Origin of the sequence: Pseudomonas sp. NPDC086112 (assembly GCF_044746425.1) — a bacterium.
GTDB lineage: Bacteria > Pseudomonadota > Gammaproteobacteria > Pseudomonadales > Pseudomonadaceae > Aquipseudomonas.
This window is the reverse complement of sequence record NZ_JBIVCD010000018.1, coordinates 17825-104423: the sequence shown is the minus strand read 5'-3', so window position 1 is coordinate 104423 and position 86599 is coordinate 17825. Positions and strand designations below refer to the sequence as shown.

Below are 86599 nucleotides of genomic sequence, written 5' to 3'. Positions count from 1 at the left end.
CCTGTTCGGCGGTTCGATCGGTTACTTCCTGACCGACGACGTTGAACTGCGTCTGGCCTACGACGAAGTGCACAACGTGCGTTCCGACGACGGTCGTAACATCAAGGGCGCTAACACCGCTCTGGACGCCCTGTACCACTTCAACAACCCGGGCGACATGCTGCGTCCGTACGTATCGGCTGGCTTCTCCGACCAGAGCATCGGTCAGAACGGTTCCGGTGGTCGTAACGGTTCCACCTTCGCCAACGTTGGCGGCGGTGCCAAGCTGTACTTCACCGACAACTTCTACGCCCGTGCTGGCGTTGAAGCTCAATACAACATCGACCAGGGCGACACCGAGTTGGCTCCTAGCGTCGGTATCGGTGTGAACTTCGGTGGCGGCTCCAAGCCTGCTGCTGCTCCAGTTCCAGCACCAGCTGAAGTTTGCGCTGACAGCGACAACGATGGCGTTTGCGACAACGTTGACAAGTGCCCGGACACCCCAGCCAACGTAACTGTTGACGCTGATGGCTGCCCAGCAGTTGCTGAAGTTGTTCGTGTTGAGCTGGACGTGAAGTTCGACTTCGACAAGTCGGTAGTCAAGCCAACAGCTACGGCGACATCAAAAACCTGGCTGACTTCATGAAGCAGTACCCATCCACCACTACTACTGTTGAAGAACACACAGACACCGTCGGTCCAGACGCTTACAACCAGAAACTGTCCGAGCGTCGTGCAAACGCCGTTAAGCAAGTTCTGACCAACCAGTACGGTGTTGAATCGTCCCGCGTTCAGTCTGTTGGCTACGGCGAATCCCGCCCAGTTGCTGACAACAAAACTGACGCTGGTCGCGCTGTAAACCGTCGCGTAGAAGCGCAGGTTGAAGCTAGCGCTAAGTAATTAGCTCGCAGCTCTGGAAAAGCCCGGCTTAGGCCGGGCTTTTCTTTGTCTGCGATTTGGGTTGCAGCGTTGGTTTTGCGTTGTTTCTAAAAGATCGCAGCCTGCGGCAGCTCCAGGGATAAATGCCAAATCCATGTAGGAGCCGCCGCAGACTGCGATCTTTTTGATCTCTACAAAGATAAACACCGAGCCAATGCAGGAGCTGCCGCAGGTTGCGATCTTTTGATCTCATCGCAGGCCGCCACTGCACCGATCACCAGAATCGCCGGGCTTTTGAGCTGGAAGTCACTGGCATCGTCTTCCATGGCTGCCAAGTCGCTCCGACATTCCCGTTGGTGCGGCAGGGAAGCATTTTCGATCATCGCCACAGGCGTATCGGCAGCCATTCCGCCGGCCAGCAGTTGCTCACGAATTTCACTGAGTTTTGCCACGCCCATATAAATCACCAGTGTTGTGCCCCCTTGTGCCAGGGCCTGCCAGTTCAGGCTGCTGTCATCTTGAGTGTGCGCGGTGACCAGTGTCACGCCACGCGCGACGCCCCGCAGCGTCAGCGGAATATCGCATTGGGTCGCGCCGGCAAGGCCAGCGGTGATGCCATTGACCAGTTCAACCTCGACGCCACGCTCACGCAGCCACTGCGCTTCTTCACCGCCGCGCCCGAAGATGCACGGATCACCGCCCTTGAGCCGCACCACGCATTTGCCGTGGCGGGTATAACGCAACATCAGGCGATGAATAAAGGCTTGAGGCGTGGAGCGACAGCCACCGCGCTTACCCACAGGAATGATTCGCGCATTCGGGCAATGCTCCAGCACCGCCTCATTGACCAGATCGTCGATCAGCACCACGTCCGCTTCGCGCAACGCTCGAACCGCCTTGAGGGTCAGCAATTCAGGGTCGCCCGGACCCGCACCCACCAGCCAGACTTTTGCGCTCATAGTGTTTTCCTCACGAGATGACGGCGACTGGCTGCGCGGTGGCGGCCAGCAAACGCTTGATTTCCGGGACGCAGGAGCCGCATTGCGTGCCACAACCCAGTTCTTGTTTCAAACCCTGCAAATCCAGGCCACGACCAATGCCGGCACACACCGCGTTCTGGCTGACGTTCATGCAGTTGCACAGGGTTTTGGTGCCCGATGCCGGTCCGCCAGCGCTGCCCGGTGGCGCACTCAAAGGCGCCAGCAGCCAACGGCGTAGCTGTTCGTCGGCGCGACCTTCGAGCCACAGACTTTGCAGCCAGTGTTGGGCCAACGTTTCACCGGCCAGGCGAATCGCGGTGATCCGACCGTCCTCGATCCGTACCCGCTTGCCGATCGAGCGCCGAGGATCGTCGTAGGCCAATACCGGGCCGTCGTTGAGCCCCAGGCACTGATCGATATCACGCAACAACTGCGGGTCTGGCGCGGTGGCGCTGGCAGCGCGTATCAGCAGTGCAGGACGCTCACGGCCGGTCAGGCTGAGGCTTGCGTAGGAAAACGCCTCGCAGAGCGGTCGTAGCGTCTCCAAATGCTGTTGAACATCACCCTCTATCAGAGCGAAAAGCTGCCAGGGCAATTGCACAGGCTCGAGTCGCACACCGCTGTGTTTGAGTTCCGGTTGTTTCGACAATGGGTCGAAGGCGGGGAGGGTGAGGGTATTCACGCCGCCCTTGAGAAAGCGGTCGCCCCAATGCATCGGCAGAAATGCCTGGCCCGGACGTACGCTGTCATCGCTGCTGACTGGCAAGATCACCGAGCCCCGGCGACTTTTCAGATTGATCAGGTCGCCAGGTTGCAGGCGATGCCGACGCAGTTCATCCGGGTGCAGGCTCAACACGGCTTCGCTGACATGGCCGAATAGCTGCGCGGCGGTGCCGGTGCGGCTCATGCCGTGCCATTGATCGCGCAGCCGGCCGGTGATCAGGGTCAGGGGGAAGCGCGCATCGCGTTGCTCCTTGGCGGCGCGATACGGGTCGGTGATGAACTGTGCACGCCCGCTGGCGGTCGGGAAAACTCCGTCGAGATACAGCCGCGCCGTGCCTTCGCGGGCCCCGGCGGGGAAGGGCCATTGCTGCGGGCCGAGCTGGTCGATCAGCGCATGGCTGATTCCGGAGAGGTCGAGGTCGCGGCCGCGAGTCAGGTGTTTGTATTCGTCGAAGACCTGCGCCGGGGTTTCAAAGGCAAACAGGCTGGTGGCTCCAGGGCGCAGATGTTTTTCCAGGCGCTGTGCGAAATCCACGGTGATCGACCAGTCGGGCCGTGCTTCACCGGGTGCGCCGATGGCCTGACGGACGTGGGAAATGCGCCGTTCGGAGTTGGTGACCGTGCCGTCCTTTTCACCCCAACTGGCGGCGGGCAACAGCAGGTCGGCGAACGCGGCGGTTTCGGTGGTGCGAAAGGCTTCCTGCAACACCACGAACGGACAGGCTTGCAGTGCCTCGCGCACAGCGGTCTGGTCCGGCAGCGACTGTGCAGGGTTAGTGCAGGCGATCCACAGGGCTTTGATCTTGCCGCTGCGCATCTGCTCGAACAGCTCGATGGCCGTCAGGCCGGTGTTCGCGGGCAGTTGATCAACGCCCCAGTAGTCGGCTACTTGTGCGCGGTGGTCGGCGTTGGCCGCTTCGCGATGGCCTGGCAGCAGGTTCGACAAACTGCCGGTTTCCCGGCCGCCCATGGCATTTGGCTGACCAGTCAGCGAGAAAGGTCCTGCACCGGGCCGGCCGATTTGTCCCGTGGCCAGGTGCAGGTTGATCAACGCGCTGTTCTTCGCGCTGCCGGCAGTGGACTGATTCAGCCCCATGCACCACAGCGACAGAAAGCTCGGTGAAGTGCCGACCCATTGCGCGCATTGCTGCAGTTGCTCGACGCTGATGCCACAGAGTTGCGACACCATTGTCGGGGTGTAATCGCGCACCAGGTTTTTCAGTTCGGCCAGGCCTTCGGTGTGGGCCTTGATGAAATCGCGGTCGACCCAGTCTTCCCACAGCAACAGGTGCAAAATCCCATGGAACAGGGCGACATCGGTGCCGGGCAGAATCGCCAGGTGCAGGTCAGCCAAATCGCAGGTGTCGGTGCGCCGTGGGTCGATGACGATGACTTTCATCTGTGGGCGGCGGGATTTGGCTTCTTCCAGGCGACGAAACAGTACCGGGTGGGCGTAGGCCATGTTGCTGCCGACGATCATCACGCAGTCGCTCAGTTCCAGGTCTTCGTAGTTGCAGGGCGGAGCATCGGCGCCGAGGCTGCGCTTGTAGCCGACCACCGCTGAAGACATGCACAGCCGTGAATTACTGTCGATGTTGTTGGTGCCCACCAGCGCCCGCGCCAGTTTGTTGAAGGCGTAGTAATCCTCGGTCAGCAACTGCCCGGAGATATAGAACGCAACGCTGTCCGGGCCATGCTCGGCGATGGTTTCGGCGAAGACGCTGGCGGCGTGATCGAGCGCCGTGTCCCAGTCGGTGCGGCTGCGGGCCAGGCCTTTGCCCAGGCGCAGTTCCGGGTACAACGCCCGTGCCGTCAGGTCGCCAGTCAGGTGCAGGGTCGAACCTTTACTGCACAATTTGCCGAAGTTGGCCGGGTGCGCCGGATCGCCGCTGACGCCGAGGATGCGCTCGCTGTCGTGCTCGATCAGCACGCCGCAGCCGACCCCGCAGTAGCAGCAAGTGGAGGCAGTGATTTGACGGTCCATCAGCTTGCTTCCCGTAGCGCCAGCAACACCCGGCCGTTCTCGACCCGTGCCGAGTGATGGTGGGCGCAGCCGATATCCGGGGCCTGGGCCTCGCCGGTTTCCAGATCGATCTGCCAGTTGTGCAACGGGCAGGCCACCCGTTTGCCGTATATCAAACCCTGGGACAGTGGCCCACCCTTGTGCGGGCAGCGGTCGTCGAGGGCGAAAACCTCATCGTCGCTCGTACGAAAAATCGCGATGTCGCCTTTCGGGCCCGCGATGATCCGCGAGCCAAGGGTATTGATCTCTTCCAGTGCGCAGATATCCAGCCAGTTCATACCGACACCTCCAGGTTCTTCACGGGAATGACCTCGAATTCTTTTTTCAGCAGCGGTTGTTCGAGGCGTTCCTTCCAAGGGTCCTGTTCGAACGACAGGGAAAATTGCAGGCGATCGTTCAGTGCCTTGCGCCGTTCCGGGTCTTCCAGCACGGCTTTCTTGATGTGTTCCATGCCGACCCGTTGTAGGTAATGCACGGTGCGTTCGAGGTAGAAGGCTTCTTCGCGATATAGCTGCAGGAAAGCGCCGTTGTATTCGCGCACTTCTTCGGCGGTTTTCAGTTTGACGAAGAACTCCGCGACTTCGGTTTTGATCCCGCCGTTGCCACCGATGTACATCTCCCAGCCGGAATCCACGCCGATAATTCCGACGTCTTTGATCCCCGCTTCCGAGCAGTTGCGTGGGCAACCGGAGACGGCCAGTTTCACTTTGTGCGGCGACCACATGTTGAACAGGTCGTGCTCGAGCTCGATGCCCAATTGCGTGGAGTTCTGGGTGCCAAAGCGGCAGAACTCACTGCCGACGCAGGTTTTCACGGTGCGGATGGATTTGCCGTAGGCGTGGCCGGACGGCATGTCCAGGTCTTTCCAGACGCCCGGCAAGTCCTGCTTTTTGATCCCCAGCAAGTCGATACGCTGGCCGCCGGTGACCTTGACCATCGGCACGTTGTACTTGTCGGCCACGTCGGCAATGCGCCGCAGCTCTGAAGGATTGGTCACACCGCCCCACATCCGCGGGACTACAGAGTAAGTGCCGTCTTTCTGAATGTTGGCGTGGGCGCGTTCGTTGATCAGGCGCGATTGTGGATCGTCCTTGGCTTCGCCCGGCCAAGTGGAAATCAGGTAGTAGTTGAGCGCCGGACGGCACGTGGCGCAACCGTTCGGGGTGCGCCAGTTCAAGTAGCTCATGGTGCCGGCGATGGTCAGCAGGTGCTGGTCGCGGATGGCCTGGCGGATTTGCCCGTGGTTGAGGTCACTGCAACCGCAGATGGCTTTCTCGCTTTTCGGCTTGACGTCTGCCGCGCCGCCCACGGTGTTGATCAGTATCTGTTCGACGAGGCCCGCGCAGGAACCGCAGGAGCTGGCGGCCTTGGTGTGTTTCTTCACATCATCGACGCTGAATAGCCCGTGTTCCTGAATGGCTTTGACGATGGTGCCTTTGCACACGCCATTGCAGCCGCAGACTTCGGCGGTGTCGGCCATGCTCATGGCTTTGTCCTGGCCCTGGTGTCCTACATCACCTAAAGCGTTTTCTCCAAACATAAGGTGATCGCGGATCTCGCCGATGCCATGGTTCTCACGGATCTGCCGGAAATACCAGCCGCCATCAGCCGTATCGCCGTACAGACAAGCCCCGACCAGCACGTCATCCTTGATCACCAGTTTCTTGTAGACCCCGCCGATCGGGTCGGAGAGGGTGATGGTCTCGGTGCCTTCGCCGCCCATGAAGTCGCCGGCGGAAAACAGGTCGATGCCGGTGACTTTCAATTTGGTCGACGTCACCGAACCCTTGTAGGTGGCGAAACCCAGTTGGGCGAGGTGGTTGGCGCACACCTTAGCCTGTTCGAACAGTGGCGCGACCAGGCCATAGGCGATGCCACGGTGGCTGGCGCATTCGCCGATGGCGTAGACCCGAGGGTCGTAGGTTTGCAGGGTGTCGTTGACCAGAATCCCGCGGCTGCAAGGGATGCCGGATTTTTCCGCGAGCTCGGTGTTGGGACGAATACCGGCGGCCATCACCACCAGGTCGGCAGGGATGATGTCGCCGTTCTTGAACTCAACCGAGCCAACCCGGCCATTGCCGGCGTCGTGCAGGGCCTGGGTCTGTTCGCACAGACGGAAATGCAGGCCTCGGGCTTCCAGGGCGGTTTGCAGGAGTTGGCCGCTGGTTTTGTCCAGTTGCCGTTCCAGCAGCCATTCGCCGATGTGCACCACGGTGACGTGCATGCCGCGCAGCATCAGGCCGTTGGCGGCTTCAAGACCCAGCAGGCCACCGCCGATGACCACGGCATGCTTGTGGGTCTTGGCGGTGTCGATCATCGCCTGGGTGTCGGCAATGTCGCGGTAGCCGATCACGCCCTGCAAGGTATTACCGGGGATCGGCAGGATGAACGGGGTCGAACCGGTGGCAATCAGCAGGCGGTCGTATTCGGCCTCGGTGCCGTCTTCGGCGATGACCCGGCGTTTGACCCGGTCGATCTCCACCACTTTACGGTTGAGCAGCAGCTTGATGTTGTTTTCCAGGTACCAGTCCAGATCGTTGAGTACGATCTCTTCGAACGTCTGTTCGCCGGCCAGTACGGGCGACAGCAGGATGCGGTTGTAGTTGGTATGGGGTTCGGCGCCGAAGACCGTGATGTCGTACAGCTCATTACTCAGCTTGAGCAGTTCTTCCAGGGTACGTACCCCGGCCATGCCGTTGCCGATCATCACCAGTTTTAGTTTTTTCATCAGGTTCTCCGGGGAGCTCGGGCCTGCCTCATCAGGGCATTCAGGCCTTGCTCGACAAAATTTTGCGCAAACAAAAAAAGGCGTCCCGCTAGTTAACTAGCGAGGACGCCTTTGTCCTTGTCCCGTTCTCTCGGGCAGCGCAGCCTTCTACGTTGAAGGCCGGGCTTTATGTATGTTGGGAAAGGTAATGCAGTGGTTGTGCCAAGTCGCACAAATGCCGAATTTATGGGCTCTCAGCACGGGAGGAGGGTGTTTGTGTGCACCGGTTCAATGCGCCATGCCCGGTTTTGAAGCAGAAAAGATCAAAAGATCGCAGGCTTCGCCAGCTCCTACAGGAGATCGTGGGCACCCGTAGGCGCTGGCGCAGGCTGCGATCTTTTGATCTTTTGGGTGAAGTGAAAAACTCAACCATGAAACAGCAAAAACAGCAGCACCAGATTCACCAGCAACGACGCCAGCGCCAACGTCCGCCAGACTTTCAGCGGTTCGCGCTCCAGCAACGGTCTGGGGCGCACGCTCAAACTGCGGCGTTCTCCCTGTTCCAGTAGCAACAACCATTCTTCCGCCGTTTCAAAGCGCTGATCCGGAGCTGCCGCCACCGCGCGCTCCAGACTTTGCGCAATCCATTCCGGCAGGTCGGGCCGGTAGCGACTGGCGCTGACAGGCACACCAAACCGAGGGCGCTGGAATGCTTCGATTTCGCCGTAGGGATAATGCCCGGTCAGCAGGTAATACAAGGTCACGCCCACCGCATACAAATCCTGTTGTGGTGTAGGAGGATCACCTCGAAAGGCTTCCGGCGCGATATAGCTGGGCGTTCCGGGCAGGGCGCAGGCTTGATCTTCGGACAGCCCGGGGCAGTAGGCGAGGCCGAAATCCAGCAAGCGCAGCTCACCGTCGTCCCCCAGCAGCAGGTTCTCCGGTTTGATATCGCGATGCAGAATTTGCCGTCGATGCAGTATGCCGACGGCTCGCAGCAGGCGTTCGGCCAGATCCAGCCATTGAGCCAATGGCAGCGTAGCGACACGCTCATGCAGCTCTGCCAAGGTAGACCCGGAATATTCACGCATCACGTAGTACAAATGCTGACGCTGACTGGCGGCATGGACTTCAGGAAAATGCCGCCCGGCCACACGTTTGAGAAACCATTCCTCTGACAACAACGCCTGCCCGGCCTGGTGATCGTCGCGGAGCGCACTGGGCAAGGTTTTCAGCAGCCAGGGCTGTTGTTGTGCGTCGCGCACCCGGTAGAGCAGCGATTGCTGGCTTTGGCCGAGGATTCCTTCGACTTGCCAGCCTTCGAAAGTCTGGCCCGGTTTCAGCGCAGGCGGGAGTGGCCATTGCTGCAGATGAATCAGTGCGTCGCCAATGCTGGTTTCACCGAGGGCATCGACCCGCACCAACAGGGCGCTGGCGTTGTCCTGACTGCCGGCCAGATGTGCAGCGTTGACCAGGGTCTGCGCGGCACTGTTCAGGTCGGGTTGATCGCGCAGAATCGCGGCAATGGCCGTGTCGCCCAGCACGGCCCAGATGCCGTCGCTGAGCAGCACGAAACTCTCGTTCAGGCGCAGTTCACCATCGAGAAAGTCCAGCACCAGGTGTTGATCCAGCCCAAGGGCACGTTTGAGCACATGCTGCATGCCCGGCTGGTCCCAGACGTGATCCTCACTCACCCGTTGCAGTGTGTCGGCGTGCCAGCGATAAACCCGGCAATCACCCACATGAGCCAGAGTGAAACGCCTGCCGCGCATCACCAAGGCACTGACGGTAGTCAGCAGCGGTTGCCCGCCGCCGTTCGCCTGCAACCAGCGGTTTTGCGCCAGTAGCAGACGGTCCAATGCCTGGGCGACGCCCCAGGTTTCCGGGGTGGCGTAGTAGTCCAGCGCCAAGGCCTGCAAGGTCGAACGGGCTGCGAGCCCGCCATCGGCACATTGGCTGACACCGTCGGCGATGGCGAACAGGTAACCCTTGCTTGCCGCCAGCGCCGGGGCCGGAGTGACCAGGCGCACAGCGTCCTGGTTCTCCTCGCGGGGGCCGATGGCGCTGTGTTCGGCGAAGCTCAGTTGCAGGCTCATTCAGTCCTCACACCCGTGCTGCGGTAACGGCTGCCGAACCCCAAGTGGTTCTCCAGCGACGTTTCACACCATGCAGACCAAACCAGGCGAGTACGCCGAGGCTGGCGAACAACCACAAGGCCATTTGATAGCTGCCGGTGCTTTGCTTGATCGCGCCCATGCCGGCGGCCAGTGCGAAGCCACCGATACCGCCGGCCATGCCGATCAGCCCGGTCATCACACCGATCTCCCGACGAAAACGCTGCGGGACCAACTGGAATACGGCACCGTTGCCTGCACCCAAACCGAGCATAGTGCACACGAAAAGCGCCAACGCGGCGTAGGAACTCGGCAGATTGAAACCTACCGTTGCAATGCAGATCGCTGCCACGGTGTACATCGCCAGCAAGGTGCGAATCCCGCCGAAGCGATCCGCCAGCGCGCCGCCCAATGGACGCATCAGGCTGCCACCGAACACACAAGCAGCAGTGTAGTAGCCGGCAGTCACCGGGCTCAGGCCGTACTGGTCGTTGAAGTAGCCGGGCAGGGCGCTGGCCAGGCCGATGAAACCGCCAAAGGTCACGCTGTAGAAAAACATGAACCACCAGCTGTCGCGATCACCCAGGGCCTTGAAATAGTCTGACACGGACTTGGGTTTCGGGCGCTCCGGTGCATTTTTGGCCAGCCAGGCGAAGACGATCAGGGTCAGGACCAACGGGATCAGGGCGAAGCCGAACACGTTGCTCCAGCCAAATGCAGCGGCCAGTACCGGGGCGATCAAGGCAGCGAGGACGGTGCCCGAGTTACCGGCACCGGCGATGCCCATGGCTTTGCCTTGGTGCTGGGGCGGATACCATTGCGAGGCCAATGGCAGGGCGACGGCGAATGACGCACCTGCCACGCCAAGGAACAGGCCTAGCAACAACGCTTGTTCGTAACTGTGGATGCCGACTTTCCAGGCGACGAACAGGGCGCAGATGACGATCACCTGGCCGATCAACCCGGCGATTTTTGGCGACAAACGATCAGCCAGCAGGCCCATCAAAAAGCGCAATATGGCCCCGGCCAGAATCGGCGTGGCCACCACCAGCCCGCGTTGTTGGGTGGTCAGGTGCAGATCAGCGGCGATCTGCACTGCCAAAGGGCCGAGCAGGTACCAGACCATGAAGCTCAGATCGAAATAGAGGAAGGCTGCGAACAGTGTCGGGGTATGGCCGGATTTCCAGAAGCTTGAATTCATCGCGCACCTCAGCTGTCAGGCGTATCAAGAAGGAGTCATGAGCTTGCAGGTGGGGCGCCGCAACGGCCGCACCACCAGCCCCGGTCTCTGGGGCCAAAACGGAAAAACGCCGCTACCCGATCCGCCAGGGGGCGAATGAGGTGAGCGACGTCTTCGTCGTAGGTGGGGCAACCGCCGTTGGTTACCTTGCAGGGATTACCTAGCGAGATCTGTGCCAACAAGGGAGACCGAGTCGCGGCCATTCGCGAGCAAGCCCGCTCCCACAGGGGAATTGTGTCGTTCACGACATTGAAGTTCGACACGAATCAAATGTGGGAGCGGGCTTGCTCGCGAAGGCGATCGATCATTCACAGCAGGGCTTCAGCCAAGCAACTCACTCATGGCAATGATCTGCTCCGCCACCTGTATCAGCTTCTGCTGGCGGCTCATGGCCTGGCGGCGCATCAGGGTGTAGGCCTCTTCTTCGTTGCAGTCCTTCATCTTCATCAACAGCCCCTTGGCCAGCTCGATGCGCTTGCGCTCGGCCAGTTGCTGGTCGCGAGCGTGCAGTTGCGCGCGCAGGGCCTGGTCGCTTTCAAAGCGCGCCATGGCCACGTCGAGAATCGGCTGCAAGCGTTGTGCGTGAATGCCTTCGACGATGTAGGCACTGACGCCGGACTTGATCGCCCGGCGCATCACGTCGGGGTCGTGCTCGTCGGTGAACATCACAATCGGACGTGGTTGGTCACGGGTCACCAGCACCACTTGCTCCATCACATCGCGGCTCGGTGACTCGGTATCGATCAAAATCACGTCCGGACGCACCGTTTCGACGCGCGCGGGCAGGTCAATGGTCAGGCCGGACTCGTCGATGACCTCGAACCCGGCCTCGGTCAGAGCCGCCTTCAGGCGCCCGACTTTTTTCGCAGTGTCATTGATCAGCAGGATACGCAACATATTCGTAGGCTCCTGTCAGCGGCTGGCGAGAAGGGGAGCGCTGTCGCTCATGGCGTGCAGCGTGAAGCTGCGGGCATAGCCGGCCGGGTCCGAGCCGTCCCAGACTTTGCCGTCGATCAGTTGACTGCTGCGCATTTCCTGACTCCGGGCGGGCACACCGACAGCGGTGGCGGCCTCACGGTATAAGTCTAGTTGTTGGACCTGACGGGCCACGCCTAGGTAATCCGGGTCGTCACGCAACAAACCCCAGCGACGGAACTGGGTCATGAACCACATACCGTCGGACAAATACGGAAAATTGACCTCGCCACCACCGTGAAAACGCATGGCGTGCGGGTCTTGCCAGCGATTGCCCAGACCGTCGGCGTAGTCACCGAGCAAGCGTGGTTCGATGCAGTCGAGCGGTGCATCCAGATACTCAGGCGCACTCAACAGTTGCGCGGTGCTGCGGCGATTTTCATGGCTGGCTTCGATGAATCGGCTGGCTTCGAGGATCGCCATCACCAATGCCCGTGCGGTGTTGGGGTATTGCTCGACAAAGGTGCGGGTGCAGCCGAGGACTTTTTCCGGGTGATCGGGCCACAGGGTCTGGCTGGTGGCCATGGTAAACCCGAGATTCTGCTGCACCGCACTGGCCGCCCACGGCTCGCCGACGCAGAAACCGTCGATGCGCCCGGCTTGCAGGTGCGCGACCATTTGCGGCGGCGGCACCACCACACTGTCGACATCCTGCAACGGATGAATGCCCTGACTCGCGAGCCAGTAATACAGCCACATGGCGTGGGTGCCCGTGGGAAAAGTCTGAGCGAAGGTCAGTTTTGGGCGACTTTGGTGCACGTGCCGGTCCAGTGCTTCAGGACTGGTCACGCCCAGGGCCTGCAAGCCGTGGGAAAGGTTGATGCTTTGGCCGTTCTGGTTCAGGCCCATCAGCACGGCCATGTCGGTGGAGGCTACGCCGCCGATCCCCAGGTGCACGGCGTAGATCAGGCCGTACAGGCTGTGGGCGGCGTCGAGTTCGCCGCTGACCAGTTTGTCCCGCAGGTTGGCCCAGGACGATTGGCGCTTGAGGTTCAGGGTCAGGCCGTAGGGTTGGGCAAAGCCCTGAGTGGCGGCGACCACCACTGAGGCGCAGTCGCTCAGGGCCATGAAGCCGAGGTTGATTTCAGTCTTTTCCGGGGCATCGCTGCCGTTGACCCAGGCCAGTGGGCCGGCTGATGGTTCGTTCATCGATTTCGCACCTTCCAAAAAAAAGCGTCGTCCCAAGGCCTGTGCGTGGGCAAAGCCGGGTGACGACGCCATTGTCCTTCCACTCATCCCGCCGTTGGCATGAGTGCTGATGCCTGTGATTGGTGCAAGGCATATGCCATCGCTGGCTGATTTTGTTGCGCGTCTCGCCTGTGGACCCGATGCACGGCTATAATCGCCGCCTCTCATCGCCAACCGAGTCAAGCCTGCCCATGTACACCCTGGCCCGTCAGCTGTTGTTCAAACTTTCCCCGGAAACCTCCCACGATCTGTCCCTGGACCTGATCGGCGCGGGCGGGCGTTTGGGCCTTAACGGCTTGCTGTGCAAGGCACCGGCTAAATTGCCGGTAACGGTCATGGGCCTGGAGTTCCCGAACCCGGTGGGTTTGGCGGCCGGTCTGGACAAGAACGGCGCGGCGATCGATGGATTTGCCCAATTGGGTTTCGGTTTCGTCGAAATCGGCACCATCACGCCGCGTCCGCAACCGGGTAATCCTAAACCACGGATTTTCCGCTTGCCGGACGCCGAGGCGATCATCAACCGCATGGGCTTCAACAACCTCGGCGTCGATCACTTGCTCGCTCGCGTGGCGGCGGCCAAATACAAGGGCGTGCTGGGCATCAACATCGGCAAAAATTTCGATACGCCGGTTGAACGTGCGGTCGATGACTACCTGATCTGCCTGGACAAGGTCTATGCCCACGCCAGCTACGTGACGGTCAACGTCAGTTCGCCGAACACCCCGGGCCTGCGCAGCCTGCAATTCGGTGATTCGCTCAAGCAATTGCTCGCCGACCTGGCCACCCGCCGGGCGGAACTGGCCCTGCGTCACGGCAAGCATGTTCCGTTGGCGATCAAGATCGCGCCGGACATGACTGATGAAGAAACCGTTCAAGTCGCCCAAGCGTTGATCGAAACCGGGATGGACGCGGTGATTGCCACCAACACCACCCTGAGCCGCGTTGGCGTCGAAGGCATGGAGCATGGTGACGAGGCGGGCGGGTTGTCCGGCGCACCGGTTCGCGACAAGAGCACGCACACCGTTAAAGTGCTGGCGGCGGAACTGGCCGGTCGTCTGCCGATCATCGCCGTGGGCGGCATCACCGAAGGCAAGCACGCGGCTGAGAAAATTGCCGCGGGTGCGAGTTTGGTGCAGCTCTATTCCGGCTTCATCTACAAAGGCCCGGCGCTGATTCGTGAATCGGTGGATGCCATAGCGGCCCTGCGCTGAACCTTGTGGGAGCGGGCTTGCTCGCGAAAGCGTTGGGTCAGTCAACATCATCTTGAATGTTAAATCGCTTTCGCGAGCAAGCCCGCTCCCACAGGTAATGTGTTTGCAGCTCGAGATTGAGTTTCTGGCAGGCATAAAAAAGGGCTCCTCGAAGGAGCCCCTGGGCCGAAGCCCGCCGTCCGGATGGGACGTGCGTGGTTAAGTCATTACGTAATCAGATTGTCGTGTCGGAGTGTGTGCCCTGTATTAGCCGACGGCGTGAAGTTCGTTGAGTCTGTGGATTCCCGCAGTGCCGGTCATACCGTCCCAGTTGTCGCCGCGTCCTTCGCGCCAGCCATTGATCCAGGCTTGGCGTACCGACGGTAGAGTAAATGGGCAAAGCTCACGGGATTTACCACCAACGCCATATTGATATCCGCGCAAAAATGCTCTTTCCAACGGATCACGCTTAAGTCTTCTCATAGGGTGTTTCCCTCACTTGTTGACTGTATTTATCGCGTCGACCTCAATCGAGGTCAGGCAGAAAAATTCTGCCGTTGGCGGCTCGCTGCCGGCGTCGCGAGCCAAGGTGTTGACGCCGTTGCGACGTCAACCTGAGTTGAGTTCTAACCAATGCGTCACACCGAGGGAATGATCGTTTTGTCATAAGAACGTAACCATAAAGATGGTATGGCCATAAGTAACACGATGTTTGTCCCGTGTTTATTGGCCAAACCCCGGTATGATCGGCCCTGCGCGGGATGAGAGGGATGAGGCCTTTAACGAGAATGACACCCGTTCACTTGGGGACTATTCGACGAAGGGTCGACTTATGACATTTTGTTGCATCAACTTTTTTATCTGCCCTGGCATCTAAGCTCTTTTAACCCGAGCAGTCAGGGTGGGGACGGCACACCTTCGTGCCACGCGGGCGCTCTGTTAGAAAAGCGCCTGATTGAAAACCGGATCGGCAATGCGTTGCCGGTTCACTTAGCTAAAGGCTCTGGAATTACCATGTCCGATCGTTTCGAACTCTTCCTCACTTGCCCCAAAGGCCTTGAAGGCCTGCTCATCGAGGAAGCCGTCGGGCTTGGCCTTGAGGAAGCACGTGAGCACACCTCGGCTGTGCGCGGCATGGCCACCATGGAAACCGCCTATCGCCTGTGCCTGTGGTCGCGTCTGGCGAATCGGGTGCTGCTGGTGCTCAAGCGCTTCCCGATGAAAGACGCCGAAGACCTCTACCACGGTGTGCTGGATATCGAGTGGCAAGACCACATGCTCAACGATGGCACCCTGGCCGTCGAATTCAGCGGTCACGGTTCGGGCATCGATAACACGCACTTCGGCGCTTTGAAGGTCAAGGATGCGATCGTCGATAAACTGCGCACTCCCCAAGGCGATCGTCCGTCCATCGACAAGCTCAACCCGGACCTGCGCATTCACTTGCGCCTGGACCGTGGCGAAGCGATTTTGTCTCTCGACCTTTCCGGCCATAGCTTGCACCAGCGTGGTTACCGCTTGCAGCAGGGCGCTGCGCCGCTGAAGGAAAACCTCGCGGCGGCGATTCTGATCCGTTCCGGCTGGCCACGGATTGCCGCCGATGGTGGCGCACTGGCTGACCCGATGTGCGGTGTCGGTACGTTCCTGGTCGAAGCCGCGATGATCGCCGCCGACATGGCGCCGAACCTGCGTCGTGAGCAGTGGGGTTTCACCGCCTGGCTCGGTCACGTGCCGGCGCTGTGGAAAAAGCTCCACGAAGAAGCCACCGAACGCGCCGCAGCCGGTCTGGCCAAGCCACCGCTGTGGATTCGCGGTTACGAAGCTGACCCACGCCTGATTCAACCGGGCCGCAATAACGTCGAACGTGCCGGCCTGAGTGAGTGGATCAAAATCTACCAGGGCGAAGTCGCGACGTTCGAGCCGCGCCCGGACCAGAACCAGAAAGGCCTGGTGATCTGCAACCCTCCGTACGGCGAGCGTCTGGGCGATGAGGCGAGCCTGCTCTACCTCTACCAGAACCTCGGCGAACGTCTGCGTCAGGCCTGCTTGAACTGGGAAGCGGCGGTGTTCACCGGCGCCCCGGACCTGGGCAAGCGCATGGGCATCCGCAGCCACAAACAGTATTCGTTCTGGAACGGCGCCCTGCCGTGCAAATTGCTGCTGATCAAGGTCACGCCGGACCAGTTTGTCACCGGCGAGCGTCGCACTCCGGAACAGCGCCAGATCGAGCGCGAACAGGCCGAATCCGACGCTCCATCGAACATCGAAGCGCCGGGCAAGTACGAGAAGTACAACAAGAACGGCAACCCGATCAAGCCGGCCCCGGTGGTGATCGAGCAACCGCGCTTGAGCGAAGGCGGGCAAATGTTTGCCAACCGTCTGCAAAAAAACCTCAAGGCCCTCGGTAAGTGGGTCAAGCGTGAAGGTATCGACTGCTACCGCGTCTACGATGCCGACATGCCGGAATATTCCATGGCCATCGACCTGTATCACGACTGGGTCCACGTTCAGGAATACGCTGCACCGAAATCCATCGATCCGGAAAAAGCCTCGGCACGGATGTTCGATGCCCTGGCGGCGATCCCGCAGGCGCTGAACATCGACAAGAACCGCGTGGTGGTCAAACGTCGCGAGCGTCAGAGCGGCACCAAGCAGTACGAACGCCAGAGCGCACAGGGCAAGTTCAATGAGGTCAACGAAGGCGGCGTGAAGCTGCTGGTGAACCTCACTGACTACCTCGACACCGGGCTGTTCCTCGACCACCGGCCGATGCGCATGCGAATCCAGAAAGAGGCGGCCGGCAAGCGCTTCCTCAACCTGTATTGCTATACAGCGACCGCCAGCGTTCATGCAGCCAAGGGCGGTGCGCGCAGCACCACCAGCGTCGATCTGTCGAAAACCTATCTGGATTGGGCGCGGCGCAACCTGTCGCTGAACGGTTTTTCCGACAAGAACCGTCTGGAACAGGGCGATGTGATGGTCTGGCTCGATGCCTGCCGTGACGAATACGACCTGATCTTCATCGACCCGCCGACCTTCTCCAACTCCAAGCGCATGGAAGGGATCTTCGACGTGCAGCGTGATCAGGTGCAGTTGATCGACTTGGCGATGGCACGTCTGGCGCCGGGCGGGGTGTTGTACTTCTCCAACAACTTCCGCAAGTTCCAGCTCGAGGAAAACCTCACCGAGCGTTATGCCGTTGAAGAAATCACCGCCCAGACCATCGATCCGGATTTCGCCCGTAATGGCAAGATCCACCGTGCGTGGAAGATCACTGCTCGCTGACACTTGAGCCTGATTGGATCCAGAGCCTTGATTTTTAAAGGCTCTTGGGTTCTTTCAGTGCTGGTCAAATTAGTGGCTAATAGCTATAACTCAATGCATGGCCAATGGGCTTTTCCGGCACCTGGCGTTTTGAGTTGTATCTATGTCGCTGCACGCCGTGCGCCCCAAGATCCTGGGTTTTATCCGCGAAGATGTTTCGGCCTGGCTGGTCGCACTGTTGGCATTGCTTGTCGGCGGGATTCTCACGGGATTGCTGGCCTGGGCGACGTTCAATCAATTTCATCAGCAATTGCGGCAACGTTTCCAGCTGCTCGCCAGTGAACGTTACAGCCGTATCGAAGAACGTTTCGAAGATCAGGAGCAGCGCCTTGACGGCCTGCGTCGGTTCTTCGTCAATTCCGAATCGGTGTCCCGCGAGGAATTCGACGGTTATGCCAAACCTCTTTTGCGTCGCACCCAGGCTTACTCCTGGGCCCCTCGGGTTTCCCGCACTGAACGACCGCTACTTGAACGCGCGGTGAGCGCAGAGGGATTGAGCGATTTCACCTTTCGCGAACTCAACGCCGATGGTCAGTTGCAACCAGCCGGCTTGCGAGATGAGTACGTGCCCGTGCTCTACACCCAAACCCAAAGCCGACTGCCCACGCCGCTGGGTTACGACCTGCTGGCCCAGCCCCTGCGCCGTTCGACCCTGGAACGCGCCGATCGCAATGGCCGCATGGCCGTGTCGCAACCGTTGCATCTGGTAGGCATCGAGCCCGCCTATTCGCGGGGCGTGTTGCTAGTGGCTCCGGTCATCCATCAGAACATCCCCAATGCTGCGCCCGCCGGCTATGTCATGGCGGTGATCAGCATGCGTCAGTTGTTGGCGGACGGGCTGCCGGAAGAGAATCATGACTCTCTCTCGGTGCGTATCCTCGACTTGTCCACCGATGATCAGCATGAAGTGTTGTATGAGTCGACCAACACGGCGGGGGCCAGTGACTTGTCCTCCACACGTTTGCTACGTCTGGCCGACCATGACTATCAAGTGGATATGCGTCCCAGCGCCGCGTTCCTGAAAGCCAACCATTCCTCAGTGGCCAGCCTGGTGGTACTCGGCGGTTTGCTCAGCCTGCTGCTCAGTGTGTTTCTCTATGTGTTGGTCAGCCAGCGCCAGCGAGCGCTGAAAATGGTGGAGCAGCGGACCCAGGAACTTCACGACCGTGAGCAAGAGTTGCGCGGCACCCATGGCCAGTTGCGCGGTGTGCTGGATGCCGCGACTCAGGTGGCGATTATCGCCACCGACTTGCGTGGGGTGATTAGCACCTTCAATGCCGGTGCAGAGCAAATGCTCGGTTACACCAGTGCTCAGGTCGTAGGCCATATGACCCTGGAAAGCCTGCACCTGCCCCGGGAACTCGAAGCACGCTCGGCCGAGTTGAGCGCGCGCTATGGCAAGCCCATCCCGGCGTGTCAGGCGATGCTGGTCGAAGGCGGGGAAGAGGGCGGTCACGAAGCCCGTGAGTGGACGCTGGTGCGCCACGACGGCAGTCACTTGACGGTGAACATGCTGGCGACCCCGGTACTCGACGAGCAAGGCTTGTGGGTCGGGCACCTGGCGATTTGTATCGACATCACCGAGCGCAAGCGCGTCCACGAAGCCCTGGCGGCACGTGACCTGTTGTTGAAGAAACTCAGCGCCCATGTGCCCGGCGGGATCTACCAGTTCAAGATGGAATTCGATGGGCGCTTCAGCGTGATCTACGCCAGCGACGGTATGCGCGATATCTACGAACTCGAGCCGGACGTGCTGTTGCTCAACGCCGAAGCGGTGTTCGCGCGGATTCATCCTCAGGACGCGCGTCGGGTCCGCGCTTCGATCCTGGCCTCGGCGGACACCCTCAGCCCTTGGCGTGAAGAGTACCGCGTGCAATTGCCCCAGCGTGGTCTGCGCTGGGTCCGCGGTGAAGCGACTCCTGAAGAACTGCCCGGTGGCGGTGTGCTATGGCATGGTTTCATCTCGGACATTTCCGACCTCAAGCGCGTGGAGGAGGAGTTGCGCGCACTGTCAGTGACCGACTCCCTGACCGGGATCCATAACCGTCGCTACTTCCAGGAGCGCCTGACCACCGAAATGGCGCGGGTCGAGCGCGGCGGTGGCGAGTTGTCGGTGATCATGCTCGACATCGATCACTTCAAGCGCATCAATGATCAGCACGGTCATGCCGTGGGTGATCGGGTATTGCAGGCCGTGTGCGAGCGCATTGGCGGTCGCCTGCGGTGCACTGATGTGTTTTGTCGCCTGGGCGGCGAAGAGTTCATGGTGCTCTGTCCGGATATCAACGGCGAACAGGCCCACGTGCTGGCCGTGGAGTTGTGGCAAGGGTTGCGCAGTGCGCCGATCGACGAGGTCGGGATCGTCACCGCGAGTTTCGGGATTGCCAGTTGGCGGGCCGGAGAGGGCGCGGATGCGCTGCTGTTGCGGGCGGACTCAGGGGTATATGCGGCGAAGCAGGCGGGAAGGGATCGGGTTGAGGGGCAGATGAGCTAGGACAGCATGCGGACCCTGTGGGAGCGGGCTTGCTCGCGAATGCGGTGTATCAGTCGACATTAATGCTGAATGACACACCGCATTCGCGAGCAAGCCCGCTCCCACATTTTTTGATCTCCAGTGTCTGGACGATCGGGTTACAACACCGAAGCCGTTTCCGGCAGTTTCGGCTGGCGATACAGGTCCAGCAGCACCTGATCCAGCACCGAGGAGGCGCCAAATGGTGCCTTGTCGTTGAGGATCGCCACCACCGCCCAGGTATTGCCATTGATGTCGCGGCTGTAGCCGGAGATGGCGCGCACGGTGTTCAGGGTGCCGGTCTTGACGTGGGCTTCACCGCGCATCGCGGTGGTCTTCAGGCGTTTGCGCATGGTGCCGTCGGTGCCGGCAATGGGCATCGAGCTGATGAACTCGGCGGAATACGGGCTGCGCCAGGCGGCTTGCAGCATCGCGGCCATTTCACGGGCACTCACTCGCTCGGCGCGGGACAGGCCGGAGCCGTTCTCCATCACCAGGTGCGGCGCAGTGATGCCTTTTCTCGCCAGCCACTGACGCACCACGCGCTGGGCTGCCTTGGCGTCGTCACCGTCGGCATCCGTGCGGAACTTCTGGCCCAGGCTCAGGAACAACTGCTGAGCCATGGTGTTGTTACTGTATTTGTTGATGTCGCGAATGATTTCCGCCAGGTCTGGCGAGTAGGCCCGGGCCAGCACCTTGGCGTTGCTCGGCGTCGGTGCCAGACGATCCTGGCCCTGGATGCTGCCGCCCAGTTCCTTCCAGATCGCCCGCACAGCGCCAGCGGTGTAGGTCGCGTGATCAAGCAGCGACAGGTAGGTCTGGGAGCTGCAGCCTTCGCCCAACTGGCCGCCAACGGTCACGGTGACGCTGCCATCAGCCTGAGGCACCGGGTTGTAACGCACGCCACCGGTGCATTGCTTGGAGTTGAGCGCCTTGACCTGATTGTCGATGCGGATGCTGGCAATCGGCGGCTCGACCGACACCAGGACCTTGCCCGAGTCGTTGCGGGCCACGAAGCGCAGGGCCTTGAGGTTGACCAGCAGCGCGTCGGGTTTGACCAGGAACGGTTTGTTCTCGTCGTTGCCGTCGTCGTTGAATTCAGGCAGTTGTGGTTGCACGAAGAAGCCGCGGTCCAGCACCAGGTCGCCGGTGACCTGGGTCACGCCGTTGGCGCGCAAATCGCGCATCAGCAACCAGAGTTTTTCCATGTTGAGCTTCGGATCGCCGCCACCCTTGAGGTAGAGGTTGCCGTTGAGGATGCCGCCGCTGAGGGTGCCGTCGGTGTAGAACTCGGTTTTCCACTGGTGGTTCGGGCCGAGCATTTCCAGCGCGGCGTACGTGGTCACCAGCTTCATGGTCGAGGCCGGGTTGACCGAAACATCAGCGTTATGAATGGTTGCGGTGCCCGGGCCGTTGAGCGGGATCATTACCAGCGACAGGGCACTGTCTTGCAGTTTGCTGGCCTTGAGGGCCTTTTCGACGTTGGGCGACAGGGCGGTGTTGATCGAGGCGGCGGAAACGGGGAGGGCCAGGGGCAGAAGAAGGCTGGCCAGCAGCAATGGACGCAAAGATTTGATCATTTGAAATAAAACCCTACAGCCGAGGGGAAAAAAGACGAGGGCATGGAGATAAATTCCCTCAGCGGTCATGAAAGTGTCGGCATTATGCCCCAAGGTGCAACAGCTTGTGCCGTACCCCGGTCGTCTAATCCGCTATTTTTTTACCGACGGTAGGTGTAGCGGCATTCTGGGACGGGCAATCGGCGCCTTAAACTGCTAAAGTGCGGCCCGTTAATACTTATGAGGATTGTTCCAATGGCGACTAACCGTTCCCAGCGTCTGCGCAAAAAACTGTGCGTCGATGAATTTCAAGAGCTGGGTTTCGAACTGAACCTGGATTTCAAAGAAGATTTGGCTGATGAAGCCATTGATGCTTTCCTCGACGCGTTCCTGAAAGAAGCCATGGAAGCCAACGGTCTGGGCTATGTTGGCGGCGACGACTTCGGTCTGGTTTGCCTGCAAAAGCGTGGCTCGGTCTCCGAAGAGCAGCGTGCCGCTGTTGAAGCCTGGCTCAAAGGCCGCAGCGAACTGACCGAAGCAACCGTCAGCCCGCTGATCGACGTCTGGTACCCGGAAAAGCCGATCAATCCGGTAGCTTGATGTTCTAAAAAACGGCGACCCAAGGGTCGCCGTTTTTTTATGCCTGCTTTTTGTAGGCGCATGGCTTGGCCTGCAATGTTGATCTCGGGGATGCTTTCGCGGGCAAGCCTCGCTCCTACAAGGCTTCACGCTGAACCTGTAGGAGCGAGGCTTGCCCGCGAAGACGCCCTCAGGCCTTGCGCCAGTTCAGAATCACCAGCGTCAACACCCCCGCGACAATCCCCCAGAACGCCGAACCGATGGAAAACAGCGTCAACCCCGACGCCGTGACCATAAAGGTAATCAGCGCCGCTTCCCGTTCCTGCACTTGCGCCATGGCAATGCTCAACCCATTGATGATCGAGCCGAACAGCGCCAGCGCGGCAATCGACAGCACCAATTCTTTAGGCAGTGCGGCAAACAACGCCGCCAGCGTCGCGCCGAACACCCCGGCAATCCCGTAGAAAATCCCGCACCAGACGGCGGCCGTGTAGCGTTTGTTGCGATCTTCATGGGCATGCGGCCCGGTGCAGATCGCCGCGCTGATGGCAGCCAGGTTGATCCCATGGGAGCCGAAGGGGGCCAACAGCAACGAGGCAATGCCGGTGGTGGTGATCAGCGGTGAGGCCGGCACGTTGTAGCCATCGGCGCGCAATACGGCGATACCCGGCATGTTCTGCGAGGTCATCGCCACCACGAACAGCGGAATGCCAATGCTGATGGTCGCGGCCAGGGAGAAATGCGGTGTAGTCCAGACCGGTGTCGCGACTTCCAGATGGAAGCCACTGAAATCCAGCAACCCCATGAATCCTGACAGCACAGTGCCGATCAACAGCGCGGCGAGCACGGCGTAGCGCGGCGAGAGGCGTTTAACCACCAGATAGGTGAAGAACATTCCCAGGACCAGCGCAGTGCGGTGCTGGGCGGCGACGAAAATCTCGCTGCCGATCTTGAACAGAATCCCCGCCAGCAACGCCGCCGCCAATGAGGCCGGAATCTTTTTCACCAGCCGTTCGAAACTGCCGGTCAGGCCGCAGAGGGTCACCAGCACCGCGCAAGTTATATAGGCGCCAATCGCCTCGCCGTAGCTGACACCGCCAAGGCTGGTGATCAGCAACGCCGCGCCGGGGGTCGACCAGGCGATGGTGATCGGGGTGCGGTAGCGCAAGGACAAGCCGATCGAGCATACCGCCATGCCGATAGAGATCGCCCAGATCCACGACGAAATCTGCCCACTGGTCAGGCCCGCTGCTTGCCCGGCCTGGAACATCAGCACCAGTGAGCTGGTATAGCCGGTCATCATGGCAATGAACCCGGCGACGATGGCCGAAGGTGATGTGTCAGTCAGAGGGCGAAGCTGCGTGTGCGTGGCGTCGGTCATGACATCGGTGTTCCTTGTTCTGATAAAGATGTCCGTAGCCGCTGAACCCTGTAGGAGCGAGGCTTGCCCGCGAAGGCGTCGTGTCAGTCGATATCAATGTTGAATGACACGACGCCTTCGCGGGCAAGCCTCGCTCCTACAGGGCATCGCGTTGAGCTGCGGATTCTGCGTTCAAGCCTAAACTGAAAAGTAACCGGTCGTTGCGATACAGCGAGGGCGACAAACAGCCGTACAGTCGTGTTGCCACCTTCCATTGTGTACAATCGCGGTGTTTTTTACGCGATACTTGCCAGCGACCCACTGTGCCGTATTACAGTCACGGTCAATTCGCCGCAGTTCTCCCGACTCGAGTGCCCATGAACGAACAGTTGCAACCCCTCAAGAAACAACCGCGAGCAGGCAAAGCCGGGCGCAGCGGTACCCAGGACGATATGGTCTACGCGCATATCTTCGAGGCCATCCTCGAACAGCGTCTGGCGCCCGGCACCAAGTTGAGCGAAGAAGCGCTGGGGGAAATTTTCGGGGTCAGCCGCACCATCATTCGCCGCGCGCTGTCGCGCCTGGCCCATGAAGGCGTGGTGTTGCTGCGACCGAATCGCGGTGCTGTCGTCGCCAGCCCGAGTGTCGAAGAGGCCCGTCAGGTGTTTCTGGCGCGGCGTCTGGTGGAGCGGGCGATCACTGAATTGGCGGTTCAGCACGCCACCGCCGAGCAACTTCTCGAATTGCGGCAGATGGTCAACGACGAGCGCGACAGTTTTTCCCGTGGCGATCGTGGTGCCGGTATCCGTCTGTCCGGCGAGTTCCACTTGAAACTGGCCGAAGCGGCGAAAAATGCCCCGCTGATCAGCTTCCAGCGCAGCCTGGTGTCGCAGACTTCGTTGATCATCGCCCAGTACGAGAGCGGCAACCGTTCTCACTGTTCCTACGATGAACACACTCAGTTGATCGACGCGATCGAAGCGCGGGACGCGACGCTGGCGGTGGATTTGATGATGCATCACATGGATCACATCGACAGCAAGCTCAACCTCGACGAAGAAAGCGCGTCGGATGATTTGCATGCGGTGTTTTCGCATTTGTTGCAGACCAAGAAGCCAGGGCGGCCGGTCGCGAAACTCTGATAGACCGAGGTGCAGCCTTCGCGGGCAAGCCTCGCTCCTACAGGTACAGCGTGGCCCTTGTAGGAGCGAGGCTTGCCCGCGAAGGCTTTCTGACTGGCAATAAAAATCCCCCGGGCTGTAAAGCGACGGGGGATTTTTTATGCTTGGAGAAAACTAGCGCTGATGCACCAGACTCCCCGCCGCATACGTCTGCAGAACAGTCCGGTCATCCCCCAGCGTCATCAATACAAATAACGTCTCGGCAATGTTATTGGCCTGTTTCAGGCGATAGCTGAGCAGTGGCGTGGCGTTGTAGTCCAGCACCAGGAAGTCCGCGTCGGTGCCCGGTTGCAAGGTACCGATCTTGTCTTCCAGACGTAGCGCGCGGGCGCCGCCGAGGGTGGCCAGGTACAGCGACTTGAACGGGCTCAGCCGCGCGCCTTGCAGTTGCATGACTTTGTAGGCTTCGTTCAGGGTTTGCAGCAGCGAGAAGCTGGTGCCGCCACCGACGTCGGTACCGAGACCGACATTGAGTTTGTGCTTCTCGGCCATCGGCAGATTGAACAAGCCGCTGCCGAGGAAGAAGTTCGAGGTCGGGCAGAAGGCGATCGCCGAGCCGGTTTCCGCCAGCCGCGCACACTCGTCGTCGCACAGGTGCACGCCGTGGGCGAACACCGAGCGCTCACCGAGCAATTGGTAGTGATCGTAGACGTCCAGGTAGCCTTTGAGCTCCGGGAACAGCGCCTTGACCCACTCGACTTCCTTGAGGTTTTCGCTGATGTGGGTCTGCATGTACAGATCCGGATATTCGCTGAGCAACTGGCCGGCGAGGGTCAGTTGTTCCGGGGTGCTGGTCGGTGCAAAACGCGGAGTGACCGCGTAGTGCAAGCGACCCTTGCCGTGCCAGCGCTCGATCAGCGCCTTGCTTTCGACGTAGCTCGATTCGGCGGTGTCGGTCAGGTAGTCCGGCGCGTTGCGGTCCATCATCACCTTGCCGGCAATCATTCGCAGGTCCAGCTGTTCGGCGGCCTCGAAGAACGAGTTCACCGACTGCGGATGCACGCTGCCGAACACCAGCGCCGTGGTGGTACCGTTGCGCAGCAGTTCCTTGATGAAAATGTCCGCGACTTCGTCCGCATGGTTCTTGTCGGCGAACTGGCTTTCACAGGGGAAGGTGTAGGTATTCAGCCAATCCAGAAGCTGTTCGCCGTAGGCGCCGACCATGCCGGTTTGCGGCAAGTGGATGTGGGTATCGATGAAGCCCGGAGTGATCAGCGCGTCCTGATAATGGGTGATCTCGATGTCGGCCGGCAGGCTCGGCAGCAATTCGCTGGCGTGGCCGATGGCGCTGATCTGGCCGTTATCGACCACCAGCAAACCGTCTTCGAAATACTCATACGAGGCTTCGATACCCACTTCGGCTGGGTCGGCGATGCTGTGCAGAATGGCGGCGCGGTAGGCTTTGCGAGTCAGAGGCATTGTCGTTCTCAATTCGTGGCTTTTTAGTTTGAAGCTTGGCTGCGGCGTGAAGCAGGCAGCAGTTTGGCGATCGATGATCCGGCGCTGGCGGTGTGCTGGCCGAAATTCGCGTTATAGGTGGCGATGATTTCGCCGGCGATGGAGATGGCGATTTCCACAGGCAACTTGCCTTTGACTTCGCCGATGCCCATCGGGCAGCGCATGCGTTGCAGCACGGCGCTGTCGAAACCGCGGTCACGCAGGCGGTGTTCGAACTTCACCCGTTTGGTCTTCGAACCGATCAGGCCGAAGTAGGCGAAGTCGTTGCGCTTGAGGATTGCGGCGGTGAGTTCAAGGTCGAGCTGGTGATTGTGGGTCATGACGATGCAGTAGCTGCCGGCGGGCAAGTCGTCGACTTCATCCAGCGGTTCTTCGGTGACGATTTTGCGCACGCCATGGGGGATCTGAGCGGGGAATTCCGCTTCCCGCGAGTCGATCCAGCGCACCCGGCAGGGCAGGCTGGCGAGCAGCGGCACCAGCGCCCGGCCGACGTGGCCGGCGCCGAATACGGCGATCTGCGCCTGGACCTGGCCCATCGGTTCGAACAGCAATACGGTCACACCACCGCAGCACTGGCCCAGGCTGGCGCCGAGGCTGAAGCGCTCAAGGTGGGTGTCCTGCTTGCCGCTGGCAAGCATCTCGCGGCCGATCTGCATGGCCTTGTATTCCAGATGCCCACCACCGATGGTGTCGAAGGCTTGCGTGGCGCTGATGACCATCTTCGAGCCGGCATTGCGCGGCGTCGAGCCGAGCTCTTCGATGATGGTCACCAACACACAGGGTTCGCCCCGGGTTTGCAGGTCGGCGAGGGCGTCGATCCAGTTGTACATATTCACCTCAACATCTCTGTTGTCTGTTTGGGCCTCTTCGCGGGCAAGCCTCGCTCCTACAGGTTTCGCGTCGTTCGCGTTCTGGCACCTGACCTGTAGGAGCGAGGCTTGCCCGCGAAGGCCCCGCCGCGGTTTAGAGCGGAGCCAACTCGGCCTCGGCTTCGGCAGCCTTGGCCACCTTCAACTGCCGCATCTGCTCACAGCCCCACAACACCCGCTCCGGGGTCGCCGGTGCGTCGATTTTCGGTTGATGCCGGTAGTCACCCAAACTGGCCACGGCGTCCTTGATCGCGCACCATGCGGCGATGCCGAGCATGAATGGCGGCTCACCCACGGCCTTGGAATGGAACACCGTGTCTTCCGGGTTCTTGCGGTTTTCCACCAGCTTCACCCGCAGGTCCAGCGGCATGTCCGCCACCGCCGGGATCTTGTAGCTGGCCGGGCCGTTGGTCATCAGTTTGCCCTTGTTGTTCCACACCAGTTCTTCCATGGTCAGCCAACCCATGCCCTGGATGAAACCACCCTCGACCTGACCGATGTCGATCGCCGGGTTCAGCGAGTCGCCGACGTCGTGAAGAATGTCGGTGCGCAGCATCTTGTATTCGCCGGTCAGGGTGTCGACGATCACCTCGGCGCAGGCTGCACCGAAGGCGTAGTAGTAGAACGGCCGCCCCCGTGCCTGACTGCGGTCGTAGTAGATTTTCGGGGTCTTGTAGAAGCCGGTGCTCGACAGTGAAACCTGGGCGAAATAGGCCTGCTGGATCAGCGCTTCAAACGTCAGGATGTGATCGCGAACCCGCACGTGACCGTTGTGGAATTCCACGTCTTCTTCGCTGACCTTGTATTGCCGCGCGGCGAATTCCACCAGGCGTTTCTTGATGATCTCAGCCGCGTTTTGCGCCGCTTTACCATTGAGGTCGGCGCCGCTCGAAGCAGCGGTTGGCGAGGTGTTCGGGACCTTGTCGGTGTTGGTCGCGGTGATCTGTACGCGGTCCATTTCCACCTGGAACACTTCAGCCACGACTTGCGCAACCTTGGTGTTCAGACCCTGGCCCATTTCGGTGCCACCGTGGTTCAGGTGGATGCTGCCGTCGGTGTAGATGTGGATCAGCGCACCGGCCTGATTGAGGAAGCTGGCGGTGAAGGAAATACCGAATTTCACCGGGGTCAGCGCCAGGCCTTTTTTCAGGATCGGGCTGTTGGAGTTGTAGCGACGGATCGCTTCGCGACGCTCGGCGTACTGGCTGCTTTCTTCCAGTTCGGCGGTCATTTCCTCGAGCATGTTGTGCTCGACGGTCTGGTAGTAATGGGTGACGTTGCGCTCGGTCTTGCCATAGTAGTTGGCCTTGCGCACGGCCAGCGGATCGAGGCCCAGATGGCGGGCAATCGCGTCCATCACTTCTTCGATCGCGACCATGCCTTGCGGGCCGCCGAAACCACGGTAAGCGGTGTTCGACGCAGTGTTGGTTTTGCAGCGGTGACCGTTGATGGTCGCATCGCCCAGGTAGTAAGAGTTGTCGGCATGGAACATCGCGCGGTCGACAATTGACGCCGAGAGGTCCGGCGAGCAACCGCAGTTGCCGGCCAGTTCCAGCGCAATGCCATGCAAGCGACCGGTGCTGTCAAAGCCCACGTCGTACTCGACGTAGAACGGGTGACGCTTGCCGGTCATCAGCATGTCTTCAACACGCGGCAGGCGCATTTTGGTCGGCTGGCCGGTCAGGTGCGCGATCACCGCGCACAGGCACGCCGGGCTTGCCGCTTGAGTTTCCTTGCCGCCGAAACCACCACCCATGCGGCGCATGTCGACGACGATTTTGTTCATCGACACGTCCAGCACTTCCGCCACCAGTTTCTGCACTTCGGTGGGGTTCTGGGTCGAGCAGTAAACGATCATGCCGCCGTCTTCAGTCGGCATCACCGAAGAGATCTGGGTTTCCAGATAAAAGTGTTCCTGGCCGCCGATGTGCAGCGTGCCCTGGATGCGATGTTCGGCAGTAGAAAGCGCAGTGGCCGAATCGCCACGCTGATGTGTGTGGCTGTCGAGGACGAAATGGCGTTTGCGCAGGGCTTCTACCACGTCCAGAACCGGTTCCAGATCTTCGTATTCGATGATCGCGGCCATCGCTGCTTTGCGCGCGGTTTCCAGGTCTTTCGCCGCAACGGCCAGTACCGGTTGACCGACGAATTGCACGTCATCGATGGCCAGCAATGGGTCGCCCGGCAGCAGTGGGCCGATGTCTTTCAGGCCAGGCACATCTTCGTGAGTAATGGCGATGCGCACGCCTTCGAAGGCGTAGCAAGGCTTGGTGTCGATGCTGATGATTTTTGCGTGGGCTCGGTCTGACAGCCGTGCGTAAACGTGCAGCTGATTGGGGAATTCCAGCCGATCGTCGATGTACTGCGCTTCGCCGGACACATGCTTGTCGGCGCTGTCGTGCTTGACGCTGCGGCCGACACCGGTGGTCAGGTCCTTGGCGAACAATTCAGCCAGTTCGGCTTGGGTCTTCTCTACAGCGTGATGATTAGACATAAGCGGTCACCCGAGTCTCGATGTGCGGTGTTTGCAGTTCGATGAAGTATTTACGCAGCAGGTTCTGCGCGCTGAGCAGGCGGTATTCCTTGCTGGCGCGGAAGTCCGAGAGTGGCGTGAAGTCTTCGGCCAATGCAGCGCAGGCGCGTTCGAGGGTGGCGTTGTTGAACGGCGCGCCGAGCAGAACGGCTTCGCAGTGCTTGGCGCGTTTTGGAATGGCCGCCATGCCGCCGAAAGCAACGCGGGCGTCGGCGATCACGCCAGTGTCGATGCGCAGGTTGAACGCGGCACAAACGGCGGAAATGTCATCGTCCAGACGCTTGGAAACCTTGTAGGCGCGGAACAATTGTTCAACGCTGGCCCGCGGCACGATGATCTTTTCGATGAACTCGCTTTCCTGGCGCGCGGTCACCCGGTAATCGATGAAGTAATCTTCCAGGGCCATGGTGCGGTGAGTTTCGCCCTTGCACAGGACGATCTGCGCGCCGAGGGCAATCAGCAGCGGTGGTGAGTCACCGATTGGCGAGGCGTTGCCGATGTTGCCGCCGAGGGTGCCCTGGTTGCGGATTTGCAAGGAAGCGAAACGTTGCAGCAATTCGCCGAAGTCCGGGTACTCGGCCTTCAAGGCGTCGTAGCAGTCGGAGAGGGCGGTGGCGGCGCCGATTTCCAGGCGATCGTCGAAGCGTTCGATGCGTTTCATTTCAGCGACGTTGCCGACGTAGATCATCACCGGCAAAGTGCGGTGAAACTGGGTGACTTCCAGCGCCAGATCCGTCCCACCGGCCAGCAAGCGAGCTTGTGGATAAGCGTCATAGAGGTCGGCCAGATCGGCCACGGTCAACGGCACCAGGCAGCGCTTGTCGCCACTATTGAGTTCGCCGATATCGGTGGGGGCGATGGCTTTCAGGCGAGCGATAGTTTCCGCTTCGCGAGCATCGAATTGGTCGGGTTGTTTGCCGCAGCAAGATTGCTCGGCAGCGGCCAGGATCGGCCGATAACCGGTGCAGCGGCAGAGGTTGCCGGCCAGGGCTTCGTGGGCTTTATGAGAATCGGGTGCGTCGCTGTTCTTTTGCAGCGCGAACAGCGACATCACGAAGCCCGGCGTGCAGAAGCCGCACTGCGAACCGTGGCACTCAACCATGGCTTTTTGCACGCTGTGCAGCTCGCCCTGGTGCTTGAGGTCTTCGACGCTGATCAGTTGCTTGCCGTGCAAGGAGGAGACGAACGTCAGGCACGAGTTGAGGCTGCGATAGCGAATGTGTTCGCGGCCATCGTCGTCCGTCTGCAACTCGCCAACCACCACGGTGCAGGCGCCACAGTCACCGCTGGCGCAGCCTTCTTTGGTGCCGGGTTTGCCCACATGTTCGCGCAGGTAATTGAGCACGGTCAGGTTCGGGTCCAGGGCGTGCTCGCTACGGAGTTCCTGGTTTAGTAAAAACTGGATCACGGAAGGCCTCGCAAACTCATTATTGTTGTTAACCGACATGAGCCGAATTTATCAGGTCTGACTTTTCGGTCAATGATTTTCTGACTTAAAGGTCAGGAAATAGCATTTTGTCGATCAACGACTCGTTCCTTCATTATTGACCCTCACGGGATAGCTTGCTGTTTGCGTGAATCGTGCCAAAAACCGCTGGGTGGGCACTCCGCCATGACCCATCAATTGCGCTACACTGCGCCGCTTGTGCAGATCGAAGAGTTTGAAGGACAACCATGACGTTCAAGGCGCCGGACAGCCTCGCCGAGCAAATCGCTCACCACCTCGCCGAACGTATCATTCGCGGCGAAATGAAGCCGGGGGAGCGCATCCAGGAACAGAAGGTCACGCTGGCGCTCAATGTCAGCCGCGGTTCAGTCCGTGAAGCCTTGCTGATCCTTGAGCGCCGCCACTTGATCGCGATTTTGCCGCGACGTGGCGCCCACGTGACCGAATTGACGGCGCACAAGGTGCAGAGCCTGTGTACGCTGATGAGCGAGTTGTACATTCTGCTCGGCAACGCCGTGGCCAGCGGCTGGCAAGTCCAGGCCGACATGGCGCCGTTCGTGCAGATCCAGCAGCGCCTGACCGCCAGCTACGAACGTCAGGACATCCGCACGTTCGTCGACGACAGCTTCAGCGTGATGCGCGCCGCCTATCCGTTTGCCAACAACCCGTACTTGCAGGAAACCGTCGAGAATTTGCAGCCGGCCATGAGCCGCGCGTATTTCCTCGCGCTGGATCAGCGCAAGGCCTCGATGAGCGAGTTCCTCGAGCTGTTCGAACGCTTGCTCGCTGCCGTGCTGGCTCGTGACTTTCCTCAGATCCGCGTGGTGCTGACGGCGTACGCCCAGCGCAGCTGCGATCTGGTGGTCTCTGCCCTGACGGTCGCTTAAGCGTGCGGCTCAAGTGCATCAAACTGGCGGGGTTCAAATCCTTCGTCGACCCGACCACGGTAAACTTCCCCAGTAACATGGCGGCGGTGGTCGGCCCCAATGGTTGCGGCAAGTCGAACATCATCGACGCCGTGCGTTGGGTGATGGGCGAGAGCTCGGCCAAGAACTTGCGCGGCGAATCGATGACCGACGTCATCTTCAACGGCTCGACCAGCCGTAAACCGGTGAGTCAGGCGAGCATTGAGCTGGTGTTCGATAACTCCGACGGCACACTGCTCGGCGAATGGGCGGCCTATGCGGAAATTTCCATTCGCCGCAAAGTGACCCGCGACAGCCAGACCACTTACTACCTCAACGGCACCAAATGCCGCCGCCGCGATATCACCGACATCTTTCTGGGTACCGGCCTCGGCCCGCGCAGTTATTCGATCATCGAACAGGGCATGATCTCCAAGCTGATCGAGTCCAAGCCCGAAGACCTGCGCAATTTCATCGAAGAAGCCGCTGGTATTTCCAAGTACAAGGAACGTCGGCGCGAGACTGAAAACCGTATCCGCCGCACCCACGAAAACCTTGCCCGCCTGACCGACCTGCGCGAAGAGCTCGAGCGTCAGCTTGAACGCTTGCACCGCCAGGCCGAGGCCGCCAAGAAGTATCAGGAATACAAAGGCGAGGAGCGTCAGCTCAAGGCCCAGCTATCGGCCCTGCGCTGGCAGGCGTTGAACGAGCAGGTCGGCCAGCGCGAGTCGATCATCGGCACCCAGGAAGTCACCTTTGAAGCCCTGGTGGCTGAGCAGCGCAATGCCGACGCGGCCATCGAACGCCTGCGCGACGGTCATCACGATCTGTCCGAACGCTTCAATCTGGTGCAGGGGCGTTTCTATTCGGTCGGCGGCGACATCGCCCGGGTCGAGCAGAGTATTCAGCACGGTCAGCAACGTTTGCGTCAGCTACAGGACGACCTGAAGGAAGCCGAGCGCGCGCGGCTGGAAACAGAGTCTCACCTGGGCCACGACCGCACCTTGCTGCTGACCTTGGGCGAAGAGCTGGACATGCTCACGCCGGAACAGGAAGTCACCAGCGCCGCCGCCGAAGAAGCTGCTGCGGCATTGGAAGAGTCCGAAACCACCATGCACGGTTGGCAGGAGCAGTGGGACACGTTCAACCTCACCGCCGCCGAACCACGCCGTCAGGCTGAAGTTCAGCAGTCGCGGATCCAGCAGCTGGAAACCAGCCTGGAACGTTTGGCCGATCGTCAGAAGCGTCTTGGTGAAGAGCGTGCGTTGCTATCGGCGGACCCGGAAGACGCGGCGATCATGGAACTCAGCGAGCAGCTGGCTGCGTCTGAGGCCACGCTCGAAGACTTGCAGGCCAGCGAAGAAGCTCAGGTCGAACGCCTTGAGCAACTGCGTCAGGAGTTGCAGCAAGCGCTTTCGGCGCAGCAGCAAGCCCAAGGTGATTTGCAGCGGCTCAACGGGCGTCTCGCATCGCTTGAGGCCTTGCAGCAAGCCGCGCTCGATCCCGGCACCGGCACCGCCGAATGGCTGCGCGAACAGCATCTGGCCGATCGTCCGCGTCTGGCCGAAGGCCTGAAGGTCGAGGCCGGTTGGGAACTGGCGGTGGAAACCGTGCTCGGCGCCGACCTGCAAGCGGTGCTGGTGGAAGACTTCGGTGACTTCGATCTGGCCGGGTTTGCCCAAGGCGATTTGCGCCTGCTCAGCCCGGCCACCGATGGCGTGCGAGTGCCCAGCAGTTTGCTCGACAAGGTCGAGGCGCAGATTGATTTGTCGCCATGGCTGGGGCAGGTCAAACCGGTCGACAGCCTTGAGCAGGCCCTGGCCTTGCGCGGGCAATTGGCTGCCGGGCAAAGCCTGATCAGCCGCGACGGTTACTGGGTCGGCCGACACTTTTTGCGCGTACGTCGGGCCAGTGAAGCCGAAAGCGGCGTACTCGCCCGTGGCCAGGAAATCCAGCGCTTGGGCCTTGAACGCGAAGAGCGCGAAGCCACGGTCGAAACCCTGGAAACCCAACTTCAGAATCTCAGGGCGCAACAGCGTCAGCAGGAAAACGGCCGCGAACATCTGCGTCGATTGCTGCAAGACGAGGCCCGTCAGCAAGGCGAATTGAAAGCCCAGCTGTCCGCCGGCAAAGCCAAGGTCGAGCAGTTGACCCTGCGCCGCACCCGTCTCGATGAAGAACTTGCCGAGTTGAGCGAACAGCGCGCCCTGGAACACGAGAACATCGGCGAAGCGCGCCTGCAATTGCAGGAAGCCCTCGACAGCATGGCGCTGGACACCGAGCAGCGTGAGTTGCTGTTGGCCCAGCGCGACAGCCTGCGCGAACGCCTCGACCGGGTGCGTCAAGAAGCCCGACAGCACAAGGATCATGCGCATCAATTGGCGGTGCGCCTCGGTTCGCTGAAGGCGCAACACGACTCCACTCGTCAGGCCCTTGAACGGCTGGAAATGCAGTCCGAGCGCCTGACCGAGAAGCGTGAACAGCTCAGCCTCAATCTGGAAGAGGGCGAGGCGCCGCTGGAAGAGCTGCGGCTGAAACTCGAAGAGCTGCTCGACAAGCGCATGACGGTTGACGAAGAACTCAAGACCGCGCAAATGGCCATGGAAGATGCCGACCGCGAACTGCGCGATGCCGAGAAGCGCCGCACTCAGGCCGAGCAGCAATCGCAGTTGATTCGCAGCCAGCTCGAGCAGCAGCGCATGGAATGGCAAGCGCTGACGGTGCGGCGCAAGACTTTGCAGGATCAATTGCTCGAAGACGGCTACGATCTCAACGGCGTGCTCGCCACGCTGCTGGCCGGGGCCAACGAGAAAGACGCCGAAGAAGAACTCGAGCGCATTGCCGCGCGGATTCAGCGCCTCGGGGCGATCAACCTCGCAGCCATCGACGAATACCAGCAACAATCCGAGCGTAAGCGTTATCTGGATGCTCAGAACGACGATCTGGTGGAAGCGCTGGACACGCTCGAGAACGTCATTCGCAAGATCGACAAGGAAACCCGAAACCGCTTCAAAGATACCTTTGATCAGATCAATGGCGGTTTACAGGCCCTTTTCCCAAAAGTTTTCGGTGGAGGACGCGCGTATTTGGAACTGACGGGCGAAGATCTACTCGATACAGGGGTAACGATCATGGCGCAGCCGCCAGGAAAGAAGAACAGCACCATCCATTTGCTCTCCGGTGGCGAAAAAGCCCTGACCGCATTGGCCCTGGTTTTTGCCATCTTCAAGTTGAATCCGGCGCCGTTCTGCATGCTCGATGAGGTTGACGCGCCATTGGATGACGCTAACGTTGGACGCTACGCACGGCTGGTCAAAGAAATGTCGCAGACGGTGCAGTTCATCTACATCACCCACAACAAGATCGCTATGGAAATGGCCGATCAATTAATGGGGGTGACGATGCACGAGCCCGGTTGCTCGCGTCTGGTGGCAGTGGATGTGGAGGAGGCGATGGCCATGGTGGACGCCTGAGTCATTGCGTGTAGGGCAAGTATTTTTGAGCTGTAGGGCTTTTTACCTGCCTTGACTTGCTGGCCAATCGACATAATTCGCGCAAGCCACTGTGAGAGACGGTGTAAAGTTGCCTTTGGTCGTGCTAGTTTAATGTCAATTTTTCGTATACGTGGGCAAAACGCCTGTCAGAACATAGAGTTGGCGCCACGTTTTAAAGCGGTTTACACAATGTAAACCCCTTATTTTTCAGCATTTTTTATAGAGGCACGGGATTACATGGAAATCGGTCTGCGCGAGTGGCTGATCGTCATCGGCATTATTGTCATTGCCGGTATTCTTTTCGATGGCTGGCGTCGCATGCGCGGCGGCAAGGGAAAACTGAAATTCCGTCTTGACCGAAGTTTGTCCAATTTGCCGGATGAGGACACCAGCGCCGAGCTGTTGGGCCCGCCCCGCGTGCTGGATACCCATAAAGAACCGCAACTGGACGAGCATGATCTGCCGTCGGTGAGCATGCCTGCCCGTGAACCTCGCGAGTCGGGTTCCAAGCGCGGCAAGCGTGGCCATGGCGAGCCGTCGCAAGGCGACTTGAATCTCAATCTGGATCTGGACGGCGGCCCGAGCTTCAACAGCCGTGACGACGATTTCCCGGATGACACCAAGCCTGCCAGCTCGGCCGAGAAAGATCAGCCGCAAGCCGAAGAAGTGCTGGTGATCAGCGTGATCTGCCGCGACCCGGCTGGCTTCAAGGGCCCGGCACTGCTGCAGAACATTCTGGAAAGCGGTCTGCGTTTCGGCGAGATGGACATTTTCCACCGTCACGAAAGCATGGCCGGTAACGGCGAAGTCCTGTTCTCCATGGCCAACGCGGTCAAGCCGGGTGTCTTCGATCTGGATGATATCGATCATTTCAGCACCCCGGCGGTGAGCTTCTTCCTCGGTCTGCCAGGCCCGCGTCATCCCAAGCAAGCCTTCGACGTGATGGTGGCTGCGGCTCGCAAACTGTCCCAGGAGCTGAACGGCGAACTGAAAGACGACCAGCGCAGCGTGCTGACCGCCCAAACGATTGAGCACTACCGTCAGCGTATCGTCGAGTTCGAGCGTCGCGCTTTGACCCAGAAGCGCTGATCTTGTAGGAGCCAGGCTTGCCGGCGAAGGCGATCTCATGTACGCCTTCGCCGGCAAGCCTGGCTCCTACAATGATTTGTACAGCATCAACAGATTGAGCAGCCTCGGCTGCTCTTTTGCTTTATGAGAGAACACCCATGACCGCCGCCAAAAACCGCATTCTAGAGCTGCGCGCCGAGCTCGATCAGCACAACTATCGTTACCACGTGCTGGATGAGCCCAGCATTCCGGATGCCGAATACGATCGCTTGTTCCACGAGCTCAAGGCCCTCGAGGCGGCCCATCCCGAATTGATCACCAGCGACTCGCCGACTCAGCGTGTCGGCAGCGCAGCGCTGTCGGCGTTCACTCAGGTGCGTCACGAAGTGCCAATGCTCAGCCTGGGCAACGCCTTCGAAGAAACCGACATGCGCGAATTCGATCGCCGGGTGACGGAAGGGCTGGACTTGCCGGTCGGCGATTTGTTCGGCGGTGGCGGGGCGGTGGAGTACAGCTGCGAACCCAAGCTCGATGGCCTGGCGGTCAGTCTGCTGTACCAGAACGGTGTGCTGGTGCGCGGCGCCACCCGCGGCGATGGCACCACCGGTGAAGACATCAGCGTCAACGTGCGCACCGTGCGCAATATTCCGCTCAAACTGCATGGCACCGGTTGGCCGGCGACCCTGGAGGTGCGGGGTGAAGTGTTCATGTCCAAGGCCGGTTTCGAGCGGCTCAACGCCACGCAACTGGAAGTCGGCGGCAAGACCTTCGCCAACCCGCGTAACGCGGCGGCGGGCAGCTTGCGGCAGCTGGATTCGAAGATCACCGCCAATCGCCCACTGGAATTCTGCTGCTACGGCATTGGCCAGATTTCGGCGGATATTGCCGACACGCACATTGGCAACCTGCAGCAACTCAAAGCCTGGGGCCTGCCGATCAGTCATGAGTTGAAACTGGCGCATGGCATCGAAGAATGCCTGGATTACTACCGCGACATCGGTGAGCGTCGCAATGCGCTCCAGTATGAAATCGACGGCGTGGTGTTCAAGGTCAACAGCATTGCGTCCCAGCGTGAGCTAGGTTTCCGCGCTCGCGAACCGCGTTGGGCGATTGCCCACAAATTTCCGGCCATGGAAGAACTCACCGAGCTGCTCGACGTGGAATTCCAGGTCGGTCGCACCGGTGCCGTGACGCCGGTGGCACGCTTGAAACCGGTCAGGGTCGCGGGTGTCACCGTGGCCAACGCGACCTTGCACAACATGGATGAAGTGGCGCGGCTGGGCCTGATGATCGGTGACACGGTGATCATCCGCCGCGCCGGTGACGTGATCCCGCAAGTGGTGCAAGTGGTCACCGAGCGCCGTCCGGAGAATGCCCGGCCGGTGCAGATTCCCGAGCAGTGCCCGGTTTGCGGTTCCCATGTCGAGCGCACGCAACTGGTCAAGCGCAGCAAGGGTCGCGAGACCATCAGCGAAGGCGCGGTGTATCGCTGTGTCGGCCGACTGGCCTGCGGTGCGCAACTCAAGCAAGCGATCATTCACTTCGTTTCGCGCCGCGCCATGGACATCGAAGGGCTGGGCGAGAAGAGCGTCGAGCAATTGGTGGACGAAGGCCTGGTGAGTTCGCCGGCCGATCTCTATGCCCTGACGTTCGAGCAGATTGTCGACCTGGAAGGCTTTGCCGAACTGTCGAGCAAGAACCTGCTCGGCGCCATCGAAGACAGCAAGCAGCCGAGTCTGGCGCGGTTCATCTACGCCTTGGGCATTCCCGATGTCGGCGAAGAGACGGCCAAGGTCCTCGCGCGTTCTCTCGGCTCGCTGGAGCGGGTTCAGCAGGCATTGCCGCAAGTGCTCACGTACCTGCCGGATGTCGGGCTGGAAGTGGCCCACGAGATTCACAGCTTCTTTGAAGATGCACATAACCGGCAGGTGATCGCGGATCTGCTCAAGCACGGCATGCAGATTCAGGATCAGGGCGAGCTGGGTGCTGAGTTTTCCGCCAGTACCACGTTGGGCGGCTTCCTCGATAAATTGCACATTCCATCGGTCGGGCCGGGCGGGGCGCAGAAGCTTGCGGACAAGTTCGGCTCGCTCGAAGCGGTGATGAGTGCTGATTGGCTGGACATGCGTCAGGCACTGCCGGAAAAACAGGCGACTTCGGTTCGCGAGTTCTTTGCGGGCACGGAAAATCGTCAGCTCGCCGAAGCTGCCGAAAAGCAGCTGCGCGATTTCGGTATGCATTGGCAGAGTGAAAAGAAAGTCGTTGAAGGGTTGCCGCTGGCCGGGCAGACCTGGGTGCTGACCGGTTCGCTTGAGCTGATGAGTCGCGATGTCGCCAAGGACAAACTTGAAAGCCTCGGTGCCAAGGTGGCCGGTTCCGTGTCGGCCAAGACCCATTGCGTGGTCGCCGGTCCGGGCGCGGGCTCGAAGTTGGCCAAGGCCAATGAGCTGGGGTTGAAGGTGCTGGATGAAGAGGCGTTTGTGGCGCGTCTGAAGGAATACAACATCTCGATCTAGTGCAGGATCTGTGGCGAGGGGGCTTGCCCCCGTTGGGCTGCGTAGCGGCCCTAAAACAAGCAACCGCGATCTGTCAGACATACCGTGCAAGCAGGTTTTGCGACGGCTTCGCCGCCGAACGGGGGCAAGCCCCCTCGCCACAAAGAACGTGGAACGATCATGTTGGAGGAATGATCTAGTCTTGGCAGGCCCCAAGGGAGAGATCGCCATGTACCGCTTCTTCGAACAGCTCAGTTCACGCATCGCCGCACCCTTCATGGGCGAGCGTTCGCGCAACAGCAAGGTCTGGCATTGCCGCTGTGGGCAGTCGCTGTTCTTTCGCAACAGTCAGTGCCTGGCCTGTTCGGCAGCGCTGGGCTATCAGCCGCAGCAGAGTCGCTTGTCATCGTTGCAGCCCGGCCCGCAAGCGGATACCTGGTTGCTCGACGCCGATCCCGATGCGGGTGTGTTCCGTCGCTGCGCCAATCTCGATTCTCCAGCCGCATGCAACTGGCTGCTGCCGGCCAACGATCACGATGCCTTGTGCATTGCCTGTAGCCTGAATCGCACCATCCCCGACCTGTCGATCCCCGAGAATCACGAGCGCTGGCGCAAAGTGGAAATCGCCAAGCGTCGTCTGGTGGCGCAGCTGATCAGCCTGGGCTTGTCGGTCATTCCGAAAACCGTGGACGAAGAAACCGGTCTGGCCTTCGATTTCATCGGTATCGACCTCGAAGGCAAACCACCGACCACCGGGCACGCCAACGGTCTGATCACCCTCGATATAAAGGAAGCCGACGATGCCCATCGCGAGCAGGTCCGCGTGCAGATGCACGAACCTTATCGCACGCTGCTCGGTCACTTTCGTCACGAGGTGGGGCATTACTACTGGGACCGCCTGGTCGCCAACAGTCATTGGCTGGAACCGTTTCGCGGTCTGTTCGGCGACGAACGAGCAAGCTACGCCGAGGCCCTTGAGCGGCATTATCAGCAAGGCGCGCCGCTTGACTGGCAGCAACATTACGTCAGTGCCTACGCCACCATGCACCCCTGGGAAGACTGGGCGGAAACCTGGGCTCACTACCTGCACATGATGGATGCAGTGGACACTGCCCTGGGGTTTGGCATGAGTGCGCAGGAAATGGATTTCGATTACCAGCCGTTTCCGCCCAGTACGCTATTCGACCCGCAACACCCTGGCGGCCCGGCGTTCCTGTCGTTCGTCAACGCATGGATCGAACTGGCCGGCATGCTCAACGAATTGTCGCGCAGCATGGGTCAGCCGGATTTTTATCCGTTCGCCCTGCCGACGGCGGTGATTGCCAAGCTGCACTTCATTCATCTGGTGATCCAGCAAGAGGGCGGCAGGGCGGATGAGGTATTGGCGCAATAGGATCAAAAGATCGCAGCCTTGTAGCAGCTGGCGCAGCCTGCGTTCGGCTGCGCAGCAGTCGTAAACCCGGTGTCCGCGGCTTATCTGAAAACCGGGTTGCCTGATTTCACGACTGCTGCGCAGCCGAACGCAGCCTTCGGCAGCTGCTACAGGTCGCGGTGTTTCAGGGCCAGCGCATGTCCTTGACGCGGCTCATATTTTTTAATCTCCGCGAACGGTTGTAACTTCGTCTCAGATAGGTACAATGGCGCGGCTCGCCGTCAGGTGAGCGTCGTTATGGTGACCCCATCGGTCCCCCCGCAACGATTACCCGTGAACCTGGTCAGATCCGGAAGGAAGCAGCCACAGCGGGAACATTGTGTGCCGGGGTGTGGCTGGTGGGGTTGCCTCCATAACGCAGCACGAACCCTCTTTCGTGTTTTCTATCTAAAAATACTGTTTTTTCCCCTGCCATGGAGCTCATCCAGGGCGGTGTTTCGTCGTTTCCGAATTAAAGCGCGGGATACAAAAAAGGAGGCCGATCTGTCGCATTCGACAGATCGGCCTCCTTTTTTCATTTACTGGCACTAGGCTTGGACAAGGCCTGGTCAACCGCTGCGATCAGCTTTCCCAGATCCTTCGGGGTGGCTTTGTGTATGACGCTGAACAGGTATGCCCGCTGTTCATCTTCGTCTTCCAGATCTGCGAAAAAGGCTTTCAGCTTCACGCCCAGCACGTCGGCAAGCAAAAACAATGCTTCCACGCTGGGGGTATAGGTGCCTGTTTCGAAGCGACTGATGGTTTTGGGGTCAAAACCGGTTTTTTCGCCGAGTTCAGCCTGAGTAAGCCCTGCGACCTTACGGTAGCGTCGGATGGCCGGACCCAAACTTGAAATTTGCATCGCTCAATTCCCATTTAGAATCAAGAACTTAACGATAGATTTTTGCATTAGGCAACTGCATGATCCATCACCTTGCTTTGCAAAATGTGATGCATTTCGTAGAATCGCCGCTTCGAAGGGTTTAGGGGTGATCTGCTTTCTGAAGTTTAGGCGATATGAAAAAGCCAGCATTGCGTTCCCTGCCGGGTATGCACAAAGGCCGCTGACGGTCTGAAGCCTCGCGAAATATTACCAGAGTCGGTGTTGCTACTATGCCCTGGATCTTCGGCGGTCCGGGGTCATCAAATGCTGTTCATGGAGTGATAACGTGTCTCTGCGCAGTACGTCTCAAAACACCTCTTCCGGGCATCCTGCGCTGGTCGAGCGGTACCACCGCTAGCGACAGTGAGCCTGACTCATGGATGAGAAATACCGCAGGGCCGTGGATGCAGCCGCCATTTTTTCCGAGACCGATCTGGACGGCCGGATTACCTATGTCAACGATCAATTCTGCGCCGTGTCCGGCTACAGCCGCGAGGAACTGCTGGGGCAGAACCATCGCCTGCTGAACTCCGGCCTGCATTCCGCCGATTTCTTCGCCGCCATGTGGCGCACCATCGCCTTGGGCAATATCTGGAAGGGCGAAATCTGTAATCGCGCCAAGGATGGCAGCCTGTATTGGGTCGACAGCACCATGGTGCCGGTGCTCGACGATGCCACCGGGCGCGTTCACCGATACCTGTCGATTCGTTTCGACATCAGCGAAAAACGCCAACTCCTGCAATCCTTGCAATGGCGGGTCGGGCATGACGTGCTGACCGGGCTGCCCAACCGCGCATTCCTGTCGGACTTGCTGGATCAGGCGCTGGAATTCTCCCGGCATGAAAACATTCCGTTGGCGGTGTGCATGCTTGACCTCGATGGGTTCAAGGCGGTCAACGACGGTTACGGTCACGCCAGTGGCGATATGTTGCTGGTGGAAGTGGCCAAGCGTTTACGCGACATTGTGCGCGGCGAAGACGTCGTGGCGCGACTGGCCGGTGACGAGTTCGTACTGGTGCTGCGTTATGTGCGTGATCTGCCGGAATTGTGCGCAGCGCTGAATCGCGTGTTGGGGGCGATTTCGGCGCCTTACACGCTGCATGGCAAAGCCATCAATGTGTTCGCCAGTATCGGCGTCACCCTGTTTCCCCATGACAACGAAGATGCCGAAACCCTGCTGCGCCACGCTGATCAGGCGATGTACGTGGCCAAGCAGCGCGGGCGAAACCGCTTTCATCTATTCGATGTTTCTCGGGATCAGGAGGTCAAGGTCACTCACCAGACCGTAGAACGGGTGCGTCAGGCGCTGGCCGCCGGTGAGTTACGCCTGCATTTCCAGCCCAAGGTGAACATGCGCCGTGGCGTGGTCGTCGGGTTCGAGGCGTTGTTGCGTTGGGAACATCCGCAAAACGGCATGGTGCCACCTCGGGAATTTTTGCCGCTGGTGGAGGACACCGACCTGATCATCGATATCGGTGAATGGGTGATGGATCAGGTTCTGTCGCAATTGCACCGTTGGCAGCAAGCGGGGCAGGGCTGGCCGGTCAGTATCAATATCGCGGCGCGACATTTTCAGCGCGCCGATTTCGTCGAGCGGCTCAGGCAGGTACTCGCTCGACATGCCCAGGTCGCCCCGCAGATGCTCGATCTGGAAATCGTCGAGTCGGTGGCGATCGAGAATATCCAGCATGTCAGTGCCTGTTTGCAGGCCTGTCAGGCGTTGGGGGTGCAGTTTTCCCTGGGGGATTTCGGCACGGGTTACTCGTCCTTGAGTTACCTCAAGCGTTTACGCACCCAAACCATCAAAATCGATAAGTCGTTCGTGCGCGATATTCTGAATGATCGTGACGACCTGGCCCTGACCACTGCGGTGATTGGCCTGGCCCGGGCGTTCGGTCGGCAGGTGATTGCCGAGGGACTGGAAAGCGTTGAGCACGGTGAATTGCTGTTGCGGCTGGGATGCGAAGTCGCTCAAGGCTATTTCATCGCGCGCCCCATGCCGCCCGGTGAGGTGCCGGCCTGGGTGGCGGGTTTTGTCGCCCCGTCGCAATGGCAGACGCTCGGCCAGACAGCCTTAAACGCTCCGGTACGGCTCTAACCTGAGCCAATAAAAGCCCCTCAAAGTGCAGCTTAGCCAGAATAGACGAGCGCACCGGATGCAATTTTGGCCTTGCTCCGCTAGCATTAGCCGCTTCTGTTCCTTCGTTGCGACGGTTTTCGATGAGTTATCAGGTTCTTGCACGTAAATGGCGTCCGCGCTCGTTCGGCGAAATGGTCGGCCAGACCCATGTGCTCAAGGCTCTGATCAATGCCTTGGACAGCCAGCGGCTGCACCACGCGTACCTGTTTACCGGTACCCGCGGGGTCGGCAAGACCACCATCGCGCGGATCATCGCCAAATGCCTGAACTGTGAAACAGGTATCACTTCGACCCCCTGCGGCGAGTGTTCGGTGTGCCGCGAAATCGATGAAGGCCGCTTCGTCGACCTGATCGAGATCGACGCCGCGAGCCGGACCAAGGTCGAAGACACCCGCGAGCTGCTCGACAACGTGCAGTACGCGCCGAGCCGCGGGCGCTTCAAGGTTTACCTGATCGACGAAGTGCACATGCTCTCCAGCCATTCCTTCAATGCGCTGTTGAAAACCCTTGAAGAGCCGCCGCCCTACGTCAAGTTCATCCTGGCCACCACCGATCCGCAGAAACTTCCTGCTACGATTCTTTCTCGGTGCCTGCAGTTCTCCCTGAAGAACATGACCCCGGAGCGGGTGGTCGAGCATTTGACCCACGTGCTGAGCGTCGAGAACGTGCCGTTCGAAGACGACGCGCTGTGGCTGCTGGGCCGCGCCGCTGACGGTTCGATGCGCGACGCCATGAGCCTGACCGATCAGGCCATCGCTTTCGGTGAAGGCAAGGTCATGGCCGCCGACGTGCGAGCCATGCTCGGTACGCTCGATCACGGCCAGGTCTACGACGTTTTGCATGCGCTGATCGAAGGCGACGCCAAGGCGTTGCTTGAAGCCGTGCGTCATCTGGCCGAACAAGGCCCTGACTGGAACGGCGTGCTCTCGGAAATTCTCAATGTGCTGCACCGTGTCGCCATCGCCCAGGCCCTGCCTGAAGGCGTCGACAACGGCCATGGCGACCGTGATCGCGTATTGGCTTTGGCCCAGGCATTGCCGGCCGAAGATGTGCAGTTCTATTACCAGATGGGCCTGATCGGTCGGCGGGATTTGCCGCTGGCGCCGGACCCGCGCGGTGGCTTCGAAATGGTCCTGCTGCGAATGCTCGCGTTCCGGCCGGCAGACACTGCGGACGCGCCGAGGCAACCGCTAAAGCCAGTGGGGATCAGCCAGGCCACAGTTGATTCCGCAAACTCAGTGGCTGCCGCGTCAGTTGTTGCGCCGGTAGTCGCTACGGCCGTTGCACCGCCTCCGGTTGCGCCTGTGGTTGCACCAGCCCCTGTCCCGGTAGCTGCGCCTGAGCCGGTCGCGCCCGTGATCGCGCCCGAGCCTGAGCCTGTTGTCGAACCCGTAGCGGTCGAAGAGGTCGTCGATCTGCCGTGGAACGACCCGGTAGAGCCCGAAGTTGTCCAGCAGCCTGCCATCGAGCCGGTGCTGGAAACGGCTGGTGAACAACCCGAATTGCCACCGATGCCCATGCCGACGCCGGACAGTGTGGTGCCGGATGCGCCGGAATGGGCCGCTGCGCCGATCCCGGAACCGTCCATGGCTGAAGTCGATGCCGCCACGCCAGGCCTGGATCAGGACGACGAGCCGCCGCTGGACGAGGACTACATCGAGCCGGACATGGACTCGGCCTACAGCTACCTCGATGAACTGGCCAGCGAGCACACTGCCGAACCTGCGCCGGAACCCGAGCCAGAACCGGCCGCGATGCCGGCCACCGGCCTTGCCCTGCAATGGCTGGAGATATTCCCGAAACTGCCGGTGTCCGGCATGACCGCCAGTATCGCCGCCAACTGCACGCTGATCGCCGTCGATGGCGACAATTGGTTGTTGCACCTGGACCCGGCCCACAGCGCCTTGTTCAACGCGACGCAACAACGTCGGCTCAACGATGCATTGAACCAGTTTCACGGGCGCACGCTGACCCTGAATATGGAGCTGATCAAGCCTGAGCAGGAAACCCCAGCTCAGGCCTCGTCCCGTCGTCGTGCCAACCGTCAGCGTGAGGCCGAAGAATCGATCCACGGCGATCCGTTCATCCAGCAAATGATGCAGCAGTTCGAGGCGGTGGTCCGTCACGATACTATTGAACCTGTCGAGGCCCTGGTCAGTCAGGGCTAATAACTGAAGGCGCTTGGCCATATTCGCCGGGCGCTGTTTTTATCCAAGTACTTTTGAGGTGATTCCCATGATGAAAGGTGGCATGGCCGGCCTGATGAAGCAGGCGCAGCAGATGCAGGAAAAAATGGCCAAGATGCAGGAAGAGCTGGCCAACGCCGAAGTCACCGGTAAAGCCGGCGGCGACATGGTCACCGTGGTGATGACCGGTCGTCACGACGTCAAGCGCGTAACCATCGACCCAAGCCTGGTCGAAGGCCTGAGCGAAGACGACAAGGAAATGCTGGAAGCGGTATTCGCCGCAGCCGTCAACGACGCCGTGCGCAAGATCGAAGCCAACAGCCAGGACAAAATGTCCGGCGTGACCGCTGGCATGCAATTGCCACCGGGTATGAAACTGCCATTCTGATTCGCCAACGCGCGTCGGATGGGTTACAAAAAAATGCCAGGCATCGCGCCTGGCATTTTTGTTTCTGGGCTCCCTTTGTAGGAGCGAGGCTTGCCCGCGAAGAAGATCGACTCGATCCATCGCAAAAAACATCGAAAACAGGTGAGTAATTGACGCTCATTCGAGGCGCGGGTATAAACCGCGTCTCGTTGTTATGTCGGACTTTTCCCCATGAGCTTCAGCCCTTTGATTCGCCAACTGATCGACGCCCTGCGAATTTTGCCGGGCGTGGGTCAGAAAACTGCCCAGCGCATGGCGTTGCAACTGCTTGAGCGTGATCGCAGCGGCGGTTTGCGACTGGCCCAGGCGCTGAGCCAGGCCATGGAAGGAGTGGGCCACTGCCGCTTGTGCCGCACGCTGACCGAAGACGATCTGTGCCCGCAATGCGCCGATCCACGCCGCGACGACACTTTGCTGTGTGTGGTGGAAGGCCCGATGGATGTGTACGCGGTGGAGCAGACCGGTTTCCGTGGTCGCTACTTCGTGCTCAAGGGCCACCTATCGCCGCTCGACGGGCTAGGGCCGGAAGCCATCGGCATTCCACAACTGATGACGCGGATCGAAGAAGCGGGCACGTTTGCCGAAGTCATCCTCGCCACCAACCCGACGGTGGAAGGCGAGGCCACGGCGCATTACATCGCCCAGTTGCTGAGCAACAAAGGCCTGATCGCCTCGCGCATAGCCCATGGCGTACCGTTGGGTGGCGAGCTGGAACTGGTGGACGGCGGGACATTGGCGCATTCGTTTGCCGGGCGTAAGCCGATTACCTTGTAGTGTCTGAACAGGCCCCTTCGCGGGCAAGCCTCGCTCCTACGGATATCGGTGGTTCGCGAATATTCGCACGACGCAAAACCGTAGGAGCGAGGCTTGCCCGCGAAGAATGCGCCTCGGTCCATCTGGTTCACACAACGCTATTGAAAACCAAGCAAGCGCTCGGTTAACTTCGCTGAACCTTCAGTGGAGCTCGCCGATGCCTGCCTTTCAGGAATACTTCGACCCCAGCCACCAATTGGTCCGCGACAGCGTCAGACGTTTCGTCGAGCGTGAGATTCTTCCGGACATCGACCAGTGGGAAGAAGCCGAAAGCTTCCCTCGTGAACTCTACCTAAAGGCCGGTGCGGCGGGGATTCTGGGTATTGGTTATCCCGAAGCCTTGGGCGGTAGCCATGAAGGGGACCTGTTTGCCAAGATCGCTGCCAGTGAAGAGCTGATGCGCTGTGGTTCCGGTGGTCTGGTCGCGGGGCTGGGCTCGCTGGACATTGGTCTGCCGCCGATCCTCAAGTGGGCCAGGCCCGAAGTCCGCGATCGCGTTGTGCCTCAGGTGCTGGCGGGCGAGAAGATCAGCGCCCTGGCTGTCACCGAGCCCAGCGGCGGCTCCGACGTCGCCAACCTGCAAACCCGCGCCGTGCGAGACGGCGACTTTTACCGGGTCAGCGGCAGCAAAACCTTCATTACCAGCGGCGTTCGCGCGGATTTCTACACCGTCGCGGTGCGCACTGGCGAGCCGGGTTTTGGCGGCATCAGTTTGCTGCTGATCGAGAAGGGCACACCCGGTTTCACCGTCGGTCGTCAGTTGAAGAAAATGGGCTGGTGGGCGTCAGACACCGCCGAACTGTTTTTCGATGATTGCCGGGTGCCGGTGAGCCATCTGATTGGGGCCGAGAACATGGGCTTCGCCTGCATCATGGGCAACTTCCAGAGTGAGCGCCTGGCCCTGGCGTTGATGGCCAACATGACCGCGCAGTTGGCGCTGGAGGAGAGCCTGAAATGGGCTCGTCAGCGTGAAGCCTTCGGTAAACCCATCGGCAAGTTCCAGGTGCTCAAGCACCGTCTCGCGGAAATGGCCACGGCGCTGGAGGTGTCACGGGAGTTCACCTACCGCCAGGCAGCGAAAATGGCCGCCGGGCAGAGCGTGATCAAGGAAATCTCCATGGCCAAGAATTTTGCTACTGACACGGCTGATCGCATTACCAACGACGCCGTGCAGATCCTCGGCGGCCTGGGTTATATGCGCGAGAGCCTGGTGGAGCGGCTGTATCGCGATAATCGGATTTTGTCGATTGGTGGGGGAACGCGGGAAGTGATGAATGAGATCATCAGCAAGCAGATGGGGCTCTAATCTGCGGTGTGGCGACTGGCGTTTTCGCGAGCAAGCCCGCTCCCACATTGGGCCTCTGTCGTTCACAGAATTTGTGTACGCAAGAGATCCAATGTGGGAGCGGGCTTGCTCGCGAAGGTGTCAGTGCAGACGCCGCCTTACTTATCGCTCAACGCAAACTGCGTCAGGCAAAACGTAGGAATCCCCATGTCTTCCAAACGCTGCGAACCACCCAGTTCCGGCAAGTCAATGATCGCCGCCGCTTCATGCACCCGCGCGCCCATGCGCCGAATCAGGTTCGCCGCCGCGATCAGCGTGCCGCCGGTGGCGATCAGGTCATCGAACATCACTACCGAGTCACCCTCGCACAGGCTGTCGGCGTGGACTTCGAGAAAGGCTTCGCCGTACTCGGTCTGATAACCCTCGGCCAACACGTCGGCCGGCAGTTTGCCCTGCTTGCGGAATAGCACCAGCGGTTTGTTCAACTGATAGGCCAGGATTGAACCGATCAGGAAGCCACGGGCATCCATGGCGCCGATGTGGGTGAAGTCGGCTTCGACGTAACGATGGGCGAAGCTGTCCATCACCAGGCGCAGGGCCGTGGGTGACTGGAACAACGGAGTGATGTCGCGAAAGATCACGCCCGGTTTGGGGAAGTCGATCACGGGACGGATCAGGGATTTGATGTCGAAGGAGTCGAAGACCATCGTCGAAGTGTCCTGGCAGGCTGCAAACGTCGCAGTATAACGGCGGCTGAACCGTTTCGCTCAGCCGCCATTGCCAGGATCAGCCGTCGAGCGAGCCGCCGGCCAGGGCGCAGAGCTGGATCGGGTCGAGGATATGTATTTCCTTGCCCTCGGCAGCGATGAGTTCGTTTTGCTGGAAGCGGGTGAACACCCGCGACACGGTTTCCACCGCCAGGCCCAGGTAATTGCCGATTTCGTTGCGCGACATGCTCAACCGGAACTGGTTGGCCGAGAAGCCCCGAGCGCGGAAACGGGCCGACAGGTTGACCAGGAACGTGGCGATGCGCTCGTCGGCAGTTTTCTTCGACAGCAGCAACATCATTTGCTGATCATCACGAATCTCGCGGCTCATCACCCGCATCAACTGACGGCGCAGTTGCGGCAGTTGCAGAGCCAGTTCATCGAGGCGTTCGAAAGGGATTTCGCACACCGAAGTGGTTTCCAGTGCTTGCGCCGAGACAGGGTGCTTTTCAGTGTCCATGCCCGACAGGCCGACCAGTTCACTCGGCAAATGGAAGCCAGTGAGCTGTTCTTCGCCGCCATCGCTCAGGCTGAAGGTCTTGAGGGCGCCGGAGCGTACTGCATAAACGGAATCGAACGTGTCGCCCTGACGAAACAGGAATTCGTTTTTTTTCAGCGGGCGACCTCGTTTGACGATTTCGTCCAGCGCATCCATGTCTTCCAGATTCAAAGAAAGTGGCAGGCAGAGAGGTGCCAGGCTGCAATCCTTGCAATGGGCCTGGCTATGAGCGCGCAGCTTTACTGGCTCGGACATTTCTTTAATCCTTGTGGGAAAACACACATAAGCCGTAAGGGTAACTCACGGGAGGACATTCGGGCCAGCCTGCGACAATTTAACCGCAAGGCCTTAGATCACTCGTGAAAAGCGTTGACGATTGGTGTGTTCCAGATACGCATCGAAAACCATGCACACCGAACGCACCAGCAGCCGGCCTGCGGGCTGTACGGTGATCCGCTCGTTGTCCAACTCGATCAGCCCATCTTCGGCCATATCCAATAGCTGTGGCCAAAGCTCGGCGAAATAACCACGAAAATCGATATTGAAGACTCGCTCGATTTCCAGGAATTCCAGGCTGAAATGGCAAATCAACTGCTGAATCACGGCTCTGCGCAAGCGATCGTCAGCGGTGCATATCAGGCCACGGCTGGTGGCCAGTTGAGCGGACGCCAATGAGTTCTGGTACTGGTTCAGGTCGCTGCTGTTCTGGCAGTACAAATCGCCGATCTGGCTGATTGCCGATACCCCCAGGCCGATCAAATCGCAATGACCATGCGTGGTGTAGCCCTGGAAGTTACGTTGCAGCGTCGATTCTTCCTGAGCAATCGCCAAGTCATCGTCAGGCAGGGCGAAATGGTCCATGCCGATGTAGCGGTAACCGGCAGCCGTCAGTTGTTCGATGGTGCGCTGGAGCATTTCCAGCTTCTGTGCCGGTGCCGGTAGATCGTTGCCATTGATCCGCCGTTGTGGCATGAAGCGTTCCGGCAGATGGGCGTAGTTGAACACCGAGAGCCGGTCCGGTTGCAGGCTGATGACTTCGTCGACGGTGCGGGCGAAGTTCTCGGGCGTCTGCTTGGGCAGGCCGTAGATCAGATCGATGTTGATCGAGCGAAATTGCAGGGTCCGGGCCGCGTCGATCACCGCACGGGTTTCTTCCAGGCTTTGCAGGCGATTGACCGCCCGTTGTACCGCCGGATCGAGGTCTTGAACGCCAATGCTGACCCGGTTGAAACCGAGTTCCCGGAGCAGGCCCATGGTCGACCAATCAGCCTCGCGAGGGTCGATTTCGATGCCATAGTCGCCGGAATCGTCGTCCAGCAGATTGAAATGCTTGCGCAGCTGAGCCATCAACTGGCGCAGTTCGTCGTGGCTGAGAAAGGTCGGTGTGCCGCCGCCGAAATGCAGTTGCTCGACTTTTTGCGTCGGGTCGAGGTGGCAGGCAATCAGCTGGATTTCCTGTTCCAGGCGCTGCAAATAGGGCTGGGCGCGTCCACGGTCCTTGGTGATGACTTTGTTGCAGGCGCAGTAGTAGCAAATATTCGCGCAGAACGGCACGTGCACATACAGCGATAGCGGCCGCAGGGCTTTACGGCTGTCGCGAAGGGCATGAAACAGGTCGAAGGTGCCGACCTGGCTGTCGAATTGCACGGCGGTCGGGTACGAGGTATAGCGCGGTCCCGCCAGGTCATAACGGCGGATCAGATCTGTGTCCCAACGAATGGCGTCGAGCATGCGGGCATTCCCCCGGATAGGCTGGCAATGTCGGCGAGTCTAGGGAGAAGTGCGCAAAGGCATCTTGATTTGCATCAAGGGTCGGGATTTGTGTTGTCAGTGAGGGCCTCTTCGCGGGCAAGCCTCGCTCCTACAAGGGATCGCGGACTCCTGTAGGAGCGAGGCTTGCCCGCGAAGGGCGCGCCGCCGAGCTAATGCCCCATAAGCCAATGCTGATGCGGCCCTGGCAAGGTCCAGATACCGAACACCATCACCAGCAAGCCACCGGTCATGCGGACGCTGCGTTTGCGCAATAACGCCGTGACGCGCTCGGCGGCAAGCCCTGTGGCGAGCAGCACCGGCCAGGTGCCCAGCCCGAATGCCAGCATCAGCAATGCACTGTCCAGCGCATTGCCCTGGCTCGCCGACCACAGCAATGTGCTGTAAACCAGCCCGCACGGCAGCCAGCCCCATAGCGCGCCCAGCAGCAGGGCGCGGGGCAGGTTCGACACGGGTAATAATGTGTTGGCCACCGGCTGGATGTGCCGCCACAGGCCACGGCCGAGGCTTTCGATGCGGGTCAGGCCGCTCCACCAGCCGGCCAGGTACAGGCCCATGGCGATCAGCAGCAGCCCGGCGAGAATGCGCATGAACATCGCCGCCGGGCTATTGGCCACGGCCCAACCGGCCAGGCCGATCAGCAGGCCGGCCGCGGCGTAGCTGAGAATGCGCCCCAGGTTGTAGGCCAGCAATAGTCGAAAGCGTCGGCTGCGTTGTTCTTTGGGGATCGCCAGGGTCAACGCGCCCATCAAGCCGCCGCACATGCCCAGGCAATGCCCGCCGCCGAGCAAGCCGAGGATCAGCGCAGACACCAACAGTGGCGCCAACTCAAGCATGGGGCGGCGCCTTATCGTCCGGTTTGGCCGGATGGCCGCCGGCCTCGTCGACCGCTGCCTTGTGGTTCGGGTCCTGATCGTCGAACAGGATGCTGTGGGCCGGGCCGTCGAGATCGTCGTACTGACCGCTATCGACTGCCCAGAAGAAGATGTAGATAGCGATGGCCACGATCAGCAGCGCGGCCGGGATCATCACGTAGAGAGCTGGCATCTGGACTCCATGCCCGCGCGGCTCAGGCCGGCAGCGGACGGGTTTCTGGCGTGGTGCCGGCAGCCGGCGCGCTCGGCAGGCGAGTCAGGCGCAGGGCATTCAATACCACGGTCAACGAACTGATCGACATGCCAACCGCTGCCCATACCGGAGTGATCCAGCCGAGGGCGGCGAACGGCAACATGAGGCCATTGTACAGCGCTGCCCACAGCAAATTCTCGATGATGACCCGACGGGTGCGGCGGGCCAGGCTGAAGGCTTGCACCAGCGCGTCGAGGCGGTTCGACAACAGCACCGCATCGGCACTGGTTTTCGCCAGATCGGTGGCCGAACCCATCGCCACGCTGATGTCGGCGGCGGCCAGCACCGGCACATCATTGACCCCGTCACCGAGCATCAACACCTTGCGACCTTCCTTGTGCAGTTGTTGCAGCACCTGCAATTTATCGTCCGGACGCAAACCGCCTCGGGCCTCGTCGATGCCCAGCTCGGCAGCGACGCTGGCAACCATCGGCGAGCTGTCGCCGGACAGCAGCAGTGTGCGCCAGCCACGAGCCTTGCAGGCCGCCAGCAGGGCAGGCGCGTCGGCACGTAAACGGTCATCGAGTACGAACCAGGCCAGTGGCCCCTGACTGTCGCCGAGCAACAGCCATTGGCCGGGCTCATCGGGCATTACAGGCGTTTGAGCGCCGCTGAGTTCGCAGACAAACCCCGGTTGGCCAATGCGCAGGCGTTGTGCGCCGACCAACCCCTCAAGGCCCAGGCCCGGCGTGCTGTGAACTTCTTCGGCGGCCAGCGGCGCGCGGCCAAAAGCCCGGGCAATCGGGTGCTCGGAGCGGTTTTCCAGGGCGGCGGCGAGGCTCAGGCATTGATCGCTGGTCAAGGCTCCAAGTGGCCGGATCGAACGCAAGGCCAAGCGACCTTCGGTGAGGGTGCCGGTCTTGTCGAAAATCACCGTGTCGATCTGGTTCAGGCCTTCCAGCACATGGCCGCGCGTCAACAAAAGACCGAGCTTGTGCAGCGTGCCGGTGGCGGCGGTGAGGGCGGTTGGCGTGGCCAGCGACAAGGCGCACGGGCACGTCGCAACCAGCATCGCCAGGACGATCCAGAACGCCCGCGAAGAATCCAGTTCCCACCACAGCAGGCCGATGGCAGCCACCGCGATAAGCGACAACAGCAAAAACCATTGCGCGGCGCGGTCGGCGATTTCCGCCAGTCGTGGCTTTTCGGCCTGGGCGCGATCCAGCAGGCGGACGATGGCCGACAGTCGCGTGTCCTGTCCCAGCGCCAGGACTTCCACGGTCAGCGCACCTTCAACGTTCAAGGTGCCGGCGGTGACAGCATCGCCCGGGGTCCGTGGTTGTGGCAGGTATTCGCCGGTCAGCAGGGATTCGTCGATGCTCGATTGACCGTCGAGGATCTTGCCATCGGCCGGCAGAATTGCTCCGGGATGCACCAGCACCTGATCGCCCACGCGCAATTCGCTGAGCAGAATCCGTTCGCTCTGGCCGTCGGCACTCAGCCGCAGGCAGGAGGCGGGCAACAGATTGACCAGCTGTGCGGTAGCGGCGGCGGTGCGTTCCCGGGCTCGACGTTCCAGATAACGCCCGGCCAGCAGGAATAGCGCAAACATCCCTACTGCATCGAAATACAGCTCGCCTACCCCGGTGATCGAGGTCCAGATCCCGGCGATATAGGCACTGCCGATTGCCAGCGACACCGAGACGTCCATGGTCAGGTGACGGGTGCGCAAGTCGCGCATCGCCCCTTTGAAGAACGGCGCGCAGCTGTAGAACACGATCGGCGTGGTCAGAAACAGCGCGACCCAGCGCAGGATGGTGTGCAGCTCGGGGCTGAGGTCAATGTTGAATTCCGGCCAGGTGGCCATGGTTGCCATCATCGCCTGGAACCACAGCAGTCCGGCAACGCCGAGTTGACGTAGCGCCAGACGGTTTTCGCTGGCCAGTTGTTCACTGGCGCGGTCGGCCTGATAAGGGTGGGCGGCGTAACCGATGTGGCGCAATTCACTGAGCACTTGACTCAATGGCAATTGCGCATCGGCCCAGCGCACATGCAGGCGGTGGTTGGACAGGTTCAAGCGTGCTTCGGCCACCGCCGGCAAGGCGCGCAGGTGTTTCTCGATCAACCAGCCGCAGGCGGCGCAACTGATGCCTTCCATCAACAGGGTGGTTTCGGCGAGTTCGCCTTCGTGGCGGACAAAGGGTTGCTGCACGTCGGCGCGGTCGTACAGCGCCAGCTCATCCACCAACTGTACCGGCAAGGCTTCGGGGTTGGCCGAGGCTTCGCTGCGATGCTGGTAATAGCTTTCCAGCCCACCGGCCACGATGGCCTCGGCCACTGCCTGGCAACCCGGGCAGCAGAACTCGCGGGTATCCCCGAGGACGGCGGCGGTGAAGCGGCTGCCGGCCGGGACGGGCAGGGCGCAGTGGTAGCAGGGGGTTGGATTGGTCATGAGGTTTTCACTGGTGCCGCTGAATCTCTGTCGTCAGGTAGGGCCTCTTCGCGAGCAAGCCCGCTCCCACATTGGTTCTGTGTCGTGCACCGAGTTTTGAGTACACCAATAATCCAATGTGGGAGCGGGCTTGCTCGCGAATGCGCGAAGCGCAGGTTTTTATTTTTTCAGGTCTTCCGCGCCCTGCAGCGGCTCATCGCCCAGCAACAGATCCTTGGCATGGCTGACCTGTTCTTCTTCGAACATGCGCCAGATCTTGTCATCCTGAACACCCAGCAACTCGACGAAGCGACGACCTTCAATTTTGTCACTCAACTGGCCAATGTAACGGCCCTGTTCGGTTTCACTGCGGGCCAGGGTGATCTTGCGATCCTTCTCCGGCTGGGTGGGTGAAATCAGGTTCAGTTCAAGGGTTTTCGGCTGGCTGTTGCCGCTCAGGCGCAGGTCGACTTCGCCGGTCACGTCATCCAGATGCACGCTGGCACGCAGTTGCAGGGTCTGGGCCAGCAGTTCACGGTCCAGTGAACGGTTGATGCCCTTGCCGGCCTCGTAATAGTTGTCGTTGACCAGGTTGTCCGGGTTGTTCACCGCGATGGTCACCATCGACAGGGTCAAGGTCACCGAGCAAGCCAGGATGGCGATGATGATCCACGGCCAAAGGTGCTTGTACCAGGGACTTGCGGCAGTTGCAGCGGGCATGGTCATTTCTCTCAACGAGTTTGTGGGCCGATGAATCGGCTCTTGGCTTCAACGTGGACGTTGGCGTCGTCGGCATCCTTGAGGATGAATGTCACCTCGTTGGTGCTCGACGGCAGTTGTTCCGGTGCGCTGGACAGTTCCACCGGCTGGCTGAAAATCTCCCCGGCGGCGACTTTGATCTCGCGCTTGCCTTGCAGCTTGAGGTCCGGCAGGCCGGTAGCTTCGAGCACATAGGTATGGTCGTGCTGGTCCTTGTTCATGATCTTCAGGCTGTAGACGTTTTCGATCCGGCCTTCGGCGTTCTCGCGGTACAACACGCGGTCTTTACTGACATCGAAGCCAACCAGCGAGCGCATGAAAAATGCAGTCACCAGCAATGCGATCATCGCCAGCAGCACCGTGGCATAGCCGATCAGGCGTGGGCGCAGTTTATGGGTTTTTTGCCCGGACAGGTTGTGCTCGGTGGTGTAGCTGATCAGGCCGCGCGGGTAATCCATCTTGTCCATGATGCTGTCGCAGGCGTCAATGCACGCCGCGCAGCCGATGCATTCGACTTGCAGGCCGTCACGAATGTCGATACCGGTGGGGCAGACCTGGACGCACATCGTGCAGTCGATGCAATCGCCAAGACCCTGAGCCTTGTAGTCGATGCCTTTCTTGCGCGGGCCACGGCTTTCGCCACGGCGCGGGTCGTAGGAGACGATCAGCGTGTCCTTGTCGAACATCACGCTCTGGAAGCGTGCATACGGGCACATGTAGATGCACACCTGCTCGCGCAACCAGCCGGCATTGCCGTAGGTGGCGAGGGTGAAGAAGCCGACCCAGAAATACGACCAGCCATCCGCCTGGCCGGTGAAGAACTCGATCACCAGTTCGCGAATCGGCGAGAAGTAACCGACGAAGGTCATGCCGGTCACGAAACCGATCAGCAGCCACATTGTGTGCTTGCCGAACTTGCGCAGGAATTTGTTGGCGCTCATCGGCGCCTTGTCGAGCTTGATACGCTGGTTGCGGTCGCCTTCGGTGACCTTTTCGCACCACATGAAGATCCAGGTCCAGACGCTTTGCGGGCAGGTATAGCCACACCAGACCCGACCGGCATACACGGTAATGAAAAACAGGCCGAAGGCACTGATGATCAGAATGCCCGAGAGCAGGATGAAATCCTGAGGCCAGAAGGTCGCGCCAAAAATGAAGAATTTACGCTCCGGCAGGTTCCACCAGACGGCCTGATGACCGCCCCAGTTCAGCCACACCGTGCCGAAATACAGCAGAAACAGCCCGGCCCCGCCGATCATCCGCAAATTGCGGAACAGGCCGGTGAAGGCGCGGGTGTAGATCTTTTCTCGAGAGGCGTAGAGGTCGACGCTGTTGTTCGCGTTCTTGGCAGGCGGAGTGACGTCGTGTACCGGAATCTGATTGCTCATCGTTGCATCCCACGGCAGTGGAAAAATGCCTCGGTCAGTACGTGCCGACCGCGGTCAAAAAGAGGTGTTGCAGTGGCGCAATGATACGCCTGTCGCTCTAGATCAAGGGTGCGACCTTTAGTCGCGTTGGGCAAATTCAATTGATGGTGTAGTGACTTGAATCAATTGACTTGTGGGTTTCGTCGATTTTTCGCTTTGCAGATTAGAGTCTAGGCGATTCATAGCCTTTGCGCTGCCGTAGCGTCTGAAACGGCAAGGTTTCAACCTCTGCGTGTGTAGTTGTCCGAGATGAAATATTAATAAATCCAGGTTAGCTAAAGTTAAAGTTGGCTTCGATTTTTTGTGTGGTTGAAATATATTTATTTAATTGGCGCTGGTTGTGCCTTTGAAGTTTTTTATTTTTTCAAATATGTTGTTGTTCCGCGATATTGATATCGCTTGGATATGTCTAATTTAAATGGAGTTTTAATGCTGTGGTTTCTAATAAAGTTGTAAGGTTTTTGCTGGGAGTGTGTTTGTTGTCTTCGGTTACTTTAGCTCATGCGATACAGGGTACTCCTCGGCATATGGTGTTTGCCTCTGATACGCAATATCCGTGGACAGACAAAACAGATATCAGGGCGCCTGAATCCGATGCGGACTTCGCTGTACGTTCCAAATGGTTGGTGGAAACCCAGCTTGCAAGTATTGCTGACTTTCGAAACAATCAGGGGGCGCAATCACAAGTGCCACTGATGATCAACGGTGACATAACCGCTTTCGGCCATGGCTGGCAACGATCGTATATGAAGTCGGCATTAGAGAAGCACTTCAAGGGTGATTATCTGTACGGTTTGGGTAATCACGATTATGAAAATAACGTGGATGATTGTTTTAGTAATAACTGTGCGGCGGGCAGCATAGTCGAGTTTAATAAGCATCATGCGGGTAAGGTGGATAGCTTTGATTTGAAAGTTACGGGCTGGTTCCTTGATACGCTGTATTCGGGCAGCCTCTCTTATTCAAAGAATATCGGTGAAGTTCACATGGTGCAGCTCAATAACGAGCCCACTTACACGACGAAAATTTCCCACGAGTTGAACCCGACGACGTTCGACATCACCAGCGCATTGGACTGGCTTGAGACCGATCTTAGGCTGGCTAGAGCTCAGGGCTACGCCATCATCATCAATATGCATAAGCCGTTCGAGATGAAGGGGGACGCTGAGCAACAAAAGCGCTTTCGCGAAATGATCAGCAAGTATCAAGTGACTGCAATATTTGCCGGTCATTTGCACAAAAACGGAGGTGATTCCTATTGGTTGGGAAATGTGCCGATGTATCTGAGCGGCAGTACCTCTCAGCAAACCTACCTGATCACCAGCTTTACCGAGGATCGCAAGCAGTTGCAGATCTATCTGGTGAAGGATAATCAATGGCAGAGCCGGACGCTGATCGATACGATTCCTGTGAAATCAATTTTCGCTAATCGCCCATAAAAAAAGCCCCGCCAGATCACTGGCGGGGCTTTTTTTATTGCATCAAGCGTTTGCCTTACTGGGCGTCCGCTTCCGGCGCTTTCTCACCGTGAGAGAGGCTGTAGACGTAAGCGGCCAGCAGGTGAACCTTGTCGTTGCCTTGCAGCTGTTCTTGCGCAGGCATCTGGCCCTGACGACCGTAACGGATGGTCTGCTGCAGTTGAGCGAAGCTCGAACCGTAGATGAACGCCGCCGGGTGGGTCAGGTCAGGGGCGCCCATGGCTGGCGTACCTTTGCCGGCCGGGCCGTGGCACGCCACGCAGTTGGCGGCGAACAGTTTCTGCCCGGCAACCGGGTCAGCCTTGGCGCCTTCAGGCAGCTTGCGGCCATCCAGGTTGGTCAGTACGAACGCGGCAACGTCAGCAACGCCTTGCTCGCCGATCACTTCAGCCCAAGCCGGCATCACGGCGTGACGACCGCCCATGATGGTGGTCTTGATGGTTTGCGCTTCACCGCCCCAGCGCCAGTCGGCGTCGGTCAGGTTAGGAAAACCATAGGCGCCTTTGGCGTCGGAACCGTGGCAGACCGAGCAGTTGGAGGCGAACAGGCGGCCACCCATCTTCAGGGCTTGTGGGTCTTTGGCAACTTCTTCGATTGGCATGGAAGCGAACTTGGCGAAGATCGGGCCAAACTTGGCGTCCGACCTGAGCATTTCCTTTTCCCATTCGTGAACGCCGGTCCAGCCAGTCTGGCCGTTGGCGAACGCGGTCTGCTTCTCGTTATCGAGGTAGTTATAACCCGGCAACAGGCCTTTCCAGTTACCCAGGCCCGGGTACAGCACCAGGTAGCCGAGGGCGAAGATGATGGTGCCCACGAACAGCATGAACCACCATTTTGGCAGCGGGTTGTCATACTCCTCGATCCCGTCGAAGGAGTGGCCGACCGTTTCATCGGTGGATTCGCTGCGCTGGCCCTTGCGGGTGGACAGCAGCAGCCAGGTCAGGGCGAAGATGGTGCCGAGACTGAGGACTGTGACGTACAGACTCCAGAACGTAGTCATTCTTTGTTACTCCTAGAAGCTTGCTCGACGTGCTTGATGGCTTCGGGATCATCCGCGAAAGGCAGCAAGGTCGCGTCTTCAAACTCCGACTTGCGCTTGGGGCTGAACACCCACAGCGCCAGACCGATGAAGGCCACCATCACAACAACGGTGCCCAGGCCACGAATCATCCCGATATCCATCTAAATCACCGTTTGCTTTTGATGATGGTGCCCAGGCCTTGCAGATAGGCCACCAGCGCGTCCATTTCGGTTTTGCCCTTCACAGCATCCTTGGCACCGGCGATGTCTTCGTCGGTGTAAGGGACGCCGAGCGTGCGCAAGACTTCCATTTTCTTGGCGGTGTCTTTGCCGTCGAGCTTGTTTTCCACGAGGAACGGGTAGGCCGGCATTTTCGACTCAGGCACCACGTTGCGCGGGTTGTACAAGTGCGCACGCTGCCAGTCATCGGAGTAACGACCACCGACACGGGCCAGGTCCGGACCGGTACGCTTGGAACCCCACAGGAACGGGTGGTCCCAAACGCTTTCACCGGCGACCGAATAGTGGCCGTAACGTTCGGTTTCAGCACGGAACGGGCGGATCATCTGCGAGTGGCAGCCGACACAACCGTTGGCGATGTACACGTCGCGGCCTTCCAGCTCAAGGGCGGTACGCGGCTTCATGCCCTCGACCGGCTTGTTGGTGACGTCCTGGAAAAACAGCGGAACGATTTGAGTCAGGCCGCCGATGCTGACGGCGATAACCATGAAGAAGGCCAGCAGGCCAATATTCTTCTCGACTGCTTCATGCTTCATCAGTGAGCTCCAACTACAGCAATCTGTTCAGCAGCTTTGGCTTCAGCCGGGTTCGAGGCACGTACGGTACGCCATACGTTGTAAGCCATGAACAGCATGCCGCTGGCAAAGAACGCACCGCCCAGGGCGCGAACGATGAAACCTGGGTGGCTGGCTTGCAGCGCTTCAACGAACGAGTAGGTGAGGGTGCCGTCGTCGTTGATTGCACGCCACATCAGACCTTGGGTGATGCCGTTGACCCACATCGACGCGATGTACAGCACGGTGCCGATGGTCGCGAGCCAGAAGTGCGTGTTGATCAGGCCGATGCTGTGCATCTGCGTACGACCGAACAGTTTCGGGATCATGTGGTAGATCGCGCCGATCGAAATCATCGCTACCCAGCCGAGAGCGCCGGCGTGTACGTGGCCGATGGTCCAGTCGGTGTAGTGCGACAGCGAGTTGACGGTCTTGATGGCCATCATCGGGCCTTCGAAGGTCGACATGCCGTAGAACGACAGTGATACCACGAGGAAGCGCAGGATAGGGTCGGTGCGCAGCTTTTGCCAGGCGCCCGACAGGGTCTTCATGCCGTTGATCATGCCGCCCCAGCTGGGTGCCAGCAGGATGATCGACATCGCCATGCCCAGGGACTGAGCCCAGTCCGGCAGTGCGGTGTAGTGCAGGTGGTGCGGGCCGGCCCAGATATACAGGGTAATCAGCGCCCAGAAGTGCACGATCGACAGACGATAGGAGTAGATCGGACGCTCGGCCTGCTTCGGAACGAAGTAGTACATCATCCCCAGGAAGCCGGTGGTCAGGAAGAAACCTACCGCGTTGTGGCCGTACCACCACTGGATCATCGCATCAGTCGCACCCGAGTAAGCCGAGTAGGACTTGAAGAAACTGACCGGCAGGGACGCGTGGTTGACGATGTGCAGCATCGCGGTCACGACGATGAAGGCACCGTAGAACCAGTTACCGACATAGATGTGCTTGGTCTTGCGCTTGACGATGGTGCCGAAGAACACCAGACCGTAGGTGACCCAGACGATGGCCAGCAGAATAGCCAGAGGCCATTCAAGTTCCGCGTATTCCTTGGTGGTCGTGAAACCCATCGGCAAGGTAACGATCGCGCCGACTATCACCGCTTGCCAACCCCAGAAGGTGAAGGCCGCGAGGCTGTCGGAAATCAGTCGCGTTTGGCAGGTTCGCTGCACGACGTAATAGGAAGTGGCAAACAGAGCGCACCCACCGAAGGCGAAAATCACCAGGTTGGTGTGCAGCGGGCGCAGGCGTCCAAAGCTCGTCCATGCCAGACCGAAGTTCAACTCCGGCCAGACCAGTTGCGAGGCGATGAAGACACCGAGCCCCATGCCAAGGATCCCCCAGACCACCGTCATGATGGCGAACTGGCGGACTACCTTATAGTTATAAGCAGTCGGACTGATTGCTGTGCTCATTCTAAGGTTCCACGGTTTGGGTGTTTTATTAGGAGTAAAAATCGGCCGCAAGTATGTAGAAAGCGGGGGGTCATTGCAACGCGCCATGACGTAGGTCAATGCTTTCAAAAGCTGATTCTGCGGCCTTTCCATGCGCCGCGTAAGGACAAAATTGCCCTCGGACAAAATGTCGCAACGGATCAAAGAGGCGAGGGGTTCAGGTCAGTTGTAACGGGGTATGTTCAAACACGACGATCGGGTAACAGAGGGCAACGGGGACGATAGCCGGTGTCTACCAGCCTTTGCGGCCTGTCATCGAGCAAATTCGTCGAACACATCGGGTTGAATCGACCTGGAACCGGCGCTGGCCAGTCCGCATCGCAGGGAAGCTTAGACCCGAATCCGGCGAACCGAAAGGAAGACCAAGGGAGGGTGCGACAATGCGTCGCAAAGGGGCAGGGAACTGCCGCATCCGGGTGAATGCGGCGTTGCGCGGACGAGATTTATTCGCTTTTGCCTTCAGCCTGTAAACGCTCGGTGCTCAGACCTTGAGACAGGCTGTATACGTAAGCGGCCAGCAATTGCACCTTGTCGTTGCCGAGCAGTTCGTTCTGCGCCGGCATATGGCCCTGGCGGCCATGACGAATTGTTTGTTGCAGTTGCGCCAGGCTTGTACCGTAGATAAATCCGGCCGGTTGCGTCAGGTTCGGCGCCCCCATGGCTTCAGTGCCCTTGCCGTTTGCCCCATGACAGGCTACGCACATAGTGCTGAACGCTTGCTGTCCGGCATGCAGGTCGGCACCGTTGTCTGCAGGCAAAGGCAGGCCGGCCAGTTCATGGCGTACATAGGCGGCGACGTTCTTCACGCCGGCGTCACCGAGGATTTCTCCCCAGGCGGGCATCGCGGCCATGCGACCGCCCATGATAGTCGTTTTGATCATTTCGGCATCGCCGCCCCAGCGCCAGTTGTTGTCCGCCAGGTTGGGGAAACCGAACGCGCCCTTGGCATCCGAGCCGTGGCATACCGAGCAATTGGACGCAAACAGACGACCGCCCATTTTCAGCGCTTGCGGGTCCTTGGCCACTTCTTCAACTGGCATGGCAGCAAATTTGGCGAAGATCGGCCCGAACTTCGCGTCAGCCTTGTTCATCTCCTTTTCCCATTCGTGGACTCCGGTCCAGCCGTTTTCATAACCGGGCAAGATGCCTTTCCAGTTGCCCAGGCCCGGGTAAAGCACCAGATAACCGACGGCAAACACCAAGGTTGCGGCGAACAGCATGAACCACCACTGCGGCAGCGGGTTGTCGTACTCCTCGATGCCGTCGAAGCTGTGGCCCATGGTCTGGTCGACGCTGCCCTTGGTTTCGCCCTTGCGGGTGCCGATCAGCAGCCAGGTCAGGCCGATCAGGCTGCCAATGGTCAGTACGCAGATCCACGTACTCCAGAAGGTGGTCATGGCCGGGTACTCCTTGTTTCAGGTTCTTGGGTGGCGACTTCGGGTAGCGGTTCATCGGCGAACGGCAGCAGGCGTGCTTCGGCGAATTCCGGATTGCGCTTGCGGTTGAACACCCACAGCGTCAGGCCGACGAAGGCTACGAACACCACGACCGTGCCCAGGCCGCGGATCATTCCACTGCTCATTACGCTTACGATTTCAAAGGGCATGGCCATGGCTCACCTCTTGCTCTTGATGGATGTGCCTAGCACTTGCAGGTAAGCGACCAATGCGTCCATTTCGGTTTTGCCCTGGAGTGAGGCGACTGAACCTGTGATGTCTTCATCGGTGTACGGCACGCCGAGGGTGCGCATGGCGCGGATCTTGGTTTCGGTGTGGCTGCTATCTACCTTGTTGTCCACCAGCCACGGGTAGGCCGGCATCTTCGATTCAGGCACCACGTTGCGCGGGTTGTACAAGTGCGCGCGGTGCCAGTCTTCGGAGTAGCGACCACCGACCCGGGCGAGGTCCGGGCCGGTACGTTTCGAGCCCCACAGGAACGGGTGATCCCAGACGCTTTCACCGGCCACCGAGTAGTGGCCGTAGCGTTCGGTCTCGGCGCGGAACGGACGGATCATCTGCGAATGGCAACCGACGCAGCCTTCGCGGATGTAGATGTCACGACCTTCCAGTTGCAGCGCGGTGTAGGGCTTCATGCCTTCCACCGGTTTATTGGTCACGTCCTGGAAGAACAGCGGGACGATCTGGGTCAGGCCGCCGATGCTCACGGCCAGCACCATCAGCAACATCAGCAGGCCGACGTTTTTCTCGATTGTTTCGTGTTTCATGGCGGCCTCCTCAGGCGATCTGCGCGGCAGCGGCGGCTTCGGCAGGCTGCGAGGCCCGCACGGTGCGCCAGGTGTTGTAGGCCATCAGCAACATGCCGCTGAAGAAAATCGCACCGCCTACCAGACGCACGACGAAGCCTGGGTGGCTGGCCACCAGGGTTTCGACGAAGGAGTAGGTCAGCGTGCCGTCTTCGTTGACAGCGCGCCACATGAGGCCCTGGGCGATGCCGTTGACCCACATCGAAGCGATGTACAACACGGTGCCGATGGTGGCGAGCCAGAAGTGCGCGTTGATCAGGCCGATGCTGTGCATCTGTGTGCGGCCGAAGATTTTCGGGATCATGTGGTACAGCGCGCCAATGGAGATCATCGCTACCCAACCGAGGGCGCCGGCGTGAACGTGGCCGATGGTCCAGTCGGTGTAGTGGGAGAGGGCGTTCACGGTTTTGATCGCCATCATCGGCCCTTCGAAGGTCGACATGCCGTAGAACGCCAGCGACACCACGAGGAAGCGCAGGATCGGGTCGCTGCGCAACTTATGCCAGGCGCCCGACAGCGTCATCATGCCGTTGATCATCCCGCCCCAGCTCGGTGCCAACAGGATCAGCGACATCACCATGCCCAACGATTGCGCCCAGTCCGGCAGCGCGGTGTAGTGCAAGTGGTGCGGGCCGGCCCAGATGTACAGGGTGATCAGCGCCCAGAAGTGCACGATCGACAAGCGATAGGAATACACCGGACGCTCGGCCTGTTTCGGCACGAAGTAGTACATCATCCCGAGGAAACCGGCGGTGAGGAAAAAGCCTACGGCGTTGTGTCCGTACCACCACTGCACCATGGCGTCGGTCGCACCGGCGTACAGCGAGTAGGACTTGGTGAAACTCACCGGCAATTCCAGGTTGTTGACGATATGCAGGATCGCCACGGTGATGATGAAGCCACCGAAGAACCAGTTACCGACATAAATGTGTTTGGTCTTGCGCTGCATGATCGTGCCGAAGAACACCACGGCATAAGCCACCCAGACGATGGTGATCAGGATGTCGATCGGCCATTCCAGTTCGGCGTATTCCTTGGAACTGGTGTAACCCAGTGGCAGGCTGATGGCCGCCAGCAAGATCACCAGTTGCCAGCCCCAGAAGCAGAACGCGGCGATTTTCGGCGCGAACAATCGGGTCTGGCAGGTGCGTTGTACCGAATAAAACGAACTGGCGAACAGGGCGCAACCGCCGAAGGCGAAGATCACCGCGTTAGTGTGCAGCGGGCGCAGACGGCCGAAGCTGGTCCACGGCAGGTTGAAGTTGAGTTCAGGCCAGACCAATTGGGCGGCGAGAAAAACCCCGAGCCCCATGCCGACGATGCCCCACACCACCGTCATAATGGCGAATTGGCGGACCACCTTGTAGTTGTAGGCGGTACTGATAGAAGTGTTCATGGTTCCCCATCCACGGTTCAGCCGAAGTGAGGGCCTGCCTTTGCGAGTAAGCCGCACGGCAGACGCTCCCTTCGCCTGGAGTTATAGGCAGACTAAAAGCGAGGCAAGCATGGACAAAGAGCACAAGGCCAGTATTGACGGGGATCAATGGGCGCAGTGTGTGCGAGATCATGGATGGTTGTGGAATGCCGCCACGGCGCCGGCCTCGGCGACGCTGATTCTCGCTCACGGCGCCGGTGCGCCGATGGACAGCGGCTGGATGAGCGACATGGCTGAGCGCCTTGCCGCGCATGGGGTCAACGTGTTGCGTTTCGAGTTTCCCTACATGGCGCAGCGGCGTATTGATGGCGGTAAACGTCCCCCGAACCCGGCGCCCAAATTGCAGGAATGCTGGCGTGAGGTGTATGCCGTGGTGCGACGCCATGTCGCTGGACGCCTGGCCATTGGCGGCAAGTCCATGGGCGGGCGGATGGCGAGTTTGTTGGCCGATGAGTTGGGAGCGGATGCGCTGGTGTGCCTGGGGTACCCGTTTTACGCCGTCGGCAAACCGGAAAAACCGCGGGTCGAGCATTTGGCGGCGCTGAAGACTCGCACGTTGATTGTGCAGGGTGAGCGCGATGCGCTGGGTAATCGGGCTGCGGTCGAAGGGTATGAGTTGGCGCCGGGAATCGAGGTGTTCTGGCTGGAAGCAGCGGATCATGATTTGAAGCCGTTGAAGGCTTCGGGGTTTAGTCATGAGCAGCATTTGGCGGCTGCGGCGGGGAAGGTTTCCGAGTTTCTTCAGTGAGATTTGCAGTGCCAGTTCGGGCCTCTTCGCGGGCAAGCCTCGCTCCTACAGGTCATGCGCCGATCATGGGAGCACCGATTACCTGTAGGAGCGAGGCTTGCCCGCGAAAGCGATCTGCCAGGCAACAAAAACCCCGGAAGCTTTCACCTTCCGGGTTTTTGTCTTTCCCGCAGCAATCAGCGGTTAAACCGCTCCACCAACGAATACTGGGTATTCGCGGTCTTGGTCAGTTCTTCGCTCAATAGCGCCGAGTGCTGTGCCTGTTCAGAGGTCTGGTCAGCCAGTTGCGAGATGTTGCTGATGTTGCGGCTGATTTCTTCGGCGACGGCGCTTTGCTCTTCGGTGGCGGCAGCGATCTGGGTGGTCATGTCAGTGATGTTGGCCACCGCTTCGCTGATGCCCACCAGCGCCTGATCCGCTTCCAATACCCGCGCCACACCTTCTTCGGCCTGACGATGCCCGGCTTCCATGGTTTGCACCGCGGTGCTGGCGGTTTGCTGCAGCTTGGCGATCAGCGCGTGAATCTGCCCGGTGGATTCGCTGGTGCGTTGTGCCAGTTGACGCACTTCGTCGGCCACCACCGCAAAACCACGGCCCATCTCGCCGGCACGTGCGGCTTCAATCGCAGCGTTCAAGGCCAGCAGGTTGGTCTGGTCGGCGATGCCTTTGATCACATCGACCACGCCGCCGATTTCGTCGCTGTCCTTGGCCAGTTGCGTGACCGTCAGGCCGGTTTCACCGACCACTACCGACAGGCGCTGAATGGCTTCGCGGGTTTCCCCGGCGATGTCGCGACCGCGACCGGTCAGGCGATTGGCTTCCTGAGTGGCGTCAGCGGTGCGCTGCACGTGGCTGGCGACCTCCTGAGTGGTGGCCGCCATCTGATTCACAGCGGTCGCCACTTGCTCGGTTTCGACACGTTGACGTTCCAGGCCGGTGGAGCTGTTGTGGGCCAGGGTGTCGGACTGTTTCGCTTGCTCGGTCAGGTGTTCGGCGGTGTCCTGCAGGCGGGTCAGGCAGGTTTTCAGGCGTGCTTCCTGGCTGAGGATCGACATCTCCAAACGTGCCTGGGCGCCACGGCTGTCGGTGTACATCTGCGCGATCAGCGGGTCGGACGTGGTCTGCTCGGCCAGGCGCAGCAAACGCTTGATACCGCGCTGTTGCCAGCTCAAGCCCATCAAGCCCAACGGCACCGAAAGGCCGGCGGCGAGGGCGAAGCCCCATTGGGACGTCAGCGTGGCGCCGATCATGAAGCTCAACTGGCTGACCAGAATGAACGGCAGCCAGTCCTGAAGCACCGGCAGCCATTTGTCGCTTTGAGGAATGGCTGACTTGCCCTGGTTGATGCGTTGGTAGAGCGCTTCGGCACGGCGGATCTGCTCGGCGGTGGGTTTGACCCGCACCGACTCGTAACCGACCAGCTGATTGCCGTCGAACACCGGTGTGACATAGGCGTTAACCCAGTAGTGGTCACCGGTCTTGCAGCGATTCTTGACAATGCCCATCCATGGCAAGCCTTGTTTCAGTGTGCCCCACATGTGCGCGAACACCGCAGCCGGGACGTCGGGGTGACGGACCAGGTTATGCGGTGCACGGAGCAGTTCCTCACGAGAAAACCCGCTGATTTCGACGAAAGCGTCGTTGCAGTAGGTGATCACGCCCTTGGCATCGGTGGTGGAAATCAACCGTTGCTGAGCCGGGAAGGTCCGTTCGCGTTGGGTAATGGGCTGGTTGTTACGCATGGCTTTTTCAATCCGCAAGGCTTTGAGAGGTTGTCGGCATCGTCAGGCATTTATTGAAGTGTTTTTTTCATAAATCAGTGACGCGTCGCAAAACGACCATTGCGTCAGCCAGCGAGCATCGGATAAGTGAACAGCCCGAAATGCAGCAGATTCAAACCAAAGTGGGTGGCGATGGCCGCGCCCAATCCGCCGAAACGGTAGGCCAGGCCATAACCGACCCCCGCGAGGCCCGCCAACAACACCCATTGCCAACCGGCACCCAGATGAGCGAGGCCGAACAGCATTGAGGCGAGCAATAACGCGAGGTTGTCGCCGTAAGACAGGTGTTTGAACTGCCGGCTCAGACCGCCCTGGATGTAGCCGCGAAACAACGCTTCCTCCACCAGCGTCACCAGTAGCAGATTGTTCAACACCCACAACCAGGCCTGATCCGGCCACTTCGGTGCCCAACTGATCACGCCCAGCAACAGCGCGCCACCCAAGGCCAGCACGGCACTTACGGTCAGGGCGAGGGCGGTGGCATAAACGGACAGCCGCAACGAGCGCCGGCCGACAATCCATGGGCAAATCAGCAACAGCCAGAAACCGATCAGCGGTTTGTCCTGATTCAGGTACATCGCAAACGGCACGGCATCGTCGGTGAAACGCTGGGGATCAATCGCGCGACCGTTGAAGAAGCCGGGAAGCCAGTGCATTGCCAGCGCTACCGCCAGGACGATGAACAAGCCGTGGCCGAGGTAGCGGCCAATGGGGATCTGTTGTTGGCGAACGGCGAAACCGGCAATCAGCAGCAGCGCGAAAGAGATAGCAGCGAGCCAGCCGAGATGGCCGTAGATCAAAGCCAGGCCGTAGCCAATGGAGAGAAGTGCCAGATAAGTCCATGGCAGAGCGATCATGTTAAGTCCTTGTTTCAGAGATTCTGCAATGTGCCTCGGTCCCCCTGTGGGAGCGGGCTTGCTCGCGAAGAGGCCATCACATCCAACATCAATGTTGACTGCTACGCCGCTTTCGCGAGCAAGCCCGCTCCCACAAGGGATCTCGGCCGGACACAAAAAGGGTGAACGACGCCGATTCAATGAGCGGGGCGATTATAGAGACGCACACCACGTAAACAAAAACACCGCCCGAAGGCGGTGTTTTATCAGCAGGCTGTTACGAGGCAATCAATTGCCGCAACACGTAATGCAAAATCCCCCCGGCCTTGAAGTACTCCACCTCGTTGAGGGTATCGATCCGGCACAACACCTCAATCTTTTCCTTGCTGCCGTCTTCACGGGAGACAACCAGGGTCAGGTTCATACGCGGAGTCAGTTCGACACCGGTCAGGCCAAGGATGTCCACGGTTTCCTTGCCGGTGAGGTTCAGGCTCTTGCGGTTCTGATCCAGCTTGAACTGCAACGGCAACACACCCATGCCGACCAGGTTGGAACGGTGAATTCGCTCGAAGCTCTCGGCGATGACTGCTTTCACGCCCAGCAGATTGGTGCCCTTGGCTGCCCAGTCGCGGCTCGAGCCTGTGCCGTATTCTTGCCCGGCGATCACCACCAGCGGTGTCCCCGACGCCTGGTACCGCATGGCCGCGTCGTAGATCGGCAGCTTCTCCCCGGTCGGAATATAAATCGTGTTGCCGCCTTCTTCGCCGCCAAGCATCTCGTTGCGAATGCGGATGTTGGCGAAGGTGCCGCGCATCATCACTTGATGGTTACCGCGACGGGAGCCGTAGGAGTTGAAGTCACGCGGTTCCACCCCTTGCTCGCGCAGGTACTGGCCGGCAGGGCTGTCCGCCTTGATGTTACCGGCCGGGGAAATGTGGTCGGTGGTCACCGAATCGCCAAGCAACGCGAGGACTTTCGCCCCTTCGACGTCCTTGACCACCGGCGCAGGGCCGCCGATGTCATCGAAGAATGGCGGATGCTGGATATACGTCGAATCGTTGTCCCACACATAAGTCGCCGCCTGCGGCACTTCGATCGCCTGCCACTGTTCGTCGCCGGCAAACACTTCGGCGTACTCCTTGTGGAACATCGCGGTGTTTACCTGAGTTACCGCGTCGGCGATTTCTTTAGTGCTCGGCCAAATGTCTCGCAGATAAACCGGCTGGCCGTCCTTGTCGTTACCCAATGGCTCGCTGCTGATGTCGATGCGCACCGTGCCAGCCAATGCATAGGCGACGACCAGAGGCGGGGAGGCCAGCCAGTTGGTTTTTACCAGCGGATGCACGCGACCTTCGAAGTTGCGGTTGCCCGAGAGCACCGAGGCGACAGTCAGGTCGGCTTTCTGAATGGCTTTTTCGATCGGCTCCGGCAACGGCCCGGAGTTGCCGATGCAGGTGGTGCAGCCATAACCGACTAGGGCAAAACCGAGCTGATCAAGGTATTGGGTCAGACCTGCAGCCTTGTAGTAGTCGGTGACCACTTTCGAACCGGGAGCCAGCGAGCTCTTGACCCACGGTTTGCGCTTCAGGCCTTTCTCCACGGCTTTTTTCGCCACCAGCCCGGCCGCCATCATCACGCTGGGGTTGGAGGTGTTGGTGCAGGACGTGATGGCGGCGATCACCACCGCACCGTTTTTCAGCCGATAAGTACTCCCTTCGTGGTGGTAATCCGCTTCGCCGACCAGATCAGCGTTACCCACCGCGACGCCACCGCCACCCTCACTTTCGAGGCGACCTTCTTCCTTGCTGGAGGGTTTGAACTGCAGGCCGAGAAAGTCAGTGAACGCTTGCGCGACATTCGGTAACGAGACACGGTCCTGAGGACGTTTCGGCCCGGCGAGGCTGGCTTCGACGCTGCCCATGTCCAGGGCCAGGCTGTCGGTGAACACCGGCTCCTTGCCGGGCAGGCGCCACAGGCCCTGGATCTTGCTATAGGCCTCCACCAGTTTCACGGTTTGCGGAGTGCGACCGGACAAACGCAAGTACTCCAGTGTCACCTCGTCCACCGGGAAGAAACCGCAGGTGGCGCCATATTCCGGGGCCATGTTGGCGATGGTCGCGCGATCGGCCAGCGGCAAATCGGCGAGACCGTCGCCGTAGAACTCGACAAATTTCCCCACCACACCTTTCTTGCGCAGCATCTGGGTGACCGTCAGCACCAGGTCGGTGGCGGTAATGCCTTCCTTGAGTTTGCCGGTGAGTTTGAAACCGATCACTTCCGGAATCAGCATCGACACCGGTTGGCCGAGCATCGCTGCTTCCGCTTCGATCCCGCCGACGCCCCAGCCGAGCACGCCGAGGCCGTTGATCATGGTGGTGTGGGAGTCGGTGCCAACCAACGTGTCCGGGAAGGCATAGGTGCGCCCGTCCTCGTCCTTGGTCCAGACCGTGCGGCCCAGATACTCGAGGTTGACCTGGTGGCAAATGCCGGTGCCCGGTGGCACCACGCTGAAATTGTTAAAGGCGCTCTGACCCCAGCGCAGAAAGGCATAACGCTCGTGGTTGCGCTGCATTTCGATGTCAACGTTTTGTCCGAAGGCGCTTGCACTGGCGTATTTGTCGACCATCACCGAGTGGTCGATCACCAGGTCCACCGGCGACAGCGGATTGATTCGCTGCGGGTCGCCACCGGCCTTGGCCATCGCAGCACGCATGGCGGCCAGGTCGACCACGGCGGGGACGCCGGTAAAGTCCTGCATCAATACCCGCGCGGGCCGGTACTGGATTTCGCGATCGGAGCGGCGCTCCTTGAGCCAGGCGGCAATCGCCTTGAGATCAGCGCCGGTGACGGTTTTCTCGTCCTCCCAGCGCAGCAGGTTTTCCAGAAGCACTTTCAACGACATCGGCAGCTTGTCCAGATCGCCCAGGCTTTTGGCGGCTTCGGGCAGGCTGAAATAGTGATAGGTCTTGTCGTCGACTTGTAAGGTTTTAAGGGTTTTCAGGCTATCGAGGGATGGCATTGAAATGACTCCTTTAAATCCGCACGGCTACGGACTGAGGGGCGGGCAGAGCTTTTAACCTAGCCCCGTTTAGACATTAAGGCTAATAACTGGACCCTAAGGACAAGTCCAAGGTTCCGATCTCGGCTATCATGCGCCGGTTTTCGTGACAGGCTTTGCTTCAACGCAAGTCTGGGCATCGCGCAGTGGCTGAATTCTTCGCCAACTGCCCAGGAGTAAGAATGAACACCCTCTTTATGCATTGCCGGCCGGGCTTCGAAAGCGAAGTCTGTTCCGAGATTTCCGAACATGCCGCGCGGCTGAACGTGGCCGGTTATGCCAAGGCCAAAACCGCCAGCGCCTGCGCCGAATTTATCTGCACCGAAGAAGACGGCGCCGAGCGCCTGATGCGTGGCCAGCGTTTCGCCGATCTGATTTTCCCTCGCCAGTGGGCCCGCGGGATCTTCATCGATCTGCCGGAAACCGACCGCATCAGCGTGATCCTTGCGCACATGGCGGACTTCCCGCTGTGCGGCAGCCTGTGGCTGGAAATGGTCGACACCAACGATGGCAAGGAACTGTCGAACTTCTGCAAGAAGTTCGAAGGCCACCTGCGCAAGGCGCTGATGGCGGCCGGCAAACTGGTGGAAGACCCCCACAAACCACGGCTGCTGCTGACCTTCAAGAGCGGTCGCGAAGTGTTCATGGGCCTGGCGGAATCGAACAATTCGGCGATGTGGCCAATGGGCATTCCACGCCTTAAATTCCCGCGTGAAGCGCCGAGCCGTTCGACCCTCAAGCTGGAAGAAGCCTGGCACCATTTCATTCCCCGCGACCAGTGGGACGAGCGCTTGCACAGTGACATGACCGGTGTCGACCTCGGCGCTGCACCCGGTGGCTGGACCTGGCAACTGGTCAATCGCGGCATGTTGGTGACCGCCATCGACAACGGCCCGATGGCCGAAAGCCTGATGGACACCGGTTTGGTGCAGCATTTGATGGCTGACGGTTTCACCTTCAAGCCCAAGCAACCGGTCGACTGGATGGTCTGCGACATCGTCGAGAAACCGGCGCGCAACGCGGCAATGCTGGAAGAGTGGATTGGCGAGGGGCATTGCCGGGAAGCGGTGGTCAACCTCAAGCTGCCGATGAAGCAGCGATATGCTGAAGTGAAGCGCTTGCTGGAACGTATTGCCGATGGGTTCAAGGAACGGGGCATTCGAGTCGAGATCGGCTGTAAGCAGCTGTATCACGACCGTGAAGAAGTGACCTGCCATCTTCGCCGATTGGACGTGAAGAAACCCAAGTCCCGTTAAGCTACACCCCCTGTAGGAGCGAGGCTTGCCCGCGAAGGCTGCAGCGCGGTCCCATAGATACACCGCAGCGCGGCCTTCGCGGGCAAGCCTCGCTCCTACGGGGGGCGGCGTTCTGCCATAGATGACCGAACACCCGGCAATGCGCGACAATGCCGGCAAGTTTCAGGAGTAAATCATGAGTGAAATGATCGATACGCCGGTAGACGGCACCCTCGACGCCACCGGCCTCAATTGCCCGGAACCGGTGATGATGCTGCACCAGCACATCCGTGACCTGGTGCCTGGCGGCCTGCTGAAGGTGATCGCCACCGACCCGTCGACCCGTCGCGACATTCCCAAGTTTTGCGTGTTTCTCGACCACGAACTGGTCGCGCAGCACGAAGAAGCAGGCACCTACCTCTACTGGATCCGCAAGAAACTCGCTTAACGGGCCAAAAAAAGAGCCTGCATATGCACAATGGCAGTCAGTTAAGCCCGAATCCCTGTGGGAGCGGGCTTGCTCGCGAAGACGGCAGCACAGTCAACATTGATGTCGCCTGATACACCGCTTTCGCGAGCAAGCCCGCTCCCACAGGTTTCGCACCTTAACTGACTGGCATTACCTGCATCTGCCGGCCCTTTTTTGCGCTCGCTTAACCCGCCGAACGACTGATGCGGATCCGCTTGCGTGCACTGCGCGTCAGGCGGATCGACAGCATCAGCGCTGCGCAACTCAAGCCGACGATCAAACCCTGCCACAGCCCGCTCGGGCCACTCGGCGCGCCGAGCCAGTTGGTCAGGCCCAGGGCGTAACCCACCGGTAAACCGATTCCCCAGTACGCGAACAGTGTCAGGATCATCGTCACCCGCGTGTCCTGATAGCCGCGCAATGCGCCCGCCGCCGTCACCTGGATCGCATCGGAAAACTGGAACAGCGCCGAATACACGATCAACATCGCGGCCACCTGAATCACCGTCGGGTCGGCGGTGTAAATCGCAGCGATGGGTTCACGCAGCAATAGCATCAGGCTCGCCGACAAGCACGCATAAGCCAGGGCAGTGCCCATGCCGACACCGGCGGCGAAGCGGGCTTCGCGTGGTTCCTCACGGCCCAGTGCCTGGCCGACACGCACGGTCACGGCCATGCCCAGGGAGTAGGGGATCATGAACACCAGCGAGCTGAAGTTCAGCGCAATCTGGTGCCCGGCGACCACGGTGGCGCCGAGGCTGCCGATCAGCAGGGCGATCACGGCGAAGATGCTCGACTCGGCGAACACCGCGATGCCGATTGGCAGGCCGATGCTCAACAAACGCTTGATCACCGACCACTGCGGCCAGTCGAAACGGATGAACAACTCACTCGACTGATAGGCCGGCGCCCAGCGCTCCCAGCCGGCCATGCCTAGCGCCATCACCCACATCACGATCGCCGTGGCCCACCCGCAGCCGACACCGCCCATGGCCGGCACACCGAAGTGGCCGTAGATGAAGATGTAATTGAGTGGAATATTCAGCGCCAGCCCGCACAGGCCAAGGACCATGGCCGGGCGGGTGCGCCCCAGACCATCGCTGAAACAGCGCAGCACGTGATAGACCGCGACGGCAGGCAAACCGCTGGCGATGCCGTGCAGATACTGCATGCACGGGCCGATCAATTCGGGGTCGACCTTCATGATATGCAGGATCGGTTCGGCGCTGAACAGCATGCCGGTCGCCATCAAGCCCACCACCAGCGCCAGCCACAGGGCCTGACGCACGATCGGGCCAATCTCGCTGTGGGTGCCGGCGCCGAAGCGTTGGGCGACTTTCGGGGTAGTGGCCAGCAGTGTGCCGGTCATCAGCAGAAACACCGGCACCCAGATCGAGTTGCCCAGCGCGACGGCCGCCAGATCTCGAGGCCCGACACGACCGGCCATTACCGCATCGACGAAGCCCATGGCGGTGGTCGCCAGTTGCGCGATCATGATCGGCAACGCCAGGCCAAGCAGGTTTTTCAGCTCCAGGCGAACCCGGGCCGGGCGGTTGAGAGAAATAGCGGCGGGGCGGTCAGTCACGGAATTCAAGGCGAAACGTCCAAAAGATTTTGATGCGCGAGGCGGCGCATTCTACGCCTTGACGCAGTGGTCAGGAAAAGTCCTGTGTTAGGGATTTGTAAATGGTTTTCGGACGTTGCGATATCCCCTGTGGGAGCGGGCTTGCTCGCGAAGGGGGAGTGTCAGTTGACATCAATGTTGCCTGACACGCCGCTTTCGCGAGCAAGCCCGCTCCCACAGGATGAGTGGTCCCTTCACATTGAAGGTGAACAATGCCCGCTGGCCCACACCCTCATCTGCGCCTAAACTGCCGATCCGCCAAAGGAGCCTGCCATGCTGATTGTTGCCGACGAAAATATCCCGCTACTCGATGCCTTCTTCGCAGGTTTCGGTGAAATCCGCCGGGTGCCGGGACGTGCCATCGACCGCGCCACTGTCGAGCAGGCCGATGTGCTGTTGGTGCGCTCGGTGACCAACGTCAACCGCGCATTGCTCGAAAGCAGCAAGGTGCGCTTTGTCGGCACGTGCACCATCGGCACCGATCACCTGGATCTGGATTACTTCCGACAGGCCGGCATTACCTGGTCCAGCGCGCCAGGCTGCAATGCCCGGGGTGTGGTCGATTACGTGCTGGGCAGCCTGCTGACCCTGGCCGAAATCGAAGGTGCCGACCTGACTCAACGCACCTACGGTGTGGTCGGCGCCGGTGAAGTGGGCGGGCGGCTGGTCAAGGTTTTGCAAGGTCTGGGCTGGAACGTGCTGGTCTGCGATCCCCCAAGGCAAGCGGCCGAAGGGGGCGATTATGTCAGCCTCGAGCAGATCATCGAGCAATGCGACGTCATCAGTCTGCACACTCCGCTGGACAAGCAAGGCCCTCAGTCGACCTGGCATCTGTTCGATAAAAACCGCTTGAACCAACTCAAGCCCGGCGCCTGGCTGATCAACGCCAGTCGTGGCCCGGTCATCGACAATGCCGCCCTGCGCCAGGTGCTGTTGGAGCGTGAAGACCTGCAAGCGGTGCTGGATGTCTGGGAGGGGGAACCTGAGGTCGATGTGGCATTGGCCGAGTTGTGTGTGCTGGCGACACCGCACATTGCCGGTTACAGCCTCGACGGCAGACAGCGCGGGACGGCGCAGATCTATCAGGCGCTTTGCGAGTTCCTTGGGCAACCGGAACAGGTCCGCCTGAACGATTTGCTGCCGGCACCATGGTTGTCGGCGGTGACGTTGAACGCCGACAGCGATCCGGCCTGGGCGCTGGCGATGTTGTGCCGTGGCGTGTACGACCCGCGCCGTGACGATGCGAATTTCCGTCGCAGCCTTGTAGGTCATGTGAGCGAGCAGCGTGCGGCGTTCGATGCACTGCGCAAGCATTATCCGCTGCGGCGTGAGATCGATGGGTTGAAGGTGCGAATCGAGGGGGATTCGCCGGCGTTGCAGCGGATCGTGGCGGCGTTGGGTGCTTCGGTTCTATAAGAGACCGAGTTGGCCCTTTCGCGAGCAAGCCCGCTCCCACATTTGATCTTCAGCGAACACACGTGTTGTGTACGGCAGAGATCAAATGTGGGAGCGGGCTTGCTCGCGAATGGCGGCACCGCAATTCTTCGATAAACACCCATAAAAAACCCGGCTAAAAGAGCCGGGTCAAGAAGACGGTGGCTATATCACTCTTGTTCGGCAGGCTTGACCAATCGCTTCTCCAGTTCGCGGCAAGCGTCCTGGATCATGTTTTCAGTGATCGGTACTTCGCGCCCATCCTTATCAATAATCGAGCAACCCAGAGACTGGTCTGGCTGCGTGCGGATCACTGGAATCTTGTCATCGCTGCTGTTTTGCAAGGACATGGCCTGTCTCCTCTTCAGGTTGTGTGCTTACTGTAGAACCGCCAGGTGACCGGGCTGTGACAACTCCCTGCGATCTTCAGGTCGGCATCCTCAGTCCATCAGAAATACCCCGACGTTTCCACCCGGACTTTAGACCAATAATCTCTAGCCACTAGTCTTGGCGGTCATAATTAACCTGACTCATTATGATTTACAGCGTTCAACCCCATTGACCGGTGTAGGCTTGGTCGAGTTAAAACCATTGGTTGCGCCATCGGATGATCTTCATGCTCTCTTCCCGTCACCGCCGCGCCATTCGTCTGGCCAGCCGTTTCCTCGCGCCTTATCGTTGGCCGGCTTTGGGTGCCTTGCTGGCGCTGATCGTCACTGCCGGCATCACCTTGTCCATGGGGCAGGGGATTCGCCTATTGGTGGATCAGGGTTTCATGACCCAGTCGCCGCATTTGCTCAACCGATCCATCGGCGTGTTCATGCTGCTGGTGGTCGGTCTGGCGATTGGCACCTTTGCACGGTTTTACCTGGTGTCCTGGATCGGCGAGCGCGTTGTCGCCGACATCCGCCGACGGGTATTCAATCATCTGGTTTACCTGCACCCGGGGTTCTATGAAGACAACCGCAGCTCCGAAATCCAGTCGCGGCTGACCGCCGACACCACGCTGCTGCAATCGGTGATCGGCTCTTCGCTGTCGCTGTTCCTGCGTAACGGGCTGATGGTGATCGGCGGGATTGTCTTGCTGTTTATCACCAACCCCAAACTCACCAGCATCGTGGTGGTCGCGTTGCCGCTGGTGGTCGCGCCGATCCTGATTTTTGGTCGCCGGGTGCGCACCCTGTCGCGTCTGAGCCAGGACCGGATTGCCGATATCGGCAGCTATGTCTCCGAAACCCTGAGCCAGATCAAAACCGTGCAGGCCTACAACCATCAGGTTCAGGACGAGCAGCGTTTTGCCACGACGGTGGAAGAGGCTTTCAACACTGCCCGCAAGCGCATCTTCCAGCGAGCCTGGTTGATTACCCTGGTGATCCTGCTGGTGTTGGGCGCCGTCGGGGTGATGCTCTGGGTCGGCGGCATGGATGTCATCGCCGGGCGGATTTCCGCGGGTGAGTTGGCAGCGTTCGTCTTTTACAGCCTGATCGTCGGCGGTGCCTTCGGCACACTGAGTGAAGTGATCGGCGAACTGCAGCGTGCAGCAGGGGCGGCGGAACGGATTGCCGAGTTGTTGCGTTCGGAAAACATCATCCAGCCACCGACCCAGGGGCTGGTGACGTTGCCTGAACGGGTGAAGGGCGATCTGGTGCTACAAGATGTGCGCTTTTCCTACCCGTCGCGTCCGCAAAGCTATGCTGTCGATGGCCTTAATCTGACGATCAACGCCGGCGAAACCCTTGCATTGGTCGGGCCGTCCGGCGCTGGCAAGTCGACTGTGTATGACCTGTTGTTGCGCTTTTACGACCCCATCGAAGGACACATCCTGCTGGACGACGTGCCGCTGACCCAGCTCGACCCTCTGGACCTGCGTCGCTGCTTCGCCCTCGTCTCGCAATCCCCGGCGCTATTCTTCGGCAGCATCGAAGAGAACATTCGCTACGGCCGCCCGACGGCGACTTTGGCCCAGGTCCAGGAAGCCGCGAAAATCGCCTACGCCCACGACTTCATCGAGCAAATGCCCAACGGCTACCAGACTCACCTCGGCGACGCGGGTCTCGGTTTATCCGGCGGGCAACGCCAGCGCCTGGCCATCGCCCGGGCGCTGCTGGTGGACGCGCCGATCCTGCTGCTGGACGAAGCCACCAGCGCCCTCGACGCCCAGAGCGAGCACCTGATCCAGCAAGCCCTGCCCAGCCTGATGAAAAATCGCACCACACTGGTCATTGCCCACCGACTGGCCACGGTGAAAAACGCCGACAGGATCGCGGTGATGGATCAGGGGAAACTGGTGGCGGTGGGGACGCATCAGGAGTTGATTGCAAGTAATGCACTGTATGCACGGCTGGCGGCATTGCAGTTCAATGACGGCAAGATTGAAACCGATCTTCACCTGTAGGAACTGTGTAGGAGCTATGGCTCCTACACTTATCCGGCATATCCGGCATTACCGCTTATTGATCGTCAAAATACCGCTCATGCCAATCCACCAACGGTTGTGGTGAGTTGAGCTTCTGGCCGTAGATCACCGAGTACGACAGCACGTTTTGCACATATTGGCGGGTTTCGTCGAACGGAATGCTTTCCACCCACACATCGAAGCTCAGGTGATCGGCGCCACGCAGCCATTGCCGTACGCGGCCGGGGCCGGCGTTGTAGGCGGCGGAGGCGAGGACGCGGTTGCCGTTGAACTGGCTGTGGACCTGGCTCAGGTAAGCGGCGCCGAGCTGAATGTTCTTGTCCGGATCGAACACTTGCTGCGGCGAAGCGAGGGGAATGCTGAACTTGCGCGCGGTTTCCTTGGCTGTACCGGGCATCAGTTGCATCAGGCCGCTGGCACCGACGCCGGAGCGTGCATCGGCCATGAAGGCGCTTTCCTGGCGGGTGATCGCGAATACCCAGCTCGAATGCAGGCCACGGACCTTGGCTTCACGGACCAGGGTCTCGCGGTGGGCCATCGGGAAGCGAATATCCAGGTCGTCCCAGTACTTCGCCTGACTGATGGTGCGGATCGCCGGGAAATACCACTTCAGGTCGTAAGCCAGTTTCGCCTGGGCGACCATTTCGTCACGGCTGAAGTGCCGGCTGACGTGGTACCACTCGCGACGACCGTCGACAATCTGCCCGCGGGCATGGAATTCCAGGGCGCGTCGCACGCCCGGGGTATTGCGCACCTTGTTGATCAGCGCCTGGCTGAGCACCAGCGGTTTGTTGTTCAGCGAATAAGGGGATTGAGAGCGATCGGCCGCCAGGAAACCGTAGAAGTCGCGCTCGCGAGCCAGGCCCTTGTAAAGCGTCTGCGCTTGCGGATTCTGTGGCTGCGCCAGCTCCAGGCTGCGAGCCTGCCAGTAACGCCAGCGGTTGGTGGTGGCCAGGTCCTGAGGCAGGCGACGGGTCAGCTCATAGGCATCTTCCCAACGGGCCAGGCGCAACAGCAGGCGCAAACGCCATTCGGAAACGGTGTTGTCCCGTAGTTCCGGGTCGTATTTGGTCATTACGTCCAGCGCGCGGCCGTCGAAACGACGAGCAAGGGTCAGCCCGATTTCCCGGGCAATCGCGACTTTTTCGTCACGGGAGAAGTGCATGCTGTTGGCGTAACCGTCGAGCAGGGCCATGGCCTTGTCCGGATCCTGACGAGCCAGACGGCGCAGGCCGAGGCTGACGATGTCGGACATCGGTTCATCCGCCGGGGTGAAGCGCGACGGCTGATTGAGCAGCTCGGGATTCTGCGCCACATCCACCAGCAGTCGACCGCGTGGGGCGAGTGTTGTCAGGCCATTGATCAGGCTGTTGGCCAGCGGATAGTTGCGTGCCTGGGCGGCGAGCTTGGTGCGTTCCCAGCGTTTCTGCTCAGTCAGTTGACCCTCGGCGGCCCACATGCCGAACACACCATCGCAAGCGTCGGGTTGGGTTTTGCCGGTCAGCCAGAGTTTATCGGCGTTGGCGTAGCCTTCGGCCTTGCGGTTATGGCTGATCTGATACTGCGCGTTCAGGCAGTCCAGTTCGGTGAAATTGAGTTTGGGGTCATAATATTTGACGAAGGTTGCCCAGTCGCCGCGTTCGGCCAGCCAGCGCAGCCAGCGCAACTTCATCCAGTTGGCTTGGGGCAAGTCACCGTGTTCAGCGAGGAATTTTTCGATTTCGGCGTTGCTCGCGGTTTTCAGACGCGCGGTCAATTCGTCATATGCCAGATAGGGCTCCAGCGGATAATCGCGCAGGGCCTGGCTATAACGGAAATAAGGGCCGGAATCGCCTTTGGCCAAGGCACGCTTGGCTTCATCGTAATACTGGCGTTGGGTGGACAGGTCCACCGCCTGGGCGGATTGAGCGGCAGCGGCTGTAAGAAGCAAACACGAAAAAAGATTGAAAAGGCGACTGCGCATGAGACGTCCGGGCAGAGAAATCATGACAAGTGCCGACGAGAGCGGCACTGAATTATCTGTAGCTTAGCCTTTTGCCAGCAGCGGGCGAAAGCTTTGCCGAGCTGTCGGCACAAGTTCGCAACAATTGTTGTGCAGAGTGCTTCGACATTGAAATTGCCGGCCTTCTGAAGCCTCAAGTCAGGTAGAATGCGCGCCCGGTTTTTGGAGAAGCTCATGACCCTGCTCAAATTCAGCGATGTGTCCCTTGCTTTCGGCGCTATGCCGTTGTTGGACAAGGTGTCCTGGCAGATCGCCCGTGGTGAGCGGGTGTGCATCATCGGCCGCAACGGCACTGGCAAGTCCAGCATGATGAAGCTCGTCAAGGGCGACCAGAAGCCCGATGAGGGCTCTGTTTGGCGCGCACCTGGCCTAAAGATTGGCGAATTGCCGCAAGAATTGCCGGTAGCCGACGAGCGGACCGTGTTCGACGTGGTTGCCGAAGGCCTGGACGGTGTTGGCGAGCTGCTCGCGCAGTATCACCACCTGAGCCAGAACATCGTCACCGATGCCGATCTGGACAAACTGATGCATGTCCAGCATGACCTCGAAGCCCGCGACGGCTGGCGTTTGCAGCAATTGGTCGACAGCACCTTGAGCCGTTTGCAACTGCCGGCCGACAAGACCCTCGCCGAATTGTCCGGCGGCTGGCGTCGCCGCGTCCTGCTGGCTCAGGCCCTGGTTTCCGAACCGGATCTGCTGCTGCTCGACGAACCGACCAACCACCTGGACATCGGCGCCATTGCCTGGCTCGAAGAAGCGCTGAAGGATTTCCAGGGCGCCGTGCTGTTCATCACGCACGACCGTTCCTTCCTGCAAAACCTCGCGACCCGCATCCTGGAACTGGATCGTGGCGGCCTGATCGACTGGAACGGCGACTACGCCAGTTTCCTCGTGCACAAAGAGGCGACTCTGGCTGCTGAAGAAACCGCCAATGCGCTGTTCGACAAGAAACTGGCCCAGGAAGAAGTCTGGATCCGCCAGGGCATCAAGGCTCGTCGCACCCGTAACGAAGGCCGTGTTCGCGCATTGAAAGCCCTGCGCGTCGAACGCAGCGAGCGTCGTGAACGCACCGGTAAGGCCAATATTCAGCTGGATACCGCCGACAAGTCCGGCAAGCAGGTGATGGTCCTCGAGAACGTGAGCTTCGCTCACCCGGGTGGCCCGTTCCTGATCAAGGATTTCTCGATGGTCCTGACGCGCGGCGACCGTATCGGCCTGCTCGGCGCCAACGGTACCGGCAAGACCACGTTGCTGAAACTGATGCTCAGCGGTCTGCAACCGACCAGCGGCAAGGTGGAAGAGGGGACGCGCATCGACGTGGCCTACTTCGACCAGTTGCGCCATCAGTTGGACCTGGAAAAAACCGTGATCGACAACGTGGCCGAAGGTCGCGATTTCATCGATATCGATGGTCAGAGCCGCCACGTGCTGAGCTACCTCGGCGACTTCCTGTTCAGCCCGCAGCGTGCCCGCACGCCGGTCAAGGCGCTGTCCGGTGGTGAGCGTGCCCGTCTGTTGCTGGCCAAACTGTTCAGCAAGCCAGCGAACCTGCTGGTACTCGACGAACCGACCAACGACCTGGACGTGGAAACCCTCGAGCTGCTGGAAGAGGTCTTGCTGACCTTCAACGGCACCGTGCTGATGGTCAGCCACGACCGGGCATTCCTCGACAACGTGGTCACCAGCACCCTGGTCTTCGAAGGCGAAGGCAAGGTTCGCGAATACGTCGGTGGTTATCAGGACTGGCTGCGTCAGGGCGGCTCGCCGCGACTGTTGGGCGTGACCGAGAGCAAGTCCGGCAAGGCCGACCTGAACTCGGCTGTCGTCACTGCTGAACCAGTGCCAGTCGCTGCGGCAGTAGAGGCGCCGGTGGCAAAGAAGAAGCTCAGCTACAAGTTGCAACGTGAGCTGGAAATGTTGCCAAGTCAGATCGAAGCCATGGAGCAACAGATCGTGGTGGTTGAAGCGCAGATGGCGGATGCCGGCTTCTATCAGCGTCCTGTTGCCGAGACAGCTGCGGTGATCGCTCAGCTTGAGCAGTTGCAGGCTGAACTCGACGTGATGGTCGAGCGCTGGGCCGAGCTGGATGCCTGATTGATCCGGCGATAAAAAAGCCCGGCTTCACTCACGTGAATGCCGGGCTTTTCGTATGGAAGGCGGTCTACTGACCGACATAGATTCACTGTGGGAGCGGGCTTGCTCGCGAAAGCTGCTTAACATTCAATAAAGATGTCGACTGTCACGCCGCTTTCGCGAGCAAGCCCGCTCCCACATTGTTGTTCCGTGTTATCAGCTTTTGATCAGGCGCACCGCCAGCACATCGCAAGGCGCACCGTGCAGTACGTCATTGGCGGTGGAGCCGAGCAACAGTGCCAGACCATGTCGGCCATGACTGCCCACCACGATCAGGTCGCACGTTTGCTCCTTGGCGAGGTGGTGAATCTCCTGGCGCGGCTGGCCGTAGGTCAAGTGACTGTATTCCTTGGAGAGTTCCGGGTATTTCACGATCAATCGCTCAAGGCGCTCCTTGGCCTGATCGAACTGTTGCTGTTGCAACTGGGAAAGGTCCATCGGCACGTCGCCGCCAAAGGCCATCGCCATCGGTTCGACAATATGCACCAGGGACAGCTTTGCGCCATTGCTCACCGAGAGCTCGCGAGCTCGGTGGATGACAGGATCGCACTCTTCCGTTAGGTCTACAGCGACCAGAATGTGGTGGTAGGGCATGAGGTGCTCCTCCTGAGGATTGCAATATTGGTAAGTATGGCTGGTTTCAAGCGCATTGGTTTCAAAGTGACTCAATGGGCTCATCAAGAATCGGGAGTACACATATGACGGTCTGGATAGTGGTGTCAATCCTGCTGGTGGTCTTGAGCCCGCTGGCCTGGTTGCGACCCTCTCGTACTCAGAGCGGGCGCATGGCCCTGCGTATGGAGGCGCGACGCATTGGCCTGGCCATGCAGCTGGCGCCCCAGGAGTGGCCGCACTGGCTGAACGAGGAGCCACCGAGCCCTTGCGCCCAGTACCATCGGCCGCGCCGTGGCACGCGACCGGCGTGCTGGAGTTATTGGCAGAAGGCGCCGGGCGTGTGGGTCAATCAGTGGCAGGAGGTCTGTGAGGATGGGATGCTGCTGAATCATTTCGAAAAATTGCCTGCCAACGTCTACAAGGTCGAGGCAGACAAGCAAATGATTGCCCTGTATTGGGGCGAGAAGGGCGAGGCCGAGGTTCTGCAACAGATCGATGCCACGCTCAAAGCACTCGCCTGAAACCCGACCTGTAGCAGCTGCCGAGCCTGCGAGGCTGCGAAGTCGTCGTAAACCCTGAGCACGCAATCAGCCTGATGTACCGCGGCGCCTGATTTACGACTGCTTCGCAGCCGAACGCAGCCTCGCAGGCTCGGCAGCTGCTACAGAGGCAATAAAAAGCCCGACATCATCATCGGGCTGAGGTTGGCCAGGCAGGCCGGTAATTCTTTGTGCGCTGATCTTACGCTGGGCATTCGTCAAAGCGTTCAAACTTTTTTCTTCAGGGTCCCGCCAGCGTAGCTTGTTAAACACAGGCTGCCGCTAATTAGGGCGACTTTTCTAACTATTGATTCTATGAATGGCCTCACATGCATCAGCGTGTTGCAGGGCTTCGTGGTACGGAAGTGACCGGAAAGTCGCGTTTCAACCAGTATTTTGGGCGATTGACAATTGCCGGAAATTCCGTGAAGGTGACATACCCAAATCAAACGGGCGTATGAATTGAGCGTTTGTATTACAGAGCGCTCCTACAGAATCCCGACTATCGCGTTGGCGGGTGTGCCGGGTGAATTGGCGTAGCATCGACGATAAACGTCCTTGCCGAGCCAGTCGCCTGCGTCCGACGTGTACTGTTCAGCTTCCATATCGTGGAGATCAGTTGATGATTTACGAAGGTAAAGCCATCACGGTTAAGGCTCTTGAAAGTGGCATCGTCGAATTGAAATTCGACCTCAAGGGTGAGTCCGTCAACAAGTTCAACCGTCTTACCCTGAACGAACTGCGTCAGGCTGTAGACACCATCAAGGCAGATGCTTCGATCAAGGGTGTGATCGTCAGCAGTGGCAAAGACGTGTTCATCGTCGGCGCCGACATCACCGAATTCGTCGACAACTTCAAGCTGCCGGATGCAGAGCTTGTTGCTGGCAACCTCGAAGCCAACAAGATTTTCAGCGATTTCGAAGACCTCAACGTCCCGACTGTCGCCGCGATCAATGGCATCGCACTGGGTGGCGGTCTGGAAATGTGCCTGGCGGCAGATTTCCGCGTCATGGCCAATACCGCCAAAATCGGTCTGCCGGAAGTCAAGCTGGGCATCTACCCAGGCTTCGGCGGTACTGTGCGTTTGCCGCGCATCATCGGGGCTGACAACGCTATCGAGTGGATTGCCGCCGGTAAGGAAAACCGCGCTGAAGACGCGTTGAAAGTCGGTGCTGTCGACGCCGTGGTCGCTCCGGAGAAATTGCAGGAAGCGGCTCTGAACCTGCTCAAGGGCGCCATCTCTGGCGAATTTGACTACAAGGCCAAGCGTCAGCCGAAGCTCGAAAAGCTCAAGCTCAACGCCATCGAACAAATGATGTCGTTCGAAACCGCCAAAGGTTTCGTGGCCGGTCAAGCAGGCCCGAACTATCCGGCACCGGTCGAAGCGATCAAGACCATCCAGAAAGCCGCGAACTTCGGTCGCGACAAGGCGCTGGAAGTCGAAGCCACCGGTTTCGTCAAACTGGCCAAGACCTCTGCCGCGCAGAGCTTGATCGGTCTGTTCCTGAACGATCAGGAGCTGAAGAAAAAGGCCAAGGCCTACGACGAAATCGCCAAAGACGTGAAGCAGGCCGCCGTATTGGGCGCCGGCATCATGGGTGGCGGTATCGCTTATCAGTCGGCCTCCAAAGGTACGCCGATCCTGATGAAAGACATCAACGAGCACGGCATCGAGCAAGGTCTGGCCGAGGCCGCCAAGCTGCTGGTGGGCCGCGTTGATAAAGGTCGCATGACGCCGGCAAAAATGGCCGAAGTGCTCAATGGCATTCGTCCGACCCTGTCCTACGGCGATTTCGGTCACGTCGACCTGGTCGTCGAAGCCGTTGTCGAGAACCCGAAGGTCAAGCAAGCCGTTCTGGCCGAAGTTGAAGACAAGGTCAAAGAGGACACCATCCTCGCGTCCAACACTTCGACCATTTCCATCACCTTGCTGGCCAAAGCCCTCAAGCGTCCGGAAAACTTCGTCGGCATGCACTTCTTCAACCCGGTACACATGATGCCGCTGGTTGAAGTGATCCGTGGCGAGAAGTCCAGCGAAGTGGCCGTTGCCACCACCGTTGCCTACGCCAAGAAAATGGGCAAGAACCCGATCGTCGTCAATGACTGCCCGGGCTTCCTGGTCAACCGCGTGCTGTTCCCGTACTTCGGCGGTTTCGCCAAACTGGTCAGCGCCGGCGTGGACTTCGTGCGCATCGACAAGGTCATGGAAAAATTCGGCTGGCCGATGGGCCCGGCCTACCTGATGGATGTGGTCGGCATCGACACCGGTCACCACGGTCGTGACGTTATGGCTGAAGGCTTCCCGGATCGCATGAAAGACGACCGCCGTTCGGCCGTCGACGTGCTCTATGAAGCCAAGCGCCTGGGCCAGAAGAATGGCAAAGGCTTCTACGCCTACGAGACCGACAAGCGCGGCAAGCAGAAGAAAGTCGCCGATCCTTCGGTACTGGAAGTGCTCAAGCCAATCGTGTTCGAACAGCGCGAAGTCACTGACGAAGACATCATCAACTGGATGATGATCCCGCTGTGCCTGGAAACCGTGCGTTGCCTGGAAGACGGCATCGTCGAAACCGCCGCCGAAGCCGACATGGGCCTGGTCTACGGTATT

Annotated in this window: 63 protein-coding genes, 1 other RNA gene and 1 pseudogene; 26 read left to right on the top strand and 39 right to left on the bottom strand. The window is 59.8% G+C overall.

Annotation, left to right across the window (positions count from 1 at the left end):
- Positions 1–879: pseudogene (locus tag ACIPLA_RS15175) on the top strand (OmpA family protein); the annotation flags it as partial.
- A gap of 170 nt (positions 880–1049) precedes the next feature.
- On the opposite strand, the gene cobA reads toward ACIPLA_RS15175, so the two are convergent.
- The 8 genes from cobA to ACIPLA_RS15135 all read right to left on the bottom strand — a co-directional run bounded on the left by cobA (position 1050) and on the right by ACIPLA_RS15135 (position 12769).
- A complete protein-coding gene (cobA, locus tag ACIPLA_RS15170; RefSeq protein WP_218394331.1) occupies positions 1050–1817 on the bottom strand; it encodes a uroporphyrinogen-III C-methyltransferase in 768 nt (255 codons plus the stop codon).
- Between the two features lie 10 nt (positions 1818–1827).
- Positions 1828–4545, bottom strand: a complete 2718-nt coding sequence (locus tag ACIPLA_RS15165) for a molybdopterin-dependent oxidoreductase (protein ID WP_401173825.1) — start codon at positions 4543–4545, stop codon at positions 1828–1830.
- Complete coding sequence (gene nirD / locus ACIPLA_RS15160) at positions 4545–4862, bottom strand: nitrite reductase small subunit NirD (protein WP_007902067.1); 318 nt, start codon at positions 4860–4862, stop codon at positions 4545–4547. The genes ACIPLA_RS15165 and nirD overlap by 1 nt, the downstream gene beginning before the upstream one ends.
- Positions 4859–7312 carry a nitrite reductase large subunit NirB gene (gene nirB, locus ACIPLA_RS15155; protein ID WP_401173822.1) on the bottom strand — a complete coding sequence of 818 codons (2454 nt, stop codon included), beginning with the start codon at positions 7310–7312 and terminating at the stop codon, positions 4859–4861. Before nirB ends, nirD begins: the two co-directional genes overlap by 4 nt.
- A gap of 404 nt (positions 7313–7716) precedes the next feature.
- Complete coding sequence (locus ACIPLA_RS15150) at positions 7717–9387, bottom strand: protein kinase (RefSeq protein WP_401173819.1); 1671 nt, start codon at positions 9385–9387, stop codon at positions 7717–7719.
- Between the two features lie 7 nt (positions 9388–9394).
- The gene (locus ACIPLA_RS15145; protein WP_192342518.1) at positions 9395–10606 is read right to left on the bottom strand and encodes a NarK/NasA family nitrate transporter; all 1212 of its coding nucleotides are present in this window, start codon (positions 10604–10606) and stop codon (positions 9395–9397) included.
- A gap of 360 nt (positions 10607–10966) precedes the next feature.
- Positions 10967–11542 (bottom strand): ANTAR domain-containing response regulator, encoded by a 576-nt coding sequence (locus ACIPLA_RS15140; RefSeq protein ID WP_008006986.1) that lies wholly within the window; start codon positions 11540–11542, stop codon positions 10967–10969.
- A 15-nt stretch (positions 11543–11557) separates the two neighbouring features.
- Entirely contained in the window at positions 11558–12769 is a 1212-nt protein-coding gene (locus ACIPLA_RS15135) for a CmpA/NrtA family ABC transporter substrate-binding protein (RefSeq protein WP_192342519.1), read from the bottom strand.
- 230 nt (positions 12770–12999) lie between these two features.
- On the opposite strand from ACIPLA_RS15135, the gene ACIPLA_RS15130 reads away from it, so the two are divergent.
- A complete protein-coding gene (locus tag ACIPLA_RS15130; RefSeq protein WP_218394336.1) occupies positions 13000–14019 on the top strand; it encodes a quinone-dependent dihydroorotate dehydrogenase in 1020 nt (339 codons plus the stop codon).
- A 246-nt stretch (positions 14020–14265) separates the two neighbouring features.
- Here ACIPLA_RS15130 and rmf read toward each other — a convergent pair whose 3' ends face one another.
- Positions 14266–14481 (bottom strand): ribosome modulation factor, encoded by a 216-nt coding sequence (gene rmf / locus ACIPLA_RS15125; RefSeq protein WP_003223300.1) that lies wholly within the window; start codon positions 14479–14481, stop codon positions 14266–14268.
- Between the two features lie 531 nt (positions 14482–15012).
- Between rmf and rlmKL the strand changes: the two genes are divergently transcribed.
- Both rlmKL and ACIPLA_RS15115 read left to right on the top strand, forming a co-directional pair.
- Positions 15013–17283: a bifunctional 23S rRNA (guanine(2069)-N(7))-methyltransferase RlmK/23S rRNA (guanine(2445)-N(2))-methyltransferase RlmL gene (gene rlmKL / locus ACIPLA_RS15120; protein ID WP_063343018.1), complete on the top strand. Its 2271-nt coding sequence runs from the start codon at positions 15013–15015 to the stop codon at positions 17281–17283.
- Positions 17284–17425: 142 nt separating this feature from the next.
- Positions 17426–19816, top strand: a complete 2391-nt coding sequence (locus ACIPLA_RS15115) for a diguanylate cyclase (RefSeq protein WP_401173813.1) — start codon at positions 17426–17428, stop codon at positions 19814–19816.
- A 137-nt stretch (positions 19817–19953) separates the two neighbouring features.
- On the opposite strand, the gene dacB is transcribed toward ACIPLA_RS15115, so the two are convergent.
- Positions 19954–21414, bottom strand: coding sequence for a D-alanyl-D-alanine carboxypeptidase/D-alanyl-D-alanine-endopeptidase (gene dacB / locus ACIPLA_RS15110; protein WP_218394338.1), 1461 nt, complete (start codon positions 21412–21414; stop codon positions 19954–19956).
- Positions 21415–21648: 234 nt separating this feature from the next.
- Between dacB and ACIPLA_RS15105 the strand changes: the two genes are divergently transcribed.
- Complete coding sequence (locus ACIPLA_RS15105) at positions 21649–21993, top strand: YggL family protein (protein ID WP_007896965.1); 345 nt, start codon at positions 21649–21651, stop codon at positions 21991–21993.
- Between the two features lie 169 nt (positions 21994–22162).
- Here ACIPLA_RS15105 and ACIPLA_RS15100 read toward each other — a convergent pair whose 3' ends face one another.
- The gene (locus tag ACIPLA_RS15100) at positions 22163–23353 is read right to left on the bottom strand and encodes a benzoate/H(+) symporter BenE family transporter (protein WP_218394339.1); all 1191 of its coding nucleotides are present in this window, start codon (positions 23351–23353) and stop codon (positions 22163–22165) included.
- A 356-nt stretch (positions 23354–23709) separates the two neighbouring features.
- Between ACIPLA_RS15100 and ACIPLA_RS15095 the strand changes: the two genes are divergently transcribed.
- The gene (locus tag ACIPLA_RS15095; RefSeq protein ID WP_218394340.1) at positions 23710–24474 is read left to right on the top strand and encodes a GntR family transcriptional regulator; all 765 of its coding nucleotides are present in this window, start codon (positions 23710–23712) and stop codon (positions 24472–24474) included.
- Between the two features lie 153 nt (positions 24475–24627).
- On the opposite strand, the gene guaD is transcribed toward ACIPLA_RS15095, so the two are convergent.
- The 4 genes from guaD to xdhA form a co-directional block, all read right to left on the bottom strand.
- The gene (gene guaD, locus ACIPLA_RS15090; protein WP_401173808.1) at positions 24628–25932 is read right to left on the bottom strand and encodes a guanine deaminase; all 1305 of its coding nucleotides are present in this window, start codon (positions 25930–25932) and stop codon (positions 24628–24630) included.
- Positions 25933–25955: 23 nt separating this feature from the next.
- Entirely contained in the window at positions 25956–26801 is an 846-nt protein-coding gene (gene xdhC / locus ACIPLA_RS15085) for a xanthine dehydrogenase accessory protein XdhC (protein ID WP_401173805.1), read from the bottom strand.
- Between the two features lie 133 nt (positions 26802–26934).
- On the bottom strand, positions 26935–29334 hold the full coding sequence (gene xdhB, locus ACIPLA_RS15080) for a xanthine dehydrogenase molybdopterin binding subunit (protein WP_401173802.1): 2400 nt from the start codon (positions 29332–29334) through the stop codon (positions 26935–26937).
- Positions 29327–30781 (bottom strand): xanthine dehydrogenase small subunit, encoded by a 1455-nt coding sequence (xdhA, locus tag ACIPLA_RS15075; protein ID WP_218394344.1) that lies wholly within the window; start codon positions 30779–30781, stop codon positions 29327–29329. Before xdhA ends, xdhB begins: the two co-directional genes overlap by 8 nt.
- Positions 30782–31047: 266 nt before the next feature.
- Between xdhA and ACIPLA_RS15070 the strand changes: the two genes are divergently transcribed.
- The 6 genes from ACIPLA_RS15070 (at position 31048) to ffs (ending at position 40558) form a co-directional block, all read left to right on the top strand.
- The gene (locus ACIPLA_RS15070; RefSeq protein WP_401173798.1) at positions 31048–31707 is read left to right on the top strand and encodes a GntR family transcriptional regulator; all 660 of its coding nucleotides are present in this window, start codon (positions 31048–31050) and stop codon (positions 31705–31707) included.
- 2 nt (positions 31708–31709) lie between these two features.
- Positions 31710–35198, top strand: coding sequence for a chromosome segregation protein SMC (gene smc, locus ACIPLA_RS15065; RefSeq protein ID WP_401173795.1), 3489 nt, complete (start codon positions 31710–31712; stop codon positions 35196–35198).
- A 258-nt stretch (positions 35199–35456) separates the two neighbouring features.
- Positions 35457–36308: a cell division protein ZipA gene (gene zipA / locus ACIPLA_RS15060; protein WP_008067907.1), complete on the top strand. Its 852-nt coding sequence runs from the start codon at positions 35457–35459 to the stop codon at positions 36306–36308.
- A 137-nt stretch (positions 36309–36445) separates the two neighbouring features.
- A complete protein-coding gene (gene ligA, locus ACIPLA_RS15055; RefSeq protein ID WP_401173792.1) occupies positions 36446–38803 on the top strand; it encodes an NAD-dependent DNA ligase LigA in 2358 nt (785 codons plus the stop codon).
- A gap of 208 nt (positions 38804–39011) precedes the next feature.
- Entirely contained in the window at positions 39012–40175 is a 1164-nt protein-coding gene (locus ACIPLA_RS15050; RefSeq protein WP_401173789.1) for a putative zinc-binding metallopeptidase, read from the top strand.
- Between the two features lie 286 nt (positions 40176–40461).
- An RNA gene (gene ffs, locus ACIPLA_RS15045) (signal recognition particle sRNA small type) lies at positions 40462–40558 on the top strand.
- 170 nt (positions 40559–40728) lie between these two features.
- Here ffs and ACIPLA_RS15040 read toward each other — a convergent pair.
- On the bottom strand, positions 40729–41055 hold the full coding sequence (locus ACIPLA_RS15040; RefSeq protein WP_007905395.1) for a helix-turn-helix domain-containing protein: 327 nt from the start codon (positions 41053–41055) through the stop codon (positions 40729–40731).
- 397 nt (positions 41056–41452) lie between these two features.
- On the opposite strand from ACIPLA_RS15040, the gene ACIPLA_RS15035 reads away from it, so the two are divergent.
- The 5 genes from ACIPLA_RS15035 (at position 41453) to ACIPLA_RS15015 (ending at position 47948) form a co-directional block, all read left to right on the top strand.
- Positions 41453–43174: a bifunctional diguanylate cyclase/phosphodiesterase gene (locus ACIPLA_RS15035; RefSeq protein ID WP_218394349.1), complete on the top strand. Its 1722-nt coding sequence runs from the start codon at positions 41453–41455 to the stop codon at positions 43172–43174.
- A gap of 122 nt (positions 43175–43296) precedes the next feature.
- Positions 43297–45384 carry a DNA polymerase III subunit gamma/tau gene (dnaX, locus tag ACIPLA_RS15030; RefSeq protein WP_401173785.1) on the top strand — a complete coding sequence of 696 codons (2088 nt, stop codon included), beginning with the start codon at positions 43297–43299 and terminating at the stop codon, positions 45382–45384.
- 67 nt (positions 45385–45451) lie between these two features.
- A complete protein-coding gene (locus ACIPLA_RS15025; protein WP_007905413.1) occupies positions 45452–45790 on the top strand; it encodes a YbaB/EbfC family nucleoid-associated protein in 339 nt (112 codons plus the stop codon).
- Between the two features lie 210 nt (positions 45791–46000).
- A complete protein-coding gene (recR, locus tag ACIPLA_RS15020) occupies positions 46001–46603 on the top strand; it encodes a recombination mediator RecR (RefSeq protein ID WP_401173782.1) in 603 nt (200 codons plus the stop codon).
- Positions 46604–46799: 196 nt separating this feature from the next.
- A complete protein-coding gene (locus ACIPLA_RS15015) occupies positions 46800–47948 on the top strand; it encodes an acyl-CoA dehydrogenase family protein (protein WP_218394352.1) in 1149 nt (382 codons plus the stop codon).
- A 137-nt stretch (positions 47949–48085) separates the two neighbouring features.
- On the opposite strand, the gene ACIPLA_RS15010 is transcribed toward ACIPLA_RS15015, so the two are convergent.
- From ACIPLA_RS15010 to ccoG, 8 genes are all read right to left on the bottom strand, one after another.
- The gene (locus ACIPLA_RS15010) at positions 48086–48634 is read right to left on the bottom strand and encodes an adenine phosphoribosyltransferase (RefSeq protein ID WP_008075170.1); all 549 of its coding nucleotides are present in this window, start codon (positions 48632–48634) and stop codon (positions 48086–48088) included.
- Positions 48635–48713: 79 nt separating this feature from the next.
- Positions 48714–49448, bottom strand: coding sequence for a fumarate/nitrate reduction transcriptional regulator Fnr (gene fnr, locus ACIPLA_RS15005; RefSeq protein ID WP_218394353.1), 735 nt, complete (start codon positions 49446–49448; stop codon positions 48714–48716).
- 93 nt (positions 49449–49541) lie between these two features.
- A complete protein-coding gene (gene hemN / locus ACIPLA_RS15000) occupies positions 49542–50924 on the bottom strand; it encodes an oxygen-independent coproporphyrinogen III oxidase (RefSeq protein ID WP_401173777.1) in 1383 nt (460 codons plus the stop codon).
- A gap of 191 nt (positions 50925–51115) precedes the next feature.
- Complete coding sequence (locus tag ACIPLA_RS14995) at positions 51116–51799, bottom strand: sulfite exporter TauE/SafE family protein (protein WP_007933361.1); 684 nt, start codon at positions 51797–51799, stop codon at positions 51116–51118.
- On the bottom strand, positions 51792–52010 hold the full coding sequence (gene ccoS, locus ACIPLA_RS14990) for a cbb3-type cytochrome oxidase assembly protein CcoS (RefSeq protein WP_008075166.1): 219 nt from the start codon (positions 52008–52010) through the stop codon (positions 51792–51794). Before ccoS ends, ACIPLA_RS14995 begins: the two co-directional genes overlap by 8 nt.
- A 22-nt stretch (positions 52011–52032) precedes the next feature.
- Complete coding sequence (locus tag ACIPLA_RS14985) at positions 52033–54483, bottom strand: heavy metal translocating P-type ATPase (protein WP_218394355.1); 2451 nt, start codon at positions 54481–54483, stop codon at positions 52033–52035.
- A 159-nt stretch (positions 54484–54642) separates the two neighbouring features.
- Positions 54643–55182, bottom strand: a complete 540-nt coding sequence (locus tag ACIPLA_RS14980) for a FixH family protein (RefSeq protein ID WP_123360013.1) — start codon at positions 55180–55182, stop codon at positions 54643–54645.
- Positions 55183–55193: 11 nt separating this feature from the next.
- On the bottom strand, positions 55194–56609 hold the full coding sequence (gene ccoG / locus ACIPLA_RS14975; RefSeq protein WP_218394356.1) for a cytochrome c oxidase accessory protein CcoG: 1416 nt from the start codon (positions 56607–56609) through the stop codon (positions 55194–55196).
- Positions 56610–57082: 473 nt separating this feature from the next.
- Between ccoG and ACIPLA_RS14970 the strand changes: the two genes are divergently transcribed.
- Positions 57083–58087: a metallophosphoesterase family protein gene (locus ACIPLA_RS14970; RefSeq protein WP_401173771.1), complete on the top strand. Its 1005-nt coding sequence runs from the start codon at positions 57083–57085 to the stop codon at positions 58085–58087.
- Between the two features lie 55 nt (positions 58088–58142).
- Here ACIPLA_RS14970 and ccoP (ACIPLA_RS14965) read toward each other — a convergent pair whose 3' ends face one another.
- The 8 genes from ccoP (ACIPLA_RS14965) to ccoN (ACIPLA_RS14930) all read right to left on the bottom strand — a co-directional run bounded on the left by ccoP (ACIPLA_RS14965) (position 58143) and on the right by ccoN (ACIPLA_RS14930) (position 65062).
- A complete protein-coding gene (gene ccoP, locus ACIPLA_RS14965) occupies positions 58143–59126 on the bottom strand; it encodes a cytochrome-c oxidase, cbb3-type subunit III (protein WP_192342541.1) in 984 nt (327 codons plus the stop codon).
- Positions 59123–59308: a CcoQ/FixQ family Cbb3-type cytochrome c oxidase assembly chaperone gene (locus tag ACIPLA_RS14960; protein WP_003175465.1), complete on the bottom strand. Its 186-nt coding sequence runs from the start codon at positions 59306–59308 to the stop codon at positions 59123–59125. Before ACIPLA_RS14960 ends, ccoP (ACIPLA_RS14965) begins: the two co-directional genes overlap by 4 nt.
- Positions 59309–59313: 5 nt before the next feature.
- The gene (gene ccoO / locus ACIPLA_RS14955; RefSeq protein WP_009042961.1) at positions 59314–59922 is read right to left on the bottom strand and encodes a cytochrome-c oxidase, cbb3-type subunit II; all 609 of its coding nucleotides are present in this window, start codon (positions 59920–59922) and stop codon (positions 59314–59316) included.
- Positions 59922–61364, bottom strand: a complete 1443-nt coding sequence (gene ccoN / locus ACIPLA_RS14950; RefSeq protein ID WP_401173767.1) for a cytochrome-c oxidase, cbb3-type subunit I — start codon at positions 61362–61364, stop codon at positions 59922–59924. Before ccoN (ACIPLA_RS14950) ends, ccoO (ACIPLA_RS14955) begins: the two co-directional genes overlap by 1 nt.
- A 482-nt stretch (positions 61365–61846) precedes the next feature.
- Entirely contained in the window at positions 61847–62800 is a 954-nt protein-coding gene (ccoP, locus tag ACIPLA_RS14945; protein ID WP_401173766.1) for a cytochrome-c oxidase, cbb3-type subunit III, read from the bottom strand.
- Entirely contained in the window at positions 62797–63009 is a 213-nt protein-coding gene (locus tag ACIPLA_RS14940) for a CcoQ/FixQ family Cbb3-type cytochrome c oxidase assembly chaperone (RefSeq protein ID WP_305729659.1), read from the bottom strand. Before ACIPLA_RS14940 ends, ccoP (ACIPLA_RS14945) begins: the two co-directional genes overlap by 4 nt.
- A gap of 9 nt (positions 63010–63018) precedes the next feature.
- Positions 63019–63627, bottom strand: coding sequence for a cytochrome-c oxidase, cbb3-type subunit II (gene ccoO / locus ACIPLA_RS14935; RefSeq protein WP_074875099.1), 609 nt, complete (start codon positions 63625–63627; stop codon positions 63019–63021).
- A gap of 10 nt (positions 63628–63637) precedes the next feature.
- Positions 63638–65062 (bottom strand): cytochrome-c oxidase, cbb3-type subunit I, encoded by a 1425-nt coding sequence (gene ccoN, locus ACIPLA_RS14930; protein ID WP_074875101.1) that lies wholly within the window; start codon positions 65060–65062, stop codon positions 63638–63640.
- A gap of 109 nt (positions 65063–65171) precedes the next feature.
- Between ccoN (ACIPLA_RS14930) and ACIPLA_RS14925 the strand changes: the two genes are divergently transcribed.
- Positions 65172–65849, top strand: coding sequence for an alpha/beta family hydrolase (locus tag ACIPLA_RS14925; protein ID WP_401173763.1), 678 nt, complete (start codon positions 65172–65174; stop codon positions 65847–65849).
- A 176-nt stretch (positions 65850–66025) separates the two neighbouring features.
- Here the strand turns inward: ACIPLA_RS14925 and ACIPLA_RS14920 are convergent, their stop codons facing one another.
- From ACIPLA_RS14920 to acnA, 3 genes are all read right to left on the bottom strand, one after another.
- The gene (locus tag ACIPLA_RS14920; protein ID WP_401173761.1) at positions 66026–67591 is read right to left on the bottom strand and encodes a methyl-accepting chemotaxis protein; all 1566 of its coding nucleotides are present in this window, start codon (positions 67589–67591) and stop codon (positions 66026–66028) included.
- A 104-nt stretch (positions 67592–67695) separates the two neighbouring features.
- On the bottom strand, positions 67696–68487 hold the full coding sequence (locus ACIPLA_RS14915) for a CPBP family intramembrane glutamic endopeptidase (protein WP_192342546.1): 792 nt from the start codon (positions 68485–68487) through the stop codon (positions 67696–67698).
- 256 nt (positions 68488–68743) lie between these two features.
- Positions 68744–71485, bottom strand: coding sequence for an aconitate hydratase AcnA (gene acnA, locus ACIPLA_RS14910; RefSeq protein WP_401173759.1), 2742 nt, complete (start codon positions 71483–71485; stop codon positions 68744–68746).
- A 221-nt stretch (positions 71486–71706) separates the two neighbouring features.
- On the opposite strand from acnA, the gene rlmM reads away from it, so the two are divergent.
- Positions 71707–72780 (top strand): 23S rRNA (cytidine(2498)-2'-O)-methyltransferase RlmM, encoded by a 1074-nt coding sequence (gene rlmM, locus ACIPLA_RS14905; protein WP_401173757.1) that lies wholly within the window; start codon positions 71707–71709, stop codon positions 72778–72780.
- Positions 72781–72955: 175 nt separating this feature from the next.
- Positions 72956–73207 carry a sulfurtransferase TusA gene (gene tusA, locus ACIPLA_RS14900; RefSeq protein WP_007907805.1) on the top strand — a complete coding sequence of 84 codons (252 nt, stop codon included), beginning with the start codon at positions 72956–72958 and terminating at the stop codon, positions 73205–73207.
- Between the two features lie 205 nt (positions 73208–73412).
- Here tusA and ACIPLA_RS14895 read toward each other — a convergent pair whose 3' ends face one another.
- Positions 73413–74822, bottom strand: coding sequence for an MATE family efflux transporter (locus ACIPLA_RS14895; protein ID WP_218394361.1), 1410 nt, complete (start codon positions 74820–74822; stop codon positions 73413–73415).
- Positions 74823–75125: 303 nt separating this feature from the next.
- Between ACIPLA_RS14895 and pdxB the strand changes: the two genes are divergently transcribed.
- A complete protein-coding gene (gene pdxB, locus ACIPLA_RS14890; protein ID WP_401173754.1) occupies positions 75126–76268 on the top strand; it encodes a 4-phosphoerythronate dehydrogenase PdxB in 1143 nt (380 codons plus the stop codon).
- 188 nt (positions 76269–76456) lie between these two features.
- Here pdxB and ACIPLA_RS14885 read toward each other — a convergent pair whose 3' ends face one another.
- Positions 76457–76636 (bottom strand): PA1571 family protein, encoded by a 180-nt coding sequence (locus ACIPLA_RS14885; protein WP_095634240.1) that lies wholly within the window; start codon positions 76634–76636, stop codon positions 76457–76459.
- A 257-nt stretch (positions 76637–76893) separates the two neighbouring features.
- On the opposite strand from ACIPLA_RS14885, the gene ACIPLA_RS14880 reads away from it, so the two are divergent.
- Positions 76894–78681 carry an ABC transporter transmembrane domain-containing protein gene (locus tag ACIPLA_RS14880; protein ID WP_401173753.1) on the top strand — a complete coding sequence of 596 codons (1788 nt, stop codon included), beginning with the start codon at positions 76894–76896 and terminating at the stop codon, positions 78679–78681.
- A gap of 55 nt (positions 78682–78736) precedes the next feature.
- Here the strand turns inward: ACIPLA_RS14880 and ACIPLA_RS14875 are convergent, their stop codons facing one another.
- Positions 78737–80665, bottom strand: a complete 1929-nt coding sequence (locus ACIPLA_RS14875; protein WP_218394363.1) for a transglycosylase SLT domain-containing protein — start codon at positions 80663–80665, stop codon at positions 78737–78739.
- A 213-nt stretch (positions 80666–80878) separates the two neighbouring features.
- Here ACIPLA_RS14875 and ACIPLA_RS14870 point away from each other — a divergent pair, with 213 nt between their 5' ends.
- Positions 80879–82798 (top strand): ATP-binding cassette domain-containing protein, encoded by a 1920-nt coding sequence (locus tag ACIPLA_RS14870; RefSeq protein ID WP_192342553.1) that lies wholly within the window; start codon positions 80879–80881, stop codon positions 82796–82798.
- Between the two features lie 195 nt (positions 82799–82993).
- Here the strand turns inward: ACIPLA_RS14870 and ACIPLA_RS14865 are convergent, their stop codons facing one another.
- Positions 82994–83431 carry a universal stress protein gene (locus tag ACIPLA_RS14865; RefSeq protein WP_030128421.1) on the bottom strand — a complete coding sequence of 146 codons (438 nt, stop codon included), beginning with the start codon at positions 83429–83431 and terminating at the stop codon, positions 82994–82996.
- A gap of 104 nt (positions 83432–83535) precedes the next feature.
- Here ACIPLA_RS14865 and ACIPLA_RS14860 point away from each other — a divergent pair, with 104 nt between their 5' ends.
- Positions 83536–83973: a hypothetical protein gene (locus tag ACIPLA_RS14860; RefSeq protein WP_123496483.1), complete on the top strand. Its 438-nt coding sequence runs from the start codon at positions 83536–83538 to the stop codon at positions 83971–83973.
- A gap of 640 nt (positions 83974–84613) precedes the next feature.
- Positions 84614–86599, top strand: a 1986-nt coding sequence (gene fadB, locus ACIPLA_RS14855; RefSeq protein WP_401173750.1) for a fatty acid oxidation complex subunit alpha FadB, incomplete at its 3' end; no start/stop codon positions are given.

Coding starts and splice junctions, on each gene's coding strand:
- cobA (WP_218394331.1), bottom strand. CDS start 1,817: ATGAGCGCAAAAGTCTGGCTGGTGGGTGCGGGTCCGGGCGACCCTGAA.
- ACIPLA_RS15165 (WP_401173825.1), bottom strand. CDS start 4,545: ATGGACCGTCAAATCACTGCCTCCACTTGCTGCTACTGCGGGGTCGGC.
- nirD (WP_007902067.1), bottom strand. CDS start 4,862: ATGAACTGGCTGGATATCTGCGCACTGGAAGAGATCAATACCCTTGGC.
- nirB (WP_401173822.1), bottom strand. CDS start 7,312: ATGAAAAAACTAAAACTGGTGATGATCGGCAACGGCATGGCCGGGGTA.
- ACIPLA_RS15150 (WP_401173819.1), bottom strand. CDS start 9,387: ATGAGCCTGCAACTGAGCTTCGCCGAACACAGCGCCATCGGCCCCCGC.
- ACIPLA_RS15145 (WP_192342518.1), bottom strand. CDS start 10,606: ATGAATTCAAGCTTCTGGAAATCCGGCCATACCCCGACACTGTTCGCA.
- ACIPLA_RS15140 (WP_008006986.1), bottom strand. CDS start 11,542: ATGTTGCGTATCCTGCTGATCAATGACACTGCGAAAAAAGTCGGGCGC.
- ACIPLA_RS15135 (WP_192342519.1), bottom strand. CDS start 12,769: ATGAACGAACCATCAGCCGGCCCACTGGCCTGGGTCAACGGCAGCGAT.
- ACIPLA_RS15130 (WP_218394336.1), top strand. CDS start 13,000: ATGTACACCCTGGCCCGTCAGCTGTTGTTCAAACTTTCCCCGGAAACC.
- rmf (WP_003223300.1), bottom strand. CDS start 14,481: ATGAGAAGACTTAAGCGTGATCCGTTGGAAAGAGCATTTTTGCGCGGA.
- rlmKL (WP_063343018.1), top strand. CDS start 15,013: ATGTCCGATCGTTTCGAACTCTTCCTCACTTGCCCCAAAGGCCTTGAA.
- ACIPLA_RS15115 (WP_401173813.1), top strand. CDS start 17,426: ATGTCGCTGCACGCCGTGCGCCCCAAGATCCTGGGTTTTATCCGCGAA.
- dacB (WP_218394338.1), bottom strand. CDS start 21,414: ATGATCAAATCTTTGCGTCCATTGCTGCTGGCCAGCCTTCTTCTGCCC.
- ACIPLA_RS15105 (WP_007896965.1), top strand. CDS start 21,649: ATGGCGACTAACCGTTCCCAGCGTCTGCGCAAAAAACTGTGCGTCGAT.
- ACIPLA_RS15100 (WP_218394339.1), bottom strand. CDS start 23,353: ATGACCGACGCCACGCACACGCAGCTTCGCCCTCTGACTGACACATCA.
- ACIPLA_RS15095 (WP_218394340.1), top strand. CDS start 23,710: ATGAACGAACAGTTGCAACCCCTCAAGAAACAACCGCGAGCAGGCAAA.
- guaD (WP_401173808.1), bottom strand. CDS start 25,932: ATGCCTCTGACTCGCAAAGCCTACCGCGCCGCCATTCTGCACAGCATC.
- xdhC (WP_401173805.1), bottom strand. CDS start 26,801: ATGTACAACTGGATCGACGCCCTCGCCGACCTGCAAACCCGGGGCGAA.
- xdhB (WP_401173802.1), bottom strand. CDS start 29,334: ATGTCTAATCATCACGCTGTAGAGAAGACCCAAGCCGAACTGGCTGAA.
- ACIPLA_RS15070 (WP_401173798.1), top strand. CDS start 31,048: ATGACGTTCAAGGCGCCGGACAGCCTCGCCGAGCAAATCGCTCACCAC.
- zipA (WP_008067907.1), top strand. CDS start 35,457: ATGGAAATCGGTCTGCGCGAGTGGCTGATCGTCATCGGCATTATTGTC.
- ligA (WP_401173792.1), top strand. CDS start 36,446: ATGACCGCCGCCAAAAACCGCATTCTAGAGCTGCGCGCCGAGCTCGAT.
- ACIPLA_RS15050 (WP_401173789.1), top strand. CDS start 39,012: ATGTACCGCTTCTTCGAACAGCTCAGTTCACGCATCGCCGCACCCTTC.
- ACIPLA_RS15040 (WP_007905395.1), bottom strand. CDS start 41,055: ATGCAAATTTCAAGTTTGGGTCCGGCCATCCGACGCTACCGTAAGGTC.
- ACIPLA_RS15035 (WP_218394349.1), top strand. CDS start 41,453: ATGGATGAGAAATACCGCAGGGCCGTGGATGCAGCCGCCATTTTTTCC.
- dnaX (WP_401173785.1), top strand. CDS start 43,297: ATGAGTTATCAGGTTCTTGCACGTAAATGGCGTCCGCGCTCGTTCGGC.
- ACIPLA_RS15025 (WP_007905413.1), top strand. CDS start 45,452: ATGATGAAAGGTGGCATGGCCGGCCTGATGAAGCAGGCGCAGCAGATG.
- recR (WP_401173782.1), top strand. CDS start 46,001: ATGAGCTTCAGCCCTTTGATTCGCCAACTGATCGACGCCCTGCGAATT.
- ACIPLA_RS15015 (WP_218394352.1), top strand. CDS start 46,800: ATGCCTGCCTTTCAGGAATACTTCGACCCCAGCCACCAATTGGTCCGC.
- ACIPLA_RS15010 (WP_008075170.1), bottom strand. CDS start 48,634: ATGGTCTTCGACTCCTTCGACATCAAATCCCTGATCCGTCCCGTGATC.
- fnr (WP_218394353.1), bottom strand. CDS start 49,448: ATGTCCGAGCCAGTAAAGCTGCGCGCTCATAGCCAGGCCCATTGCAAG.
- hemN (WP_401173777.1), bottom strand. CDS start 50,924: ATGCTCGACGCCATTCGTTGGGACACAGATCTGATCCGCCGTTATGAC.
- ACIPLA_RS14995 (WP_007933361.1), bottom strand. CDS start 51,799: ATGCTTGAGTTGGCGCCACTGTTGGTGTCTGCGCTGATCCTCGGCTTG.
- ccoS (WP_008075166.1), bottom strand. CDS start 52,010: ATGCCAGCTCTCTACGTGATGATCCCGGCCGCGCTGCTGATCGTGGCC.
- ACIPLA_RS14985 (WP_218394355.1), bottom strand. CDS start 54,483: ATGACCAATCCAACCCCCTGCTACCACTGCGCCCTGCCCGTCCCGGCC.
- ACIPLA_RS14980 (WP_123360013.1), bottom strand. CDS start 55,182: ATGCCCGCTGCAACTGCCGCAAGTCCCTGGTACAAGCACCTTTGGCCG.
- ccoG (WP_218394356.1), bottom strand. CDS start 56,609: ATGAGCAATCAGATTCCGGTACACGACGTCACTCCGCCTGCCAAGAAC.
- ccoP (WP_192342541.1), bottom strand. CDS start 59,126: ATGACTACGTTCTGGAGTCTGTACGTCACAGTCCTCAGTCTCGGCACC.
- ACIPLA_RS14960 (WP_003175465.1), bottom strand. CDS start 59,308: ATGGATATCGGGATGATTCGTGGCCTGGGCACCGTTGTTGTGATGGTG.
- ccoO (WP_009042961.1), bottom strand. CDS start 59,922: ATGAAGCATGAAGCAGTCGAGAAGAATATTGGCCTGCTGGCCTTCTTC.
- ccoN (WP_401173767.1), bottom strand. CDS start 61,364: ATGAGCACAGCAATCAGTCCGACTGCTTATAACTATAAGGTAGTCCGC.
- ccoP (WP_401173766.1), bottom strand. CDS start 62,800: ATGACCACCTTCTGGAGTACGTGGATCTGCGTACTGACCATTGGCAGC.
- ACIPLA_RS14940 (WP_305729659.1), bottom strand. CDS start 63,009: ATGCCCTTTGAAATCGTAAGCGTAATGAGCAGTGGAATGATCCGCGGC.
- ccoO (WP_074875099.1), bottom strand. CDS start 63,627: ATGAAACACGAAACAATCGAGAAAAACGTCGGCCTGCTGATGTTGCTG.
- ccoN (WP_074875101.1), bottom strand. CDS start 65,062: ATGAACACTTCTATCAGTACCGCCTACAACTACAAGGTGGTCCGCCAA.
- ACIPLA_RS14925 (WP_401173763.1), top strand. CDS start 65,172: ATGGACAAAGAGCACAAGGCCAGTATTGACGGGGATCAATGGGCGCAG.
- ACIPLA_RS14920 (WP_401173761.1), bottom strand. CDS start 67,591: ATGCGTAACAACCAGCCCATTACCCAACGCGAACGGACCTTCCCGGCT.
- ACIPLA_RS14915 (WP_192342546.1), bottom strand. CDS start 68,487: ATGATCGCTCTGCCATGGACTTATCTGGCACTTCTCTCCATTGGCTAC.
- acnA (WP_401173759.1), bottom strand. CDS start 71,485: ATGCCATCCCTCGATAGCCTGAAAACCCTTAAAACCTTACAAGTCGAC.
- rlmM (WP_401173757.1), top strand. CDS start 71,707: ATGAACACCCTCTTTATGCATTGCCGGCCGGGCTTCGAAAGCGAAGTC.
- tusA (WP_007907805.1), top strand. CDS start 72,956: ATGAGTGAAATGATCGATACGCCGGTAGACGGCACCCTCGACGCCACC.
- pdxB (WP_401173754.1), top strand. CDS start 75,126: ATGCTGATTGTTGCCGACGAAAATATCCCGCTACTCGATGCCTTCTTC.
- ACIPLA_RS14885 (WP_095634240.1), bottom strand. CDS start 76,636: ATGTCCTTGCAAAACAGCAGCGATGACAAGATTCCAGTGATCCGCACG.
- ACIPLA_RS14880 (WP_401173753.1), top strand. CDS start 76,894: ATGATCTTCATGCTCTCTTCCCGTCACCGCCGCGCCATTCGTCTGGCC.
- ACIPLA_RS14875 (WP_218394363.1), bottom strand. CDS start 80,665: ATGCGCAGTCGCCTTTTCAATCTTTTTTCGTGTTTGCTTCTTACAGCC.
- ACIPLA_RS14870 (WP_192342553.1), top strand. CDS start 80,879: ATGACCCTGCTCAAATTCAGCGATGTGTCCCTTGCTTTCGGCGCTATG.
- ACIPLA_RS14865 (WP_030128421.1), bottom strand. CDS start 83,431: ATGCCCTACCACCACATTCTGGTCGCTGTAGACCTAACGGAAGAGTGC.
- ACIPLA_RS14860 (WP_123496483.1), top strand. CDS start 83,536: ATGACGGTCTGGATAGTGGTGTCAATCCTGCTGGTGGTCTTGAGCCCG.